This is a genomic window from Helicobacter suis (genome assembly GCF_902196135.1).
Lineage (GTDB): Bacteria > Campylobacterota > Campylobacteria > Campylobacterales > Helicobacteraceae > Helicobacter > Helicobacter suis_A.
Map to the genome: position 1 here is coordinate 57,672 of NZ_CABIKE010000002.1, position 115,343 is coordinate 173,014.

At 40.2% G+C, this 115,343-nt stretch carries 114 protein-coding genes, 11 tRNA genes, 1 other RNA gene and 1 pseudogene (2 of these 127 cut by a window edge); 44 read left to right on the top strand and 83 right to left on the bottom strand.

Annotated elements, in window-relative coordinates; translation table 11 throughout:
• From G6Q06_RS01690 to G6Q06_RS01705, 4 genes are all read left to right on the top strand, one after another.
• On the top strand, positions 1-312 hold the 3' portion of the coding sequence (locus G6Q06_RS01690) for a vacuolating cytotoxin domain-containing protein (protein ID WP_163565524.1). It extends 8,718 nt beyond the left edge of the window; only the last 312 of its 9,030 coding nucleotides appear in the window; the start codon falls outside the window, past its left edge; its stop codon occupies positions 310-312.
• Positions 313-449: 137 nt separating this feature from the next.
• On the top strand, positions 450-1,265 hold the full coding sequence (locus G6Q06_RS01695) for an NAD(+)/NADH kinase (protein WP_240329154.1): 816 nt from the start codon (positions 450-452) through the stop codon (positions 1,263-1,265).
• Positions 1,266-1,316: 51 nt separating this feature from the next.
• Positions 1,317-2,792, top strand: a complete 1,476-nt coding sequence (locus G6Q06_RS01700) for a DNA repair protein (protein ID WP_240329155.1) — start codon at positions 1,317-1,319, stop codon at positions 2,790-2,792.
• Positions 2,789-4,156: an NFACT family protein gene (locus G6Q06_RS01705; RefSeq protein ID WP_163565526.1), complete on the top strand. Its 1,368-nt coding sequence runs from the start codon at positions 2,789-2,791 to the stop codon at positions 4,154-4,156. The genes G6Q06_RS01700 and G6Q06_RS01705 overlap by 4 nt, the downstream gene beginning before the upstream one ends.
• Here the strand turns inward: G6Q06_RS01705 and dnaN are convergent.
• Genes dnaN through der form a run of 3 tightly spaced genes read right to left on the bottom strand, consistent with a single transcriptional unit; the run spans position 4,106 to position 8,265 of the window.
• Positions 4,106-5,182, bottom strand: a complete 1,077-nt coding sequence (dnaN, locus tag G6Q06_RS01710; RefSeq protein WP_240329166.1) for a DNA polymerase III subunit beta — start codon at positions 5,180-5,182, stop codon at positions 4,106-4,108. The two genes, G6Q06_RS01705 and dnaN, sit on opposite strands and share 51 nt — an antisense overlap.
• An 18-nt stretch (positions 5,183-5,200) precedes the next feature.
• Positions 5,201-6,952, bottom strand: a complete 1,752-nt coding sequence (locus G6Q06_RS01715; RefSeq protein ID WP_163533603.1) for an AAA family ATPase — start codon at positions 6,950-6,952, stop codon at positions 5,201-5,203.
• A complete protein-coding gene (gene der / locus G6Q06_RS01720) occupies positions 6,949-8,265 on the bottom strand; it encodes a ribosome biogenesis GTPase Der (RefSeq protein WP_163565527.1) in 1,317 nt (438 codons plus the stop codon). The genes G6Q06_RS01715 and der overlap by 4 nt, the downstream gene beginning before the upstream one ends.
• 123 nt (positions 8,266-8,388) lie before the next feature.
• Between der and G6Q06_RS01725 the strand changes: the two genes are divergently transcribed.
• Entirely contained in the window at positions 8,389-9,099 is a 711-nt protein-coding gene (locus tag G6Q06_RS01725; protein WP_205426709.1) for a cell surface protein, read from the top strand.
• On the opposite strand, the gene G6Q06_RS01730 is transcribed toward G6Q06_RS01725, so the two are convergent.
• From G6Q06_RS01730 to G6Q06_RS01790, 13 genes are all read right to left on the bottom strand, one after another.
• Positions 9,100-9,175 (bottom strand) — tRNA-Glu (locus G6Q06_RS01730).
• A 26-nt stretch (positions 9,176-9,201) separates the two neighbouring features.
• A tRNA-Asp gene (locus G6Q06_RS01735) sits at positions 9,202-9,278 on the bottom strand.
• Between the two features lies 1 nt (position 9,279).
• Positions 9,280-9,355, bottom strand: a tRNA-Val gene (locus G6Q06_RS01740).
• A gap of 4 nt (positions 9,356-9,359) precedes the next feature.
• Positions 9,360-9,434: transfer RNA gene (locus tag G6Q06_RS01745), tRNA-Glu, on the bottom strand.
• A gap of 1 nt (position 9,435) precedes the next feature.
• A tRNA-Lys gene (locus G6Q06_RS01750) sits at positions 9,436-9,511 on the bottom strand.
• A 54-nt stretch (positions 9,512-9,565) separates the two neighbouring features.
• Entirely contained in the window at positions 9,566-11,500 is a 1,935-nt protein-coding gene (locus G6Q06_RS01755; RefSeq protein WP_163565615.1) for a transglycosylase domain-containing protein, read from the bottom strand.
• A 5-nt stretch (positions 11,501-11,505) separates the two neighbouring features.
• A complete protein-coding gene (locus tag G6Q06_RS08700) occupies positions 11,506-13,551 on the bottom strand; it encodes a methyl-accepting chemotaxis protein (protein ID WP_163565528.1) in 2,046 nt (681 codons plus the stop codon).
• A gap of 19 nt (positions 13,552-13,570) precedes the next feature.
• Positions 13,571-14,062 (bottom strand): chemotaxis protein CheW, encoded by a 492-nt coding sequence (locus G6Q06_RS01765; RefSeq protein ID WP_163533695.1) that lies wholly within the window; start codon positions 14,060-14,062, stop codon positions 13,571-13,573.
• A 24-nt stretch (positions 14,063-14,086) separates the two neighbouring features.
• The gene (locus G6Q06_RS01770) at positions 14,087-16,438 is read right to left on the bottom strand and encodes a hybrid sensor histidine kinase/response regulator (RefSeq protein ID WP_163565529.1); all 2,352 of its coding nucleotides are present in this window, start codon (positions 16,436-16,438) and stop codon (positions 14,087-14,089) included.
• Between the two features lie 45 nt (positions 16,439-16,483).
• Positions 16,484-17,419, bottom strand: a complete 936-nt coding sequence (locus G6Q06_RS01775) for a chemotaxis protein CheV (protein ID WP_163565530.1) — start codon at positions 17,417-17,419, stop codon at positions 16,484-16,486.
• Positions 17,420-17,469: 50 nt separating this feature from the next.
• Complete coding sequence (locus G6Q06_RS01780) at positions 17,470-18,225, bottom strand: metallophosphoesterase (protein ID WP_163565531.1); 756 nt, start codon at positions 18,223-18,225, stop codon at positions 17,470-17,472.
• A complete protein-coding gene (gene thiS / locus G6Q06_RS01785; RefSeq protein ID WP_163533598.1) occupies positions 18,222-18,422 on the bottom strand; it encodes a sulfur carrier protein ThiS in 201 nt (66 codons plus the stop codon). The genes G6Q06_RS01780 and thiS overlap by 4 nt, the downstream gene beginning before the upstream one ends.
• A gap of 121 nt (positions 18,423-18,543) precedes the next feature.
• Positions 18,544-18,987 carry a hypothetical protein gene (locus G6Q06_RS01790; protein WP_163533597.1) on the bottom strand — a complete coding sequence of 148 codons (444 nt, stop codon included), beginning with the start codon at positions 18,985-18,987 and terminating at the stop codon, positions 18,544-18,546.
• Positions 18,988-19,261: 274 nt separating this feature from the next.
• Here G6Q06_RS01790 and G6Q06_RS01795 point away from each other — a divergent pair, with 274 nt between their 5' ends.
• The 4 genes from G6Q06_RS01795 to metK all read left to right on the top strand — a co-directional run bounded on the left by G6Q06_RS01795 (position 19,262) and on the right by metK (position 23,204).
• Positions 19,262-20,062 carry a HugZ family heme oxygenase gene (locus tag G6Q06_RS01795; protein ID WP_163534523.1) on the top strand — a complete coding sequence of 267 codons (801 nt, stop codon included), beginning with the start codon at positions 19,262-19,264 and terminating at the stop codon, positions 20,060-20,062.
• Positions 20,063-20,191: 129 nt separating this feature from the next.
• Positions 20,192-20,986, top strand: coding sequence for a 30S ribosomal protein S2 (gene rpsB, locus G6Q06_RS01800; RefSeq protein ID WP_205426708.1), 795 nt, complete (start codon positions 20,192-20,194; stop codon positions 20,984-20,986).
• On the top strand, positions 20,979-22,040 hold the full coding sequence (tsf, locus tag G6Q06_RS01805) for a translation elongation factor Ts (protein WP_163565532.1): 1,062 nt from the start codon (positions 20,979-20,981) through the stop codon (positions 22,038-22,040). Before rpsB ends, tsf begins: the two co-directional genes overlap by 8 nt.
• Before the next feature lie 9 nt (positions 22,041-22,049).
• On the top strand, positions 22,050-23,204 hold the full coding sequence (gene metK / locus G6Q06_RS01810; RefSeq protein ID WP_163565533.1) for a methionine adenosyltransferase: 1,155 nt from the start codon (positions 22,050-22,052) through the stop codon (positions 23,202-23,204).
• A gap of 361 nt (positions 23,205-23,565) precedes the next feature.
• Here the strand turns inward: metK and G6Q06_RS01815 are convergent, their stop codons facing one another.
• From G6Q06_RS01815 to G6Q06_RS01835, 5 genes are all read right to left on the bottom strand, one after another.
• Complete coding sequence (locus G6Q06_RS01815) at positions 23,566-23,946, bottom strand: SIMPL domain-containing protein (RefSeq protein WP_163533575.1); 381 nt, start codon at positions 23,944-23,946, stop codon at positions 23,566-23,568.
• Positions 23,947-23,988: 42 nt separating this feature from the next.
• A tRNA-Ala gene (locus G6Q06_RS01820) sits at positions 23,989-24,065 on the bottom strand.
• Between the two features lie 47 nt (positions 24,066-24,112).
• Complete coding sequence (locus G6Q06_RS01825) at positions 24,113-24,808, bottom strand: 1-acylglycerol-3-phosphate O-acyltransferase (RefSeq protein WP_163533594.1); 696 nt, start codon at positions 24,806-24,808, stop codon at positions 24,113-24,115.
• Positions 24,798-25,892 carry a hypothetical protein gene (locus G6Q06_RS01830; RefSeq protein WP_240329156.1) on the bottom strand — a complete coding sequence of 365 codons (1,095 nt, stop codon included), beginning with the start codon at positions 25,890-25,892 and terminating at the stop codon, positions 24,798-24,800. Before G6Q06_RS01830 ends, G6Q06_RS01825 begins: the two co-directional genes overlap by 11 nt.
• 10 nt (positions 25,893-25,902) lie before the next feature.
• Positions 25,903-27,279 (bottom strand): S41 family peptidase, encoded by a 1,377-nt coding sequence (locus G6Q06_RS01835; protein WP_163565534.1) that lies wholly within the window; start codon positions 27,277-27,279, stop codon positions 25,903-25,905.
• A gap of 139 nt (positions 27,280-27,418) precedes the next feature.
• Here G6Q06_RS01835 and G6Q06_RS01840 point away from each other — a divergent pair, with 139 nt between their 5' ends.
• The 3 genes from G6Q06_RS01840 to G6Q06_RS01845 all read left to right on the top strand — a co-directional run bounded on the left by G6Q06_RS01840 (position 27,419) and on the right by G6Q06_RS01845 (position 30,157).
• Positions 27,419-28,492 carry a hypothetical protein gene (locus tag G6Q06_RS01840; protein ID WP_163564790.1) on the top strand — a complete coding sequence of 358 codons (1,074 nt, stop codon included), beginning with the start codon at positions 27,419-27,421 and terminating at the stop codon, positions 28,490-28,492.
• Positions 28,489-28,617, top strand: a complete 129-nt coding sequence (locus tag G6Q06_RS08705; protein WP_275896939.1) for a hypothetical protein — start codon at positions 28,489-28,491, stop codon at positions 28,615-28,617. The genes G6Q06_RS01840 and G6Q06_RS08705 overlap by 4 nt, the downstream gene beginning before the upstream one ends.
• A gap of 136 nt (positions 28,618-28,753) precedes the next feature.
• Positions 28,754-30,157: a hypothetical protein gene (locus tag G6Q06_RS01845; protein WP_163565535.1), complete on the top strand. Its 1,404-nt coding sequence runs from the start codon at positions 28,754-28,756 to the stop codon at positions 30,155-30,157.
• On the opposite strand, the gene G6Q06_RS01850 is transcribed toward G6Q06_RS01845, so the two are convergent.
• The 9 genes from G6Q06_RS01850 to dcd form a co-directional block, all read right to left on the bottom strand.
• The gene (locus tag G6Q06_RS01850) at positions 30,144-31,640 is read right to left on the bottom strand and encodes a Na+/H+ antiporter NhaC family protein (protein WP_163565536.1); all 1,497 of its coding nucleotides are present in this window, start codon (positions 31,638-31,640) and stop codon (positions 30,144-30,146) included. The two genes, G6Q06_RS01845 and G6Q06_RS01850, sit on opposite strands and share 14 nt — an antisense overlap.
• Before the next feature lie 19 nt (positions 31,641-31,659).
• A tRNA-Ser gene (locus tag G6Q06_RS01855) sits at positions 31,660-31,747 on the bottom strand.
• 21 nt (positions 31,748-31,768) lie between these two features.
• Positions 31,769-31,843, bottom strand: a tRNA-Cys gene (locus G6Q06_RS01860).
• A 1-nt stretch (position 31,844) separates the two neighbouring features.
• A tRNA-Leu gene (locus G6Q06_RS01865) sits at positions 31,845-31,931 on the bottom strand.
• A gap of 45 nt (positions 31,932-31,976) precedes the next feature.
• The gene (locus G6Q06_RS01870) at positions 31,977-32,285 is read right to left on the bottom strand and encodes a TRL-like family protein (protein ID WP_430734573.1); all 309 of its coding nucleotides are present in this window, start codon (positions 32,283-32,285) and stop codon (positions 31,977-31,979) included.
• 23 nt (positions 32,286-32,308) lie between these two features.
• A tRNA-Gly gene (locus G6Q06_RS01875) sits at positions 32,309-32,383 on the bottom strand.
• 40 nt (positions 32,384-32,423) lie between these two features.
• Entirely contained in the window at positions 32,424-33,950 is a 1,527-nt protein-coding gene (locus G6Q06_RS01880) for a dipeptide ABC transporter ATP-binding protein (RefSeq protein WP_205435787.1), read from the bottom strand.
• A 4-nt stretch (positions 33,951-33,954) separates the two neighbouring features.
• Positions 33,955-34,962 (bottom strand): ABC transporter permease, encoded by a 1,008-nt coding sequence (locus G6Q06_RS01885; RefSeq protein WP_163565539.1) that lies wholly within the window; start codon positions 34,960-34,962, stop codon positions 33,955-33,957.
• Positions 34,959-35,519: a dCTP deaminase gene (dcd, locus tag G6Q06_RS01890; protein ID WP_163565617.1), complete on the bottom strand. Its 561-nt coding sequence runs from the start codon at positions 35,517-35,519 to the stop codon at positions 34,959-34,961. Before dcd ends, G6Q06_RS01885 begins: the two co-directional genes overlap by 4 nt.
• Before the next feature lie 13 nt (positions 35,520-35,532).
• Between dcd and rlmN the strand changes: the two genes are divergently transcribed.
• Positions 35,533-36,684 carry a 23S rRNA (adenine(2503)-C(2))-methyltransferase RlmN gene (rlmN, locus tag G6Q06_RS01895; RefSeq protein WP_163565616.1) on the top strand — a complete coding sequence of 384 codons (1,152 nt, stop codon included), beginning with the start codon at positions 35,533-35,535 and terminating at the stop codon, positions 36,682-36,684.
• Positions 36,685-36,990: 306 nt separating this feature from the next.
• Here rlmN and G6Q06_RS01900 read toward each other — a convergent pair whose 3' ends face one another.
• The 3 genes from G6Q06_RS01900 to G6Q06_RS01910 form a co-directional block, all read right to left on the bottom strand.
• Positions 36,991-37,887: a hypothetical protein gene (locus G6Q06_RS01900; protein WP_163565540.1), complete on the bottom strand. Its 897-nt coding sequence runs from the start codon at positions 37,885-37,887 to the stop codon at positions 36,991-36,993.
• Positions 37,888-37,954: 67 nt separating this feature from the next.
• Complete coding sequence (locus G6Q06_RS01905; RefSeq protein WP_163565541.1) at positions 37,955-38,209, bottom strand: hypothetical protein; 255 nt, start codon at positions 38,207-38,209, stop codon at positions 37,955-37,957.
• 25 nt (positions 38,210-38,234) lie between these two features.
• The gene (locus G6Q06_RS01910) at positions 38,235-39,653 is read right to left on the bottom strand and encodes a phage minor head protein (protein WP_163565542.1); all 1,419 of its coding nucleotides are present in this window, start codon (positions 39,651-39,653) and stop codon (positions 38,235-38,237) included.
• Between the two features lie 53 nt (positions 39,654-39,706).
• On the opposite strand from G6Q06_RS01910, the gene G6Q06_RS01915 reads away from it, so the two are divergent.
• Positions 39,707-40,120: a phage virion morphogenesis protein gene (locus G6Q06_RS01915; RefSeq protein WP_163565543.1), complete on the top strand. Its 414-nt coding sequence runs from the start codon at positions 39,707-39,709 to the stop codon at positions 40,118-40,120.
• On the opposite strand, the gene G6Q06_RS01920 is transcribed toward G6Q06_RS01915, so the two are convergent.
• Positions 40,088-40,363 (bottom strand): hypothetical protein, encoded by a 276-nt coding sequence (locus G6Q06_RS01920; protein ID WP_163532871.1) that lies wholly within the window; start codon positions 40,361-40,363, stop codon positions 40,088-40,090. The two genes, G6Q06_RS01915 and G6Q06_RS01920, sit on opposite strands and share 33 nt — an antisense overlap.
• Positions 40,360-40,497 (bottom strand): hypothetical protein, encoded by a 138-nt coding sequence (locus G6Q06_RS01925; RefSeq protein WP_163532870.1) that lies wholly within the window; start codon positions 40,495-40,497, stop codon positions 40,360-40,362. Before G6Q06_RS01925 ends, G6Q06_RS01920 begins: the two co-directional genes overlap by 4 nt.
• An 869-nt stretch (positions 40,498-41,366) precedes the next feature.
• Between G6Q06_RS01925 and G6Q06_RS01930 the strand changes: the two genes are divergently transcribed.
• The gene (locus G6Q06_RS01930) at positions 41,367-42,413 is read left to right on the top strand and encodes a metallophosphoesterase (protein WP_430734574.1); all 1,047 of its coding nucleotides are present in this window, start codon (positions 41,367-41,369) and stop codon (positions 42,411-42,413) included.
• 39 nt (positions 42,414-42,452) lie between these two features.
• Here the strand turns inward: G6Q06_RS01930 and G6Q06_RS01935 are convergent, their stop codons facing one another.
• Positions 42,453-43,142, bottom strand: coding sequence for an outer membrane protein (locus G6Q06_RS01935; protein WP_163564955.1), 690 nt, complete (start codon positions 43,140-43,142; stop codon positions 42,453-42,455).
• A 159-nt stretch (positions 43,143-43,301) separates the two neighbouring features.
• Here G6Q06_RS01935 and G6Q06_RS08710 point away from each other — a divergent pair, with 159 nt between their 5' ends.
• Positions 43,302-44,900 carry a methyl-accepting chemotaxis protein gene (locus tag G6Q06_RS08710; protein WP_275896940.1) on the top strand — a complete coding sequence of 533 codons (1,599 nt, stop codon included), beginning with the start codon at positions 43,302-43,304 and terminating at the stop codon, positions 44,898-44,900.
• On the top strand, positions 44,901-45,635 hold the full coding sequence (ung, locus tag G6Q06_RS01945; RefSeq protein ID WP_163565544.1) for a uracil-DNA glycosylase: 735 nt from the start codon (positions 44,901-44,903) through the stop codon (positions 45,633-45,635). It begins immediately after the preceding gene.
• On the opposite strand, the gene lpoB is transcribed toward ung, so the two are convergent.
• From lpoB to G6Q06_RS02025, 16 genes are all read right to left on the bottom strand, one after another.
• Positions 45,621-46,268, bottom strand: a complete 648-nt coding sequence (lpoB, locus tag G6Q06_RS01950; RefSeq protein ID WP_163565545.1) for a penicillin-binding protein activator LpoB — start codon at positions 46,266-46,268, stop codon at positions 45,621-45,623. The genes ung and lpoB overlap by 15 nt on opposite strands.
• A gap of 66 nt (positions 46,269-46,334) precedes the next feature.
• Positions 46,335-46,805, bottom strand: coding sequence for a hypothetical protein (locus G6Q06_RS01955; protein WP_163565546.1), 471 nt, complete (start codon positions 46,803-46,805; stop codon positions 46,335-46,337).
• A gap of 2 nt (positions 46,806-46,807) precedes the next feature.
• The gene (locus tag G6Q06_RS01960) at positions 46,808-47,320 is read right to left on the bottom strand and encodes an LPP20 family lipoprotein (RefSeq protein ID WP_163565547.1); all 513 of its coding nucleotides are present in this window, start codon (positions 47,318-47,320) and stop codon (positions 46,808-46,810) included.
• A 55-nt stretch (positions 47,321-47,375) separates the two neighbouring features.
• A complete protein-coding gene (rpsR, locus tag G6Q06_RS01965) occupies positions 47,376-47,633 on the bottom strand; it encodes a 30S ribosomal protein S18 (RefSeq protein ID WP_163532863.1) in 258 nt (85 codons plus the stop codon).
• Between the two features lie 17 nt (positions 47,634-47,650).
• On the bottom strand, positions 47,651-48,106 hold the full coding sequence (ssb, locus tag G6Q06_RS01970) for a single-stranded DNA-binding protein (protein ID WP_163532862.1): 456 nt from the start codon (positions 48,104-48,106) through the stop codon (positions 47,651-47,653).
• Positions 48,107-48,514, bottom strand: coding sequence for a 30S ribosomal protein S6 (gene rpsF / locus G6Q06_RS01975; protein ID WP_163532861.1), 408 nt, complete (start codon positions 48,512-48,514; stop codon positions 48,107-48,109).
• A gap of 58 nt (positions 48,515-48,572) precedes the next feature.
• Positions 48,573-49,550 carry a DNA polymerase III subunit delta gene (gene holA, locus G6Q06_RS01980; protein WP_163565548.1) on the bottom strand — a complete coding sequence of 326 codons (978 nt, stop codon included), beginning with the start codon at positions 49,548-49,550 and terminating at the stop codon, positions 48,573-48,575.
• Positions 49,532-50,311 (bottom strand): R.Pab1 family restriction endonuclease, encoded by a 780-nt coding sequence (locus G6Q06_RS01985; protein WP_163565549.1) that lies wholly within the window; start codon positions 50,309-50,311, stop codon positions 49,532-49,534. The genes holA and G6Q06_RS01985 overlap by 19 nt, the downstream gene beginning before the upstream one ends.
• Positions 50,301-51,305: an SAM-dependent methyltransferase gene (locus G6Q06_RS01990; protein WP_240329157.1), complete on the bottom strand. Its 1,005-nt coding sequence runs from the start codon at positions 51,303-51,305 to the stop codon at positions 50,301-50,303. Before G6Q06_RS01990 ends, G6Q06_RS01985 begins: the two co-directional genes overlap by 11 nt.
• An 83-nt stretch (positions 51,306-51,388) precedes the next feature.
• Entirely contained in the window at positions 51,389-52,183 is a 795-nt protein-coding gene (locus G6Q06_RS01995; RefSeq protein ID WP_163565550.1) for a shikimate dehydrogenase, read from the bottom strand.
• On the bottom strand, positions 52,183-52,758 hold the full coding sequence (locus G6Q06_RS02000) for an SH3 domain-containing protein (RefSeq protein WP_163565551.1): 576 nt from the start codon (positions 52,756-52,758) through the stop codon (positions 52,183-52,185). Before G6Q06_RS02000 ends, G6Q06_RS01995 begins: the two co-directional genes overlap by 1 nt.
• Entirely contained in the window at positions 52,748-53,737 is a 990-nt protein-coding gene (gene purM / locus G6Q06_RS02005; RefSeq protein WP_163565552.1) for a phosphoribosylformylglycinamidine cyclo-ligase, read from the bottom strand. The genes G6Q06_RS02000 and purM overlap by 11 nt, the downstream gene beginning before the upstream one ends.
• Positions 53,738-54,802, bottom strand: a complete 1,065-nt coding sequence (locus tag G6Q06_RS02010) for a microcin C ABC transporter permease YejB (RefSeq protein WP_163532855.1) — start codon at positions 54,800-54,802, stop codon at positions 53,738-53,740. It lies immediately after the preceding gene.
• Complete coding sequence (locus tag G6Q06_RS02015) at positions 54,802-56,589, bottom strand: extracellular solute-binding protein (RefSeq protein WP_205435759.1); 1,788 nt, start codon at positions 56,587-56,589, stop codon at positions 54,802-54,804. The genes G6Q06_RS02010 and G6Q06_RS02015 overlap by 1 nt, the downstream gene beginning before the upstream one ends.
• Positions 56,586-57,581 (bottom strand): tryptophan--tRNA ligase, encoded by a 996-nt coding sequence (gene trpS / locus G6Q06_RS02020; protein ID WP_163565553.1) that lies wholly within the window; start codon positions 57,579-57,581, stop codon positions 56,586-56,588. Before trpS ends, G6Q06_RS02015 begins: the two co-directional genes overlap by 4 nt.
• Positions 57,563-58,267, bottom strand: a complete 705-nt coding sequence (locus G6Q06_RS02025; RefSeq protein WP_240329158.1) for a methyltransferase domain-containing protein — start codon at positions 58,265-58,267, stop codon at positions 57,563-57,565. The genes trpS and G6Q06_RS02025 overlap by 19 nt, the downstream gene beginning before the upstream one ends.
• Positions 58,268-58,355: 88 nt before the next feature.
• Between G6Q06_RS02025 and secG the strand changes: the two are divergent.
• The 5 genes and pseudogenes from secG to G6Q06_RS02050 all read left to right on the top strand — a co-directional run.
• Positions 58,356-58,766 (top strand): annotated as a pseudogene (secG, locus tag G6Q06_RS02030) (preprotein translocase subunit SecG); the annotation flags it as partial.
• Positions 58,767-58,784: 18 nt separating this feature from the next.
• A complete protein-coding gene (gene frr / locus G6Q06_RS02035) occupies positions 58,785-59,342 on the top strand; it encodes a ribosome recycling factor (RefSeq protein ID WP_205435760.1) in 558 nt (185 codons plus the stop codon).
• Positions 59,342-59,941, top strand: coding sequence for an orotate phosphoribosyltransferase (gene pyrE, locus G6Q06_RS02040; RefSeq protein WP_163532852.1), 600 nt, complete (start codon positions 59,342-59,344; stop codon positions 59,939-59,941). The genes frr and pyrE overlap by 1 nt, the downstream gene beginning before the upstream one ends.
• 7 nt (positions 59,942-59,948) lie before the next feature.
• On the top strand, positions 59,949-60,353 hold the full coding sequence (locus tag G6Q06_RS02045) for an RDD family protein (RefSeq protein ID WP_240328606.1): 405 nt from the start codon (positions 59,949-59,951) through the stop codon (positions 60,351-60,353).
• A gap of 110 nt (positions 60,354-60,463) precedes the next feature.
• Positions 60,464-61,027, top strand: coding sequence for a hypothetical protein (locus G6Q06_RS02050; protein WP_240329159.1), 564 nt, complete (start codon positions 60,464-60,466; stop codon positions 61,025-61,027).
• A gap of 244 nt (positions 61,028-61,271) precedes the next feature.
• On the opposite strand, the gene G6Q06_RS02055 is transcribed toward G6Q06_RS02050, so the two are convergent.
• Genes G6Q06_RS02055 through G6Q06_RS02080 form a run of 6 tightly spaced genes read right to left on the bottom strand, consistent with a single transcriptional unit; the run spans position 61,272 to position 67,206 of the window.
• Positions 61,272-61,862: a glutamine amidotransferase-related protein gene (locus G6Q06_RS02055; RefSeq protein ID WP_163565555.1), complete on the bottom strand. Its 591-nt coding sequence runs from the start codon at positions 61,860-61,862 to the stop codon at positions 61,272-61,274.
• The gene (trpE, locus tag G6Q06_RS02060; RefSeq protein WP_163565622.1) at positions 61,859-63,364 is read right to left on the bottom strand and encodes an anthranilate synthase component I; all 1,506 of its coding nucleotides are present in this window, start codon (positions 63,362-63,364) and stop codon (positions 61,859-61,861) included. Before trpE ends, G6Q06_RS02055 begins: the two co-directional genes overlap by 4 nt.
• 11 nt (positions 63,365-63,375) lie before the next feature.
• Entirely contained in the window at positions 63,376-63,903 is a 528-nt protein-coding gene (ppa, locus tag G6Q06_RS02065; RefSeq protein WP_163564974.1) for an inorganic diphosphatase, read from the bottom strand.
• Between the two features lie 8 nt (positions 63,904-63,911).
• Positions 63,912-64,481: an adenylate kinase gene (locus G6Q06_RS02070; RefSeq protein WP_163532846.1), complete on the bottom strand. Its 570-nt coding sequence runs from the start codon at positions 64,479-64,481 to the stop codon at positions 63,912-63,914.
• Positions 64,482-64,490: 9 nt separating this feature from the next.
• Entirely contained in the window at positions 64,491-66,242 is a 1,752-nt protein-coding gene (gene aspS, locus G6Q06_RS02075; protein ID WP_205435761.1) for an aspartate--tRNA ligase, read from the bottom strand.
• A gap of 16 nt (positions 66,243-66,258) precedes the next feature.
• A complete protein-coding gene (locus G6Q06_RS02080) occupies positions 66,259-67,206 on the bottom strand; it encodes a chemotaxis protein (RefSeq protein WP_205435763.1) in 948 nt (315 codons plus the stop codon).
• A gap of 65 nt (positions 67,207-67,271) precedes the next feature.
• On the opposite strand from G6Q06_RS02080, the gene ligA reads away from it, so the two are divergent.
• From ligA to G6Q06_RS02110, 6 genes are all read left to right on the top strand, one after another.
• Positions 67,272-69,560, top strand: coding sequence for an NAD-dependent DNA ligase LigA (gene ligA / locus G6Q06_RS02085; protein ID WP_163565556.1), 2,289 nt, complete (start codon positions 67,272-67,274; stop codon positions 69,558-69,560).
• 203 nt (positions 69,561-69,763) lie between these two features.
• Positions 69,764-72,598 (top strand): sel1 repeat family protein, encoded by a 2,835-nt coding sequence (locus tag G6Q06_RS02090; protein ID WP_163565557.1) that lies wholly within the window; start codon positions 69,764-69,766, stop codon positions 72,596-72,598.
• A gap of 9 nt (positions 72,599-72,607) precedes the next feature.
• Entirely contained in the window at positions 72,608-72,880 is a 273-nt protein-coding gene (locus tag G6Q06_RS02095; RefSeq protein ID WP_240329160.1) for a BRCT domain-containing protein, read from the top strand.
• A gap of 42 nt (positions 72,881-72,922) precedes the next feature.
• Positions 72,923-73,891 carry an HrgA protein gene (locus G6Q06_RS02100; RefSeq protein WP_163534720.1) on the top strand — a complete coding sequence of 323 codons (969 nt, stop codon included), beginning with the start codon at positions 72,923-72,925 and terminating at the stop codon, positions 73,889-73,891.
• Positions 73,892-74,038: 147 nt separating this feature from the next.
• Positions 74,039-74,218, top strand: coding sequence for a hypothetical protein (locus tag G6Q06_RS02105; RefSeq protein WP_163534721.1), 180 nt, complete (start codon positions 74,039-74,041; stop codon positions 74,216-74,218).
• Positions 74,219-74,295: 77 nt separating this feature from the next.
• The gene (locus tag G6Q06_RS02110) at positions 74,296-74,868 is read left to right on the top strand and encodes a hypothetical protein (RefSeq protein ID WP_163565558.1); all 573 of its coding nucleotides are present in this window, start codon (positions 74,296-74,298) and stop codon (positions 74,866-74,868) included.
• Positions 74,869-75,357: 489 nt separating this feature from the next.
• Here G6Q06_RS02110 and G6Q06_RS02115 read toward each other — a convergent pair whose 3' ends face one another.
• The 17 genes from G6Q06_RS02115 to ffs all read right to left on the bottom strand — a co-directional run bounded on the left by G6Q06_RS02115 (position 75,358) and on the right by ffs (position 87,760).
• Positions 75,358-75,855, bottom strand: a complete 498-nt coding sequence (locus G6Q06_RS02115) for an FKBP-type peptidyl-prolyl cis-trans isomerase (protein WP_163565559.1) — start codon at positions 75,853-75,855, stop codon at positions 75,358-75,360.
• A gap of 28 nt (positions 75,856-75,883) precedes the next feature.
• Entirely contained in the window at positions 75,884-76,828 is a 945-nt protein-coding gene (locus tag G6Q06_RS02120) for a hypothetical protein (RefSeq protein ID WP_163565560.1), read from the bottom strand.
• A gap of 1 nt (position 76,829) precedes the next feature.
• On the bottom strand, positions 76,830-77,375 hold the full coding sequence (locus G6Q06_RS02125; protein ID WP_163532842.1) for an OmpA family protein: 546 nt from the start codon (positions 77,373-77,375) through the stop codon (positions 76,830-76,832).
• A 65-nt stretch (positions 77,376-77,440) separates the two neighbouring features.
• On the bottom strand, positions 77,441-78,682 hold the full coding sequence (tolB, locus tag G6Q06_RS02130) for a Tol-Pal system protein TolB (protein WP_163565561.1): 1,242 nt from the start codon (positions 78,680-78,682) through the stop codon (positions 77,441-77,443).
• Between the two features lie 2 nt (positions 78,683-78,684).
• Positions 78,685-79,371: a TonB C-terminal domain-containing protein gene (locus G6Q06_RS02135; protein WP_163535258.1), complete on the bottom strand. Its 687-nt coding sequence runs from the start codon at positions 79,369-79,371 to the stop codon at positions 78,685-78,687.
• Positions 79,371-79,769, bottom strand: coding sequence for an ExbD/TolR family protein (locus G6Q06_RS02140; protein ID WP_163532839.1), 399 nt, complete (start codon positions 79,767-79,769; stop codon positions 79,371-79,373). The genes G6Q06_RS02135 and G6Q06_RS02140 overlap by 1 nt, the downstream gene beginning before the upstream one ends.
• Complete coding sequence (locus G6Q06_RS02145) at positions 79,769-80,320, bottom strand: MotA/TolQ/ExbB proton channel family protein (RefSeq protein ID WP_163532838.1); 552 nt, start codon at positions 80,318-80,320, stop codon at positions 79,769-79,771. The genes G6Q06_RS02140 and G6Q06_RS02145 overlap by 1 nt, the downstream gene beginning before the upstream one ends.
• A gap of 3 nt (positions 80,321-80,323) precedes the next feature.
• Positions 80,324-80,686: an ATP synthase F1 subunit epsilon gene (atpC, locus tag G6Q06_RS02150; protein WP_163535259.1), complete on the bottom strand. Its 363-nt coding sequence runs from the start codon at positions 80,684-80,686 to the stop codon at positions 80,324-80,326.
• A 9-nt stretch (positions 80,687-80,695) separates the two neighbouring features.
• Positions 80,696-82,120: a F0F1 ATP synthase subunit beta gene (gene atpD / locus G6Q06_RS02155; protein WP_163565562.1), complete on the bottom strand. Its 1,425-nt coding sequence runs from the start codon at positions 82,118-82,120 to the stop codon at positions 80,696-80,698.
• A 9-nt stretch (positions 82,121-82,129) separates the two neighbouring features.
• Positions 82,130-83,035, bottom strand: coding sequence for an ATP synthase F1 subunit gamma (gene atpG / locus G6Q06_RS02160; RefSeq protein ID WP_163565563.1), 906 nt, complete (start codon positions 83,033-83,035; stop codon positions 82,130-82,132).
• A 9-nt stretch (positions 83,036-83,044) separates the two neighbouring features.
• On the bottom strand, positions 83,045-84,556 hold the full coding sequence (gene atpA / locus G6Q06_RS02165; protein WP_163565564.1) for a F0F1 ATP synthase subunit alpha: 1,512 nt from the start codon (positions 84,554-84,556) through the stop codon (positions 83,045-83,047).
• Between the two features lie 18 nt (positions 84,557-84,574).
• Positions 84,575-85,105, bottom strand: coding sequence for a F0F1 ATP synthase subunit delta (locus G6Q06_RS02170; protein WP_163564981.1), 531 nt, complete (start codon positions 85,103-85,105; stop codon positions 84,575-84,577).
• Positions 85,102-85,620: a hypothetical protein gene (locus G6Q06_RS02175; RefSeq protein ID WP_240329035.1), complete on the bottom strand. Its 519-nt coding sequence runs from the start codon at positions 85,618-85,620 to the stop codon at positions 85,102-85,104. Before G6Q06_RS02175 ends, G6Q06_RS02170 begins: the two co-directional genes overlap by 4 nt.
• Before the next feature lie 8 nt (positions 85,621-85,628).
• Positions 85,629-86,054 carry an HrpE/YscL family type III secretion apparatus protein gene (locus G6Q06_RS02180; protein ID WP_163565565.1) on the bottom strand — a complete coding sequence of 142 codons (426 nt, stop codon included), beginning with the start codon at positions 86,052-86,054 and terminating at the stop codon, positions 85,629-85,631.
• A gap of 54 nt (positions 86,055-86,108) precedes the next feature.
• A complete protein-coding gene (locus G6Q06_RS02185) occupies positions 86,109-86,729 on the bottom strand; it encodes a biotin--[acetyl-CoA-carboxylase] ligase (protein ID WP_163565566.1) in 621 nt (206 codons plus the stop codon).
• Positions 86,729-87,637: a methionyl-tRNA formyltransferase gene (fmt, locus tag G6Q06_RS02190; RefSeq protein ID WP_163565567.1), complete on the bottom strand. Its 909-nt coding sequence runs from the start codon at positions 87,635-87,637 to the stop codon at positions 86,729-86,731. The genes G6Q06_RS02185 and fmt overlap by 1 nt, the downstream gene beginning before the upstream one ends.
• Before the next feature lie 25 nt (positions 87,638-87,662).
• Positions 87,663-87,760, bottom strand: an RNA gene (gene ffs, locus G6Q06_RS02195) — signal recognition particle sRNA small type.
• Between the two features lie 70 nt (positions 87,761-87,830).
• Between ffs and G6Q06_RS02200 the strand changes: the two genes are divergently transcribed.
• Entirely contained in the window at positions 87,831-89,213 is a 1,383-nt protein-coding gene (locus tag G6Q06_RS02200; protein WP_163565568.1) for a COG3014 family protein, read from the top strand.
• A 50-nt stretch (positions 89,214-89,263) separates the two neighbouring features.
• Positions 89,264-90,199, top strand: a complete 936-nt coding sequence (locus tag G6Q06_RS02205) for an LPP20 family lipoprotein (RefSeq protein ID WP_163565569.1) — start codon at positions 89,264-89,266, stop codon at positions 90,197-90,199.
• Here the strand turns inward: G6Q06_RS02205 and G6Q06_RS02210 are convergent.
• Positions 90,174-91,010, bottom strand: coding sequence for a glycosyltransferase (locus G6Q06_RS02210; RefSeq protein WP_163565570.1), 837 nt, complete (start codon positions 91,008-91,010; stop codon positions 90,174-90,176). The two genes, G6Q06_RS02205 and G6Q06_RS02210, sit on opposite strands and share 26 nt — an antisense overlap.
• 90 nt (positions 91,011-91,100) lie before the next feature.
• Here G6Q06_RS02210 and G6Q06_RS02215 point away from each other — a divergent pair, with 90 nt between their 5' ends.
• The 6 genes from G6Q06_RS02215 to G6Q06_RS02240 all read left to right on the top strand — a co-directional run bounded on the left by G6Q06_RS02215 (position 91,101) and on the right by G6Q06_RS02240 (position 98,249).
• Complete coding sequence (locus G6Q06_RS02215; RefSeq protein WP_205435765.1) at positions 91,101-92,768, top strand: 30S ribosomal protein S1; 1,668 nt, start codon at positions 91,101-91,103, stop codon at positions 92,766-92,768.
• 8 nt (positions 92,769-92,776) lie between these two features.
• The gene (locus G6Q06_RS02220; RefSeq protein ID WP_163532827.1) at positions 92,777-93,304 is read left to right on the top strand and encodes a hypothetical protein; all 528 of its coding nucleotides are present in this window, start codon (positions 92,777-92,779) and stop codon (positions 93,302-93,304) included.
• A gap of 9 nt (positions 93,305-93,313) precedes the next feature.
• Positions 93,314-94,888 carry a phosphoglycerate dehydrogenase gene (serA, locus tag G6Q06_RS02225; RefSeq protein WP_163565571.1) on the top strand — a complete coding sequence of 525 codons (1,575 nt, stop codon included), beginning with the start codon at positions 93,314-93,316 and terminating at the stop codon, positions 94,886-94,888.
• A 1-nt stretch (position 94,889) separates the two neighbouring features.
• The gene (locus G6Q06_RS02230) at positions 94,890-96,707 is read left to right on the top strand and encodes a menaquinone biosynthesis decarboxylase (RefSeq protein WP_163565572.1); all 1,818 of its coding nucleotides are present in this window, start codon (positions 94,890-94,892) and stop codon (positions 96,705-96,707) included.
• 1 nt (position 96,708) lies between these two features.
• Positions 96,709-97,356: a YggS family pyridoxal phosphate-dependent enzyme gene (locus G6Q06_RS02235; protein ID WP_205435768.1), complete on the top strand. Its 648-nt coding sequence runs from the start codon at positions 96,709-96,711 to the stop codon at positions 97,354-97,356.
• 119 nt (positions 97,357-97,475) lie between these two features.
• On the top strand, positions 97,476-98,249 hold the full coding sequence (locus G6Q06_RS02240) for a type IV secretion system protein (RefSeq protein WP_163565574.1): 774 nt from the start codon (positions 97,476-97,478) through the stop codon (positions 98,247-98,249).
• A gap of 4 nt (positions 98,250-98,253) precedes the next feature.
• Here the strand turns inward: G6Q06_RS02240 and gatB are convergent, their stop codons facing one another.
• The gene (gene gatB, locus G6Q06_RS02245; protein WP_205435771.1) at positions 98,254-99,684 is read right to left on the bottom strand and encodes an Asp-tRNA(Asn)/Glu-tRNA(Gln) amidotransferase subunit GatB; all 1,431 of its coding nucleotides are present in this window, start codon (positions 99,682-99,684) and stop codon (positions 98,254-98,256) included.
• 214 nt (positions 99,685-99,898) lie between these two features.
• Between gatB and hemH the strand changes: the two genes are divergently transcribed.
• The 5 genes from hemH (at position 99,899) to murI (ending at position 106,554) form a co-directional block, all read left to right on the top strand.
• Complete coding sequence (gene hemH, locus G6Q06_RS02250; RefSeq protein ID WP_163565575.1) at positions 99,899-100,918, top strand: ferrochelatase; 1,020 nt, start codon at positions 99,899-99,901, stop codon at positions 100,916-100,918.
• On the top strand, positions 100,909-101,544 hold the full coding sequence (locus G6Q06_RS02255) for a SoxW family protein (RefSeq protein WP_163565576.1): 636 nt from the start codon (positions 100,909-100,911) through the stop codon (positions 101,542-101,544). The genes hemH and G6Q06_RS02255 overlap by 10 nt, the downstream gene beginning before the upstream one ends.
• Positions 101,534-104,347, top strand: coding sequence for a cytochrome c biogenesis protein (ccsA, locus tag G6Q06_RS02260; RefSeq protein ID WP_205435774.1), 2,814 nt, complete (start codon positions 101,534-101,536; stop codon positions 104,345-104,347). Before G6Q06_RS02255 ends, ccsA begins: the two co-directional genes overlap by 11 nt.
• Positions 104,348-104,461: 114 nt before the next feature.
• Complete coding sequence (gene rho, locus G6Q06_RS02265; RefSeq protein ID WP_163532821.1) at positions 104,462-105,760, top strand: transcription termination factor Rho; 1,299 nt, start codon at positions 104,462-104,464, stop codon at positions 105,758-105,760.
• Positions 105,757-106,554, top strand: coding sequence for a glutamate racemase (gene murI, locus G6Q06_RS02270; RefSeq protein WP_205435777.1), 798 nt, complete (start codon positions 105,757-105,759; stop codon positions 106,552-106,554). Before rho ends, murI begins: the two co-directional genes overlap by 4 nt.
• Here murI and G6Q06_RS02275 read toward each other — a convergent pair.
• The 6 genes from G6Q06_RS02275 to G6Q06_RS02300 all read right to left on the bottom strand — a co-directional run bounded on the left by G6Q06_RS02275 (position 106,504) and on the right by G6Q06_RS02300 (position 112,792).
• A complete protein-coding gene (locus tag G6Q06_RS02275; RefSeq protein WP_163565577.1) occupies positions 106,504-107,082 on the bottom strand; it encodes an outer membrane beta-barrel protein in 579 nt (192 codons plus the stop codon). The two genes, murI and G6Q06_RS02275, sit on opposite strands and share 51 nt — an antisense overlap.
• Positions 107,066-110,197, bottom strand: coding sequence for an efflux RND transporter permease subunit (locus tag G6Q06_RS02280; protein WP_163565578.1), 3,132 nt, complete (start codon positions 110,195-110,197; stop codon positions 107,066-107,068). Before G6Q06_RS02280 ends, G6Q06_RS02275 begins: the two co-directional genes overlap by 17 nt.
• A 2-nt stretch (positions 110,198-110,199) precedes the next feature.
• Positions 110,200-110,895: an efflux RND transporter periplasmic adaptor subunit gene (locus G6Q06_RS02285; RefSeq protein WP_163532818.1), complete on the bottom strand. Its 696-nt coding sequence runs from the start codon at positions 110,893-110,895 to the stop codon at positions 110,200-110,202.
• 9 nt (positions 110,896-110,904) lie between these two features.
• A complete protein-coding gene (locus G6Q06_RS02290) occupies positions 110,905-112,278 on the bottom strand; it encodes a TolC family protein (RefSeq protein ID WP_240329162.1) in 1,374 nt (457 codons plus the stop codon).
• Positions 112,279-112,330: 52 nt separating this feature from the next.
• A tRNA-Arg gene (locus G6Q06_RS02295) sits at positions 112,331-112,407 on the bottom strand.
• A 67-nt stretch (positions 112,408-112,474) separates the two neighbouring features.
• Entirely contained in the window at positions 112,475-112,792 is a 318-nt protein-coding gene (locus G6Q06_RS02300) for an HU family DNA-binding protein (RefSeq protein ID WP_163532817.1), read from the bottom strand.
• Positions 112,793-113,005: 213 nt separating this feature from the next.
• On the opposite strand from G6Q06_RS02300, the gene gap reads away from it, so the two are divergent.
• The 3 genes in view from gap to corA are tightly spaced (at most 9 nt apart) and all read left to right on the top strand, a layout consistent with a single transcriptional unit that may run on beyond the window.
• On the top strand, positions 113,006-114,001 hold the full coding sequence (gap, locus tag G6Q06_RS02305) for a type I glyceraldehyde-3-phosphate dehydrogenase (RefSeq protein WP_163565579.1): 996 nt from the start codon (positions 113,006-113,008) through the stop codon (positions 113,999-114,001).
• Entirely contained in the window at positions 113,995-115,212 is a 1,218-nt protein-coding gene (locus tag G6Q06_RS02310; RefSeq protein ID WP_163565580.1) for a phosphoglycerate kinase, read from the top strand. Before gap ends, G6Q06_RS02310 begins: the two co-directional genes overlap by 7 nt.
• A gap of 9 nt (positions 115,213-115,221) precedes the next feature.
• Positions 115,222-115,343, top strand: partial view of a magnesium/cobalt transporter CorA gene (gene corA, locus G6Q06_RS02315; protein WP_163565581.1) — the 5' end (the start) only. The gene runs 838 nt beyond the window's last position; only the first 122 of its 960 coding nucleotides appear in the window; it begins with the start codon at positions 115,222-115,224; its stop codon lies off the right edge, out of view.

The window sequence follows — 115,343 nt, forward strand, 5'->3', positions numbered from 1 at the left end:
GTTTTAACGATCAATTTAGCCCTAGAGAGTCGCCACTATTTTAGGAAAAACTCCTATTATTATGTGATTGCTGGATTGGGGCGGGATTTATTCGTACATTCTATGGGCGATAAAATGGTACGCTTTATTGGTAATGATATGTTAAGTTATCGCTATGGGGGAATGTATAATACCTTTGCTAGTCTCACCACAGGGGGTGAGGTTCGCTTGTTTCGATCCTTTTATATCAATGCTGGCATTGGAGCGCGCTTTGGTTTGGATTATCAAGATATTAATATTACAGGCAATGTCGGGATGCGCTATGCTTTTTAGACAAATTTTTAATTCTGTGTTGCTATCTTGCTTTATTTTAAAATCATTTTTAAGCTCTGTTTAAGTTTTTGCGTGCTACTATTCAAATCCCCCTCCTTTTTAGTCTCTGGAGTTTCTCCAGGGACTTTCCTTAAATGATGCTAAGATTTTCTTTAAGACGCCAAGAACCTATTTTACGCGTACATGTTTTACGCAAACCAGCCCTTTCTTCTGAACTATTGCTTACCTTAGAACAATTATTAAAAAAAGCCAAAATTACTTATGATTTTAAACTCCCTGAAATGTCCTTGTCTCAAGAAGTGTTACTGTGTTTTGGAGGAGATGGCACGCTTCTAGCGGCTCTGCGCCACCCTTCTAATAGCCTATGCTTTGGAATCCATGTCGGGCATTTAGGATTTTTAACAGCCACCAATTTAGAAGGCGCTCCTCATTTTTTAGAGGCACTCACACAAGGGCATTATCAAATCCAAAACCATTTAATGCTAGAGGGAAAGATTGCCAAACAACACTTTTTATGCGCTAATGATATTGTGGTAACTAAAAAAGATTATTCCGGCATGTTAGGGCTACAGCTTTTCATTGATGGGATTTTAGCCAACACCTACCAAGTAGATGGCCTTATCTTTGCAACCCCTCTGGGTTCTACGGCCTATAATATTAGCGTGGGCGGGAGTGTTGTCCACCCCTTGTGCCAAAATATCCTCATCACACCCATTGCCCCCCACTCTCTTTACCAAAGGCCTATCATTTTAAACGATCAAGCCCATTTAGAGATAGTGCCTAAACAATCCTGTTCTGTAGTTATAGATGGACAAGTGCGCTACACCCTTAAATCTAAGCAAAGTTTGCAAATTTATAAATCTATCCGGCAAGCTAAATTAATCCAGCCCCTAGAGTATAATTATTTCAAAGTCTTAAAAGAGAAGTTTTCATGGGGGACATCACATCCCTAATTTGCCTTTAAAGGGCGCCATGTTAGACTGAAAAAAACAACAGGTTATGTCATGATAGAAGAGATAGAGATTAAAGGCGGGTTGTTTGTGCATGTGCATTTGCGATTAAGCCCGCATTTAAATGTCATTAGTGGGATTAGCGGGAGTGGAAAAAGTGTATTGGTGGATTGTATCTTGGCTAGTGTGGGTTTAAAACCTATGCCTGTACATTCTATTCAAATGCATTGGCAAACCTCTGAGCACTCTCTTATCCAAGCCTTTAAGAGAAAAAAAACCACCTATACCCATAACCACAAACCCACTTCTAAAAAAGCCTTAAAAGAATTCTTTTCTCCTTTAATCTTGCACATCTCTAGCCATAAACATGTCCAAGAATTACATGGAGATTTTCTCATAGAACTTTTAGATAGCACCACACAAAAAGAAATTCTCCACTCTTTTAAACACACCTATATCCACTACCAAGAGGCTATCCATAGTTTACAAGAGTTGCAGGCCAAACAACCCCATTTGGATATGCTTAGCGAACTGGCGCGTTTTGAGCTTGCGCAGTTACAAAGCCTAGATTTAAGCGATGGAGCGTATGAACGGCTTTTAGAATGTAAAAAAACTTACCAAATGCAAGAAAAACGCAGGATAGAGGTTATAGAAGCCCTCAAAGCACTAGAATGCACAAATAAGATCACAAAAGCACTACCCAATACCCAATCTCTAGCCCTAGCCCAAGCTTTAGAAGAAGCCCAAGATTTTTTATTAAACGCCCAATCTAGCCTAGAGGAACTAGAAAATCTAGATATCCAAGCCCTTTTAGAGCAGATCAGCCAATTAGGCGCGGTGGTTAAAAAACATGGCAGTGAAGCGCAGGCTAGAGCCCATAAAGAGCAATTAATCGCTAATTATGAGCAGTATAACAACCACCAACATCACCTTAAAACTTTACAAGAAAAAGTAAAGCATTTAGAACAAGAATGTTTGCATCTAGCCTTACAAATCAAAGCAGAGCGCCAAAAACATCTTTCTAGTATGCAAGAACTCTTAGAAAGTTACACAGATAAGTTATGGCTTAAAAAGCCTATCTTAGAGCTTAAATCAGTGCCACTAGGCGCGCATGGATTAGATCAACTCCAAATCCGCTTAGGCAGTGCTAATACAGAACACATTAGCGCAGGGGAGTCTAATCGCTTGCGTTTAGCGCTTTTAGCTCTTAAGGCTAAGTTGCATGCACAAAGGGCTAATCAGATTCTTTTGGTTGATGAATTAGATGCAAATTTAAGCGGGCGTGAAAGCGCAAGTGTGGCTGAGATTTTAAAAGAGCTAAGTGTGCATTATCAAGTGATTGCCATTTCTCATGCCCCCCATCTTCCCTCCCTAGCAGAGCGGCATTTCTTAGTTTTTCCAAGTGGTGCACACACGCAAGTTAAACAACTTAACAAAGACGAGCAGACTTTAGAAATTGCGCGCATGGTAGATGCTAATTTAGGCCAAGAGGCCATTGCCTATGCCAAGATGAAGTTAAAACCTAAATGATTCCCTACTCTTTACTCTACCACTTCGCACAACTACTCAAAGCACAGGCTAAAATCACTATCCGCCATGCCCAAAATATTTTCAGTCTAGATACCCCCGCTTATGCTTTTAAAGCCTGCATGCAAAAGGGTAATAGTTATGTTTATATAGATAAAACCCCTCTTTTGATCCATAAAACCGCCTTAAATCTAGCTTTAGAAAAACATGCAAGTAATGCTAAGATTGTAGATGTGTGTTTAGAGAATGAAGATCGCATTTTAAAAATCACTTTAGAGGGAAAAGAAACCTATAAAAAAACCCATACCATTTTACAATTAGAATTTACAGGCAAGCATAGCAACGCGATTTTACTTAGTAGTGAAGGGTATGTGATAGAGGCATTGCATTTTGTAGGGTTATCCTCAAGTTATCGCCCTGTGCTTAAAAATAAGCCTCTAGCTCCTCTTAAAAAACCGCCCTTTAGCCGCCCCCCTTTAAAACCTATGGCCTTAAAAGAACTCTTACAATCTTTAGAAGAGTTACACGCTAATCATAGTGCTAAACAATTACAAACTAAAAAAGAGACCCTTAAACGCGCATGGCTTAAAAAGAAAGAAGCCTTACAATCCCTCTTAAACCAGCTAAAAAGCCCTGAAGAGCTTAAGAAGCAGGCTACAGAGAAACATAACCATGCTTGCTTAATTCTTTGCCATTTGCACACTTTAAAACCTAAAGACATCTATACAGATACACTCATCTTAGAACAAGAACAGATTAAATTACCTAAAAACGCGCGCTCTTTTAGCGATGCAGCCGATAAACTTTTTAAAGAGGCTAAGAAATGCCAACAAAAAGCTAGCCATATTGGATTACAAAAAGAAAATTTGCTTTCTAAAAGCGCGTTTTTAGATTCTAAAATAACTCTTTTAGACAAGGCTAGTTTAGAAGAATTACACATGTTAACCCCCCCTAAAAGTTCTAAAAAATCCTCTAATGCTTGGGAAAGTCTTGAAATTGAAGGGATACGGGTGGGCTTTGGGCGCAATGAAACAGAAAACCGCGCCTTGCTTAAAAGCGCGCGTTCAAGAGATATTTGGGCACACATTAAAGACAAGCCAAGCGCTCACATGCTTATCTTTTCTCACCCCAATAACCCCTCCTCAAGTGTTTTATTCAAAGCCTGTAAACTTTTGGCTAAATTAACCTACCCCAAACTCACTAGCCAACAAACCTTAAAAGTGCCCATTGATTACACCCAAAAAAAGCATGTCAAATTCACCAATAAGAGTAAAGCCCATGTAAGCTATACGCATTTTTCTAGTGTGGTGATTGTTTTAGATCATAACGGGCATGATGAGGGTTTTAAACCCCTCATTTTGGACTAAAAAAGGCTGGGTACTATCATTGAGCAAGAGAGTAAAAGTAGGGGTATAAAGAGCGTTGAGTGCGTCTAGGACATGGCGGGCATGGACATGGAGGGTAAAACCCTCTAAAGTGGTTTGTGCCTCAATAGAAGTACTAGCAAAGCTAGGGTTTTCATCTTGTAAAGACTCAAATTCAATATAACCCGGATAAAAACAAATTTTAGTGGTACTGCTTAAAGCATTTGTGATCTGAATGGCCTCTTTAAATTTCTGTGTATCTAATTCTAGTTTGTGGGTAAATTCAGAGGGGATAATGGCCTGATAATTGGGGTATTTACCGCTAATAAGTTTGGAGTATAAAACCATAGAGGCGTTTTTAAAAAAGAGCATGCTAGGTTGATCATGGGTCTCATAAAACATATCAAAATCGCTTTCAAATAACTTACTAATTTCTAACATCGCCCGTTTGGGTAGGATAAATTCTTGGGTTGTTTTAGTTGTGGGCATATTATCCGGATCCATTTGAACCAAAGCAAGCCGTCTTGTATCCGTAGCCACTAGCTCTAAACGATCTTTAAACACCAAAAGTACACCGCCAAATTCGTATTTAGAAGCGTTGGTGCTGATAACATGGGTTAGTTTTTTAAAATATTCACCTAGAGCCGTATCACTAAAGTGTACAAAGGGTAAGTCTTCAAAGCTAGGAAAAGTGGGGAAATCTGCCTTATCAAAGAGGGGGAGTTTAAATTTAGAACGCTTAAAACTAATATGCACATAGTTTTCTTTAGTCTGTAAAGTGAGTTCTCCTTGCTCTAATTTAGAGGCGATGTCTAAAAAGTGTCTAGCATTAAAAGTCGCGCCCCCCTCCTCTAAAATAGAGGCGTTTAAATGCAAACACAACCCCATTTCTAAATCATTGGCCTCTAGGCGTAACAAATCTCCTTTGGCCTCTAAACAAACATGGGAGGTGATATTGGTTAAATCCTTGCGATCGGTAAAGGCAATGAGATTTTTAAGCGCCTCTTCTAGCCGTGTTTTTTCAATCATCAAATGCAAATCAATCCTTTATTGTAATTTTTGTAAACCAAAGCCAATATTTTTAGAGCTATCAAAATTACCTTGTTTTTCTTTATGGATTTCAGCTATCAAATCCTCTAAACTAAAAAGAGGGTTTTCATAAGTGGCGATTTTATAGGCCGTATTTTTAACCACTAAGGCAATTTGCCCCCCACTGAGAGCATGGCGGGCTAGGTTGTGGGCTAAACTTTCTCTAGTGTGCGGGGGTGCATAGGGGGCATTTTTGGGTAGGTATTTTTTCCACAACTCCACTCGCTGTTCAAATGTAGGGGGTTTAAATTCAATTTTATGGTTAAAACGCCGTGAAAAGGCGGTGTCTAAAGTTTCTAATAAATTGGTTGTCGCAATCAACACCCCCTCAAATTTTTCAATCTGGTGTAAAAAGATGTTTTGCATTTGGTTATGCATTTTATCCGCGCCACCACTAGCTGCAGTACGGGTACTTAAAAACTGATCGGCTTCATCTAAAAGTAAAATGGGTGGGTTTTTGCATTGTTTGGCAATTTTTTGGTAGTCATCAAAGATTTTGCGTACATTTTTTTCTGATTCACCCACATACATAGAAAGAATTTTAGAACAATCAAAACCCAAAACTTCTTTTTTTAAACTTTTAGCTAAGGCTAGCGCACTCATGGTTTTACCCGTGCCCGGAGGCCCATAAAAGATAATCTTTGCTTCAAAATCTTTATGCGTTTTATTGGCTAAACCCCAATCTTTCAAGCGCTGTTGCATTTGTGGATTCATTTGTTTGAGTAAAATCTCTAGGGTTTCTTTGGTCTTTTGGCTTAACACCACCTCCTCTAAACCCACTTTAGACTCTAAAGCCTCAAAAATATCGCTATCTTTAAGGATATTCTTAAGAGTGGCATGGGTACGAGAATTATTAGGGGAGGTGATGGTTTCTAAAATCGATTCTTGTAAAAAGAATTGGCGCACTAGCCCTTGATCAAAGGGATCGAGTAATTCCTCAAACTCTACAATCTTTTTTTTGATTAAAGGACTTGTGGGGCTTAAAAGCGCGGTGCTTTGTTCAGGAGTACTCCCATCTGCGCTCAATAGATGCAATAAATTTTGATAATAACTTAGAGACTCCTCCTCTTTATCATAATCACGGCTATTATAAACATCTTTGAGCAAGGCAAAGAAAATAAGTCTCTCCTTAGGCGTTAGGTTATGTTTATTTAAAAATTTTTGCACAGAGAGGGTAGGTGTTGTACTCTTTGTACGCGCCTTCATTTTATGTTCTAACAGTTCAAGTTCCTCTTTGATTTTTGCACGCCCCCGCAAACCCACTCTTTGTAGTTTAATTAAAAGCTCAATTTTTAAAAACCAATCATTAAAATAATCTAAATGATCCACATAGGGCGTGATCTCTAAAAAAGGGTGTTTACTACACCCATCTTCTGTGAGTTTAAAAAAGGCATGGCTTAAACTTAAAGAGCTATCTAGCAATTCTAGGAGTAATAATTCTTGTCTTCTAGCATGTTTTTCTTGAATCGCCCATCCTAAATCTAATAGATTTTTAATAGAAGTAAGATGGGGTAGCGCTTCTTTTTCTTTGGCATTAAAAAGTGTTTCTAAGATGTGTACCACCCCTAGATTGCTATGCCCTTTGAGATATTGGCTACCTAAGTATTGTAAAATTTTGGCCTCTTTAACACTGCACTTAAGGGCATAAAAAATACGCGCGCGCGCCACATCTTGAGTTTGTATAAAATCTAAAAAGTAGGCCGTACTCATGTTTGCAAAGTTTCTTCTTTGCCTCTGGCTAGTAGCAAAATAGGTGTACCTAAAAAGCCAAACTTAGCGCGCAAAGTATTGGTCAGATAGCGCTTATAACTAAAGTGCAAAGCCTTAGGGCGATTCATAACCAAAGCAATTTGAGGCGGACAAGAGGCAAATTGGGTGCTGTAGTAAATCCGCACAATTTTGCCATGATCGCTTGGGAGTGGGTGTTTTTCTGTGGCCTCTATGATGGTTTGATTAAGCGTACTAGTGCTAATGCGCATGGAGAAATAGCGATAAACTTCTAGGATTTTATCCTTGATTTGGAGAATATGGCGCTTAGAAGCTGCACTTGCTGTAAGAAGGGGGGCGTATTGTAAAAATTTAAATTTGTGCTTAAAATCCTGTACAATTGTTTCAAAGATCGCATGTTTAATATCCCATTTATTAAACACCACAATCACCCCTAAATTGTACTCACCAGCTAGAGAGGCGATTTTTTCATCTAATTCTACAAAAGGCGTACTAGCATCTAAAACTAACAAAGCAATATGGGATTTTTCAAGGACTTTTCGCGTGCGATCAAGGGCAAATTTCTCCAAGCCTTCCACTTTACTTCTTTGGCGTAGTCCTGCAGTATCTACAAAACAAATTTCTTGATCGTGGTACAAAATGCTTTGATTAACTGGATCAATAGTGGTACCCGGAACATCAGAGACTAGGGCGCGTTCTTGTTCTGTGAGGGCGTTTAAAAGAGAGCTTTTACCCACATTAACCCGCCCAATGATTCCTACTTGGATGGGAGGATTAGTACTTAAATGGGTGGAAGGTTCTAGGGGTTTTAGAGCAAAATGTTTTAAAATAGCAGCTGTGAGGGTATTTAGACCTTTATTATGGCTAACAGAGATAAAAAACATCTCTTTAATGCCCAAACTAGCAAATTCATAACCCGCTAACTCTTCTACTTGGTTATCTAACTTATTAACAAGTAAAAAACAAGCCCGTTTTTGTTTTTGTATCTCAAGTAGGTACTTTTTATCCTCATCTTGTGGGGGAATTTTACCATCTACTACATAGAGAATCAGATCGCTAGTTTTAATCGCTTCTAAATTAAAAGATTTAATCTGTGCTCCAAAAATACTATCCGCATCAAACCCGCCTGTGTCCCAAAGCTCCACCCCATGGCCTGCTAGTAAAAAAGTTTGCTTTTTAATATCCCGTGTTGTGCCGGCAATATCAGAGGTGATCGCGCTACGGCTTTTGAGTAGGCAATTAAATAAAGAGCTTTTGCCCACATTTGGCTTGCCCAAAATAGCAATTTTAAGCATGTAAGCTCCTTTAGTTTTTAGATACAAGATACCACAACCAACCTAACCCCCTCTAAATTTAAGACATATTAATTTATTATAAGCCCTGAATTATAAGCTTTAAAACTTAAAGAAGGGTCTTTGATGGATAAGTTTAGGGTGCGGGGTGTGTACGGGTTATTTGTGTATTTTATCATTATCTGGCTTTTTCTAGGGTGTGGGCATCCGCGTCAAATGGCCCCGATTAATTATAACTTTAATTATAAAGAAGATATCACTAATACAATCAATCATAACCACCTCCAAACACCCCGCACCGCTCAATCTATCCAGCAAGTTACACAGCATGTAAAGGTTAAAGGAAATGATCTTAAAAAGGTGGTTTTTCTCCAAGAAAATTACTACCCTCTTAAGCAAAACGAGGTGGGAGTAGAAGAATCGCATGGTAAATTATTCTTAAATACCCATTCCTTAGAACTACAAAAATTCATGCAAGGGGAAGTATTTTTAACCAAACAACAAACCCAGACTTTTACACTCAATAACGCTTCAACACAAATCACCAATATTGAAGGCCGTCTTAATACCTATCAGTATTCCCAAAAAAATCAAAAGGATCATAGCATTAACACCGCTTACCAGCGCTATGCCTTAAAGCAAAAAACCCCTACCCGGTTTGAAATTGATATTGATAAAATCCCCTACCAATTTGATACCCAAAACTGCCGTATTGTGATTAGAAAGCAACTCATTGATACCTTTAGCCATAGTAAGGAAGTCATGATTAATTTAGACTTTAAGCGAGAATTGCGCAATAAAGCAAGTTTTGATCTCTTTTTAGAATGCCCAAGATAGTGGCGACCCCTGAAAGATTTGAACTTCCGTTTCCACCTTGAAAGAGTGGTATCCTTGGCCACTAGATGAAGGGGTCTTAAGTGTAAAAGTAGCGTGGGAGAGTGGCGGAACGGACGGGACTTGAACCCGCGACCCCCTGCGTGACAGGCAGGTATTCTAACCAGCTGAACTACCGCTCCATGGTGGTCGCTATAAGACTCGAACTTATGACATCCACCTTGTAAGGGTGGCGCTCTACCAACTGAGCTAAGCGACCTAAGTGGTGACTCCTAGGGGATTTGAACCCCTGTAACCACCGTGAAAGGGTGGTATCCTAACCACTAGATGAAGGAGCCTTGGTGACCCGTGCTGGATTCGAACCAGCGGCCCATTCCTTAAAAGGGAATTGCTCTACCTGCTGAGCTAACGGGTCTTCTCACAAACAAAAAGCCGATTTTAGCATTTTTTAAAAGTATTTGTCAAGCTCTCAAAAAAGTAAGGGGGCGGTAGTTTGCATCGTAGGCGCTTGGGATTCTTTGGTGGTGTAATAGGTTTCTCCATTGATTGTTTGTTTGATCACATCTTCTGGGATTTCAAAATGCCGTTTAAGAGCAGGATTAAGCTTGAGGGCTTTTTTCATAAAATCAGCAAAAACAGGAGCAGCCACCGCGCCACCTGCCATGCCATGCCCAATACTAGTATTATCATCTCTCCCATACCAAATAATGGCCTGTAAACTGGGACTAAATCCACAAAACCACGCATCTACATAGTTATTAGAAGTCCCTGTTTTACCCGCTATTTCTAACCCGGGAACTTGGGCTTGTTTGCCTGTTCCCTCTTCTACAACATTTTGAAGAATGGAGAGAGTGAGAAAAGCCTGTGCTTTAGATAAAACGGTTTTAGGGGCTGGGATTTTAAGGGGTTTGTTATGCCCTTTAGCATCAACGATGCTTTCAATTAAAATAGGTTCAAGTATATTTCCATAATTAGAAAAAAGCGAATATTGCATGCTTGCCTCTAGTGGAGAAATACCAAAACTACCCAAAGCAATGGACATATTCTTGGGTAGGTTTTCAAATCCAAAGGCGCTTAAATTTCTATAAATCGTATCAAAACCCACATAATCTACTAAATTAAGCGTGGCTAGATTGAGCGAATGGGTGAGCGCACTCTTAAGGGTTACAAGGCCATTAAATTTATGGTTATCATTTTTAGGACGCCAGTGGCGTTGTTTGGAGGTGGCGCTATCGTTATTAAAACTGCGGGCTACATCTGGAATTAAAGACGCGCCAGATAGTCCATTATTAAAGGCAATTTGATAAATAAAGGGCTTAACAGCGCTACCAAATTGCCGCTTAGTTTGGGTAGCGCGGTTAAAGGCGCTTTTTTGGTGATCGATACCGCCGACTAATGCTAGAATATGCCCGCTTTTAGTTTCTGTTATTACCATCGCACCATTTAGCGTACTATCTGCACTCTCATGGAGTTTATGGCTGACATTTTCATAGCCCAATCGCAAGGAATCTTGTGCCATTTTTTGATAATCCAGATTGATATAAAGCTTAATCGTATACCCACCCGTTTTTAAATCTGGCAAGAAAGCCAAAGTACGCACCACTTCATCTACCACATAGGGGGCAACATTTTGGGTTAGAGTTGTGTTATAAACTTTAGGTACTTCATTTAATGCTGTGTACATCTCATCATCTGTAATCCAACCCAAATCATGCATGCGCTTAATAATGCTATTAGCCCTAGCTAGGGAAAAATCTAGCCGCTTGGTTGGATCATAAAAAGAGGGGGCGCGTGGGAGGGCTACTAACATCGCCATTTCTTTTAAAGTCAAAAGCGCTAAGGGTTTTTTAAAATAGCCTAGACTTGCCGTTTTGATCCCATAAAACCCATGCCCAAAGAAAGTTTGGTTAAAGTAGCGCTCTAAAATCTGCTCTTTACTCAACACTTGCTCTAGTTTGACAGATAAAATCATTTCTTTAATCTTGCGATCGATAGTCTTAGTCCGTGTTAAAAGCATGTTTTTAACTAGTTGTTGGGTGAGTGTGCTACCCCCTTCGGCATATTTTTGGTTGCGTAAATTCTTTAAAAAAGCGCGTAAAATCGCATCTAAATTCACCCCGCCATGTTCAAAAAATAGCGTGTCTTCTACCGCTAAAAGAGCCTCCACCATTCTAGGGGGAATCTCAGAAAAAGGCGCGTAAATGCGAAATTCCTTATCGTATAAATTCGCAATAAGCCGTCCCCTGCTATCTACAATTTTAGTGATCACATTTGGTTTATAATTGACTACCTTTTGTACATCAGCAGAGGCCTGCATCCACAAATACAGCAAATACACCCCCCCAAAAAATCCCCCCAAAACAACGGGTAGGATAAATAAAACCCAAAGGATTTTTTTAAGGATTTGCATTAAAATTTCTTCTTATTGGCGTCCTCTAAAATATTTTTAGAAATCGTATCAATGTTGCTGCCCACTTCTAGTGAGGTGTGGGCGATATTTAAATTATTTTGTGTGTCTTGCTTGAAAGTCTCTAAAGACGCGTTGATTTCCCCCACACTCTGGCTTTGCATTTTAATAGATTCAGAAGCATCAGCAATACTTTGTAATAAAACATTGATATTAGCCTCAATTTCTCCTAAGGATTTTTGGGTGCGTTCAGCAAGTTTTCTTACCTCATCAGCCACCACAGCAAACCCTCTTCCATGTTCGCCTGCGCGTGCGGCCTCAATAGCGGCATTAAGGGCTAATAAATTAGTTTGATCGGCAATATCTTTAATAATTTCTACAATATTTCTAATATCTTGCCCTTGTGCAATCATCCCCTCACTCTTTTGGCTAATGCTAGCAATGCTCTCTGTAATGGCCTCTATAGATTTAGAAGTTTGCATTAAATTCTTATTTTGCTGGTTAGCGCTACTAGTTAGATTATCCACACAGGTTTTTAAGCCTTGTGATTCTTGAGTGAGCGCGCTAGCAAAGTCTAGAGAAGTACGCAACATTCTTTTAATTTCTGCCCCTAAATCATCAACAGCCTTTTCCATATCCCCAGAAGGGTTAGCAATGCCTTGTGTGAAGTCTAAAACTTTATAGCGTTCAAAGGCTTGGTTGATTACCTGCATGTGTGAGCCAATGTGTTGTTGGAGATAGGTGATCACATCATTAAAAAGTTCTTTAAGTTGTAATAAGCTTGGGCTATTAGGGATAGCTGCGATCTTTTGGGTAAAATCCCCCTCTTTAATGTGGCGCACAACACTTAACATATCCTCAATTGTTGTACTATCAGCTTTGGTATTTTCATGGATTTTTAAGACATTTTCATTAATGGATCGTTGCATGCATCCAATTTCATCAAGCGCCTTAGTCTTAACTACATGAACAGCGCCCTCTTTTTTAGGATCGTTTAGCAATCTAAAAAACCCATCCAGTGTAGCAGAAACTGCCGTAATGCGATTACCCACTAAATAACGCACCAGTAAATACACAGAGACAATTAAAATAAGCACCACAACACTACCAGCAATTAAAATTAACTTTTGTAGTTCATAAGCGACGGCAAAAACTTCATCTCTACTCACAAATCTAGCCAAAGCCCAGTTGAATTTAAAACCACCCGAATCCACTTTGTCAAAAATATCAAAGGTTTTGATAAATAAAAAGCTATCTTTATTAGTGCGCAAGGCATGGTAATCTATCGCCCCTGAATAACCCTCTCGTGTTAGATTGACTACTTTTTTTGCTGAAGGATCGGGATTAACCTCGTTTAAAAGTTTACCCTGAAGTTTTTCACTATAAATGAGTATCAAATATCCATTCTCTTGCATCAAAAAGGTATCTTGTTTCTCACGCAAGATCATATCACTAAAACTATCAATACTCACAAAGGCAACAATCGCACCCACTATTTTAGTGCGACCACCTTGTACCTTTTTTAAAGGCATGCCAAAATCAAAGCCAAAGATCTTTTCACCATCAATATTTTTAAAATAAGGCTTACTTTTTTGCAAGCTATGGTTTTGTAACACCTTGTGATAAATTTCTGGGTTATAAGAACTGTTAGTTTTTGAAATTTCAATGGATTTTCCTGTGCGGTGTGCCATGTAAAAGTCATTAGGATTATTCAAGGAAGCAACGCTAACAATTTTAATATGGTGCTCATCGTTTAAAAACCGCTTCATTAATCTATCCCGTTCTTTATCATTATGGGCTAAATCAATGGAGACTAAATCCGCGTTTAAATTCTTAAGCGCAACAAACATGCGGTTTATATTTCTCTGTAAACGCGATGCGCCCTCCTCAATTTCAGAACTCAAAACTTCAATGGTATTCACCCTTGTTGTATTGCGCACTTTATTACTCACAATGAGACCCAGAATTGCGATCCCAAGCACTACAATAAAACACACACTCAAAACGATTTTCGTGCCAATCTTTAGTCTAGAAAACATTGCATTCATTTAAATCCTAACTTTTATTTTAGAAGTCTTTTTTTAAGATTTCTTCTACTTTTAAGATAGAAACTAATTTATCCTCTCGCTTACCAATGCCATAGATAAGTTGGTTATTTTCTAAAAGCGTTTCAGGTACCGGATCAATATCTGATTGTTTAATGCGGATTGCCTCTGTTAAACGATCAATATAAAACCCGGCGATTTGATCATTATGGCGCACCACTAAATAACGCATGTCTTTATTGAGTTTTTCAGGGGGCAGCCCAAATTTAAGCCGTAAACTAATCAAAGGGAAAACATTACCCCGCAAATTAAACACGCCCAGTACATAACCGGGAGTTTCCGGTACGCGCGTATAACCAATGGGTTTAACAATTTCTAAAATATTTAAAATGGGAATCGCGTACTCCTCATTGCCAATAATAAAACCGATAAATTGTAAAATTTCTTCGCTCTCCTCCGGCTTTTCCTCTTTATCCCCTTTCTTTTGCTTTTCAAACAGCTCTTTTAATGCCATTGTATCTTGTTGCATGTATTCTCCTTAATCCTCTAGTTTAATGCTTCGTTTAACCACATTGGCCAAATACTCCGGGCTATAAGGCTTAGTGATGTATTCAGTCATGCCACTTTCTACCCCGCGGATACGATCGGTCTTAGTAACTCTGGAAGTTACAGCAATGAGGGGTAAATTTTTGTATTTATTATATTTGCGCACCTCAGAGGCAAAGGTATAACCATCCATCTTAGGCATTTCAATATCCACTAACACAGCATCCGGGACTTTATCGGCGTTTTTAACCATTTCTAGCCCTTCTAATCCATTGGTTGCCTCTAATACGGTAACCCCTAGAGGTTTAAGAGATTTGCGCATCATCGCCCGGTCAGTACTGCTATCATCAATGGCTAAAACGATATAATCACTAGGCGCGTTTTTAGCATTAGAATTTTGGGCTTGATCAATGAGGCTATTGACATTAACCTTCACATTTTTAGCCATTTCCATCATCGTGCCTACATCTACAATCAAAGTAATTTTACCATCGCCGCGTACCGTCGCCCCTGCAATGCCTTTAGTGCTTTTTAAATAATAGCCTAAAGATTTAATCACCACTTCCTCTTGGCCAATCAAATAATCCACAATCACCCCGATTTTTTGATCGGCTAGCCCGATGATCACCACATACACCTCTTTAGAACCTTCTAAAATCGCATCTACTTTAAAAATATCAGCTAAGCGCACCAAAGAGAGTACTTCATCACGCAAGCGCAACACACTTTTACCATCTACGCTATAGATTTCATCTTGACTAATGCGCACGGTTTCAAGCACTGAGGAGAGCGGAATAGCGTAGTATTCCTCTTGTACACCCACCAAAAGAGCCTGAATAATGGCTAGAGTTAAAGGAATTTTAAGTTTCTCAACAGTGCCAGCCCCCACTTGTGATTCTAGCTCAATAATCCCATTGAGTTTTTCAATATTAGTTTTCACCACATCCATTCCCACGCCCCGCCCAGAGACATTACTCACCACCTTAGCCGTAGAAAAACCCGGTTTAAAGATGATATTAAGCGCCTCTTTATCCGTCATAGCGGCCGCATCTCTTTCGGTAATAATGCCTTTTTCTATAGCCTTTGTTTTGAGTTTCTCTGGATCCATCCCCGCCCCATCATCAGTAATTTTAATCACGATATGATTGCCCTCATTATAAGCGCTTAGTTCTACGCGCCCGGTTTCAGGCTTGCCTAACATTTTGCGATCTTCGGGTTTTTCAATCCCATGGTCGCAAGAATTACGGATTATATGGATAAGCGGATCGCCAATTTCCTCTACAATGGATTTATCTAACTCTGTTTCTTCTCCATCAATGACTAATTCAATGCTTTTACCTAGTTCGCGGCTCAAATCGCGTACCATGCGCGGGAATTTATTAAAGACTTTGCCAATGGGTTGCATTCTAGTTTTCATCACGGCTAGTTGTAAATCTGTGGTTACGGCTGAAATAGAAGAAACCACTTGGTTAAGCTCTTCTAAGAATTTTTCCCCGTCGTAGCGTTCCTCTACATCCCCATAAATGCGAATTAAGCGGTTTTTACCTAACACCAACTCCCCAATTAAATTCATGAGGTGATCGAGCCGCCCCACATCTACGCGTACCGTTTGCTCCACTCCAAGAGCTACTGATTTTTCTTTAGTGCCCTTAGAAGCAGGGGTAGCTTTAGGAGGGGCTTTAGGGGGTGGGGGAGGGGGTGGGGGATTTTTAGCGGCTTGTTCTTTTTTCTGGGCACGGCGGGCTTTGTCTGCTTCTTGGCGCAACTGCAACAAACGGGCGATCTCTTTTTCTACCTCTTCTGGACTCATCTTAGCTAGATCTGGCTCGGGTTCATTTGCTAGAGGATTATCTGTTCCTTGAGGTGCTTGTGCTGTACTCTCTTGGGGGGGGGTTTCTTGTTGGGGGGTTTGTACACTTGGTTGTGCCTCTGCTTCTTGCTCTCCTGCTTCAGGGCTTTGTGCAATGGCTTGTAATTTTTTAACCACATCTGAAATATCCACCCCAGAATTAGCATCGCTACCGGTATTGCGGATAGTTACTAGTAAAGTTTTCATCAAATCCACTGAGCGCAACACTACATCCATCACATCAGGCGTGATCTTTAGCTCATTTTTGCGCGCGCGGTTAAGCACATCTTCCATATTGTGGGTCAAATGGGTTAGGGTATCTAAGTTAAGAAACGAACTTGAGCCCTTAATGGTATGTGCTACCCTAAAAATACGATTTAATAAGTCTGGATCTTCAGGATTATGTTCTAATTCTACTAAATCCTGATCGAGCTGTTCATTCATCTCAAAGGCTTCTACTAAGAAGTCCTCCATGATTTCTTTCATATCATCCATTAAGCACCTCTAATTTTTTGATGTTGTATTATACTTGTTGCCCACTTAACCCAGAACCCGGCTCACTTCATCTATAAAACGCTCCGCATCAAATTTAACCAAATAGCCCTTAGCACCTAAGTCTAAAGCCTTTTGTGCGCTGTAATCATCGCAAATAGAAGAGTTAAAAATCACCGGGATATTAGCAAAACGGGCGTCCTCTTGGATTTTAGAAAAGAAATGATACCCATCCATTTTAGGCATTTCTACATCAGATACGATTAATTTAAGGTGTTTAGTCAAATTCTCTTGATACTGCTCATAGAGTTTTTCTAGTTTTTCTAACCCATCTTTGCCATCTACGGCCTCCACCACATCAAAACCTAGTTTTAATAAAGTGTGCTTAATGGCTTTTCTAGCAGTCCTGCTATCATCTACAAATAAAACAGTCCCTTCAAACTTTTTAACCTGTTGTTTTTGTGATTCTTTCTTGGGTTGAGCTACATGGAGTTCTAGATCGTCTAAGATGCTTTCTAAATCTAAAATAAGTAAAGTCTTATCGCCCTCAACTTTGGTAATGCCAGTAATCTTATTGCCATCTACCGTGCTATGCGAGCTAAAAGTAGCCGGTTCTACATCACTCCAATCAATGCGGCGGATGCGTTTGGCTTCATGCACCACAAAACCCATTTTAACATTGCTAAATTCAGTGATCACCACTACTTTTTCTACAACGCGTTTTTCATCAGGAACAATCCCAAGCCAAGTAGATAGATCAATAAGCGGGATAATTGTAGAGCGTAGATCAAAAACGCCTAAAATATAGTTTAAATTGGTGGGGAATTCAAAGATTTCAGGCATCATGATAATTTCTTGCACTTTAGAGACATTGATTCCATAAATGCCCTCATAGGGTTTATCTCCCTGCAAGCCAAAAATCCTAAAATCCACCAACTCAATTTCTCCTAAATTCAACGCCGTATCTAAACTTTGCTCTGTCAAAATTATTCCTAATTAGGTGGTTTAATGGCTTAATTTTATCCTAATTTCTATTAGTTTAAACAGCGGATTTGTAACCCCGTTTTAATCCCGTACTGGCAAATTTCTTGGTTATGATAAAAAGAGGGCAAAGCTGCATACAACAAATCTTGATTAGATTGATAAAAACGCCCGATGTGAAAATGCCCCTCAATTACACCGCCTAAGTTAAGCGTAGGAGCAATTTTAGTGCGCCAATGCTCATAACAAGCTAGGCGCTGCTTACTAAAGTCTTTAAACACTTCTTGACTTGGTATTAGAGATCTAATTTTCTTGCGATAAATGGGGGCTGTAAGGGGGGCATAAAGGGGGATTATTTGATCTAAAAATCCTAAAGTTTTGATAGAAAACTGGCTAGATAAAAGCCTAATATAAACTTCATAGCCCCATTTTAAAAATAAATCCCCATGGGCTAGTAAAAAGAGTTTATCTTGGCAGATAAAAGGAATGGGCTGGATTTTTCTAGGATAAATTTGGATATTTTTTAAATGGCAAAGTTGGGCTAATCCAAAATCGTGGTTACCCTCAAAATAAAAAAGGGTGCTTTTTTGGCTCAGCAGTTCTAATTGCTCCAGAATAGAGATATAAGGCCTGTAGCTACTTTTGACACTGCCTACTAAAATCTGGAAAATATCCCCCATTAAAAAAAGCTGACTGGGTGGACTAGCCAGAAGGCGATTTAAAAGGCGAGGGAAGTGGGCTAAACCCTCTTGGTGGTGAACATCAGATACAAAAATAGCCCCCTCAAGGACTTCTCTAGCTGCTCTCACCCCCCGCCCATAAACTGCAAGCACTCTAAGCGATCGTTTTCTTGTAGTGCTGTGTTTTCCCAATTCTCTTTCTTAACGACCCTTTCATTTAAGGCCACTGCACACACATGTTTTTCAATCCCTAGTTGTTCAATAGCTGCATGGACATTTAAAACCTCACCAAACTCTTTAGCCTGCCCATTGACAAACACCTGCATAAGACTCCTTTCTAAAAATCTTTTCACAAGCGTACATGCTAGCATAATTGTATGGGGTTTTGCTAGGATTAAGCGCGACCTCTAAAATCTTAGCTATGGAATAACTCTAAAAGCGCCAGTCTCACCTACCCCCTTTTCTTTTGAATAAGCTGTTATCTTCTTGCCATTCTTCAGTTTGCCACTTTTCAGTCTCGTATACTTGCCAACGAAAAACAGCCCCACACGATGGACAAACATCATTGGGCTTGGCATTCACTTTTCTAAGAATAGGCCACAAATAACGTCTGTATGCTACAATCGATGAGAATATGAGAGTATAGGCTACAAAAGGGAGGAGCACAAGAATGGAATAGGCATTATTCCGGGCTGTGACACCAAAATCACCTGTAAAAGTAGGAACAGCTACACAAAAAGTTACCACCAACGCTGAGATAACAGAAGAAAATTTGTCTTTAGTCTCTGCAAAAGGCTCCTCTTGTTGGAATGTTTCAATCCTCTTTTCATCCCAATCATCCGGTTTTACTTGTTCGTACCCACACTCTAAACATCGACGGATAGTTCTCATTTGTCTATTACTCTTCGCTTGTTGTTTTGTCAAAGCTATCACAAAGCCAATAAAACCATTAGTACACGCTTTTTATACGCATAAAATTTCTCGTTGTATTTGGTGGGCTACAAATTTTTAAAAGAGATTTAACGGGGGGGGGGGGGTGAAAATGGAGTTCAAAGCAATTTCCTTTAGTGGTACTAAAACCGCGTTGTAAAATTATTTTTCTAAAATGAAAATAAATTATGCCCATGCTAAAATGGTACTTTTAAACCAACATAAGGAGTTTTTTATGGATAAGCAATTTATCCTTGATCACATGAATAAAAACCATGTTAAAGACATGGAGGCGTTACTAGCCAAATTTGGGAATGTTAAGCATGCACAAGATGTGCATTTAAAAGAAGCCACCTTTGAGCATATTGAAATTGGCTACAGTACAGAGGGCAAGCAAGGTAGCTTAAAAATTGACTACCCCTCTAAAGTAAGTGATTTTAATGGGGTTAAAGATGCCATTATTAGTTTATGCACTTCTATTCCACAAACCACAGATTTACATGGCATACAACAAGATTTAGAAAACTTCCGCGCCGGTTTTAGCAGTGTATGCATTGCAAGCCTCAGCCCAGAAAACCAAGTTGTTTGCTCTTATAGCGCTTTATTAGTGGATGAGGTAGAAGGCCATCCTCAGTTTTATATTTATGTTAGCGAAGTAGCCGAGCATTTTAAGGCTTTTAAAGCCCACCCAGATAATGTAGAAATCATGTTTTTAGAAGATGAGGCCAGCGCTAAATCCCCCATTTTGCGCCGCCGTTTGCGCTATAAAACCCACCTGCATTTTATAGACAGGGGGGCGGAGTTTGATCGCGTCTATGATAGCTTTTTAAATAAGCATGGCAAAGGAAGAGGGTTAGAGACTATCCGCCACATGCAAGATTTTCATTTGATCAAATTAGAATTTATCAAGGGGCGCTTTGTAAAAGGGTTTGGGCAGGCTTATGATGTGGATGCACACGGCAATCTTTCTTATGTCGGAGGCAAGGGTAACCCACACTCTCAAGGCAAGCCCCACGCCCACCACCCTAAACATTAGTTTTAGGGGCTTAGCCTTAGTTGTTTTTTAGGCTATCTGTGTTAAAATCCCTACTTGCTTTATGCAAAATCACACACGCCCAGCCTTAAAGTGTTAAAAGGGCGTGGAGGCAAACTTTAAGGAGAATTAATGATTACCATGAAAGATTTATTAGAATGTGGCGTGCATTTTGGCCACCAAACGAGGCGTTGGAATCCTAAAACCGCGCGCTTTATCTTTGGGGTGCGTAAAAATATCCACATCATAGATTTACAAAAAACCCTGCGCTATTTCCGCTACACCTATAACATCGTTAGAGACGCTAGCGCTGAGGGTAAAACAATCATGTTTGTAGGCACTAAAAAGCAGGCTAGCGATACTTTAAAAGAATACGCCACTCAGGTCAATGTCCCCTATGTCAATTACCGCTGGCTAGGCGGGATGCTCACTAACTTTAGCACGATTAGAAAATCTGTACGCAAGTTAGAAATCATGGAGGAGATGGAAAATAGCGGGCAAATTGATCTACTTACTAAGAAAGAAAAACTCATGATCTTGCGCAAAAAGGAAAAACTAGAAAAATATCTAGGGGGTGTGCGCCATATGAAAAAAATGCCGGATATGATGTTTATCATTGATGTGGTCAAGGAAAAGATCGCTGTTGCTGAGGCTAGAAGGCTAGGCATTCCTATTATCGCCCCCCTAGATACCAACTGCGATCCAGATTTGGTTGACTACCCTATTCCGGGTAATGATGATGCGATTCGCTCCATTGCTTTATTTTGTAAAGAAATGGCAGAGGCCATTACAGAGGGGCGCGAATTAGTGGGCAAAAGCGAGGAAGTGGTAGAAGAGGTGGTAGAGGAGATGATAGCTGCTAGTGGGGCTGAGCAGGAGGAAATTTTAGAGCAAGTGCGTCAGGAACAAGGAGAAAGCCATGAGTAGTGTAAGTGCAGCACAGGTTAAACAACTCAGAGAAATGACTGATGCGCCGATGATGGATTGTAAAAAGGCTTTGGTAGAATGTGGCGGGGATTTAGAAAAATCGGTGGCATATCTACGCGAAAAGGGTTTGAGTAAGGCCATTAAAAAAGCCGATCGTGTGGCAAGTGAGGGGGTGATTGCTTTAGATGTGGGCGATAAACAGGCCATTATGTTAGAAATTAATAGCGAAACTGACTTTGTGGCCAAAAACGAGCATTTTAAAGCGCTAGTAGAACAAACCCTTAAGCTGGCAAAAGATCAACATGTCTCAAGTGAGGAGGCGCTTTTAAAAGCCTCTTTAAATGGGCAAAGCTATCAGGATCATTTACACGCCGCCATTGCCAAGATCGGGGAAAATATCGTGGTGAGGCGTTTGGTGTACATGCAAGCTCAAGATAATGAAGTACTCAACGCCTATTTGCATGCTAACCACCGCGTGGGAGTGGTGGTTAAAATAGCACATAAAAACCCCAAACACGCCTCAGAACTTAAAGAATTAGCCCGCCAAATTGCCATGCATGCTGCCGCGATGAAACCAGTTGTACTCACTTATAAAGCCTTTAGTCCAGAATTTGTCGCCAAAGAAAAAATTGCCTTGATAGCTGAGATAGAAAAGGAAAATGAGGAGGCAAAACGCTTAGGCAAGCCTTTAAAAACCATGCCCACTTATGTTAGCCGTGTGGAATTAACCCCAGAGGTTTTAAGCGCGCAAGAGGAATTGTTTAAAGAGGAGCTACGCGCCCAGAAAAAACCAGAAAAGATTTTTGAAAAGATTATTCCGGGTAAAATGGAGCGCTTCATTGCGGATAATACCCTTTTAGATCAACGCCTTAGCCTTTTAGGGCAATTTTTTGTGATGGATGAGAAAAAGACGATCCAGCAGATTTTAGAGGAAAAGAGCGCGCAGCTACACGATAGCATAGAAATTGTGGAGTTTGTGCGCTTTGAAGTGGGCGAGGGGATTGAGAAAAAAAGCGAGGATTTCGCCGCCGAAGTGGCCGCACAAATGCAGTAAGGAGAGTTTATGGGGCGCTATCTTTTCACCTCAGAGTCGGTTACAGAGGGGCATCCGGATAAAATGGCCGATCAAATCAGCGATGCCATTTTAGATTACATCATTGAGCGCGATGAGAGGGCGCGGGTGGCGTGTGAAACTTTATTAGCTAATGGCTTTTGTGTGATCACTGGCGAGCTTAAAACCCGCGTTTATGCCCCGATGCAAGAAATTGCCCGCGGTGTGATTAAAGATATTGGCTATACCGACGCGCTTTATGGATTTGATTATAGAAGCGCAGCCGTACTCAATGGCATAGGCGAGCAAAGCCCGGATATTAATCAGGGAGTGGATAGAGCTGATGGCGAAGTAGGGGCAGGCGATCAAGGCTTGATGTTTGGCTATGCCTGCAATGAGACACAAAATTTTATGCCCCTAGCTATCCATCTTGCCCATGCGATCACCTCAAGCTTAGCTCAGGCCAGAAAAAGCGGGGTTTTGCCCTTTTTAAGACCCGATGGCAAGGCACAAGTAACCGTGCGCTATGAGGGGCATAAACCTATTGGGATTGATACAATCGTCATCTCCACCCAGCACTCCCCAGAAATTGATCAAAAATCCTTACGCGAGGCTGTCATTGAGGAGATTGTGTATAAAGTTTTGCCTCAGGAATTTATTAACGATGATATTAAGTACCACATCAACCCTACGGGTAAATTTGTTATCGGCGGGCCACAAGGCGATGCGGGTTTGACAGGCCGTAAAATTATTGTAGACACTTATGGCGGGAGTTGCCCGCATGGAGGCGGGGCTTTTAGCGGTAAGGACCCCTCAAAAGTGGATAGAAGCGCAGCCTACATGGCGCGCTACATCGCTAAAAATCTTGTAGCCAGCGGGGTTTGCATGCGCGCAACAGTACAATTAGCCTATGCCATTGGCATTATTGATCCCATCTCAGTTTATGTCAACACCCACAACACCAGTTCTTATAGCCCAGAGGCGCTAGAATCTTGCGTGCGTTCTTTGTTTAAACTCACACCAAAGGGCATTATGCAAAGCCTTGATCTATTGCGCCCCATTTATAGAAAAACCGCCACTTACGGGCATTTTGGACGGGATGGTTTTAGCTGGGAGGCATTAGACAAGATAGAGGCGATTCAAGATTTTTTAGGCAAGAGTACCTGAGGGTTGAGATAAAAAATTATGCAAACGGGTAAAAAGCTTAAAAATTTTATAAAGGGGCAGAGTAATTAGGTGTTTGTCTAAAACAACGCCTTTGTCTCTAATGCCAAAAGGTGTTTTATCCCTTATCGCCCCTATGAAAACAGCAACTATACCAAAAACCTCAAGCCTTGACTTACCCACTGCGCGCTAAAGCCCCTAGATTGCTAAGCAGATAGCTATAAGGTTTTGTTATAACCGCCAGAGTAAAGGCCCAACTCTAAGAGTAGAGGCTACTAAAGTGCTACTAGCTAGCCTGTGAGACCTATCAATTCTCTAGCCTAAGCTATGAGGAGTATGCCAAGTGCTTAATTAGAGCAAAGCTTTAATCTTTAGCCCGCGCATAACCCTGTACTTTTACACACTTGCTCCCAAGGAAAAACAAATAGCGGGGTAAAGGCCAGCTTTCTAGGGTTACGGTGGTGTTGATAAGTTCCCCCTCACTTTTGCCTAAACTTTTAGCGTAAGCATCAGCTTGATCTTGTGCTTGTTGTATGGCCTCTTTTTTGAGATTTTCTATCCCTTTTTTGCTATAGGGCCAAATAGGCCACATTTTTTGCTTGTTGCAGCTATATCCATGAATGGGTTTTACCTGTCCAGTAGTGGGCTGGCCTGGATTGATGCTAGCAACCTTAGAACAGCCTAAAATGAAAAAGGTGCTAACTATCCCTATCCCACCCCATTTGATCAGAGAAGAACTAAACATAAAAACCCCCTATAAAGATTTCTATTGATAAGACTTCTAAATTGGTGGAGTGTAGGGGGATCGAACCCCTGACCTCAACGCTGCCAGCGTTGCGCTCTCCCAAACTGAGCTAACACCCCAACAAGAAATGTGCATTCTAACATGCCTAAACATAAAAAGCAATAAATTAGCTAAGCAGTTCTTGATAATGCTTGGTATATTCTGCTTGCATATACGCCTCTAAGTCTTGATACCAATTTGTGCTTAAATCTGGTTCAAAGGCCTTTAAAAGCACCATGCGCAGGTGTGTGGCATGCGACTCTAAAGGTTTGGTGTTAAAAATTCTACGGGTGTTTAATAATAAAATAGGCTGGATTTTAAGCTGGAGTTTTTCGGCTAAAACCCTAGCCCCCGGTTTAAAGGGTAAAAACGCCCCCTCACCTCTGCCGCGCGTGCCTTCTGGAAAGATCACCAGCGGACGCCCTTGATCTAATTTTTCTTTGGCAATTTTGATTAAAGAGGCTAAACCTCTTCTATCGTCTCGATCAATTAAAATCATTTCAGGGGTTTTAAGCGCGTAGCCATAATAGGGAATGTCGCCTAGCTCTTTTTTAGCAATCCAGCAAATATTACTAGGGTGGTAGGCCTCTAAACAGATAATATCAATGATGCTTTGGTGGTTGAGTACGATTAAACTAGCGCTAGTATCAAATTCGCCTATTGTCTCTAAAGGCGAGCCCATTAAAAAGAAGAAAGAACGGCACCATTTGCGAGTCCGGCGTGAATTGTTATGTTTGCGGGTAAGAAAATTCATTAGAATAATAAAGCCAAGCCCTAATCCTACCACCAAAAGCGCATAAATTCCGCGTATCTTACTCCACATCTTCTTTTTTCACCCAGCCTATTTTTTCATCATTGGTCATAATTTTATAATACTTAGCATGCGAACCGATGATTTTTACATGTAAAACTTGCTGTGGAGTGGCTAGTAAAGTAGAATTTTCTGTAGGTAAAATTTTAATTTCTGATCGCGCTTTTAAAAGCCCGTTGCGGTAGGTAGAAAAGATATTAAACAACAACACACCTAGTAAAATCACAGCAAAAAATAGGGTGGTTTTTTTATAGGAAGTAAGAAAGCAAAGTATTAGCATCACCAGCAACAAAAAGATTAAAAACAAATTAGAAAAGAGTAATAAATTATTTTTAGGCTTGAGGTTACTTTGTGTACTCACACTCTCATCAATAGGAATGAGAGAAAAATGCAATTCCTTAAACTGCTCCTCTTGTAAAGAAAAATAATTAAAGGAAAGAGCTTGCATATTTTTAGGCAAAATGCAGTAATAAACCCCGCTAGAATGATTCGCTCCAAAATGCGTGCTTTCAAATCCCTGTTTGATACTCCCTGCAATTTTAAAATCCTCTAAATTCGCTCCTTTACTTTCTATTTCAAAGACTAAGATATTATGGGTGCTATCATACTCTTTAACCTTATAACCTATGATCTTAAAATCACGCGCAACCACCCCGACATAATTAGGGTGTAAAGAGAGATCAACTACTTGTAAGGGGATACTAGGCGCGCTAGAGCTATCTACATAACCTTGATCTTTAACAAAAGCACTCACTTTAAGCTCAGGGATTATCGCTTGAGTTCCCATTACCTTATAAGTATAAGTTGCACTAAAAGTATCATTGCCTAAAGCTTTCCAAGTAGGCGTAAAATTAAGGCGTTTGAGTTGTTTAGAGTCTGGGATTTTAGAGAGTTCAGCGCCTAAAAATTTAGCTTGCGGGAAAAGTAAAAAACTATACTGCACAGAAACACTTTGCCCCACATACACAGGCTTACTACTCAGTTCTTGTAAATTTAACACCTTGAGATAAATAACCTTAGCCTTAGGCTCTTCCTCTGCTTGTAAACCTAATAAGAAAACTAAAAACCCTAAAATATAGCCTATAAAATGCCTCACCCCTATTTTTTTACTTATGAGCGCTCTCTTTCTTAGTAGCCATGAGAATATCCCATACCTTAAGGGTGTCAATTGCGACTTTAAGCTGAATATCCGCGTTGATGTCTTTAAGCGTGATTGCCTTTTCCTCTTTATTCTCTTTTTTGCCCGGCACAGGTTTTTTATTATCCTTTTTGGTGTTTAACTCTTGGAGTTCTTGTTGCAAATGGTGTTTTAAGTCTGCTTCTTTCAAACTAAACTTACTCCCATCTTGGGGTACACTGCCCGGATAAATTAAAATATCTGGTTTGATCCCAACTGCTTGAATAGTACGCCCACTGGGCAAATAATAGCGGGCAATGGTGATTTTAATAGCCTCGTCTCTACCTATAGGGAAAGTGGTTTGTACACTACCCTTACCAAAGGTGTCTTCACCAATGATAATCGCCCTTTTGTGATCTTGCAGCGCACCTGAAACAATCTCGCTTGCACTAGCTGTACCGGCATTGACTAGTACGGCAATAGGCAAGTTAGGATAAGGGGCTCTGCCATTGGCGCGGTATTCAATGTCTTCAGATTTAATACGCCCCTTTTGCGACACAATGATGCCATGCTTGATAAAGAGATTGGAAAGATCAATAGCTTGGTTGAGTAATCCCCCCGGATTAGAGCGCAAATCTAGCACAATTCCTTGTAAATTTTTAGCCTTGTTAAGTTCGCTAAGCACGCCCTTAACCACATTGCGATCAAAGGAATTAACCCGTACATATAAAAAGTTTGTGCCCTCAATTTTTTTAGCGTGTACGGATTTGATTTTAATGATGTCACGGATCATTTTGATAATAATAGGCTTGGGTTCGGATTTACGCACAATGGTAAGTTCAATAGGGGTTTTAGGCTTGCCTCGCATTAAATTAACAGCATTATCAATACTCATGTTAAGCGTGCTCTCTTGGTTGATTTTCAAAATCACATCTCCAGCTTTAATCCCAGCTTTAAAGGCGGGTGTGTCATCTAGGGGGGCAATCACGGTGAGCGCGCCATCGCGGATTCCAACCGTGATACCTAGCCCTCCAAATTCACCCTCTGTTTGGGCTCTAAAATCCCTAAATTTTTTAGCCGTTAAATAAGACGAGTGGGCATCTAAATTACTCAAAAGCCCGTCAATGGCCTTATCTACAATATCATTAATGCTCACCTGATCTACATAGTAGCGCTCAATTTGCTCTACCACGCTAGAAAATTTCTTTAAAGCATTGAGGCGTTCAGCAGTGGTGGGTTTGCTATTTTTTTTAAAGCTTCTTGCATGTGTGGGGGTAACCTGAGCCACTTCTTGTTGCAGATTATGGGCTACCAGCCACACGCTTAAAATAGACGACACAACCCCCATTGTAAAATACTTGTTCATCATTTCCCTTATCTAATTATTCGCGTTAAAGCCGCCATTTTATCTAAAAATGCGTGATTTTACAATCTAAACTTTATTTTAGTCTGTATTAAACTCCTGCCCACTATAATCGCTAAAACCCAACCCTTAAGGTTATTATTTGGAGTCTTTGCAACTCTACCAGAGTGTTTTGCATTTTTTTCTTGATCCAACCCAAACTCTTCTCTCTAATTTAGGGACTCAGATTTTAGAGTTGCCACAATTTTCCTTATTTTGTAATCTTTGCATGGTTTTAGCCTTGATGTTATGGGCTTATCAAAGGATGCGCGCTTTAGACTTTTTTAAGTGGAAAACCCTTTTTGATCTAGCCTCTTTTGCCCTCTTTTTCACCCTTTTTAATTATGCAATCCACCACCCACAAGATTTTTACACAGAACTTAAACACCTCATCTTTTACCCGGCTAATACCCTAACAGAGCTTATCCATGCAAGTTTAAAGGCATCTGCATCTACTCTTAATTTAGAAGAAACCCATTTAGATTTAGAATTTCTGATCAATCAAAATTTCCACACCCTTGTTTTACTCATCAGCCAAATTAAGCCTATCAACTCAGAAACCCTTATTTCTGTTATGCTCATTTTAGCCCTTGTTATATCTCAAGGGATTCTTCTTATCTATATTCTAGCTTTAACTCTAATGGTCTCTATTGAGCTGTATTTATGGCTAGCTTTGGCTATTTTTATCTTGCCACTTGGATTATTTGGTTTGCGCCTATTAGGGCTTTATTTTAAAAAGTGTTTGGTTTTAAGCTTTTATCAGCCCCTCATCATTCTTATAGCCTTTTATAACGCTAAAATCCTTACTACCCTCATTACAAATATTCCACCCACTCCCTTACAATCTCCACCCCCCTCACTCATAGAAAACTATTTTATTTTAATTGCCAGCACCCTTTTAACGCTCTTTTTAACCAAGAGAGTCCCTATTTTTATCAACGGGCTTTTTGGCACTAAGGGTTGGTTAGCAGATCTAGCCACTATTAGCACAGCTAGTAAAAACTTAGTACTCCACCACACCCAAAGCCTATTAACCTCCTTTGTATCCTCTGATACAACAAAACACGCCACCCACACAGTTACACAAGAAAATTTAAAACAAGAACCCTCTTTTAGCATACAAACCCTCTCAACCGCACAAATCCAGATTCAAAACGCCTCTAAGGAACATCTATGAAAATTTCTTTTCTCTTATTCTTAACTATCACCTTACACGCCTGTAGCAGTAAATTCCATGAAATGCAAAAAAGCCCCTGTGCTTTTAAAAATTTAAAGACACAAAAAGTACTAGTTTTAACTTAAGCTTAATCTCAAGTTTCATTTACTTTTTGTTTTCTTTTCTACACTTACATACCCGTGCTGTTTCTCATAGAATTATTTTCAAGGTTGTCTTTATTATGAATTTATAAAGTATATTATTTTTTATCCGGAGCACGCCATGAATAAATGGATTTTAATCTCCCCCATTCTTGTTACAACTCTCTTTTCTAACCCTCCTTTGCCATCACCAGACATTTCTTTCTTTTCAAAAACTCTCCATGAAAACCCAGAAGATTCAAGTATCAGTACTCTAATTTTAGATTTTAAAGACAAATGCAAATCCTGCGTATACACCACGCCCATACAACAAAAAGGCTTGGCTTTTTTAGAAGCCCTTTTATCCTTAAATGTCCATGATAGAAATTTGATTAAACCTGTTAAACATTTGATTTTTTCTCTAGGTTTTGATCAAAGAGTAACCTCTGTTGTACAAACCAGTGCGGCTATGCAACTTGCACTCAAAATCTATACGATCACTAGCGCCCATTCAAGAGCGCTTGATAGACCCCTTTATAGACGCTTTACCCAGAGTTTTTTAGACTTTAAAGCCATGCTTTTACCCCAATTCATGCAAGTAGCTATCACACAATTAATTTTCCCCTCTCCTCTCCCCTTTGCCACCAAAGCACTCATTGAAAAATTTAAAAGTGTGCAAAAACACATGCAAACCAATCCAAATGATTCTAATCTCAAGGTGGCCATGCAATCTCTTTTAGAGAGTATCCACACAAACACCGGATCAGCTCACGCCCAGATTCGATCGTATTTGCTTGCTAGCACCCTTAGATCTATTACAGAGAGTTTATCTAATACCCCCTTTGATGATATCTGGTTAGAAACACCGGATTTAACCCTTTATACAAATCATATCTTACATGTTTACCACACCCTTTTAGCTCCCTCTAACCATAGTTTAGAGCGCTATTTAGAAACTTTCATGGTAGATAATGCCGATAATTCCCCCCACATCACCCATAAATTAGAACATGTTTACCACCACCTAGAAAAGTTGAAGAGTCGCTATTTAAACCACACTTGTTTTACCCATGAACAAGCAATTATCCACGATCAACATAATTTATCCATGATTTTAAGAATTTTATACACCCTAGATCAAAACCCCCAAGTTAACACCACAATTAATAATATTTCAGATGTACTTGCCTGTTTAGCACTCTACCAAATGGTGCATAACATTCCCCTATATGCTTTTATCAATAAAATTTTATACGGCGTGCGTAAAGCGCCCATGCTCTCTTTTGATCTCCCCCATTTTAAAGAACTTGAAGCCCAAATTTTAACCTTAAAAAAGGCCTTAAGCATTGACGATCACTTACAAGCCGAAAAATCTTTAAGAATGTTAGTTTCACAAATCTCTAATTCTTATACCCGTGTGCGTACTTTTGAAACCAAACATGAATCCATTGAAGAGACTAATACCTATTACCGCGCGCTTAGAAGCCAGTTGATTGCCATTAACACCTCTATTCATGGACCAAAGCTAAGTTTTAGTTATTTTTAAACATGCGCTTTAAACCATAAAACAGGGCTATTAAAAATAAAGCCCCCCCGATAAAGCCCACTATCTTAGAAAGGCTAAGGCTAGCGATGAGAAAAGCAAGCATGGCACAAACAGCTGTAAGGGTGGCGTAGGGTAATTGGGTTAAAAAGTGGCTTTGAACTGAACAACCTGCCCCAGTGGCTGATAAAATAGTTGTATCTGAAATAGGCGAGGCGTGATCGCCATAAACCGCCCCTGATAAAATCGCTGAAACCACCAGCACAATATCACCCCCCACCACACTCACCATTGCTGTACCAATAGGAAGCATGATCGCAAAAGCCCCCCAGCTAGTACCCGTGCTAAAAGCAATAAATCCTGAAATTAAAAATAAGAGCAAGGGCATGAGTAAAAACACGCCCTGAAAATGTGCGATCAAACTGGCTAAATACAACCCTGTTTGTAAATCATCTCTAATCATGGGACCAATTGCCCAAGCTAATACTAAAATTACAATCGCAGAGGCCATGCTTTTAAAGCCCTGATAGATCAAAGAAAAAAGGCTATTTGGTGGTAGATAGCGCCAAGCTAGAAAGAGACAAAAGATTAAAGAAATAATCCCGCCTACAAAGAGAGAAAGCGCGCTATTAATATGGCCTAAAATGTCTAAAAAATCTTTATGAACACTCCCTACATAGCCTGTATAAAACATTAAAATCGTGGTACTCACAAGGAGCATAGCAATGCTTAAGAGTAAAATAGAAAGAGGGGCTTGTTTAAAGGGTTGGATTTTTGTATCCTGCACGCCTACATTTTGGTATTTTTGCATGGCCGGTAGGTTGATTTGCCAAAGAATGGTTAAAAACACAGCTAAAAGCGCAAACCACGCATAATAATTACTCAGCGTACTTTTAAGTAGTAAAGCAAAACCCTCTTTAAGCAAGGGCGAGCCTTCATTTTGCATCACCCCTACGATATAAGCCCCCCAACTAGAAAGCGGCACAAGCAAACACACAGGCGCTGATGTTGAATCAATAATATAGGCTAAACGCTCACGGCTTGATCTATGCGCATCATTTAGGGTTTTACTAATTTGGCCTACAATTAAGGCGTTAAAATAATCATCAATGAAAATCACAATCCCGGCAATTAATGCAATGCCCTCTGATTGGCGCGCGCTTTGCACATGGTTTTTAGCCCAACGCACAAAAGAGTTAATCGCCCCGCTGCTAGCAATAATCTGGCTTAAAATCCCTAGCAAAATTAAAAAGCCAAAGACATACAGACTATTTAAATTAGGGATTAGGCCTTGTGATTGCTTGTGATAAAACACGGCGCTAATTTTTGTATAAAGATAAATCACAAGGCTAGAAAGATGCCCATCTGTAAGCAATAAAGCGCCTAAAACCATGCCGCTAAAAAGCGCAAGGGCAACTCTACGCGTAAAAATCACCATAGCAATCACAAAAAGAGGCACAAGCAAACTTAAGGGAGAATGTCCCAAGAAATTCCTTAAGAGAATGTGGCCGGGAGAGAGGGATTTGAACCCCCGGAGGTATGACCCTCAACGGTTTTCAAGACCGCCGCTTTCAACCGCTCAGCCATCTCCCGCTAAGTTAAAAAGTTAAATTTTGGAGGCGACGCCCGGATTTGAACCGGGGAATCAAGGTTTTGCAGACCCATGCCTTACCACTTGGCTACGTCGCCATGGTGCCCAAAGCCGGACTTGAACCGGCACGGTATTGCTACCGAGGGATTTTAAGTCCCTTGTGTCTACCTATTCCACCACCTGGGCAAACAAACGCGGGCGCTATCTGCCCGGCATTTTGGAAGCTAACGATCAATCGCCTTTAACGATAGTTACATAGTGACCGTAAAGTCCTAGTATATTTGTTACCTTACGATCCACAGACTTAATGGTTTTAATACCTCCCGCTTGAGCGGCTTTTTCTACTGAACAATCGCCAAAGGCGGCAATGCCAAGAATGCTATGACAAATTGCCTCACCCCTTTTAGAACCACTTTCACTATTTCCCGAAACCGGAAGTGTTACACCCGTAAATAAAGTTCCCACAGGAAAAGGTGATGCACAACCACTAACTAAAACGCCCACACACACACACACACTTATAAGCTTAGAAACGCGCAACACTAAAAGCCCTTCAAGAAAATTGGAGCGGGAAACGGGGATCGAACCCGCGGCCCCGACCTTGGCAAGGTCGTGCTCTACCACTGAGCTATTCCCGCACAATAAAAACGCTTATCTTAGCAACATTTACTTAACAAGTCAAGTTAAGCGCGTCTTTAAAAGTTGCTTTGTATAGGGGTGTTTGGGGTTTTTAAAGATAATATCTACTTGGCCACTTTCTACCACTTGGCCACCCTTTATCACAAGAACCCGATCACACATGCTCTCAATCACATCTAAATCATGGCTAATAAAAATATAGCTAAGGCGCATTTTTGCCTGTAACTCTAAAAGCAAATTAAGCACCACCTTTTGCAAACTCTTATCTAAAGCCGAGGTGGGCTCATCCATTAAAACCACTTGCGGGCGGTTGATAATAGCCCGTGCAATGGCCACCCTTTGGCGCTGCCCTCCGCTTAACTCAAAGGGATAACAATCTAAATACTTAGCCTCTAATCCCACCGCTTCTAAACTCTCTATGGCTAAATTTTTATCTAAAGAGTTTGAGCCTTCTAATAAAATATCTTGTACACTCCAGCGCGGGTTTAAAGAGGCATAAGGGTTTTGAAAGACAATTTGAATTGATTTTCTTAAGGGTCTAAAGGCTTTAGAGTTAAGCAAATGAATAGGCTTATTTAATAAATACATTTCCCCTTGACTTTGAGCAAGTTTTAAAATCCCTAGCGCTAGCGAACTCTTCCCACTCCCAGATGCCCCCATGACGCCTAAGGTTTCTTGCGCATGTAAACTTAAATTAACCCCGCTAATGGCTTGAAAAATGCGATCTTTGCCTAAAAATCTCTTTTTGGTGTAATGCACACTAAAATCTTTGAGGCGCAACACTTCTTGGGTGTTAGGCGGCGTGCTTTTTTTGCTAAGATAGCGCGCGTTTAAAAGTAGCTGTGTGTAGGGGTGTTTGGGGTTTTTAAAGAGTTCTTCTGTTGTGTTGTGCTCACAAATCCTACCCTTTTGCAAAACATAAACAGACTTAGCCACCTGTTTAATCGCCCCTAAATCATGGCTGATGATTAAAATAGCCATTTGGTTTTGCACACTCAAGTACAAGAGTAAATCTAAAATCTGCTTTTGAATCTGTGCGTCTAAGGCGGTGGTGGGTTCATCACAAATTAAAAGTTTAGGGCGATTAATGAGTGCCATAGCTAAAGCCACGCGTTGGTTTTGCCCCCCGCTTAATTCATAAGGGTAGCGGTTAAGCAAATCTAAAGAAAGCCCCACTTGGTTGATCACTTCCACAAGGCGATCATGTGCGCTAGATTTAGAAAGTTTATTGTGTAAGAGAAGTGTTTCTAAAATTTGTTTATGGATTTTATGCAAGGGGTTCAGGGCTGAAAGGGGTTCTTGTGCGATATAGCCAATTTGTGCGCCTCTAATCATTCTTAATATAGAAGTTTTAAGGCTTAATAAATCCATACCCTCAAATATGATTTTTCCATGAGTAGCACAGATAAAGGGCACAAGCCGTAAAATTAATTGGGCTAGCGAGCTTTTCCCGCTCCCACTCTCCCCAACTAAACCCACCCTTTGCCCGGGCAATACTTCTAAATTAATATCTTTTAAATAAAAATCTTGCCCAATTCTTGCTTCTAAATTTTGAATGCTAAGCAGGGGTCTACTGTCCGCTGAAGGCATCACGCACCCCCTCCCCGATAAAGACAAGCAAAGAAAGTAAAGTTGCGGTAGCAAAAAACCCAACTAGGGCTAAATGGGGCGCATAAAGGTTGTTTCTACCCTGATTGAGCAGTTCGCCTAAAGAAGCGCTCCCAACTGGCATGCCAAAGCCTAGAAAATCTAAGCTGACTAAGGTAGTGATACTTCCGGCCATGACAAAGGGCATGTAAGTAATAGTAGCCACAAGGGCATTAGGCAAAATATGATAAAAAATCACGCGCATATCACTCACCCCTAGCGTATAAGAAGCCTTAACATAGTCCATATTACGCCCTCTTAAAAATTCAGTGCGCACCACTTGGGCTAAACCCATCCAGCTAAAGGCCAACACTAATAACAAAAGCCACCAAAAACTAGGGGTAAACATGCTAGAGAGAATGAGCAATAAAAAAAGCATGGGTACAGCGCTCCAAATCTCTAAAAAGCGCTGGCCAAATAAATCAATAAAGCCGCCATAATAGCCCTGTAAAGCCCCCAAAGCCACACCTAAAACCACACTACACACGCTTAAAATGAGCCCAAATAAAATAGAAATGCGGTAACCATAAACTAGCCGTGCTAACACATCGCGGGCTTGATCGTCTGTACCTAAAAGGCGTTTAAGACTAGGGGGAGTGGGAGCGCTTTGTTTAAGATCCATAATAATGGTGTTATAAGAATAGGGCACTAAGGGCCAGATTACAAAAGCATTTTTAAGCAGGTGTTTTTTGACATAAGAGTCTGTGTAGTCAGTGGTGGTGTAAAAATCCCCGCCAAAGGTGGTTTCAGGATAATCTTTAAAAAGAGGAAAATAGCTTTTGTGATCTTTATAGATAAAAAGGGGTTTATCATTGATCCAAAGCTCAGCACTACAAGAGAGCAAAAAAAGCAAACTAAAAATAATACACGAATAAAACGCCCGCCTATTGGCACAAAAGGCTTTAAGTCGTCTTTGAGAAAGGGAGGTCATGGATTAATTTTAGGCAAAGTGATGCCTTGTTGTCCTTGGTATTTGCCCTGTTTGTCTTTATAGCTAGTAGTACAGACACTATCGCCTTGTAAAAAGATCACCTGTGCGATGCCCTCATTGGCATAAACTTTAGCCGGTAAAGAAGTGGTGTTAGAAATTTCAATAGTGATATGCCCCTCAAACTCCGGCTCAAAGGGCGTAACATTGACAATGATCCCACAGCGCGCATAAGTGCTTTTGCCTAAACAAATGGCTAGTACATCTTTAGGCATGCGGATATACTCTATGCTATGGGCTAGTGCAAAGGCATTAGGTGGGATAGTGATAAAAGTTTGGGTGTGGATACTTTGGACTAAGCGCGGATCAAAGTTTTTAGGATCAACCACTCCTTTTTGTTGCTCAAAGAGCATAAACTCTGTACCCACGCGGATATCATAGCCATAACTACTTAATCCATAACTCACCATGCCCTTACTCACTTGATTCTCACAAAAGGGCTTAATCATGGCATGTTCTAAACTCATCTTTTTAATCCAAGTATCGGCCTTTAAACCCATATAAACCTCCAAAATCCCCATTATAGCACAGCGATTTAAGCATTTTGGGGCTAAAATGTGTATCAATTCTGAAAGGCTTTTCATGCAATCGCTTTATAACTTCACTTTTGAAGAATTACAAACCTACGCCACTGATCACCATTTTAAACCCTTTGTGGCCAAACAAATTTTTGCTTGGCTTTATCAGCGCTATGCTAGCTCTTTTGATCAAATGCACAATTTGCCTAAATCTTTAAAAACAATCTTGCAGAGAGATTTTTATATCCAGAATTTAAAGTTATTGGTTAAAGAGTGTAGCCAAGATAAAAGCGAAAAATGTTTATTTGCCACCCACGATCAACATAGCTTTGAAAGCGTGTTTATGGTGATGAAAGAAAAACAGGTAGGCGATCAAGGGCAAATTTTAGCACAGGAAAAACTCACCTTTTGTTTGAGTTCACAGATTGGTTGTAAGGTGGGTTGTGTGTTTTGCGCCACAGCTAAGGGGGGATTTGTGCGCAATTTAAAAGCGGGTGAAATTGTAGAGCAGGTGGTGGCTTTAAAGCACATGCACGCGCTAGAGCCTACTAAGGGGATTAATTTAGTTTTCATGGGCATGGGCGAGCCTTTGCATAATTTTGAGCAGGTGGTGCGCTCCATTAGAATTTTAAGCCACCCACATGGGCTTAATATTTCTCCTAAGCGCATCACCCTTTCAACAAGTGGGGTTGTGCCTATGATGGATATTTTAGGGGCGCTTAATTTGGGGGTACAGCTAGCTATTTCTTTGCATGCGGTAAATGATGCACTACGCTCTAAACTCATGCCCATTAATAAAACCTATAATATTCAAGAGTTAATAAAGGCCGCAAAGCGCTTTCCTATAGATACGCGTAAACGGCTGATGTTTGAATATTTGGTGATTAAAGATTATAACGACGGGCTAGAGCATGCTAAGGCTTTACTTAGATTGCTCAATGGATTACGATCTAAAATTAATCTTATCCCTTATAACCCCACGCCTCATTCTAAGTTTGAACGCCCCGATTTAGAAAAAGTCAAGCAGTTTGCAGACTTTCTTAACCAAAGGGGTTTACTTTGCACAATGCGCCTCTCAAAGGGCTTAGATATTAGCGCAGCCTGTGGACAGCTACGGGAAAAAACACGCGGGATTAGTGGGGCATAGCGTTTTTAGAGATGTGTTTTTTAAAGGCTGTTTAGCGTTATGGGTTTTGGCAAGGTTTTAAATAAATAGAATTTAGGGGTGGTTTAGGTTAATCTATGTGATCGGTTTAGGTAGTTAAACTTTCAAGGCGTATTGAACGCCCTTTAAATAGCGCTTTAATATGGGTTAATTTACAAGGTGCAATGTTTTTAATTTCTAAAGATTTTAGTGTGATTCTAACGCCTTATCTGTTAAGTTATCTTTTTAATTCTTTAGTGGTATAAGAATAAGAATTATATAGTAACACCTATTAAGCTTAATATTTTCTCAAACACGCGGGCTAAAACCGCCAATAATTTGGGGGATTACTTGGTAGTAGTCTGGGCGCATGTTACGCCTTAAGGTGATCGCGTATTCTAGAGTTAGCGACTCTTGAAGTTGTGCCTCTAGTGGCCTACAGGCAAAGATAAAGCTATAGACTAGATTGTATCTGTCCTCGCCAAAATCGCGGTAAAATTCGCTAAAAGCCTCTTGTAATTGCGTAACACGCGCTTTAGCTTGATCTTGAGCCTCTGTATTATCAGTAGGCGCATTTGCGGCCATTAACAAGTATTGAGTTGCGCTGGCAACTAGCGCAAATAAAACATCATGAATGGCTTGAGTGGCGTTTATTTGTTTGGTATAAAGTTCAACTAAACCTAAAACATAGCGATAATAAAAGGAGGCTACTCCGCTATCTCCGGTTATAAGTGTAAAATCAAGTTTTCTAAATTCCGCGTTTCCCATAGCCTCATAAACAACAGCAAAAACGCTAATACTATCCAAACCGCGCATATAATCTTTAAAATCTTGGGTTAGCTCATTATTGCGCCAAACCACACCCTTAAAGACCTCGTAATTTTCAAAATGCAAACCTAAGGGGGCTAAATCGTTATTGGTGATATTCCTAGTTCTTATTAATTGATTAATTAGATTTAAGCGCTCTTGTCTTTCTTGTTTGCTTAATTCCACTTCAGGGGCGGGGGCGATCTGGGTTTGTGTAGGCGCTTGAGTGGGCGTACTAGTGCTCTCCACTTCAGGGGCGCTATTTTGCGCGGGGGGTTGTGTATTTGTTTGAGTGGCGGGCGCTGTTTGGGGGTTAACAAACTTAAGAAGCCGCCCCCGCATAGTATTAAGCCCGCTAATGCGATCCTCTAACTTTTTAAGCGCTGTAGTAAAATCCATTCTTTTGGCCTTAACTTTTTTGAATGGATTTTACAAGGGGTTTTGATCAGAAAATGCGCAAGGGGGGTTAACTAAGGGCGTACGGTTGTTCTTTTGGCGGTTCAAGGGGAATAATGGCCTTAACCTCATACATATAAAGCCCATATGGCACACCATTAGTACCTAACAAAATAATATCATCATCTTCATCGCCCGTTTGAAAAGCATAAGCATAGGTTTTTAGCCACCCCTCTAAAATAATATCATCGCCCCCGTCATCATCATAACAAATAATGCGCATTTTGCACCCCAAGTATTGGGCGTAATCCTCTAACTTAACCATTGCTAACCTTTTGCACCGCCCGCGCTCAAAGCTCGGGGCTATCCTTATAGAGTGGTACGGCGTGTATCTTACCTTTCCCGCTCAAATGGATTTTACTAAAAAATGTCTTTGTAGGCTCTTTGATGCTTAGTTTTGGGTGTGGCAATACGATTGCTTCAAAATCTGGGTGGTGTACAACTACATGACCTCGCCAAGAATTATTTTTTTTAGTCAAACTACCAAGATCAGCGCTTCCCCTTATCCACCCCCTCACCTCCTCAATACTCGGGGCTTTTGTGTAGTAACTGCGGCCTTGTATGTATCCGGGGCTATCTAAAACATGCTTTTCTTGCTTTTCATTCAAACTTAACAAAGATAGCGCGCTTTTGATTGTGGCTAGCACTCTTTGGGTGAAGGGATAGGGTTTTTCAGCTGGGAGGCGTTTAGCTAGTTCATCAAAATCTAGACTTTGGATTTTAAAACCCTCTTTTAAGGGAGGCGCTTCCTTGAAGTGCTCTAAACCGGTTAATTCTGTGCCTTGAATCTCTAATTCATACCAGCGCCCTAATTTCTGCCCCACTAATTTTCTGCTATCTTTGTTAGTGGCCACTAGTAGCGGATTATCTAACACTTCTTTAGCTAAGAAAAAATCAAAGAGATCATTAGCGGGGTTAGATTTTAGGGTTTTAGATTTTAATGTGATAGGCAAAGTTTCTAAGTTGCCAAAACGCAAACCCCCGCCATTTTGTGAAAGTCTTAAGAGAGATTTAAAGCGCGCTTTTTTGCTAGCGATATTTTGCAACACCCCTTTAAGTAGGCTTGTGGCTTTGGAGTTGTTAGCGTAAGTGGCTAGTTTGTTCTTGAAAAATGTAGCTAAGAATTTGTTGTTATCACGCTCAAAACCCCCCGCTTCAGTCCCCCCACTTGTGGGGATATTTTTAGTGATCTCAATGCCTTTTGTTTTGATCTGTCTTTCGCTCCATATCTGGAGTTCACAGCGACACCCCCAATCAAGTGGCGGAGTGTGGTTATCCCAAAAGGGGTGTTTTCTTGGCAAACAAACATTATCAAAGGCTAAATGCCGCGCCGCGTTGTCTTTGCGACTATGAAAAACATAATACCACCCATCACCATTGCTACTGCCCACAATAGGGGGCGCACTCTCATAGCGCATTAATTTACCCCTAGTGTTGGCATAAATTAAATTATATTTAAACACCCGCTCAAGGCGCTTTTTATTCAAAGTTTGCACAAGTTGGGGGTTTGTTTTAACAAAGTCATTAAAGCTTTGGCCTTTAGCTAAGGCCTTTTCTAAGGCACTTTGATAGGCTACTAAAGTATCAATTTTACTAATACCACTAATGCTAAAAGCGCGGATATACTCGCTAAATTTGAAATTAGCGCCATTGGGGATTAATTGGGGTTTTCTAGCTTGTAGGCTAGCGATTGCTTCTAAAAAGGGCATGGATGGCCTTTTTTGTGTGCTATTTTAGACAAACAAAAATACAAGGAATGCGCATGTTTGATTTGTCCGTGATCACCCAAGAAATAGCCAATGCCATTGAGGAACAGGTACGCCAGTCTTTCACACAACAAAAAGACTTGACTACTAACCGCTCATGGAGTCCGCTAAAGCCTAAGACACTCAAGTACAAACCTAGAAACAAGCCGATTTTAGAGCGTAGCGGCCTTATGCGGAGTGCTGTCCGTGTAGACATTGAAGGCAATAGCATAAAAGCGCGCGTGAATGTGGCTTATGCACAATTCCACCAATATGGCACTAGAAAAATGCCACAACGCCGCTTTTTGCCTTTTGATAATCAGGGGAGACCTGCTCCAGCGCTAGAAAATGAAATTAATGAGATTTTAGAGCCCACCGGCAAAGGCGGGCGGGATTTGTTAAGACAAGTGGGCTTGTTTTTGTTTTCTTGAAGTTTTTTTAAGGCGATAGACTTTTAAGGCGCGCTTATATTGCTGTTCATTCATATTTAGCCGCACACATAAACTTAAGCCATTTTGTCCGGTGAATTCGGCTAAAAACGCCTTGACTTTTGCAAGTGTGCCATTTTTAGGGATGTATAATTCTTTGCCACTCAAGAGCTTTTTAGCCTCTTTTGGAGTGCTAGCACAAAGCTGCTTGTATAGCTCTTTTTCTAATCTAATGTGGCGACTCATGCTTGCAACTTTATACTAAAGCTTTGGGTAGTGGTTTTTTCTACCCCAAGTTTACTTAATGTGGCCTCATCTAAATTGCCTAACGCGCTTAAAAGTAGGCTTTCTTTGACTTTGATACAATGTTGAAGTCCCATTTCTTTAACTTATTGCCACTAGTGCTAAATGACAGGATAGCCTCATAACTGCCAATGTAGAGAGCACAGGCCAAAGAGGCACAGCAGTAACAAGCAGTAGCACAAGCCCCCTACAATGAGCAATTACAGGTTTTAGAAATGCAAAAAATCGCCGCTCAGATTGCCGGCAGGCTAAAACCCAGAAATATAGCCAACAAGGCACTTTAGTAGAGACACACACGGCAAGCGGGCAAATCAACCAGAATTTAGATTTAGCCAATTTAGCCGCTGCAACATAAGATCAACATAAGATCAAGATCAAGGCCACAAAATCCTAAGCCCACCCCCTACACACAAGGGAGTAAGTGGCAGAAGTATTTTAGTGCGCAACATGTAGAACTAGGAGGAAAACATGCACCCTTATATTGAATTTGATCGCGTGAAATCAAAGCAAGATTTGGCAGTTTAAATAAATTTGCTAAAGCTTATAATGTGAAATTTAGTGTGATTAGATACAGCATTGATAAGCGCTCTTTAAAGGTTTTAGTAATCTAACTACCAGACTCAAACCTTTTAACTTCTCTTAACAGATCAAATTTTATAATCCTGCTATGGCGTACCTCATTTTTTATAGTGTGTTCATCGTTTTTTTAGGTCTGACTAACTTGTATGTGTATAAAAGATTGCTCCAAAAAATGGTTTTACTCCAGTATGTGGGTGGATTAGCCGGGTTTATGGTATTGGGGCTTTTTATTGCGCAGTTGGTGTTTTTATTTGCCAGTACCTCAAGCCGGCTGCATTTAGGCACATCTGCTTATAAAATTCTTTCTTTTTCCTACGCGCCTACCTATGTTCTATTTGGGATAACTCTACTATTTGAGTGTTTAAACATCGCCCTAGCTTTGATAGGCAAACCCCACAAAAGCCACTCCCCCTACCTCTCTTTTCTTTACACCTATGGCATCGTGTGTATTCTTATTTTTTTGCTTTTTATAGGCATTTACAAGGCTATCTTTAAAGCTAGCCAATTTAATTTAGATATTTCCTTGCTTGATTATGTTAATGTTTTAGCATTTGCCGCGCTTGTTAGCCTTGCTTTAATGAATAAACAAGAAATTAAAAACCAATTTTACCCTCTCTTTGATTTAGCTTTTTTGGTTTTAGTGATCTATTTTAGTGCTATCATTGCCCATAACGCCCTTGAAATCCCCGCCATTAAAAAAGTCCAAGTTGGAATACCCGGGCTAAAACAAGACCTTAGAATCGCCATGTTAACAGATATGCATTTAGGCCCTAACTTGCATGAAAAATTCCTCAAAGAGATTATCCAAAAGGTTAATACCCAAAAAGTAGATATGGTTGTGATTGTCGGGGATTTGGTAGACACTAACCCTAAAAACCTAGAAGGTTACATCTCTAAACTTGATGATTTAAAATCCACTTACGGGACATTTTATGCTGTGGGTAACCATGAATACTACCACGGCCTTTCCTCTGTACTAAATCTTTTAAAAACCCATACCCATATGAAAATTTTATTTAATAGCAGTGTAGATATGGGGCCTCTTAATATCGCCGGATTAGCCGATCTAGCAGGGCTTAGATGGGGAGGTGAGTACGCGCCCTCTTTGCCTAAAACTATTAAGCATTTGAATAAAGATAAACCTAGTATTTTACTCACCCATGAGCCAAGAGCCGCCCTTATTTATGATTTAAAAGATTTTGATTTAGTTTTAAGCGGGCACACTCACGGGGGGCAGGTTTTCCCTTTTATGTTTTTAGCAAAGTGGCAGCAGGGATTTATCCACGGGCTTTATGCTTTAAGCGCTAAAACAAAAATCTATGTGAGTAGCGGGGTAGGTTTTTGGGGACCGGCAATGCGTGCTTTTGCTAAAAGTGAAATTGTAATTTTAAATCTTAAAAGAGAAAGTAAGTAAAGAATACGCAGTGCCCGGGGCGCAAACCCCGGGCATTTACTAGAAGTTGATTACATAGTTCATGTAAACAGAGAAATTGCGTTTGAACATAACCGAATTGACATCGTGATCTACAACCGCTTTATAGTAGTAATTTGTAACAAGAGGGATACGCAAGCCAAGTTCAAGCCCCTGATGTTTGGTGAAATTAGCCCTAAAACCAAGATTGATAGGGAGCTGAAAGTAGCTAGTATTCATTTGAGCGTTTGTACCTAGTTGGCGATTTAGCGTCATGTATCCGCTTTGTCCAGCAGCTAACCAGCTAGATCCTTCTAAGGCTATACCAGCAAAGAGACCGGCAGTTTTGACTCCGTCTTTGTCTTGATAGAAGTCATACAGAAAGTCCATCCCGCCGCCGTAGTTGAAGTTGGCTAGGTCTGTGCGCCCATTATAAAAAGTTCCATGTTGCCAAGCAAAGGTAGCATAGTAGCGCAAACCAAAGCGTTTAGTCTTACCAAAAAATTGTTTATAACCCACTTGGGTATCTAGGCCATACATGTTCCCATAGAGGGTAGTGGCATTAGCATAACCACCTAGAGGGCTAGCACTACCGCCACTGTGGGCTCCACGCAACATAGTAGAATATTGGAAACCACCTTCCATATAAGCCCCGCTTTTTTCGGCACTAAGTGGGGTTAAACCTGCAAATGTTGAAAAAGCCATTGGGATTGCTAGAAAACGAAAACGCATGAAAACTCCTTAAAATAATTTACAAGGCGATACTATAGCAAAAAAAATAATGATCAGAAACAATAAAGGGTTAATTTGGCCAAAAACAGGCTAAAACATTTTAAATTTTAACTTTTGCTTAATTGTTATGTATAATGTTGCCATTTATAAAGCGGGTTGATGATGTTTAAAAGTATTAAGGCTAACTTGGCTGTTTATATTTCTCTTGCATCTTTACTTGTAGTGGGTGTTGTCTACTTTTCCTTGCATGCAGGTTATGAAAGACTTACCACTAGACAAAGTATAGCTTTTATTAAAGTGATTAACCAAGCCCTTGTTACTATGGTTAAAGAAGCGGCTTTAACAGGCGATTCTAACCAATTAACGCGCGTTGTCCATGATAGCCAAAGATTGCAAGGCGCGCATGTGAGTTTTATCCCTTCTCAAGAGGTGATTAAATTATTTGGTTTGAGTGCGCATTTTACTAGAGATGCAGAGATGTTGCGTATTTTTAAAGATAAAACAAGCGCCCCTAAAATCCACTTTCTTGAGGAAAATAAAAAACACATTATTTTATTGCGCCAACCCTTCATCGCCGAAAAACTCTGTTTAAGTTGCCATGTTAACTCTAAACTAGGCGATGTGCTGGCTATTTTAAATGTCAAATTTGATTTAAGCAATATCCACGATCAAATACTAACCCACACTCTTAAAACTTTAGGTTTTATTTTAGGCATGCTTGCATTCATTGGCTTTATTTTATTAATCCTCTTTGAAAAGAATTTATTTGGACCCTTAGCGCGTTTAAAAGAAATGGCAAGCACCCTCACCCAGTCTAAAAAGGCAGATTTAACCCAAAGATTAGAAAGCAAACGATTAGATGAAGTGGGCAGTACAGCCCATTTTTTTAATCTCTTTATCCAAAAACTCCAAGAGATTATTAAAATCTCTAAAACAATTCTAAGCTCTAATATGGCCACTAGTGGCGCGATTGAAAAGGCGACAAAAACCCTTAAATCCACAGAATCTAATGAAGATCAAATCATTAAAACCATGCGTAGCTTAAGCCATGATGTGGATTTAAACGCCACAACAACTTTACAACTACTCCAACTAGCCACTGACAATATTAAAAAGGCCGATTCTTCTATGCTCACCTTTAGCCAAAGCATTAGCCAGCATGTCCAACTGGCTTTAGATGCGGCAAAGAATCAAGATAGCATTGCCAAAGAAGCCAAAGGTCTTACACATAGCGCGGCTGAAATTAAAAATGTACTTTCTATTATTGAAGAAATTGCTAATCAAACTAATTTATTAGCCCTTAATGCTGCCATTGAGGCCGCGCGGGCGGGCGAACACGGCAGAGGGTTTGCGGTGGTGGCTGATGAAGTGCGCAATCTAGCTAGCAAAACGCAAAAGTCTCTTGCAGAAATTACAAGTATGGTTAATGTGATCACCCAAAGCATTGGAGATATTGGGCTTAAAATCCAAAACATGGCTTTAGAATCTGAAGATCTTTCTAAACAAACTTCTGAGTTAAACACCCACATTAAAGCCGTCCAAGATGATTTGTCTATCTCTAATAAAACCGCTGGGGAGGCTATTAGCAGCAATGAGCAAATTGGACGCCAAATTAAAGAAATGGCCACAGCCACCCAAAACTTAGTTGACATGTTTTCTCAAATCAAACAACAACGGCTGAATTTAGAAAAGAATATCCAAGAAATGCTAGAACACAATAGCCACCTTAATCAAGAATTTTCTAAGTTTGAGGTGTAAATGCTTTTCCACATTTTAGAGCGCCTACGACAAAGTGCTTGGTTTGCCTTATTAGAACCTCTTAGTCAAAGCCCTTTTTTCTCTACTCTTAATCAAAATTACATGCAAAGCTTAAAAGAGGCGCACAAAAAAAACACGCGGGTTTTCCCCCCACTCACCCAAATTTTTAGGGCTTTTGAAGACACCCCTTTAGAAAAATTACACACCATTCTTTTAGGCCAAGACCCCTATCATGGCACTTTTATGCACCAAAACCAAGAATACCCCCTAGCTTGCGGGCTAAGTTTTAGTGTGCCTAAAAATGCCCCTATTCCTCAGAGTTTACAAAATATCTACAAAGAATTAAGCGCTAATTTGCAGATCAAACCTAGTTGTGGCGATCTAGCCCCGTGGGCACAACAAGGCGTGTTATTACTCAATGCCATTTTAAGCGTAGAAAAAAATAGAGCCAAATCCCATGCGGGTTTGGGCTGGGAATGCTTTACTGATGGAGTTTTAAAGCAAATTTCCCAACTAGAGCGCCCTCTAGTCTTTATTTTTTTAGGCAAGGTTGCACAGGAAAAAATCAAGCTTTTAACACCCAACCCTAAACACCTAATCATCACAGCCCCCCACCCAAGCCCTTTAGCCCAGCTGAGAAACTCTAGCTTTCTAGGGAGTCGTATTTTTAATCAAGCAGAGGATTTTTTAAAAGAACAAGGGGTGTTGATGGACTGGTCTTTACCATGCCACTGATTTATTGCTACCTAATTTAGTGATAGGAAATTCATGACTCCAAACTTCTAGCCCGTTTTTGACGCTGGTGATACTAAGGATAAAGACATAGTCAATCCGTTGTTTAGTAGAACTCACCCTAGCATTTCTTTGGATAATTTTACCACTCAAGGAAAGATCAGGGGCGCGTATTGTGCCTTTTTCTTGTGTAGTTTCTTGGTTAACTTCCTCATTGTCTCGGAGCTTACGGGCTTTAGCAATCATCTGATCGGTTGCACCCCCGCTACCGGCAACAAATCTAGTTACATAATATTTATCCTTAACTTGCTCTTGCAAGGTTTGAATCACCATTTGGGTGAGTTGTTGTGGATCAAAATGCTGTTCGGTATCATTGATCACATCAGAAACCGCAATTACCTTTTTACCTTGTAACCCTTGCATCTCTTTGCTAGCTAGCATGGATTGTACAGCCGTTTTAGCCGCGTATTCAATGTCTTGATAATCTAGTCCCGCTGTAACATATTTTTTAGATTCTTGATCGTGTTTGGAAACATAACTCACTTGTTGGCCACAACCGGCAAGTAGCAATGATCCAAGTACACAAGAAACCCATATTTTAGGGCTGTGTATCCCTTTTAAAATCCACTCTTTCATGGTGTTATCCTTTCATTTTGCTTATTTAGATTTTAGTAGGTTTTTTCTTTAAAGGCCTTATTTGCTTTAGTTCGTGCTCTCCTTTTGTAAGGGAGGTTGTGTAGCATTTTTAGCAGGTGGGTTTATTTTTTGTTCTGCTGGGGTCTGTTTTTGATTGTCAGGCGGAGTTACAATACCGGAGGGTTTTTTTTGCACAATAACCTTAACCTGTTTAGCGCTCTTAGAATCCATACCAAGCAAGACATAAACCCTATTAGAGTCTACCCATTTGGCTTTTAACAAACTTGGCAGTTGCACAGAAACTTTTTCCTTAGAATCAACCTTTTGATCCTTTAGTACAAAGTCTGCTAACTTATCTCTAGCCATAGTGCTAGCCATACTCATGGCATAATCCACATCCCCATCCAAAATATCCGCAGACCCGCAGGCTACGATATTCCCCTTACTAAGCTTTGCTACACCAGAACATTGCTTAACCCACTTGGGCGCACCCGCTAAAACGCTTGCTAATAGCAGACCAAATACTACCCATCTCATGCCTATTTAGTAGAGTTTAACCCCAATTCTGATCGTACTTTGGAGATAACTCCCTTATCCAAGCCCACCAAAACCCACACGCGATCTTTACCAACCCATCTAGCTAACATCTTACTAGCCGTGAGTACGCGATCTACTTTTTCACTAACGGTACGGCTACTGGTCTCACTTAAGGCGTTATTACCTCTAGAAACCTGTTCTTGAACATCTTTCATGAGTTCTGCTTTAAGATTTGTGGCTAGATTAGCCCTAGCTTTAGCAGCGGCCATGTCAGTAGCATAATCTACATTGTTACCCACAATATCCTCTTCACCACGCCCTTTAAACGTGGCGCTATCCTCTTTGCTCTCCATTTTGATATGGTTTAAGTCCCCAGTAACCCATTTAGGAGCGTCTTTAGTTTCAGCGCGATACGCTTTATTTTTCTTACTCACCCCTGATTTAGGTTGACCGCACCCTACAATTGCCAACACACCTACTAAACTTCCTAGTAACACCCACTTCTTAAAAACCATAAACGCTCCTTCAAAACAAAATCAAATTATTATACAACAAAAACCAAAATACACACTAAGACAGCCTAAAAGGATTGTCTACAACCTTTTTACGATCCACGATATAGGGGATAAGTGCCATGTGCCTTGCACGCTTGATCGCCACCTCTACTCTTTCTTGCCACTTTTTGCTATTCCCCGTTAGCCGTCTTGGCATGATTTTATAGCGCTCAGAAAGCGAATGCCTGAGTAATTCTAAATCCTTATAGTCAATAAATTCAATCTTAGCTTCTGTGTATCTGCAGTAGCGCTTAGAATACTTTTTTCTTTCCATTCATTCTCCTTATAGTGTTAAAAAGGCAAGTCATCATCAACATTGATTTCAGGAATTTTTTCTTCCTGTCTTGGTTTAGAACTTGGCACAGGTTTAGCATACGCCTCATCTCTTTGTTGGCGGTATTCTGTATTGGGTTGTGTTGTATTTTTAGAATCTAACATCACAAGAGATTCAGCAGAAACGCTATGTTTACTGCGCTTGTTGCCATATTGATCACTCCAGTTTTCAAGCTTTAAGCGCCCTTCAATTAAGACTTTTGATCCCTTGTGTAGATATTGGTTTGCCACCTCAGCGGTACGCCCAAATAAATCCACATCTATAAAGCAGGTTTCTTCTACCTTGCTCCCGTCTTGGCGTTTATAAACATGGTTAGTAGCAATGCCTACCTTGCCTATCACTCCTCCATTTGGCAAATGGCGTATTTCTACATCGCGGGTAAAATGCCCAACAAGGACGATTTTATTATACATTTAAGACTCCACAGGGGGAATCTGTTGGGGCGGGGTTTCTTTATGGGGTTTTTCAAAACCAGCGTGTAGTAAGTTTTTAGAAGCACGATGCACTAAAGTTTGCCATGCTTTTTGTTCTTTCTTGCTCTCATATTTTAAAATCATGAAGCGCAAAATATCCTCATTGATACGATACAGCCTTTCTAGTTCTAAAACCACATCTGCATGGGCTGTAAAATAGATAACAAAGTAGTACCCGCGCTTGTGCTTTTGGATTTCATAAGCTAAGTTTCTATGCCCCATATCCAAAGTATTAACCACTTCCCCCCCGCTTTTTGTGATCACCTCTTGGTAAAATGCTAATTTATCTTTGATTTCCTCTTCTACTAAAGTGGGTTTGAGAATAAACATTGTCTCATAATGTTTCAAAAAATCTCCTTTTGGGTAAGCCCTTTTTCTCATTAGAGCAAGGTTTTAATCCTCCATTTTAGCAAATATTATCTTGTATTTTGATTAAAAAATGCCAGCTTTCATTCCCTCCTTGCATACTAGCCACATACCACGCATTTAAATATACAAAAACCTGTTGGTAATTCATCACTTGTTGACACCGCTCTTTTAAAGTTTGTGTGATCGCCTGAGGGGGGTTGTAGCCTAGAATCTCCTTAGCATTGCTCGATCCTTTTTGCATATAGGCATAAAAACCAAAGAGCTGGTAAAAATAGCGTTGCAAGCCGCGTATGAGTTCGATCTCTTCAAACCCTTCTGCTAGCAAGCGCATAAAAGTTTCTAACACTTTAGAGGATCGTTTAAACAAAACCGCTAAAAGCTCTTCTAATTGTATCCCCCCCACTCCATAAACATGGGTGTGTATATCGCTAAGCCCAATGGGTTTATCTAACAAGGCTAATTTCTCTAAATCCTGATAGATCAAGCGCACATCATTATTTTGCACTTCTAATAACAAAGTAAGTGCTTCCATGCTAACTGACAAGTTTAAAGCCCGTGTTTTCTCTTGCAATAAGGCTAATCGTGTAGAGAGATCTGGCATAAAAAAGCGTACTTCTATAACTTCTAATTTAGGGTGCTTAAACTGGGCGGCAAATTGTTTGAAATCTTGGGCGTATTCGCTCAGACTTTTTGCTCTGTAAAATTCTATGATCAAGGCATTTTGTAGGTGTTTGCTTAGCCTATCTAAAAGCATGCGAATTTCTTTAGCGGCTAGTTTTTTATCTAGCTTAAGCCACACCAAACTACCCCCACCAAATAAAGAATCTTGGCTGATATACTCTAAAACTTCTTCAAAACAATAATCTTTAAAATAAACCCGGTAAATCTGAACCTGTGGGGTGAGCTTAGCAATTTTATTAGCATAATATTCTATATAAAACTCCCATTCCCCATAAAGCAAAACAGCCCGCGGGATTTTGTGTTGTAAATAGGTCTCTAGTTCTTTTTGGTACATAAGATTACTTTTAAAATTTCTAACACATCGTGCTTGTGGTTGGCACTCAAGATACCAAAAATCTTCATGGTTTCTAGTAAAAAATATTTGTCCTGATCTGTTAAGAGTAGGTAAGCATGCTCTTTAGGCTGGGCTGTTCTTCCTAAAAGAAAAGGCATACCGGGTGCGGGTTGTAGCCTTTCAAGGGACAAGCAGATATAGAGCATGGGCTGCACACCTACTGCCCGCTGTTTTTCTTTCACCACAATCTCTACTAAAATACCCAAAGAATCAAAGGGGTAGACTAAAAGAGGGTACCCCACTTCAAAGCGGTAAAACAACCTCTCTAAAATTTTTATAGGCTGAATGTAGTAGGGATAGGGATACATTCTAAAGTTCTGTTCTATAAAAAATCCCTCCTGAATCTCTTCTATGGTTGTAAGTAGTTCTTCAATTTCCTCCTTTGTGATAAGTCCCCACTGAACAAAATAATAAAGATATTCGCTCAACTCATAAAGAGCTTTGTACTTGCCATTTGCCCCTCCAAACTCTGTGTTAGGGAGTGTACTGAGGTTTAATTTTTCTAAATTGCTTTTATCCACATCATAACCAATCTGCCACTCTACATAGTGTTTTAAAGAGAAAGGGATTTGTCTTGTAGGCGTGGGTAACCCATATCCAGTAAAATTATTACGAATTTTAACTCTTATCTTGCCGCTTTGGCTTGTAAGGGGGATCGGTACTTTAATGATTTTGTTTGTCTCATCTACTTCAATTCTCATAATGCACTCCTAATAAATCTTTAAAGTACCACTCAATTTCAGGGCTTATTTTCTTAGTTTGGCTAGCCATAACAAAATGATCTTCTAAGCTTAAAAAGCGAGCGTAGTCTAAAAACACATCGCAGTTGCGCAAATAATAGGGGATATGGGGGATCTGGGTTTTAAAGACATCAATGTAGCAATATAAGCTGTACTTCTCTTTAGTGATATAGATAGCATGCGGACTTTCTTTGTTTAAAAAAGTCTTGGAGCGCGAAAGGGCGTTGATGTCTCTAAGTGTATAAAACATGGAAACTCTTAAATCTTTGGAGACTTTCTTTTGATTAGGGTATTTGTCTACATAGGCACTAATAAAATCCCAATCTTGCAATCTAAAGCTTTTACCCTCTAGGGTTTGGAAATTAAAACTTGCAAGAAAACCCTCATTTAGACCCTTAATATCTCTTTTGTATAAGGCTATAATAATAGGAAAGTAACTTAGCGATTTTGGGCAGAAAATTTGCGAACTCACTACTAAGCTATCCACAAGGCAGTAGTTTTTAGCAAAATCTTTAAGAGATTTTAAATTAGCCCTCTTGATGAGATAAGAAAGAGGGTGGAGTACACAAACATAATCTGCTTTAAGTAAATCAAAGGAGCGTAAAAAGCTAATGCCTATATCTCTGGCTTTAAGGGGGGTATCTACTTTAAGCGCCTCTTTATCTTTTTTAAGATGTGCACGCACCCTAGAGGTTCTATCATTGTAAGGCGGGTTGCCCATAATCACTAGCTTACTAGCACTAGGGATATTAAAATTTTCCCGCATAACAGCGTGTAGGGCGTTTTTGTGCAAGAGGATAGCGTGTTTACAGGTTTTTCTAGCCTTTTTTAAGGCCAAGTTATCCTTATCCACGCCCACATAGGCACCAAAGCCCGGTAGAGCTAAAAAACTCCCATAACCACACGCGCTATCTAGCAAAATATAATCTTTAGGGTTGATGTGTTTTAGGAGCATTTCAAACGCTTTTTGCACTAAAAAGGGAGGCGTATAAAAACTACCTAAGTTGATTTGATCGGAGTAATGCAGATGTGAAGGTTTTATAACAACACCTCTTGCATGGTCTGTAAAATCACTTCAAAGGGGAGTTTGTGATCACAAAAATATAGAAAACTGAGCGCTGCTTGGGCAATGAGCATGGCCTTGCCATCTAGCGTAATGAGCCCTTCTTGCTTAGCTAGATTTAAAAAGGGTGTGTGCTGGTAGATCAAATCATAAGCAAGGGTGGCGCGCTTCAAAAGAGCTTTTAACATTTCTAGATCGCATGGCAAACTAGGCTCTTTAAGGCCTGCTGTGGTGGTGTTTATGATGAGATCATAGGGTTTGATTTTAAAATCTTGAGGGGTGAAACAGTTGAAACCTAGAGCTTTGAAATAGTCTAATTTGGGAGTACTGCGGTTGAGGATTTCTATTTGGATGAATCGTGATTTAAGGGCGTGAGTTATAGCTCTTGCGCTCCCTCCAGCCCCTAAAATAAGCGCGCTTGAAAAAGTATAATTTTGGAGGGGGTATAAAAAACCCTCTACATCGGTGTTATAGCCCACAATCTGCTCACCCTCAAGCACCCACGCATTCACCGCCCCTATCTCTTTAGCCACACCTTTTATAACATCGCTACAAACAAAAGCTTTTTCTTTAAAAGGAGTGGTGATATTAGCCCCGCTTAAGTGGAGTTCTAAAAATTTTTCTTTGAGATTAGCCTCTCTATCTAGTAAAAGGGGGTGGTAGCTGCCTTTAAATAAAAGTTCTTTTTCATAACGCGCCAATACTGCATTATGCAACAAAGGAGATTTAGAATGCGCAATAGGGTTACCAAAAACTCCAAAGAGGCGCATCATTTTTCTTTGAGTAGATGTAAAAATACCCAGCCACTTTTAATCCGTCCCCAGCCATGTTTAATTTCTAATACTTGTACTTCCTGACCATGCAAGATTTTAGCCACCACTTTAGCATTCGTGCTAGGTTGCAAACGCACATTGACCACACTATAAAGCACATAATAAGTTTTATAGGAGGGTTCAGCATTTTCTGGGGTTGGGGTTGGAGGCGAGGCGACTTGATCTTGATTCTGATTCTGTGGAGAGGCTTGTGGTTGGCTTGTGGTTGGCTTAGGTTTTAAAACTTCTGTATTTTGTGGCGTGTTTTGGGGGGGGGTTTGATCTTGTGGTGTATTTTGGTGGGTTTCTTGGGTTTTGGGTGGTTCTAAATTTTGTGTAGGAGGGGTATTCTCCGGTGTTTTTTGGGTGATTTCTGGTGTTTTTTGAGTTGCCTCAATAGGAGGCGCAATAGGCGCTAGTTTACTTTGTTGTAAGTAGCGCAGACTCATAAAAACCCCCACATAAAGACCCAATAATAACAACAACACCCCACAAGCATACCCGTATAATTTCCAATAAATTTTAAATGCCATGATCATCTCCTATAAATTGGATTTTCTTAGAACTTAAAACCACTTCCCCTAAGTAAAATCCCCCAGCTGCACGCAAAGCGTTAAGATCAGATGGCGCAACCACTGCAACCATCCCCACTCCCATATTAAACACCTGCAAACACTCCTCTAAAGGCACTAAAGATTTTAACCACTCAAAAACAGGCATGCGCGGGAGATGTTTAAGCTCTATCACAGCCCCCAAAGAGGTAGGCAAAATACGGGGCAGATTATACACTAGCCCTCCACCGGTGATGTGGGCAAGGGCGCGGATTTTAGATCGCAAGTGTAATAAATGCCTATAAAGCCGTGTAGGGGTTAAAAGAGTCTCTAGCAGGCTTTGATTGCCTAAAAGTGAGGGATTTTTTTGTGTTTTTAGTAAATGGCGCACTAAGGAAAAACCATTGCTATGCAGCCCGCTACTTTTAAAACCAACCAAAATATCCCCCGCTTTGATTTGCTCTATTTGAGGCAGATCGCGCTTTTCTACTACCCCCACACAAAAACCCGCCAAATCAAAAGCCCCCCTTGTGTAAAAACCCTTCATCTGTGCACTCTCTCCGCCTAAAAGCGCGCACCCGGCTAACTTGCAACCCCGTACAATGCCTTCTAAAATTTCTAAAGCCTGTGTTTGATTGAGTTTAGGGGTGGCGTAGTAGTCTAGGAAAAAAAGAGGTTTAGCAAAGCTACAAAGCAAATCGTTAACATTCATCGCTACCAAATCTAGCCCAATTTGGCCTAGTTTTTGTACTTGAGAGGCTAAAAGTAATTTAGAGCCCACCCCGTCTGTGCAGGCAATGAGTACAGGCTCTTTTAAACTAGTAGGCAAGGCATAAGCCCCAAAAAACCCCCCCACACCCTGTAAAACTTGTGGGCTATAAGTTTGTTTAGCTAGAGGTTTGAGGGCTTGTACAAATTCTTGCGCGCCTCTTAAATCCACCCCACTTTGCTGATAAAGCATTTAGCGCCTTTCAAAATCAATGCGCGGATCGACTAAAGTATAGCTCAGATCGCTAACTAGATTGATCAAAAGCCCTAAAAGCGTAAAAATATAAAGCGAGCCAAAGACCACAGGATAATCCCGACTCATCAAACTATCAAAGCTTAAAAGTCCTAGTCCATCTAAGCTAAAAATGATTTCAATGAGCAAACTCCCGCTAAAAAACATGCCTAAAAACGCCCCCGGGAAACTAGAGATCACTAAAAGCATCGCGTTTCTAAAAACATGTCCATAAAAAATACGGCCTTCACTTGCGCCTTTAGCCCGTGCGCTGATGAGATAAAGTTTGCCCATTTCATCTAAAAAGGAATTTTTGACTAAAAGCGTGAGGCTAGCAAACCCGCCAATGCTCATGCAAAGTACGGGCAAAGTGATATGCCATAAATAATCCTTGATTTTTCCCAAAGTGCTTAAACTTTCAAAATTATCGCTAATAAGCCCTCTAAGAGGAAAGATTTTAAAGTAAGTCCCTGAGGCAAAGAGTACAATTAAAATTAAGGCAAATAAAAAGGCAGGAATGGCGTTGGCTATTACGATAGCCACACTACTAGCCGCATCTAAAGGAGAATTATTATGCCTTGCTTTGTAAATGCCAAGCGGAATAGAAAGCAGATAAATAAGTAGGGTGCTAAAAAAACCTAGTGAGATAGAGACAGGTAGTTTTTCTTTGATTAAATCCAGTACCCCAATTTGGCGATAAAAACTTTGCCCAAAATCAAAACACACATATTTTTTAAGCATAATAAAATAACGCTCTAATAAGGGTTTATCAAAGCCATAAAGTTTAGTGAGCTCTTGATAAAGGGCATTATCCATACCCAAGCCCCCCCTATAGGCGCTTTCTTTAAATTGCTGATCTTTTAAAGAGTTATTAGTACTCTCTTGATTAGACGCATTACTAAGCTTAGCCATCATTTGCTCTACAGGTCCACCTGGTGCACTTTGGATAATAAAAAAATTGATTGTAATAATTCCCCATAAAGTAGGGATAATCAATAAAAGCCGTTTGAGAATATAAGATAGCATTAGGGTTTCTTTTCTAAATTTTTATCCCACCACAAATAGGGCGAAAAGCCATAAGGGGGGTTTTTAAGCATGCCAATTTTATCCCAGTAGGCGATGCGCCAAAAGGGAGCGTGGTAATGAGGAATCACATAAAACCCCCAGAGTAAAACCCGATCAAGAGCGCGCACAGTAGCAATTTGGCTAGCGCGATCTTTAGCACTAATAATGGAGGCAATTAAAGAATCAACCACCGGGTTAGCAATGCCGGCATAATTGTAACTCCCCTGTTGTTTGGCACTTGCACTTCCCCAAAAATAGCGCTGTTCATTGCCCGGAAAAAGCGACTGGCCAATAGCCCCCACCACCATATCAAAATCAAATTTCTTTAAACGGCCCATATACTGGCTTAAATCTACTTTTTGAATCAGCAAATGGATACCTAGTACTTTAAGGTTTTTAGCATAGGCTAGGGCTAGGCGTTCAAAGGCTTGGTTATTGAGTAAAAGCGTGAAAACAAAAGGTTTTTTAGTTTTGGCATTGATGAGTTGATCGTTGCGCACTATATAACCTGCTTGTTTTAAAAGTGCTTGGGCGTATTTGAGATTTTCGCGGCGATTCTCCCCTAATTTTTGCGCCCCATCGGTACGCGGAGTGATATAAGGACTTGTAAAAATACGCGGGTTATAGTCATTGAGTGCTTTTTTATAGCGCTCTAAGATTTGTAGCTCCTCTCCTTGAGGCAACCCTTTAGAGGCAAAGATCGAATTACTAAAATAGCTCTTGGTGCGGGTGTATTGTGAAAAAAAGAGATTACGATTAGCCCATTCAAAATCAAAGGCATAAAAGAGGGCTTCTCTAACGCGCAAATCCTTAAAAAGTTCTTTGCGGGTGTTCATAAAAAACCCTTGCATGCCCGCAGGTAAAGCATGTTCTAAGCGCTTTTTAATGATCTTACCCTCTTTAATACCCTTGCCCACATAACCCCGCGCCCAAACCTTAGCCGTGCTTTCCATGCGCCAATCATACGCCCCGCTTAAAAAGGCCTGCAGCGCCACCGAATCATCTTTATAGTAATCAAAGCAAATTGTATCAAAGTTATACAACCCCTTTTGGGTGGGTAGATTTTGAGCCCAGTAGTGTTTATTGCGTGTGTAGGTGATTTGCTTGCCAATACTAAAGGATTGAATCGTGTAGGGTCCACTTGAAACAGGGATTAAAAGCGGATTTTTATCAAAGCCATGCTTTGTAAAAAAGTGTTTGGGTAGAATTTGTAGTTGCCCTAAAATTAGGGGTAATTCTCTATTGTGGCTATCTTTAAAAGTAAATTTGACATGGTGATCATCAAGTACTAGTGCTTCTTTAACATCGCCATAATATTGCCTAAAAACCGGACTCCCCTTTTGTATCAAAATATCAAAGCTGTACTTCACATCTGTAGCCAAAATAGGTACTCCATCGCTAAAGCGCGCGCGATCATCAATGGTAAAGATCACAAAGCTATGATCGGGGGCGACTTGTATATCTTTAGCAATAAGCGCATACTCAGCATAGGGTTCATCTAGGCTTTGGGCTAGCAAAGTATCATAAAGCAAATCCAGCCCGCTAGCCTTGCTACCTTTAAGCACAAAGGGATTAAGGCTATCAAAAGTACCCAGCGCGTAATTTCTTAAAATCCCGCCTTTGGGGGCGTTAGCATTAGCGTAGTCAAAGTGCGTAAAATTTTTGCTGTATTTGGGGGGTTCGCCCAGAGAAATAAAGGGCGCAGCATTTAAAGGCAAAAGCAAAAATAGAAAAGTCAGGTATTTCATAATAAACCCATTAATTCCTTAGCTTTTCTATAAGTTTGCTTAGCCAGTGGGGCAATGCTTTCTTTGCCTCTTTCTAGAAGATTAAAAACATAACCCGGATCCTCTTGTAATCTCTTATAATTTTGCTGGATAGGCCGCAGGGTCTCAATCACAACCTCAATCAAAGCCTTTTTAAAATCACCATAACCTTTACCCTCAAATGCGGTTTCTATTTCTGAGGGGGATTTTGCACTTAAAAGGCTATAAATGTTGAGTAAATTATAAATCCCGGGGCGATTTACATCAAATATTAGAGTGCCTATTGAGTCTGTAGTTGCCTTTTTGATCTTTTTAATAATACTCTCTTCACTATCTAGCAAAAACAAAGCATGGAAAGCCCCCTTGTGCGATTTACTCATTTTTACGCTTGGATCATCTAATCCCATGACGCGCGCACCTTGAGTAGCAATCAAGGGTTCAGGCACTTTAAAACATGGCCCAAAATCGCGGTTAAATTTAATGGCTAAATTTCTAGCTAACTCTAAATGCTGTTTTTGATCCGCACCCACAGGTACAGCATCGGTTTGGTAAAGCAAAATATCAGCAGCCATAAGCACCGGATAATTAAACAACCCCACCCCGATATTTTCCTCCTTTGTACTTTTATCTTTAAACTGAGTCATGCGGCTAAGTTCGCCCATGCTAGCAATGCAGTCTAAAAGCCACGCAAGCGCCCCATGCTCTTCTATTTGGCTTTGGATAAAAAGGCTAGATTTATCCGGATTAATCCCGCAGGCTAAAAGCATGCTAGCCATTTCTAAAGTTTGTTTGCGTAAATTCTTAGGGTCTTGGGGCAAAGTGATGGCATGGGAATTGACGATACAAAAAATAGCCTCGTAATCATCTTGCATACTCACCCAGTGTCTAATCGCGCCTAAATAATTGCCCAAGTGCATGCCCCCTGTGGGCTGGATACCTGAAAAAACCCGTTTTTTTATCTCTGTGCTATGCAAAACACCACCTCGTAATCTAAAGTTTGAAGGGGGATTTGTTTTAATGCCTTTTTTTGCGCATAAGAGAGCGTCCCCCCTCCTAATAATCCTCCAAATTTAAGCTGTTGGAGTAACTCTTGCCTATTTTTAAAATGCTGGGTGAAATTTTGAGTCCACATTTTGCGCTTAAATTTATGAAAACTACGATCTAAAATCGCTTCCGTATCCTCTCGCGTCCGCAAAGGCGAGTTGCTACCTAAAAAGGCATGCAAGGCGTGTAAACTCCTATTTGTGTGCACAGCTAGGGCGATGTTTGTACTCTGCAAACAAAGGCGCGTGCATAAAAGTTCAAGTTGCTTAGCCCACTGCAAAGAAGAACTAGCAATAACCAAATCACAAGGATTTAAAAACATGTCTTCAAAATCTGCACAGATTAAAGAGACTTTTTGTACGCCCTCTATATTCTGCGGGTGTTCTGTGAGCATTTCTAAAGAAAAATCCACGCCGATAAATTCGTGGGCAGAAAGATTAAAACCGGGAAATTGTTTGATCACATTGCCACTCCCACAGCCTAGATCAAATACGCGTACATAAGAATGCCCGGCTAAATGGCTTAATAATTGCCTAACGATTTGATCTTGTACATGGCAATAGCGCGCATAACTTTTTGCTACCCGGTTAAAAGAGTGGCACACCGCTTCACCCAACTCACACCCCTTAAAAGTATCAAACGCTAATTTTAATAAATTTTTGCTAAGATCGCCTTTTAACCCTAGTGAATTTTGGAGTGGATATTTGAGTAGTCTGTTTTTGATTTTACAGATTGTTTTGGCTGTACTGATTGTGATCGTTGTGTTATTACAAAAAAGCTCTAGTATCGGTTTAGGGGCTTATAGCGGGAGCAATGAATCGCTTTTTGGGGCTAAGGGCCCAGCTAGCTTTTTGGCTAAACTGACCATGTTTTTAGGTTTTCTCTTTCTCTCTAATACTATTGCGCTAGGTTATTTTTATAACAAGGAATATAACATTAGCGTCTTAGATAGAGCGCCTAAAAACTCTTTAAGCCCAGCTCCCTTAGTACCCCAAAACCCAAACTCTAACCCCTTGAACAACCCTTTACTCACTCCGCCCCCTGCTGGTCCTCTTGTGCCTAAAAAATCAGAAGGTCTAATGCCCACTCCAAGCCAAACCCCTCCAAAAACCCCCTCAAAATAAAGGATTTTAATGTTAGATTCCATTTATCAGCACAGCCAAGAACAGATGCAAAAGAGTTTGCAATCTCTTTTAAAAGATTTTACTACCCTGCGTAGTGGTAAGGTTTCTATTAATTTGCTTGAACATGTACGCGTTGATTATTATAACTCCCCAACCCCGCTTAACCAAGTGGCCTCTATTCTTTCAACAGATGCCTCTACCCTTACTATCACGCCTTGGGAAAAGGGTTTATTAAAAGAAATTGAGCGGGCTTTGCAAGAGGCTAATTTGGGTGTTAACCCTAATAACGATGGCGAAACTATTAAGCTTTTTTTCCCCCCCATGACAAGCGAGCAACGCAAAGAGATTGCTAAAGAAGCTAAGGCTATGGGTGAAAAGGCTAAGGTAGCGGTGCGCAATATCCGCCAAGATGCCAATAACCAGATTAAAAAACTAGAAAAAGAGAAAAGCATTAGTGCAGATGAGAATAAAAAGGCTTTAGCGGAGGTGCAAAAACACACCGATGCTTTTATTAATAAGATCGAGCAGGCGGTTAAGGCTAAAGAAGAAGAGGTACTGAAACTTTAATGGATATCCGGCAAATTTATAAAGACTGCGGGGCACTTTTAGAGGGGCATTTTTTGCTTAGCAGTGGCAACCACTCTAATTTTTATCTCCAATCAGCAAAAGTCCTAGAATACCCAAGACTAGCCGAAAAACTTGCCAAAGCCCTAGCACAAAAAATTATCCATGCCCATTTAAAAATAGAGGGCATTTGTTCGCCAGCACTTGGGGGGGTTTTAGCAGGTTATGAATTAGCCAGAGCTCTTGGTGTGCGCTTTATTTTTACCGAACGGGTAAAAGAAGAGATGAGCTTGAGGCGGGGTTTTGCTGTAAAAGAGGGCGAAAAATTTTTAATCTGTGAGGATATTATCACAACGGGCGGATCGGCTTTAGAATCTAGTCTTTGTTTGCAAAATTTAGGGGCACAGATAGTAGGCTTTGCTAGTTTAGCCAACAGAGGCATCTGTACCCCTGATTCTAATCTGCATAATAATCCTGCTTGTAAACTCCCCTCTTTGCCCTTCTTCACTCTAGAAAATTTTGATTTTCCCATGTATCCTCCCGATCTTTGCCCTCTGTGTGTCCATTCTTCTCCAGTCAAACCGGGTAGCCGTGGGCTTTAAACAGACAATGCAAACTTTGCATGCTAGCTTGCGGCTTAAGGCCTTTATCACTGATATTTTTATGATCTACACTCCCCTTTTATACATCACCACCTATTTTATTTTAGGCTCAGCGCAGGCCTTTAGAGAAAACCAAATAGCCATTTTTGCCTGTGTGTGCGTCTATGGCCTCATTTCTGCGCTTTTTTTAAGTTTGAGTGCCCAAACCCCGGGACTGCGCTATGTTGGCTTAGAGCTTGTTAAAAAAGATCACTCCCGTGTGGGGTTTATACAGGCTTTATTGCGCTTTTTTCTCTGGCTTTTAGGGGTGGCTTTGCTTGTAGGGTTGATCTTTCCTTTTATTAGTTCGCAAAAGCGGTTTTTACACGATATTTTATGTGGTACGGATATGGTTATTAAAATGAGGGGCTAACTAAAGTGGATCACACCTGCTTTAATGAGATTAATTGTTATCTTATGCCAGAGAGGGTAATATAGCACAGCAGATTTATATCTGGATATTCATACAATCAAAGGAAAATGATGCGTGTTATTCTGATTTTGCTGGGTGTACTTTTGGTGGCGTGTGTTCCTGTTCATAAAAAGCAAGCTTTTTTAGCTGGCATGCCAGATTGGATGGTACAAGATCAAAGCATGTATGTAACTAGGGGGGTGGATAGTTCCCATGTCATTAATGGAGAGGTGAAAAAATCAGAGGCTATTGCTAGAGAACGGGCTAGATTTCGCGTAGCAATCCATATCGCTGGCAAAATCAAAAATATTTTTAAAATAACACAAAATGCCAACCAAAAACCCTATGATGATGCCATCTTTAAAGAGATCACACAAGCTATTGCCAACAGTCTAGATAAAGAGGAACAATTAGGCGAATATATCAACCCTAATAACCAAGAAGTGTTTATGTTAGTGCGGGTCAATAGCTACAGTGTTATGCGTTTGGGGAGAGGTTTAAGCGAGATTAAAACACTAGACCCTGAAACGATTAAACAAATCATGTCAGGTGTTCAAAAAGTCTTTAACGAGGCAGTATTAGAAAAAGATGCTAAGTCTAATCATGATTTCACCCAAGATCGCGGTGGGCATTAGTCTTTATCCCCCGCACCGTTCAGCCAGAAAGCTTAGCTAAGTAGATTAAGGCCATCTAAAGGTTTTGTGTTACAACCGCCAGAGAAAGGGCTCACTTGGAGTAAAGGCTCAGGTCGCCCCTAGCGCTAGCCTATGATGATTCTCTTAATCCTGCAAGCTTAAGCTATGGGAGTATGCAAAAACCCGCACTTTTAGCGGGATAATGCCTAGATATTAAACTTCTATACAATCCGGATAATGATAGCTAGTCATGCTCCGCTTTAGTTAAAAAATCTAGGCTTTGTTGTAATAGTTGCGCGCCTTTTAATGTCATGATGCTTTCTGGGTGGAATTGGTAGGCTAGGGCTTTATCTTGGGGGTGATAAATCCCCATTACAATATCTTTATAATGTGCGATTACTTGTAAGTAACTTGGCAAATTGCTAACCATTAAAGAATGATAACGCCCCACCTGCAAAGAATAACCCAATCCTTTAAAAGGTTCAAAGGGCTCAAGGGTAATGCTTGAACTCATGCCATGTGCGATCTCTATGCTGCGTATAATTCTTGCTCCATAACTCTCTGCTAAGGCTTGCAATCCTAAACAAATCCCTAAAATCGGGAAATTCCCGCGTACGCGTTTCAAAATAGGCAAGAGTTCTCCGGAATGTTGTGGATCACCCGGACCGGGTGAGATAAAAAGTAAAGGCGTTTCTTTTTCACTCTGCATCATTTTAAAAAGGGTATCTGCGGGTGTGGTGTTGCGAAACACGAGTACAGAATGCCCTAGCCCTTCTAAATCATAGACAAGATTATAAGTAAAAGAATCAAAATTATCTAAAAAGTAGATTTTCATGCATGCGTCTTTAAAATAGCATTGATCACAGCTCTAGCTTTGGCTTTTGTCTCAGCAATTTCAGCCTCTATTAGGCTGTTTAGTACAATGCCTGCACCTGCTTGGATAATGGCGCGTTGATTTTGTACAAAAGCTGCACGAATCACAATGCATGTATCCATTGAACCATCAGCGCATAAATACCCCACCGATCCACCATAAGAACCCCGCCGTTTACCCTCAAGTGCTGCAATGAGTTTAAGCGCCGCAATTTTAGGCGCGCCGCTTAAAGTCCCAGCATTCATAAAACTTCTATAAGCATGCAAAGCATCTAATCCTTCTTTGAGTTCACCTTGCACACATGAGCATAAATGCATGACATGGGCGTATTTTTCTACCTTTAAAAGTTTGTTCACTAGTCTAGTATGAGGCTTAGCTACTCTAGCAATATCATTTCTAGCTAAATCTAAAAGCATAATATGCTCCGCGCGCTCTTTAGCATCGCTAAGTAAATCAAGCTCTAGGCGGTTATCTAGATCAAAATCAATGCTTCCATCGGGGTTTTTAGCACGGCTACGCGTACCGGCAATGGGATAAATTTGGACTAAATTTGTAGAGGCATCGTATTTTAGCGCGCTCTCAGGACTAGCCCCAAAAAGGCTAAAATCCTGTGTCTGCATGTAAAACATATAAGGGCTAGGATTTGTAACTTTGAGGTGGTAATAGGCGCTAAGTGGGTCTTTACATTCTAAATAAAAACTTCTAGAGGGCACGGCTTGGAAGATTTCCCCGGCCTTGATTTGCTCTTGAAGTGTGCTAACCATGCGCGCAAAAGCTGCATCGTTACAATTAGTGTTTAAGGTGGAGTTTTGGGGGTAGGTTTTAGGGCTAAATTCTTTAAGAGTTAAAGCCTTCTGTTTGAGTTCTTTGATTTTGTCTTGAATGAGAGCTTGGTATTTTTGATCAAAACAACTCCCTAGAATTTGTGTACTTTGCTTTTCATGATCGATGATGATTAAAGTCTCGGCCACATAAAAGAGAAAATCCGGGGCGCTATTGTCTTGTACTTTTAAGGTGGGCAAATCCTCAAAAGCCCCGATAAGTTCAAAGCCAAAAAGCCCCGCACAAAATAACCCAAAAGGATGGCTAGGTTTATTAGATACACCTTGAAAAATTTGGCGCAAAACATCTAAAGGGCTTGGCATCTTAAGTTTTAAAAACTCATCATAAAGGGCCGTATTTTTGGGATAATGCAAGTACAGTTGCCCTTCTTGTAAGGGGGTTTTAAAAAGATTGGATAGCTGTTTTAAAAACACCGCTCCATTAGCACTCAGCGCCTCTACTAGCACGCATAAATCTAAACAGGTCAGTTTTAAGCAAGCATGAGAGAGGATTAAAGACTTTGTGTGGCGCTTGTTATCTGTCTGTGCACTTTCTAATAAAAGCGTATCGGGGCGTTTTAAAGAGGCATAAAGAGCTAGTGGGTGTTTAACATAAGGGATATGCTCTTCTAAACTAATCAAAACACCCACTCTTAACCTAGAGCTTGTTGGTAATTTGCAAGTGCTTTTCTTAAAACTTCCTCAGCCTGTGCTTTATTGCCAAAATCCTTAACTTTTACCCATTTTTGAGGTTCTAGGTCTTTATAGGTTTCAAAAAAGTGTTTGATCTTTTGTAGCACAATGGGGGCTAAATCCTCCAAACTTTTAACATGCGCATAACGAGGGTCAATTTTACTTAGCGGTACAGCTAAAAGTTTTTCATCTCCAAGCCCTCCATCCTCCATAATTAGCACACCAATTAAACGGCATTTAATCACGCTACCAGCTTGTAAAGGGTCTTCATTGAGTACTAAAATATCTGCTGGATCGCCATCATCACTAAGTGTATGGGGTATAAAGCCATAATTAGCCGGATATACCATAGATGTAAACATGACTCGATCCACCACAACTGCCCCGCTTTCTTCATCTACTTCGTATTTGATTCGCGATCCATACGGGATTTCAATAACGGCATTTAATACATCCGCGTTACTAACTGGAATTTTTGAGATGTTCATAAATATCCTTAAAGTTGATTTTTTATATAAGTTTCAATGTCGTTTACAATTTCTGCAACACTGCGCTCGCCATTGATTTCTTGGTGTACTTCTAAAACCTTGTAAAACTCTACAATGCTCTCAATAGGTTTTAAATACACCTGCATGCGGTTATTAAAAACCTCCAAGCTATCATCTCCTCTAGAGCGTCCTAGTACTCTTTCTCTAGCCACAGCCTCACTAACTTTAACTTCAACTACGCCTTTGAGTTTTACCTCCTCTTGTGCTTTAAGCACGCGATCTAAAGCATGCATTTGTTCTACACTGCGCGGATAACCATCAATGATAATGATCTCTTTAGAGGCATTTTTAATCGCATGGATAATGGTATCAATCACAATTTCTAAGGGTACTAACTCGCCCTTGCTTGTAAATTGTGCAATCTGCGTGCCCCTCTCACTTTGGCTAGCAATTTCTGCGCGTAATAAATCTCCGGTAGAATAATGCACCATATTAGCGCTATTGCGTTCTGCGATGAGTTGTGCGTCTGTAGTCTTGCCACTGCCCGGTGCGCCAATGATTAAAAACAATGCTTTCATAGTTATCCTTTAGATTTTTGGGGGTTTAGGGTTTCTTAAACGGATATGTAATTCTCGTAACTGCTCTTCTGAAGCGCTACTGGGGGCCTTACTTAATAGACAAGTGGCCTTTTGAGTCTTAGGAAAAGCAATCACATCGCGGATACTAGGCACTTTGGCTAAAAGCATGATGAGTCGATCAAAGCCCATAGCAAAACCTCCATGGGGAGGCGCGCCATACTGGAGTGCCTCTAATAAAAAGCCAAATTTTTCTTGGGCTTCTTGTTCACTAATGCCTAAAATCTTAAAAACTTCTTTTTGAATGGCCTGCTTATGGATACGGATACTCCCCCCTCCTAATTCCACTCCATTAAGCACAATATCATAAGCAATAGATTGTATTTGGGTTGGCTCGCCTTCTAAATTTTTAGGCATCGTAAAAGGGTGATGGGCTGCGCTGAGTTTACCCTCTACTTCCTCAAACATAGGAAAATCCACAACCCATAAAAAGTTAAAAGCCTGAGAATCAATAAGATTTAAATCCTGCCCTAACTTAAGACGCAAACGCCCCATATAATCTAAAATGACCTTTTTTTCTCCTGCACCAAAGAAAAGAATATCGCCCACTTTAGCCTGAGTGCGTTTAAGAAGTGTTTCCAAAGCAGCCTCAGAAATAAATTTCACTAAAGGGCCTTTTGCTCCCTCTTCTTTTACTTGGATATAAGCCAAGCCCTTAGCACCAAATTGGCGTACAAATGCCTCAGCCTCGCTTAAATATTTGCGGCTTAAAAGGCGATCGCCTCCCTCTACTCTTAAAGCCTTAAAGCGATTATTTTTAGAATCACTAGCGATCTTTTTAAAAATCTCATTGCTTGAATCTACAAACAAATCCCCCACTTCTACAAGGGGCATTTCAAAGCGCAAATCTGGTTTATCACTCCCATAAGATTCGATAGCTTCTTGATAGGTTAAGTGTTTAAAAGGAGGAGTAATTTCTACACCCACACAGCTAAAGACCGCTTTTAAAAGTGTCTCAGCCACCTCTATTACATCCTCTTGCGTACAAAAACTCATCTCTACATCAATTTGGGTAAATTCTGGCTGTCTATCTGATCGCAAATCCTCATCTCTAAAACATTTAACAATCTGGTAATAGCGATCCATGCCAGCAACCATTAAAATTTGTTTAAAAAGTTGGGGGCTTTGGGGAAGAGCAAAAAATTGCCCGTCATGAACACGGCTTGGGATTAAAAAGTCTCGTGCGCCCTCAGGGGTTGTTTTAGAAAGCATAGGGGTTTCAATCTCTAAAAAATCCAAAGAATCCAAACAATCGCGTACGGCCTTAGCAACTTTACTGCGCATTTTAAAAATCTCATAAGCCTTAGTGGAGCGCAAATCTAAATAACGATACTGCAAACGCAAATCCTCATTTACATTACTATCACCAATGCTAATAGGCGGGGTTAGGCTTTTGCTTTCAATGCATAGATCACTCAATACAACCTCAATTTGGCCGGTTTTAAGTTTGGGATTTTCTAAACCCTTTTCTCTAGCACGCACCACACCCTCAACAATGAGTACATCTTCATGCCTAACTAAACTAGCCTGCTCATAAGCTTTAGAGTTAGGATCACACACCAACTGCACCAGCCCGCTTTTATCCCTTAGATCAATAAAGATCACCCCTCCATGATCGCGGTAATTATGACACCAACCACAGAGTTTAACACTCTTTTTAAGATCAATTAGACCCACCTCTGCACATAACTGCGTTCTTAGCATGATTAACCCTTCACTTTTATTTGAGATATTCTTGTAAGAGTTCTTGGATTTCATCAGGGTGGGATTTGATCACAAACCCATCGGCATGCAAAGAATCGGCTAGTTGTTTATTAGACTCGCTACTCATAGATGAGTTAATGATAACGGGTAAATGTTTGGTTCTCGCATCTGCTTTAATGCGTCTAAGCACTTCAAAACCAGAAACTACTGGCATTTCTAAATCCGTTACAACCGCCCCGACTTGATCGATCATGTTTTCAGAAAATAAACGCTTAAGTAGTGCATCGCCATTGGGGAAAGCCTCGTATTTTAAATGCAAATTAGAAATAATTCTTTCCAGATGATGCATGGCCACCTGAGAATCCTCAGCAATAAAAATGAGTTTATCGCTTTTAATGGCATCTACAAACTGGGTTTTGAGTTGATCGATCTCTTGCATAGTTGGGAAAGTCTCTACTAGCATTTTTTCTACATCTAAAATTTGAATCACGCGATCTTGTTCAAAACGCGTGATCGCGCTCACTTTGCCACCTGTATTAAACCCCTGTTTATCCCCCACACTCACCTCAGCCCAATTTTTATGCACAATGTATTTAATCGCAAAGATTTTAAGCCCCACCACACAGCCTGAAAACTCGCATACAACCACCAAATTTTTATCACTCTGTATAGAGGCTTGGCTTAAATCTTGATTGGGAAACTTAGAATCAAAATATAACCACCGCCTAACATCAATGAAAGGTACAGATTCGCCACGAATGGTTAGAAAACCTAGCATCATGCTATCATTTCCCCCTACCGTTTCTGTAACATCTCCATCATAGTGGATAATTTCACGGATTTTAAAGATATTAATCGCGTACAATTCAGCATCGTTATTCGCATCGCTATCTAAAGTAAAACACAGAAACTGGGCTTCATTATTCAGGTGGAGAGAAATAATGCTATCAATATCGCCAACCAAAGTATCCCTTCTTAAGCTAATCTGACCTAAAATATTAAAATCCTGATTATAGCAAAGACCAGCAAATGATCCAAACTTTTGAGGACTACAAACACTTAGTAGACAAGCTTTGCCAGTACGCCTACCACTACTATGTACTAGCTAGCCCGCTGATTAGCGATGAGATCTACGATCAGCTTTATCGCCAAGTACTAGATTATGAGACAAAATATCCCCAAAACATTTTACCTTATTCGCCCACCCAACGCGTGGGTGGAGTGGTGTTAGAAACTTTGCCCAAACACACCCACAAAGTGCGCATGTGGAGTTTAGAGAATGTTTTTAATTTACAAGAGTTGCAGGTATGGATTAATCGTATTGTAGAATCTGAGCATGCGCTTAAGGCTAAGGGGCGCATTTCTCAAACATACCCTAGCGCCTCTTTTACCCGTTTTACTTGTTCGCCTAAACTTGATGGGGCTTCGCTGAATTTATATTATGAAAACGGGCAATTACAAAATGCGAGCATGCGCGGCAATGGTTTAGAGGGGGAATTAGTAACCCATAATGCTAAAACGATTCACTCAATCCCTTTAATCATTCCTTATACAAAACCTATTGAGATTCGCGGGGAAGTGGTGTTACAAAGAGAGGATTTTAAAGCCCTTAATGCAGAGCGCCTTAAGCAAAATCTCCCCCTCTTTGCTAATGCTAGAAACGCCACTGTTGGGAGTTTACGCCAACTTGATTCTAAAATTGCAGCCCAAAGAAAACTCACCTTTTACCCTTGGGGTTTAGGATTAGCTGAGGAAAAATACACCAGTTTAAAACAAAGCATGCAAATGGTGAAAGATTGGGGGTTTTTGTCTTTAGAATTTGTACTTTGTGAAAGTGTGCAGGCTATTGAAGAGACCTTTAAACTCTTTCATGCAAGGCGTTACCAAGCTAGCTTTGATGCTGATGGTATGGTGGTGATGTTAGATGATTTATATTTGCAAAGTATTTTAGGCTTTACAATCAAATCCCCGCGCTTTGGCTTTGCGTATAAATTCCCGGCTACAGAAAAACACACCAAACTTTTAGATGTAATAAATCAAGTGGGGCGTAGTGGGGTAATCACCCCGGTAGCGCTTTTAGAACCCATTAAGTTAGAGGGTGCTTGTATTTCTAAGGCCACTTTAGATAATTACACCCAAATCCAACAACAAGGTCTTATGATTAATGATACAGTGGTGATTGTGCGCAGTGGCGATGTGATTCCTAAAATCATTAAACCACTAAAGCATTTGCGCAATGGCACTCAAAAACCAATCATACCCCCCACCCATTGCCCGGCATGCCAAAGCGTTTTACAAAAACAACCCCTAAATGTGTGCCCTCAGTGTAATCTCCCTTTACTCTTAAAAAATAAGCCTAACTTTTGCCCCAAATGCCAAATCTTTTTTAAAAAGTACAGCCATTGCCCGGCATGCCAAACTCTTTTAGGCAAACAGCATAAAAAATGTCCACAATGCCAAAGCGATGTAACATTTCCTAAGCATTGTTTACAATGTGGCGGGGATTTAGAGTTAAAAGAATATTGTTACCGCTGTGATCTAGATTTAAGCCATAAAGATCGCTACCTTTTTTGTCCTAATAAGGATTGTATGGCTAGAGTCAAAGAGAGCATTGTTTATTTTGCCTCTAAACATGGGTTAGAAATTAAAGGTTTGGGGGATAAAGTGGTGGCGCAGTTATTACAGGCCGGATTAATCAAAGGGGTGATTGATCTTTACAATTTAGAGGAAAAAGCCCTACTTGAACTAGAGGGTTGGCAACAAAAAAAAGCACAAAATCTATTACAAGCCATTACTAAAAGTAAGCAAGCGCCCTTGTGGCGTTTTATTAGCGCTCTTGGGATTGAACACATTGGCAAAGGCGCAAGCAAGATTTTAGCGCAACATTTTGGGTTAGAGGTGTTTGATAAAACTTATGAGCAAATTGCTAGTTTAGAGGGATTTGGCGGCAAAGGATTAAAAGAGGAGGAGAAAAAAATAGCCGCTTCTTTTGTGCGCTTTGTAAAAGAAAATAGGGGGTTTATTGAGCAACTTTTAACTCTTATAAACCCCATAGCCACAGAAACAAAAGCTATCACTTCTTTTTTCAAAGATAAAAAGATCGTGATTACAGGCAGTTTAGAAAAACCGCGTGCAGAAATTACTACATTACTAGAAAATCTAGGCGCGTATGTACAAACTGGGGTGAGTTCTAAGACAGATTTACTCATCTATGGGGAAAACCCCGGGAGTAAATTAGAAAAAGCTAAAAAGTTAGGAATAGAGGTGATGGAGGAGATAACTTTTTTAGAGCGCCTTAAGAGTGAGGGGCAGGTTTAAAATAAAACCCCCATTATTTTAAAAAAATCCACCCATTTACTTTTTTATTTACTTTAACCCGCTAGAATTTTTCCGTTAATTTTTTAAAAAAGGATCTTCCATGTTTAGCCTTTCTAGATTTTGCGGGGGGGGGGGGGGTTAACTCTTCTTACTTTCCTCTCTTTTTCCTCTTTAGCTTTTTTACTTGTTTCTAAGGAGCTTGCATGCCTAATGTTTTAGAAATGGCTAGCTACCTTCAAAATCAAGCTTCTAATGCGGTTTCTTCTGATTCTTCTTCTAAATCTTCTGTGAACCATGAGAAAACGAAGTATGAGCAAATCCAAGACTACATTGAAGCCAAACGCAAACAAGAAGAAAAAAGACTAGGTGGGGATCAAGAGGCTGGACCTTTGCCTTTATGGTATTACAAGGGGGATAATTTAACCGCTTATGAGGATTATCTAAAGGCTAGCCAACAAGATAATGCAGAAGCCTATTTAGAGCTAGGGAAAATGGCAAAAGAGGGCATTGTTTTGCCCCAATCTTTCCTACTAGCACATTCTTATTTTAACAAGGCCATTGAGCTAGGTTCTATCCGAGCCTTAAGCCATTTAGGGTTTTTGTATTTGGATTTAGCAGAGAAAGAAATTAGTGGGGATGAAGAGAAAATAGCAGCACAACTAGGGGTGGATGCAATAGAGGAGGATGAGTTTAAAAAGGACAAGTTTAAAGACGAGATGATTAAGCGCTCCCGTGCGTGTCTTGAAAGTGCACATGTGTTAAAAGATGGGTGTGCTAATATAGGGCTAGAGAGAATCGATCATATAGAAGGAGATAGTGGCAACTGGTTTATCTGGGATGTGGAGGGGTGGGACCGTGGGAAGCATAGTGACTTTTCTGGCTCTATCGCCTTTAGCACTTTTAGCATTGATAATGTTATAACAGGTACTGGATCAGATTGGGAAGCAGTTGTTAGAGAGAAAGAAATGAAAGGGGAATGTCTCTATAAACATGAATTTTATGCTGGTTTTACCAGTGATTATAGATATGATAATGCGCAACATGTTATAGAAAGTAGGGTTGACAAATTTTTTGGTGATTTGTATGGTGATAGCTTTTATGCCACAATGGATGGGGTGAATGCCCGTTTATCTTTGAGTTACCTTAGAATCATTTATGAGCTCCGCGGTAATCGCACTAAAAAAGAGGACCAACAAAAAGCCTATGAAGATGCAAAAGAATACTATGAAAAAGGCATGGAGCGTGGGAGTGGGCGCTGTGCTTTAGAGTTAGGGGAATTGCGCAATAGTTTTTGGAATGGATATGGAAAGTTTGATGGCGCGCGCTATAAACTCTCTTCTTCTGAAAGAGATGCAAAAACCTTAGAATATAACCACACCACCCTTGCTTGTTTTAAAAGAGCGGTGGAGTTGCGTTTTAATAACGCTATTAAGCCCTTAATAGAGCTTTTAGAAGAACAGCAAAAATTGCTTGAAAAATTAAGTAAACATCCTAGCCATGCGATTTTAAGCACACAATACCAAGCAGATTTAAAAGAAGCTAAAGCCTTTGAATTAGCCATTAAAGAGGCTGAGGCTGAGGACTTTAAACAGATCAAGCCAGTAACACTCATGCCTAATTTTGCCAAAAATGTAGACTTTATAGCACCAGAACAAAAAGCTAAAAAAGAGGAGCAAAAAGTTAAACCCTTGTGGCAATATGGCAGAAACACCAAACAAGCCTTTAAAGATTACATGGAGGCTAAAGATAAGGATAACTCTTCTGCTTGGATAGAACTAGGTAAGATGAGCTTATTAGGTGTTGTGGTGCCTCCCGATCCAGCTGGGGCCGCGGTGTGCTTTGTTAAAGCTCAAAAGCTTGGGAATCCACAAGGCGACTATGGAATGTCTTTGTATGACGCAGTTGATTGGCGTTGGCATAGATGTGGACTTAAAAAAGAGGGTTTCAACCTAAATTATGAAACACCTCTTAAAATCACAGAGTTAAAAGAAGATCAATGGTTAATTTTCCCAATCAATAAGCCAGCTAATGAGAATCCAAGCGGATATACAGGTCGTCTGGTTGATGATTATCGGGTTGGCGGGGCAGAAGAGCATAGGGGGAGATGGTTGGATTATCCCGAGGAGTGGAGTAAAGCTGATTATGAGGAGGTTATAGAGGACATAAAGAAAGCCATAGAGAAGAACCAAGAGAGTGATATACAAGCTGATCTGCAAGCATGGTATGGGCTTTTGCGCATGAGTGCTGGATTAGGCGAAGAACAACTTGATAAAGTCAAGGGTGTAAAGAATACTAGGCGTGATGATGAATATAATGAAGATGATCTGTTGGGATTATATCATGCACGTTATTATATAAAAGCAAGAGATGGAGGTGAAGAACTTTATAAAAACCTAGCACACGACGCAGCTAATGAAGGGTATTCTAGTCTTGAAAAAGCCATTGCTAATGGTTTTATAGATGGGTGTTGGTTTTTAGGAACTAATGGATTTGTGCAGGACTGGTTAGTTGGGTTTTATAGAGCCTTAGAACTGGTGCGTGCAAAAACAATTGAGCATTATGGAGCTGATGATTTTGAGGGTGTTGAAGACTTTACAGGGCACATTGAATACGAGAAAGATATAGTCCCAGAGGCTTCTGATGATCTAGGCGAAGAGTTTTATGAGGAAAAGAGAAAACAAGCCCTCTTAAAAGGGGCTGAGGCTGGATCGGCTATGTGTGCTGCAGAAGCCTATGAGTGGATTGGGGAGGAATTAGAAGGGGAGTTTGCACAGCGCAACGCACAGATTGCATTTTTAACCCCTTTCTTTGAGGAGCAAAGATCTTTTAGGGTGTTAGATAAATTGCTAGAAGTGCTAAAAGAACAGATTGATTCGTATGAGGAAGATCTAATCTCATTACCAACCTGTGAAGAAGAGCACTATGAGCAGTATAAAGAAGCCTATGAACGCTATATAGCACTTCTCAAGCAAGCAGGCTGGAGTGTAGAGGAATTAAAAGCCTATTATTCTAAATGCTCTGCTTATTTATATTTTTAAGGAGAATAGATGGAAAAACAGAAAAAAGTAACCCCCTCTTTTTTCAAAGATAAAAAGATCGTGATTACAGGTACTTTACAAAGTTCGCGTGCAGAAATCACTACATTGCTTGAAAATCTAGGCGCACATGTACAAACTGGGGTGAGTTCTAAGACAGATTTACTCATCTATGGGGAAAACCCCGGGAGTAAATTAGAAAAGGCTAAAAAGCTAGGGATAGAGGTGATGGAGGAGGTAACTTTTTTAGAGCGCCTTAAGAGTGAGGGGAATGATCAAAAATAAAACCATAGACTTTATTGGTATTTTTAATTTTAAGGAGAATAAATGAAACAAGAATATATAGAAATCACGCTAGAGGTGCTTAAAGAGGCTAAAGGTCCTGTGTCTATTTATGATCTTTATACAAAGGCACAAGAACTTTATGATGCGGGCAAAATTGATAAAATGTTTAGCATAGCTAAAGATAAAGCTGATAAAGCTTACTACCCCGTGTGGCTAGCCCTAAGAAATGGTGAAAAACTCCCCTTTGTAAAGGTTGCTGATTGCCCTATTACCATTGCGCTTAAAGAATATGCGGGGAATGTGAGCACAGAAAGTATACAGGCTAAATCTAAAGAGAATAATTGTTATGAGCGCCGGTTACATCCCCTAGTGGCTTATTTTGCCAACGAAAAATGGGGCACACATACCAAGACTATTTATCATGAGAGCGCACTAAAATCTAGCAAGGGCAAGAACTCTTGGCTCTATCCGGATATGGTGGGGGCAAGCTTTGCTTATAAAGATTTTGATCCTGCTTTGCGCGAATTTGTAGAGAAGTTTGATTTGTTGCCTTTAAAACTCTTTTCTTTTGAGCTCAAACAAGAGATCAATTTAAGCAATTGTAGAGAACACTACTTTCAGGCAATTAGCAATAGTTCTTGGGCACATGAGGGCTATTTAGTAGCAGAGAGGTTAAATACTAAAGATCATGATTTAATGGATTTATTAAAACGCTTACACGCTAGCTTTGGCATTGGGGTTATTTTGCTTGACACCGAAGACATGCTAAAAAGCTGCGTGCTTTTTAACGCCCGCCTTAAAGACAATTTAGATCACACCATGCTAGGCGAGTTGTCCAAAAACTCCCCTGATTTTCAAGAGTTTTTAAAGACTTTAAGCCTTTTTCACGGCGCAATTAAGGCAAACATGTGCGAACAAACCAAATTTCAAGGCTTTGAAGAAGTCTTCTCAAGCCATGATAAATTAAAAGAATACATCGAGCTGGAGTTAAAAGAGACCCAAAAGGTTTAGCTTACTTAATCTGTGGCTTGTGTTTTAGATATGTAAATCTTAAGAGAGGAGGGAAAAGCTATGGTTGGATAAGTGCCCTTTAGGGGTGCTCAATAAGAGCGGGTAAAGGTTTTTGTTTTAACTTTTAAAATTTTTAAGGAGAAGATTATGGCAATTAGCACAGCGGTTCAAAAGGGTTCACATGTTTATGTCTATAATGAAAAAAACCAACATACACATACACATGATGGAGAATTAGTGGGCTTTACTAGTAGCACGGTATCTGTCAAAAAAGGCAGCCATACTTATGTTTATAATGAGAAAGGACAGCACACAGCTACGCACTAACCACTTGTCACCATTTGCACTATTAGCCCCTAGTTGGGGCTATTTTCATTCTTAGCTTTTTAATCAAAGGGATTTTCATGGTATCTAAAAAATATCTATTAAGTAAGATAGATGAGATAAATAAAATGATTAAGAGGGTTAGAACAGATACTGCTAATCTACAAGAGAGCATGCATGCCTTGATGTATCTAATTATGAGTAAACGCACCATCATCACTAATCAACACATCCAACCTACTTCTCAAGCCCTTAAAACCTTACAAAATACTTTAAAAGATTGTATAGAAGTGATAAAAGAATATTCTGATATTACAGAAGAATATGCTTTAAAAAAATATGGTTATTGCGGTAGGACAGAATATAATTTACAAGAGTTTCAAGAAGAACATCTAACAAAATGTTTAGAAAAAATAGAAGAAGGCATAGAACTACACCATAAAATGGATACACGCTTAGGCTGGAATGAACAAAACCCTAAATTAAGTTTGGAAGGCAAAACATCAGAGGAAGTGGCGTTTAAAGATGCTTATGATCGTTTGCGCGCGGATGCTGTTTTAAAATTATTAGAAGATCTGGATGTGTTTTTACCCAATATCAACAAGAACTTAGAGGTTTTTGAGGAGGCTTTGGGGGATTATTTGCATTGCTAAAGTTGCAGTCTGAGCTAGCATAACACACAACCGCCAAAGCCACTAAGCATAACCTTTGATACACTCCCCGCGCGTTAATCTTGTAGGATTGATAGGATCATCATAGGCTAGCTAGCGGCGATCTAGCACCTCTACTCTTTAGAGTAAAGCCTTTACTTTGGCAATTACAGCACAAAACCTTTAGCATGGCGCCTTAATCTATTTAGCTAAAGTTAGAGGCTTAGCGCGCAACCAGTAACTGCGCTTTGGCACTCTTGGGGGCTAGCTCCCTCAAACCCTTTAAAGGCGGCTTTAGAAATTCATTAGCAGGGATCTTACAAAGTTTAAAACTTAATGTATTTTTACAACCAGCGCGTTATTTGCTAAAGCATAAATTCAAGGATCAGAGATGTATCAAGCTAGAAATGTTATACCACGGTTCAGAAACCCCAACCACTCAAGTAGCTAGGGTTTTGCTTAAGAATGGTTTAAATGGCACAGAAAAAAACTTTAGTGCGAACAACCACACCCGCCTCCACAGCATTTACCACTGGATTGTCCTTTTAAAATTTCTTGTTCAGAAGGTTCTCTAAAGCCTAAAACCTTGAGTTTAAAGCTCAGTTCTTTACCAGCTAAGGGGTGGTTATAATCTAGCATCACCATGTGATCGCTAAAATCTTTCACACTCACCTGCACACTCTCTTGGTTTTCCCCTTGTCCAAATAAAGTCATGCCTCTTCTTAGTTCAATGTTTTCAAACTGATCACGAGGGACTTCTTGGAGGTAATCATTGCGGTATTCTCCATAAGCTTCATGGGGAGGAATTTGTAAGGTAAGGGTTTCTCCAACTTTAGCCTGTGCAACTGCCTTTTCAATCCCGATAATTACCTGCCCTGCTCCCATTAAAAACTCTAATGGCTGTTTACCAATATTAGAATCTAAAACTTCTTGGGTGATGTGATCGCGGACTTCATATTCAATAATGGCAATTTGATTTTGCATAAACATCCTTTCTTGTGGTTTTGTACTCAGTATTTTAGCGTGTTTTTGTCTTTTCTTCTAAAATAACTTGCGCTTTTTTGCCCTGTGGGCTTTCTGGGTAGAGCTCAACAAGGGAGCGCAAGAATTTATGATAGTTTGTCCAATCTTTAAGTGCTCTGAAAGCAAAAGCTGTATGCCAGAGTAAAATTGGCATGTAAGAGGTTTTATCTTGAATCAAGGCGCTTTTTTTGAAAAGTTCAATAGCCTCTTTGTAGGCATTATCCATATAAGCAGCCTCACCTGCTAAGTAGGCATAATATGCTGGTCTGTAGGGCAGATTTGCTAACCAGACAAAGCGCACCTTAGCCTGTGCATATTGTTTTTGTCTAAATAACTCCAATCCTTCTCTAGCAATGGCTTCTTTTTTTGAAGGGTCTTTATCAAAGGAAGGGGCATTTTGTTTTGTTTTCATCTGGAGCATTTGCTCTTGAATGGCAGTTAAGTCTTTTAACTTTTGGGTATTGATGCTAGCTTGTTCATCAATAGATTTTTGTAAGGCCTGTAGTTTGGTTGCAAATTCTGTATGCATTTGTGCTAATAGCTTATTGGTATCATCGGTTTTTTTTTCAAACGCTGCTAGGGCTGCCTGATTAGCCTGTATCTGACTTTTAAGGTTATTGATCAAATCTGCTTGTTGTTTTAAAAGATTAGTCTGCATATCTTGCATACTTTTAAGCGTCTTTAAAGTGTTGGCGTGCACAACAAGCGTATCGGTTGCCCCTTTAAGCTTAAGCGCTTGGCCTTCTACCAAACTTTTTAAACCATCCTGCCCTTGTAAAAGCGTATCTGTCTGGCTTTTAAGAGTGGTGAGAATATCTTGTAAGTTTTTATTACTAGATTTAAGAGTGTTTAACTCCTGTTTAGTGGCCCCGCTTTGTAAGTCAAAGGCTGAGGGCTCGGCTATTAAAAGAGTACCCACTAAAGAAAGGCAATAACGCACCCTATTCTTCTACCACCTTAATATCAACACGGCGGTTTTTACGGTAACACGCTATATTTTTGTCTTGGCAACTAGGTTTGGTTTCCCCAAGACTTACTATATGGATTGTATCTTGGGCAATCCCTTTAATTGCAAGGGCTTGTTTGACACTTAAAGCGCGTTTATTACCTAGAGCAAAATTATACTCCCCACTGCCAAATTCATCAGTATTGCCCTCTAAAAGTACTTTCATCTTCGATTCTTTGATCTTTTGGGCAGCTTGATCAATGACATTTTCCATATCTGCCCGGATATCATACTTATCAAAGCTAAAATACACTTGCCCCACAACAGTTCCACTCGCTATTTGTGGTTTTGGTTTTTCCTGTGGAGCGGGTTGTTCATGCACTTGCTCTTTAGGCACTGTTTTATTTTCTGGAGGTTGAGGGGCGGCTTGTTGCGCACTTGGCGGTGTCTGCTGCGCTGTTGGTGTAGAATTTACTTGCCCAGAACACCCTATCATGAATGCACACGCCAACACAGAACCACTCCAAGCCCACTTTTTCATAAAATTCCTTTAATCTAACAAAGTAAGCCCCAATTATACACGCTACTCTCTTAACCGCCTATAAATTACCAATCAAAGGATTGGATTTCTAGATTTTCTAGTGGAAAGAGATAACTTTGGTTTGAATCTAGCAAAATCACCCCTAGCGCACTTTGCGATGCTGCCTTTTTTAAAAACATCACGGCTTTACCATCGTAAGAAAAACGAGGCATTTGATTAATGCCACTCACAGTTAAGCGCCGAACATAATCGCTTTTAAGGGTGATGAGGTGTAAATTAAAAGTACTTTGTCCATTGGCATCTTTATCCTCACGGCTAACATATACGATATTATCCCCAGAGGCTGTTAGCGAATCGTTGTTTTTAGAATAAAACACCACCTGTTCTACTGGGGCACTTTCACGGAGTTTTTTAAGATAAATATTAGGATAACCAGAGCGATCGGAAACAAAAACCATAGCTTTTTCATTATCCACAAAAGTACCCATCACATCAATACCGCTATAAGTTGTCAAGCGTTTGAGGTTTTTTTTGAGAGTGTCGTAGAGAAAAATATCGGTTTGTCCATCTGGAGCTAGAGATAAAAGTAATTTATTCCCATCCTTACTCACACTAGAAACAGCGGCCATGCCAGAACTTTGTGTGATCACCTCACTTTTACCCGTGTGTATATCGTATTTAATGATCGTGGGCTCACGCAGATACTGGGTAAAATAAATCGCGCTTTGATTAGCATTGGCCCATTTAGGGAAAATATTTAAAAGATTGTTTTTAATGATCTCTTGTTGGTAGGATAGTGTGTAATCGGCTATAACAATACTAGTTACTCCCGGACTTAGATATTTAGCAAACACCACCATGCGCTGCATCCAAGCAATAGAGGGGGCTTGGATTAAAGCGTTGGTATCAATGGCTATGTTGTGGGCGATGAAGGGATAGAGTGCTTTGGTGTTAAATGTGTAATCTTTGTTACTTTTAATGGAACGATTGGCGATGTCATAGAGAGTGGCATGGATTTGGTGGTTTTGATCTGCTTTCATTTCTACTAAAATCTGGATGCCTTTTGTCGCTAGAGTATCATAAGAGGGGGTTTGTGTTTGTATTTGGGGTGTGCCCGCCACTTCAAAATGCCCGCTTATTTTCAAATCAGAGGCTAATAAATGGGCAATTTTTTTTAAATAGGGGTCTGTATTCTGATAGGAAATCGCAACTTTGGGTAATTTTCCAATGGTTTTAACAATATCTAGGGTTGCATCGGTGGCCAACAAAGAAGTATAGCACAACAAAAAAAGCCACAAAATCCGCATCATTAATCCTTTGTTTTAAAATTCACCCTCAAGGTGATCATGCGCTTTTGAGGGTTGGGGGGGAATGTTTGTTTTTGTAAAGAGAGTAGAAGCGTTTCTATTTCTTGATTATAAGCTGCAAAGGGCGAATACTGCACAATGCTAAAGCTTAATTGTCCGGTTGTAGAGATTGTGATGAGCACGCCTACAGAAGCCTTTTGATAAAAACTAAGTTTCCATTTGGCATAAAGAATTTTATAAATCTGTGCAAACCACTTTTTTTCCTCCTCAGAAGAGGGGTTTTCTTCTTTAGGGATTTGTAATTCCATGTGTTTATCCTGCAAGGTTTTAAGGCTACTATCAAATTGATTAAGGCTATCTTGCAATGCTTTAAAATCCTTGTTGTGTTGGCTAAACTGGATATTGCGCAATAATTCTTGCGCGCGTTTGATTTGCTGGATCTCTTTTGGGTTAATGGAGGCCTTTTTATCAGGCAGGGCAGCAAATATGTTTTTAACACCTAGATCCTCTTTAAAGGGATTTGGATTACTTGGCAATTTAGCAACATCGCTAATAAAATCCACATCTAAAGTTTGATCAGGCAGAGTTAAGGGGCTATCTTTTTGGTGTTGTAATAAGAGAAATAAAAGGAGGGCATAACACAGAATGGCTAAAAAGCCACTACCAAAGAAAAAACCTTTATTTTCCATTAGGCACTAGTAACTAGAGAAACCCTGTGAAACCCTGCCTCTCTAATATTCTTGAGGAGATAAATAATTTTGTCATAGGTTAATCGTTTGTCTGCTCGCACATGGACAGCTATATCTTTATTATACTTTTTAGCCAAAAGGTGAAAAGAATCCGGGAAAGAGGCAAAGCTATAAACTTTATCATAAATATAAATTTTGCCCTGAATATCCATGCGTATTTCTAAAATCTGAGCTTTAGGAGCACGGGCACTTGGAGAACCTTTGGGTAATTTAATGTCTTCTTTATAAGTGATAGTAGGGGCTGTAAGCATTAAAATAGCTAAAAGCACTAGCATAATATCCACTAAGGGCGTGATATTAAGCTCAGGTTTATCGCTATCCCAACCTTCAAAATCCATTACTGCATGCCTTCCTTAGCAATGAGCATATCAATTTGCATTTGTACATAAACGGATAAATCATAAACTTTGCGCTTTAAGATGAGAAAAAAGGAATAAGCCGGAATTGCGGTTAAAATACCTGCTGCTGTAGCCACTAGAGCTTTAGAGATAGTAGGCGCGATCACCTCAAAAGAAACTTGCCCCCCCAAATGCCCAAAGGTTTCTAAAATTTCTACCACCGTTCCAAAAAGTCCAACAAAAGGTGCAGTGCTAGCAATAATGCTAAGTACCACAAGTCCGGTAGTATTTTGGCGCAATAATTGGCTTTTCCACACAGCTAGCCACTCTTTGGAAGGTTTGTCTACATGTGTGGCTTGAAGATGCAAGTCTTTCTGTGCGCCTCCCATAATAGCCTCTAAAGATTGCTTTTCTTTCAGGATATTAGTCTTAATAGAAACATACTTATAAAAAAAGACCCATAAGGTTAAGATAAAATAAATAGAAAGAAGGATCAAGACAAAGAGAGTAACAAGCCCACTACTGGCTAAGAAATTTTCTACTAAGGCCATAGCTTATCTTAGACCATGCGCTTCAATTTTAGCAATCACGCTAGAGATGGCTAGGCGATCGGAAGTGGCATCCTCTAAGAGTTTTTTAGCCTTATACACTTCATCATCACCCTTAATAAAGACCGCCCCATCGGCTAAAATATCCACACTCTTATGTTTAACTTCCACATAACCCCAGTTAATAGCAATCAGACTCACCTGCCCCCCTCTTTCAATTTCAATCACCCCGCTTTTAAGCAAAGAGACCATATTGCTATGCCCCTCTAAAACCCCAAATTCTCCCTCTTCTCCGGGTAAGGTGATGCGATCTACCCTCCCTGAAAAGATAGAGCCCTGAGGCACTACGATACTAACCAGTAATCCCATGCACTTCCTTTAAGATGCGTTCTTTTTATCCTTACCTTCAGCCTTCATTTTTTCGTATTTTTCTATCACTTCTTGGATACTACCCACCATGTAAAAGGCATTTTCTGGTATCTCATCATATTTACCCTCTAAAATCCCGCCAAAGCCCTCCAAAGTCTCTTTAAGGGTTACATACTTACCCGGACTACCTGTAAAGACCTCAGCCACAAAGAAAGGTTGGGAGAGAAATTTTTCTACCTTTCTAGCGCGCTCTACAATCTTTTTATCCTCTTCAGAAAGCTCATCCATACCCAAAATAGCGATAATATCTTGTAAGTCTTTATATTTTTGTAAGATTTGCTGGGTGCCTGTGGCGATGCGGTAATGTTCATTGCCAATTACCTGCGCGTCTAAAATCCTTGAAGTAGAATCAAGTGGATCAACAGCTGGATAAATCCCTTTCTCTGCAATTTTGCGATTAAGCACCGTGGTAGCATCTAAATGCGCAAAAACAGAGGCCGGAGCCGGATCTGTCAAGTCATCTGCAGGTACATAAACAGCTTGAACAGAAGTAATAGAGCCGTTTTTAGTAGAGGTGATGCGTTCTTGGAGTTTACCCATCTCGCTAGCTAAAGTGGGTTGATAACCCACAGCTGAGGGCACACGCCCCAAAAGCGCAGACATTTCCGCACCAGATTGGGCATATCTAAAGATATTATCAATAAACATCAAAATATCTAAGCCTTTTTCATCGCGGAAATACTCCGCCATAGTCAGGCCCGTAAAAACAATGCGATTTCTAGCCCCGGGTGGCTCATTCATTTGCCCATAACACAGGGCTACTTTATCTAACACCCCCCCCTCTTTCATTTCATGGTATAAATCATTGCCCTCTCTCGTGCGCTCACCCACACCGGCAAAAACAGAATAACCGCTATGTTTATAAGCCACATTGTGAATCAATTCCATAATGATCACGGTTTTACCCACACCCGCACCCCCAAAGAGCCCTACTTTACCGCCTTTAGAATAGGGCGCTAGTAAATCTATCACTTTAATCCCGGTTTCAAACATCTCGGTTTTAGTGCTTTGCTGTTCAAAAGTGGGAGCAGCGCGGTGGATAGGCCATTTCATAGGTTCTTTAAGGGGTTCTTGTTTATCAATCACATCACCCACGACATTAAAAATACGGCCTAGCACTTCCTCCCCTACAGGTACTTCAATCATTTTACCCCGCGCCATGACTTTTTGTCCTCTTGTAAGCCCCTCTGTCATGTCCATTGCAATGGTGCGTACGCGGTTATCACCCAAGTGAGCTGCTACTTCTAAAACAAGCTCTCTAGCCTGATCTTCAAAGTGATAACTGACATCTAAAGCCTCATAAATAGCGGGTAAATAGTTTTCAAACTCTACATCTACCACAGGCCCCATAACCTGAATAATTTTTCCTTCCATGATCTTCCTTTATTTAATCGCTTCTACGCCTGCGTTGATTTCTACTAACTCAGTCGTGATTGCCTCTTGACGGGCTTTATTATATGAGACGGTGAGTGTGCGTACTAAATCAGTGGCGTTATTCGTAGCTGTATCCATAGCCTGCATTCTAGCGCTGTGCTCTGCTGCTAGCGAATCTAGCAAAGCATAGTACATGTTAAAATCAATGAATTTTTTAGCCAAAGAATCTAAAATAGCCCCCTCCTCATCATCAGGTTCAACCACAATTCCCTCTTTTTCCTCCTGCGCATCATCTTGAAGATGCGTACCAAAATCTAGGGGTAAAATAGTCTGGATTTTAATCTCTTGAGAGATCATGTTTTTAAAACCATTATGAATAATGAGTACACTATCTGTTAGCCCGTTTAAATAATCTTGCACGGCCTTATTAATAAAAGCACTGGCTCTATCATAATCGGGTGCAGAACTTAAATCTAGCGCTTGATCTAAAAGGCTAATGCCATTGTAGGTAAAATAAGCCACGCCCTTTTTGCCAACTCCGCGCAAACGCACCTTGATATTTTGATTCTTATAAGTATTGATTAAACGCATCACCTCTTTAATCGTTGTTGTATTAAACCCGCCACACAGACCCTTATCAGCGGTAACAAAGATGATGTCAATCTTCTGGACTTCTAAGTGTTCTAATTTAAGAAAATACTTACTCTCAATGCTCTTTAAACCTCTACTTTTAATCTTGGTACAAATATCTGCAAAGACTTCATTAAGCTTTTGAGCAAATACCCTAGAGCGGCGCGTTACTTCCTCTGTTTTTTTAAGTTTAGAGGTAGAAACCAGTTTCATAGCGCGGGTAGTTTTTTGGGTATTTTTAACACTGGCAATTTTTTTACGGATTTCTTTTAGGCTGCCTCCCATATCTTTCTCCTAGAGAGTCAAACTTAGTTTAAATTCTTCAATCGCCACTTTTAGCATGGCCTCTAAATCCTTATCTAGCGCCTTTTTAGTGCGGATATCCTCAAGGATATTAGGGTATTTAGACTCTAAAAAGGGATAAAGGCTTTCCTCAAAAGCCACCACTTTTTTAGTGGGTATCCCATCTAAAAAGCCCTTAACTCCGGCATAAATCATCACGATCTGTTTTTCAATAGGTAAGGGAGAATAGGGGGGTTGTTTGAGCACCTCTACCATTCTTTGCCCGCGTTCAAGCTGTTTACGGCTCGCCTCATCTAAATCAGAGGCAAATTGGGCAAATGCTTGCAATTCGCGGTACTGCGCTAAATCTAAGCGTAAAGTCCCGGCTACTTGTTTAGTGCCCTTAATTTGAGCCGCTCCCCCTACCCTAGAAACAGAGAGGCCTACATTAATGGCTGGGCGAATCCCGGAATAAAATAAATCGGTTTCTAAAAAAATCTGCCCATCTGTAATAGAAATCACATTAGTAGGGATATAAGCAGATACATCGCCTGCTTGGGTTTCAATAATGGGCAAAGCAGTTAAAGAACCCGCCCCTTTTTTATCACTCATTTTAGCAGCGCGCTCTAACAGTCTAGAATGGATATAAAACACATCACCCGGGAAAGCTTCACGCCCGGGAGGCCGTCTTAAAATCAAGGAAATTTCGCGATAAGCCACAGCATGTTTACTCAAATCATCATAAACAATGAGTGCATGCCGTCCTTGATCTCTAAAATGCTCCCCAATTGTTACCCCAGCATAGGGAGCAAGGTACTGCATAGCCGGCGAGGCAGAGGCCGGAGCATTGATCACAATGCTATATTCCATAGCGCCATATTCCTCAAGTTTATGCACCACCTGAGCCACCGTAGACTCTTTTTGCCCAATAGCAACATAAATACAGATCACATTTTGATCTTTTTGATTAATAATTGTATCAATGGCGACGGTGGTTTTACCTGTTTGTTTATCCCCAATGATAAGCTCGCGTTGCCCGCGCCCAATAGGCACAAGTGCATCAATGACTTTAATACCGGTTTGTAAGGGTTCATGCACGGATTTACGATCCATAATCCCCGGGGCTTTTTGTTCTACAAAACTAAAAGCATTAGCTTCTATGGGGCCTTTGCCATCAATGGGTTCGCCTAGTGTATTAATCACCCGCCCCACTACCGCATCGCCTACGGGTACTTTCATAAGTTGTTTGGTGCGTTTAACACTTGTGCCCTCTTTAATATTTCTCCCCCCACCAAGCACAATCACCCCGACACTTCCTTCCTCTAAATTAGAAGCCAAGCCCCTATCGCCGGTATCAAATTCAACCACCTCATAAGACATCACATCTTTAAGCCCATAAACTTTAGCAACGCCATCAGCATAAGCAATCACCCGCCCCACTTGCGTGATGTTAATATCAGGCGCAAAACTTTCAATGCGTTCTTTAATGATAGCGCTAATTTCTTCTGCTTTTAATTTTAACAATTTATCTCCTTTGTGGTTTTACACCGCTTCCATAATATGCCGTTTGAGCTGTTTAAAAAAATAGTCTTTATAAAATGCAATCTCAATTTCTAAATCCGGAATATCTAACCGCAATCCTTCTTTATCTTGATGGAATATTTTAAGTTCCAAAGAGATATTTAGATAGGCTGAAACCTCTTGTTTTAACTGCTCAGCCTGTTTAGAAGGGATATTTTGATTACAATACAAGTAGCCTTGATAAATATTTTTCTTGCGCTGTGCCTGTGCTAATAACTCTTGATAAATTAAAGGCAAAAGGGAGAGTCGTTTGTGGATTGTTAAAAGAGCGATTAAGTTATGCAGTTTGCCCTCTTTTTGCTCTAAAAAGGAAGTGAGAATGTCTTGCTTTAGCGATTCTGGATAATAAGGAGAGGCAATTAATTCTAAAAAATCCGGATGATTATAAAGCGCACAGATCGTTTCTAAACCCCCCATAGTGGCCTCAAGTTCCTCTGGGCTTAAACTACGGCGCAAAGCCTCTGTATATTTTTTAGCGATGAGTGCAATCATTGCGCTACTTTTTGGTGGATTAGGCGCATATAAACCGGCACGCTAAGGGCAGTTTCTGAAGCATTAAAGAGGGTGTCTAAAACCTCCGCAATCGCCTCTTCTTGCATCTTTTCCTCCTCTTTTTCCTGCATAGAGCGGTAGTTTTTAATCAATTTTTCAATCATAACTTTAGACTGCTGATCGTATTTTTGGGTGAGTAAATAGGCCTCTTGTTTGGCATTTGAGACAATTTGGCTGGCTTGTTGTTTAGCTTGTTCTAGGTTAGATAAAGCCTGTTCTTTTTCCTCTTTGACAGACTGGCGTTGATCTTGTAAACTGCTTAGCTTATCAGAAATTTTAGAACGCCTTTTAAGTAGCGCTTTTTTAAGCATACTGCCTGTGAAGTACCACAAAATGCCTAAAAAGAGCAAGAAATTTAACACCCGCATTAGAATATCTGTTTGCCCCACTTGCATAGGCATGCCCACAGCCATAGCGCTTAAAATGATAATTCCAACCAACACACGCTCTAACAAAACCAACCTTAAACTTGAGATATTTTAAGCTTTAAAGAAGCCTCTAAAGCTGGTAAATCCTGCGATAATTGTAATTTTAAATTACTTTTAGTTTCCTTTAATGTGGCACAAAACTGGCGGTACTCCTTGTTAAGCTCCTCCTCTTTTTGGGCCACTACAGACTCATAATTAGCATGGGCGCTAGAAAGCGCATCTTGTAAAATTTTATCCGCTTGAATCCGCGCCTCCTTGAGAAGATCTTGTGCTTCTTTTTTGTAAGCAACCACTTCCCTTTGGATTTGCTCAATGCTTCTTTGATCTTTAGCCACTGCCTCTTTGCGCGCGTCCATATTAGCCAAAATAGGGCGGTATACCCAAATATTTAGCAAGAATAGCAAAACCAAAAAGGTTACAAAGACCACAGCCATTAAATAAATATTAATTGAAATGTTCATGTTTAATCCTTAAGTGTAAGCGCGCATTCTAACAAAATCTAACTTTCTGATGGCTTAGCGGTTAGCGTAGTAAATATTACCCGCAATTAATAGGCCTCCATCCTCTAAAATCTGGGCTTGTTGTAAAGAGATGCGATCATTTTCATGTTTAAAAAATTGGTTTTGGTGGTTGTGGGTAAAATCTTGGCAATAGGCGTTATAAACATCTTGCCAACTGGGTTTTGTTTCTAACTTTTCTAAAAAAGTATGTAAAGTAGTCTCAGGGCACACATCTAGTGCGCCATAGTGCTTAGATTCTAAATTAAGCCCGATCCCACAGATTAAAGTATCACGATAAATTTGAGTCATCACCCCCCCGATCTTACGCTCCTCCTTATAAAGATCATTAGGCCATTTAAGCCACACCTCAGATTTGCCAAGATCATGCAAACTCTCTTTAAACAGATAACCAAAGTATAAACTCCAACTTTGCATGGGTACTCCTACTTGGATTTTCCATGCAAAAGAAAAGGTTAAAGCCCTTTTTACACTCTCCCACTTTTGCGCACGGCTACCTACACCCGCGCTTTGGTATCTAGCCCACACACAAATAGGCGCGCTTAACCCGCCCTTTTTAATTTGTTCTACTAGGTATAATTGGGTGGAGGGTAGGGTTTTAAAATATAAAATTTTCACTAATTTAAAATCCCCCCAACCCTTAAGCGTTTCCCGCTTAAATAACTTTTAGCGGCGATCTTTTGTTTGCCCGGAGCCTGCAAAGCTGTAATTTTAAGTACGCCTCTTAAACAACCTACCAAAACACTTTCCCCCTCTAAGGCTAGAATTTCTCCTTCTTGATAGCAATCTTGAGTATTGATAAGCCCAACTCCAAAAAGCTTTAGCCCGCTTTTTAAAAAAACACCCGGCCACGGGGTATAAGCCAGAGATTTTAAATACACAGCTTTAGCGCTATTAAATGCAACAAGCCCGTTTTCTTTGCTGATTTTCTTACAATAGGTGGCTTTAGTGTGATCTTGTGAAATGGGGGTGATTTGTTCTAGTTGGTTTAAAACTTTTGCTACTAATCTAGCTCCCATGCAAGCTAGCCGCGTACCTAATTCCTCAGCGTTATAATCCCTATCTTTGATAAAAGAATCTACGCCTAAAATATCCCCTGCATCCATCTGGGCACTCATTTTAATCACGCTCACCCCAAATTCGCTTAAATCATGTAAAATCATCTCTTGTATGGGCGATGCACCCCTAAATTGGGGTAAAAGCGAGCCGTGCAAATTAATACAGGGGGCTAAATTTAGAAGCGATTGGGGTAAAATTTTACCATAGGCAACCACTACAACTATATCTGGTTTGAGATTATCAATGATTTCTAAAGTTGAATCATCTATTTTTGAGGGTTCAAAAATGGGGATAGGTAATTGTTTTTCTTGGATAAAAACCTTAGTGGCACTGTCTTTTATTTGCTGTTGTCTGCCAAAGGGTTTACTAGGCTGGGTGATCAAGCCCACTACTTCAAACCCCTCCTCTAGCAAATGCGCAAGCACCACTTGGGCAAATAAAGGAGTTCCCATAAATAGGATTTTCATGCTGCTTTTTAAAAATTTGTTCCACCCTCCCTCAGATGACTAAGGCACACAAGATACCAAGCGGCTCTGCTGTGTTTCCACCCTGAAGCATTAGCTTAATACCCCATTGCATAGGTCTAAGGAAAGGCTGGCGGACTTTATCCTAAGTTTGCTTACATTTTGATAAAATGCTAGGTTAAATTAGGAGAGAGAAATGTTTAAACGAAGAATAGGGATTGTACTAACTACGGCTTTTGTTGTGTTATTATTTTTAACCGGTTGTACAGGAGGTCGGGCACAATTACAGCATTTTGATCAACTCTATTACACCGGCTCTCTCTTCTCCAATGCCTATGCTTTTTCTAAAAAAATGGCTAAAAAAAACCATAGCAATATTTTATTATGGGATTTACAAAAGGGGATGAGTGCTTTAATGCAGGGGGATTACTCTAAATCTTTGCATGCACTTGATGCGGCTGAATTTAGATTTAACCACCACCAAAACCTCTTTACAAAATCTTTAAGCACCGTAGGGGCTGTTTTTGTCAATGACAATGTGCGTACTTATACCGGTAATATTTATGAGAGTGTGTTTATCAATTATTACAAAGCTATGGATTATCTTCTTTTGCATGACCGCGCAAATGCACGGGTGGAGTTTAACCGCGCCAACGATCGCCAAAGAAGAGCCAAAGAATTTTATAGCAAGGAGATTAGAAGGGCTATTGATAAAATGCGTGAACAAGGTTCTTCGCGTTTAGACGCCGCCCAATCAGATGTGAAGGTACAAGAAATCCTAGCCTCTCAATATTCTAACTTGGATAATTTTTACGCTTATGAGGATTTGATTAACCCTGTTGTTTCCTATCTCTCTGGCCTTTTTTTTGCCCTAGATAATGATACCTCTAAAGGACTAGACTATATCAAGGAGGCCTATGGAATCAGCCATTCTACAACCATAGGAGAGGATTTACTCTTTTTTTCCCACCCATCGTCTAGTAGATTCACATGGATTTTTATTGAAGATGGCAAACAAGCCACCAAAAAAGAGTTTAAAATTAATATCCCTCTCCCCACGCCCGATGGCATTTATGATGCTAGTTTAGCCCTCCCACAACTCAAGGTTGGCCGTGATTTTCATAATTCCTTTAGCCTACGGATTAACAACCAGCAACAAACATTTGAACCCTTGTTATTTTTAGATGGCTTAATTGCTAGCGAGTTTAAAAAACAACTCCCCTATATTCTCACAAGAGCCATTACCTCAAGTGTACTTAAATTAGGCATTGAAGCGGTATCTAATCAGTATTTGGGTTGGCTAGGGGGGTTATTTTCCTCCCTTTATGCGGCTGTGAGTACTTCTGCTGATATCCGTTCTGCTAGTGTCTTTCCCCATAAAATTTATATTTTACGCCTTAGTAATTCTCATAAGAGTCGCGTGCATATCCAAGCAGATGGGCAAGATATTTATACCTTTGCTTTCAAACACTGCCTACCCAACAGCATACCAGAGCCTAACACTTATTGTTCTAACCAAAACCATATTCTTTACATCCGTAGTTTTGAATTTGGTAGTATTGTGCGGACTTTGTGGTGATGTTAACATAGTTATGCTAGGATAAGGCGACTAGTTTAAGGGAGTTTTTTATGTTAGTTGCAAAAAAACCTTGGGTAACTCTTTTAAGTTTACCTTTCATTCTCCAAGCAGTTCCACAAATGCCACATTGGTATCAAAATGCCCCTAAAGGGGTGGGGTATTTCTATGGGAGTGGCATGGCAGATACTAAAGAAGAGGCAAAGCAAAAGGCACTCAATGATTTGGCTAGTAGTATCTCTGTGCATGTTTCTAGTAGCACTACAAGCAACACCACCCGCATTGATAAAAAGATCACTAAACATTCTAGCCAAAATATCCAACTCATCGTAGATTCTATTAAGTTTGTTAATGTCCAGACAGATAAGGAGGAGTGTTATAGACATGCATGTTATACCCGCTTGCGTTTGGATAAAAATACCTTTTTAAATCTTTTATCTAAACGCTACACAGAGGCCTATAACACGCTAGCCCCTTTAAAGCCTGCTAAAGAGTGTCGGGGTATTTTTATCAAGCAAAAACAGCAAATCCAAAGCGTTTTGGATAAGTTATTGCCTTTGCAAGAAATATTAAGTGCCTATGGCCGTGCTTATATGCCTGTCAAGTTTTACCAAAACATCATCAAGGATAATAGCCCCAAACCTAAAGCCAATCTTGTATTTAGCAATGGAGCGGATAATGAAATTAGCGATGCTATCACCGGTCAGTATGCCCGCTTTATCCAGCAAACCGATGATCCGGGGTATTACCGCATTGAAAATAAGATTTACACCAGCGAGGGCAATGGGCAATTTCATATCGGGCTAGACATTAACATTAAAAATTGTCAAGGCGATATTATTTATTCTAAACATCTCAACGCCGATCAAAACACCCGTGGGGCTGCAATTGAGCGCATTAAAGCCCAAGTGTTTAAACAAATGAGAAATTACCAAAATGGCGTAGGCGCGGGTACGGCTGATGTTAACTCGGATAAGATAGAGTTTTAGGCTCTCTCCAGCTGATCCTTTGTTTTTGCAAGGTCTGTAGGTAGCGGGCGTGGTTCTCTTGGAGGAGATCGCGCTTGTTTTCCTTGTGGCAAACATGGTAGGTTATCGCACAGAATTTAAGTACTTTCATCACACCTTGATTAAAAAGAAAACGGGCAACAAACTCGCTATCCTCTCTACCCCAGCCAACAAAATTTTCATTAAACCCATCAATGGCTAGAAAATCCTTTTTACTAAAACTCATATTAGCGCTGCGCACGCCTTTAATCATGGTTTTCTTTTGGAAAATACGGCGCGTGATTTGGTGGCATTTATAAACAAGATAGGCTAGAGCTAGATTGCGGTAGTTTTTATAAGACCTCTTAGAATGGGTCAAAGAGAGATCTCTTTGGTTTAAAATCTTTTGACTCTCTTGTTGTGTTAAAAAAATCCGCCCCCCTTGCAATAAAACTTTAGGGTGGGCAAAGTATAAATGATCGTAGATGAATAGAGGGCTAAGAATGGTATCTGTATCTATGATAACAATGTACTCCCCACGCGCTTCTAAAATGGCGTTATTGCGACTCTTAGCAACTCTAAAACCCAGGTCTTCTTGCCAAATATGTTTGAGGGATATGCCTTTTTGCTTAAAAGAAGAAACATAGCTTTTAATTAAAAGCGCGGTGGATTGCTCACTCCCATCATCAGCAATCAACACCTCATTAGGGAAAATCACTAAATGCAAAATCGAATCTAACACTAGACTCAAATGCGTCTCTTGGTTATAAGTTGTAACGATCAGAGAAACCGTTTTAAAGTGGACATTCCTCATAAGAGTACTAACACCAATTTTTGGCCTTTTTACCAATTGTAAGTAAATAAGGGTTATAATGCGCTGAATATTATTTTTGGAAGGTTGTTTATGAGTGAAAAATTAGAATCCCTGGACAATAGCGAGTCTGAGGAATTTCAAGAGTACATGAAAGAATATATGCACACTGAGGAGATTGAGCAAAAAGGGGCGCTAAAAGAAGGCGTGGTTGTTTCTATCAACGAATCTGAGGGCTATGCTATGGTGAGTGTGGGGGGCAAAACAGAGGGGCGTTTGGCTTTAAGTGAAATTAAAGATAGCGAGGGTTGTTTGTTATTTCAGGTTAACGATCCCATTCAAGTTTATGTCTCTCAAAAGGGCGAAAAACCCAGTGTTTCCTACAGACGCGCTCTATCTTTTATAAAAAACCAAGAAAAAATCCAAGCCTTAGGTGAGGATTATAAAGACAAAATTATAGAGGGCAAGATCACCAGAGAAAATAAAGGCGGTTATATTATAACAGATGCAGAGGGTGTGGAATATTTCCTATCCAAGTCCCAATCTTCTTTAAGAAGAGATGGTAAATATTTTGGTAAGCACATTAAAGCATGCATTACAGCCATTAATCCGGAGAATGGATCGATTTCTGTCTCTCGTAAGCGCTTTTTTGATGTGTATAGCAAATACCAGCATGAGCAATCCCAAAAACTTGTTGAATCCGGGGCTATTTATACCGGTATTGTCAAAAGCGTTACAAGTTTTGGCGCCTTTGTGGAGGTAGAGGGTGTAGAAGGGTTGGTACACTACACAGAAATCACCCATCGCGGTTCAACTAACCCGGCTAAGTATTTTAAAGAAGGCGATGCCGTTCAGGTTAAAGCTCTATCTTATGATGAAAAAAAGAGACGCCTTTTACTCTCTGTTAAAGCCACGATTGAGAACCCATGGAATGAAATTCAGGCTAAACTCAAGGTGGGTTATGCCATTAAAGTTGTGGTGAGCAATATTGAGAGTTATGGCGTGTTTGTAGATATTGGTAATGATATTGAGGGCTTTTTACACATCTCTGAAATTTCTTGGAATAAAGATGTCAAACATCCCCAAGATTATTTGTCTTTAAACCAAGAGATTGATGTAAAAATCATTGAAATTGATAGCAAAAACCGCCGTTTACGCGTGTCTCTCAAACAACTTTCTGATAAACCCTTTAACGAGTTTGTCTCAAAATACCGCGTGGGGGATTTGGTGGAGGGCAAGGTTGCAACCCTAACAGATTTTGGCGCTTTTATTAACTTAGGGGGTGTAGATGGGCTTTTGCATAATAAAGATGCGTTTTGGGAACAAGATAAAAAGTGCAAAGAACATTTTAAAATCGGAGATGTGATCCAGACAAAAATCTTAAAGATCAACAAAGAGGAGGAAAAAATTTCTCTAGAAATGAAGTTTGCCCAGCCCTCCCCTGTGGAAAAATTTAGCCAAAAATACCGCGTTGGAGATGTGATTGAGGGTAAAGTAATTGGCATGAAAGATTTTGGGATTTTTGTAAGTGTGGATCACATTGATGTACTCATTAAAACAGAGGATTTATACCCACTCAAAAAAGAGGAAATTAAAATGGGCGATAATGTTGCCGGTGTAGTGGTTGCTATTGAAAAAAATCACCATAGAGTCCGCGCTTCTGTGAGTCGCTTAGAGCGCAAGAAAGAACAAGAACAATTACACGCTTTTAACACAAATACCAAGATGACGCTAGGAGATAAGCTAGTAGGAAAACTGTAAACTAAGCTATGCGCGCTGTAATTCGCTCATTAATTCTTGGGCTTGTGGCGTGCATTGCCTTAGCTGTGGTGGCCTATCTTGGCTATAAAACCTATATTTATGAAGGGAAAAGACCCGCGTCAGTATCTTCTTTTGGTGTGAATGTGTCTTCTACACTCTTGGGTATTAAAAACCAGCAATCTGATTTAAACCAGCAACCTGACTCTACAAGTGCAGAAAGTAAGAGTTCTTTTGTCAAATCTTTACACGAAAACCATATCCGATTTGCTGAAGGAAAAGAGGATTTTAGCTACCCTGTTGTGGAGCGTAAACTAGCCGTTGAATTTTTAGATAATGTCCCCAGACGCAAATTATTAGTGAGGAATTTAGATACCTATAAACTTTTTTGTTTGCATGAGATTCTTAAAGTTAAACACATTGATTTTGCTACGGATGAAAAGGATAAAAAGATAACTTTAATTATTTATCTGCCTAACACGGCTAAACAATTTTTAGATGATCTTAAATACTACCAAATTCCCTATGAACTTGATTAAAGGATAACCGTGCACATTGCTATCTGTGATCCTATCCACCCAAAGGGTTTAAAACTTTTACAAGAACAGCAAGATTTTACCTTTGTAGATTATTCTAACCTCCCTAAAGATGAACTACCCTTAGCAATTAAAGATGCCCATGTACTCATCACCCGTAGCATGACTGCTATTAATGCCTCTATGCTAAAAGAAGCGCATACACTTAAAGCAGTGGTAAGGGCTGGCGTGGGGGTGGATAATGTGGATATACAGTATTGCTCACAAAGAGGAATTGTGGTGATGAATGTCCCCACAGCTAATACTATTGCTGCCGTAGAGCTCACTATGGCGCATTTATTAAATGCGGTGCGCTGTTTTCCCGGGGCTAACACTCAGCTTAAACTCAAACGGCTTTGGAAACGCGAGGATTGGTATGGCACTGAGCTTTTTGGTAAAAAATTAGGCATCATTGGTTTTGGCAATATTGGTTCGCGTGTAGGGGTGCGTGCACTAGCCTTTGGTATGGAAGTGTATACCTACGATCCTTATATCTCCAAATCCAAAGCCACCGATTTAGGCGTGATCTACACTAAAAACTTTAAGGATATTTTAGCCTGTGATATTATCACGATTCACACCCCCAAAAACCAAGAGACCATTAATATTATTGATGCAGAGCAAATTGCGCAGATGAAAGAGGGGGTGATTTTAATTAATTGTGCTAGAGGGGGGCTTTATAATGAGACGGCGCTTTATGATGCTCTTAAATCTCAAAAAATACGCTGGTTAGGATTAGATGTTTTTAGTAAAGAGCCCGGGATTAATAACCCGCTTTTAGATTTAGAAAATGTCTATGTAACCCCCCATATTGGCGCTAACACTTTAGAATCCCAAGAGCAAATTGCTTTACAGGCTACCCAAGCTGCTTTAGAGGCACTAAGAGGTAGCAGTTATCCTAATGCGCTAAATATCCCTATCCAAGAAAACATCGCCCCCTATGCTAAACCTTATTTATCCCTTACCCAAAAACTAGGCTTTCTTTGTTCACAAATCAATAAAGACGCCTGCAATGGGTTAGAATTGACCTTAGCTGGCCCTATTAAGGAATATTCTAATTCGCTACTCACCTTTGTACTTATGGGTTTACTTAAACCTACTTTAGGCGAGAAAATCAATTATGTTAATGCCCCTTTCATTGCTAAAGAGCGCAATATCACTCTTAATATCAAAACTTTAGAAGATGCCACACCTTATACCAATTTAATTACTTTGCACATGAGTAGCCCTAGCCAAACTACCCAAGTAAGCGGGACGGTCTTTGCAAATGATTTATTAAAAATCACGAATATTAATGGCTTTGAAATGGATGTCAAACCTCAGGGCACGATGATCTTATTTAAAAACACAGATAAACCCGGGGTTATTGGCAATGTAGGCCAAACCCTAGCTAAGTATGATATTAACATTGCTGACTTTCGTTTAGGCCGTAATAGTAAACAAGAGGCCTTAGCTGTTATTTTAGTAGATGCCTCTATTAGCCCTAAAATCTTACACGCCTTGCAAGAAATCCCCTATTGTTTGAGCGTGTGCTTGGTTTCTATTTAATTTGTACGAACTCATTACTAAATTACAAACCATTAAAGCTTTGCGCGTTATTGACACGCCCCTAGATATTAGGCTAGAAATCCCCCATATTGCCTATATTGAGGCTAAAAAACCCAAAGGCGGACAGGCCTTACTCTTTAATAAACCCATTAAAGATAATTTTGTTTTTGATATTCCTGTTTTAATGAATGTTTTTGGCTCAAAAGAGCGTTTAGAGATGATTTTAAATAGACCCATTGAAGCCTGCAGACAACAACTCCAAACCCTACTTAATTTACAAAAACCTAAGAATGTTAAAGATTTATGGTTTTGCCTTAAGAATTTAGGCGCGTTGTATCACACCCTGCCTAAAATCTCTAAAAAGCCATCTTCTCACCGCTATTTTTTGGATACAGAGGTTAATCTTTATAAATTACCCATTCTAACCACTTGGGAGGAAGATGCCGCCCCCTTTATCACTATGGGGCAAGTTTATACTAAAAGTTTAGATGGCAAACACCAAAATTTAGGGCTTTACCGTCTACAAGTTTATGATCAAAATCATTTAGGTCTGCATTGGCAAATCCACAAAGATGCTAACCACTTTTTCCATGCCTATAAACAAGCGGGGGTAAAAATGCCTGTGAGTGTGGCTATTGGAGGTGATGTGCTTTATACTTGGTGTGGACAAGCGCCCTTGCCTTATGGAATGTTTGAGCTAGCTCTCTACGGGCTATTAAGAAATAAGCGCGCTTCACTCATGCCTTGTAAAACTAACCCACTTTGCGTACCTATTGATGCAGATATTATTCTTGAGGGCTGGGTAGATGTTAATGAGTTGCGCTTAGAAGGCCCTTTTGGCGATCACACCGGATTTTACACCCCTAAAGAGCCCTACCCCGTACTAGAAGTGAGTGCCTTAGCTTTAAAGCAAAATCCCATTTATTTAGCTAGTGTAGTGGGTAAACCTCCAGTTGAGGATAAATACATGGGTTTTTTTACCGAACGACTCTTTTTGCCACTCTTACAAAAAAGCGCGCATGGTTTACTAGATTATCACATGCCAGAAAATGGGGTATTTCATAATTTTATCTTAGTAAAAATAAAGCCTAGTTATCCTAGACATGCTAGCCAGATCATGCACCACTTTTGGGGCACAGGCCAGATGAGTTTTGTTAAACACGCCATTTTTGTAGGTGCAGATGCGCCCGCATTAACTAATTACCCGGCTATTTTTGAATACATTTTAAATCATCTTAATTTAGCTAAAACAATTATCACGCAAGGTATATGCGATGCTCTTGATCATGCTAGCCCTGATTATGCCTTTGGGGGTAAATTAGGACTAGAAGCCCTAGAGATCACCCCCCATCCTAAAACTCCTTTAGATGATGGTATTCTTTTAGAGCGCTTACAAATTCTTATGCCCTCTATCCAAACTTTAAAGCAATATGGTTCGCACACTAAAAACCCAATCGCACTAGTTGGAGTAGCCAAAACAAACCCACTCAATTCTGAGCTTAAAAATTTAGAGCCCCTTTATCCCCACCTTAGCGCAATCATTCTAGTAGATGCACATAAAAACGATTTAAATAACCCTTACATGCTACTTTGGCGTGTGGTTAATAATATAGACGCCCAGCGAGATATTTGGCTAGGTACATCTCTGATTTGTATAGACGCTACAGATAAAAATACACAAGAACACAAACGCACATGGCCTAGAGAGACGGATTGTTCTTTAAAAGTGCTAGAAAAGCTAGCTAAGCAAAATCTCATTCCTCCCTTAAGCGATGCACTTTATAAACACTACCACATTTATACCTCTCCTAAGGGCTAAAATGGATTTTAGAAAAAAATTAGATCAACTCTTTGCTCGGATTGAAAAAGCCAGCCATTCTAACCACCCCGTACAACTCATCGCCGTTTCTAAATACGCCACCATAGAACAAATTAAAGCCCTTTATGCCTGTGGCCAGTGCGCTTTTGGAGAAAATAAAATTCAGGATTATCAAATCAAATCTAATGCCCTACAAGATTTATCCTTAGAGTGGCACATGTTAGGAGTCTTACAGCACAATAAAATCAACAAACTTTTAGCCTTAAAACCTACTCTTTTACATAGTTTGCACTCTTTAGAACTAGCTAAGGCGATTCAAACTCGTGCTAAAGAACCTCTTAACGCCCTTTTACAAGTCAATATCGCAGAAGAATCTAATAAAAGTGGTGTTAATCCTGAATTAGCCCTACAAACCTACCTAACTATTAGCCAAACTTGCCCACAAATCCATTTAAAAGGTCTTATGGTTATTGGCCCTCTTAATGCAACTAGAGTACAAACAGAAAGCGTTTTTAAAAAAGCCAAAGAATTATTTGATCAATTACCCCATGCCCAAATTTTATCTATGGGTATGAGTGCAGATTTTGAAATCGCTATTGCCTGCGGGTCTAATATGGTGCGTATTGGGAATGCGTTATTTAAAAACTAGAAAAGCTATATTCTGCTTTAAGCTAAGATACCTTAAAATTTGCTTTTCTATAATTATGATTTTTAAATGGGGAGACACAGAATAGATGAATAAAAACCAACCCCTTCTGAGGGCTGTGTATGGAATCTGATGAGAAAAATCTCCTCAAAGAACAACTTTTTCACGAATTGTATTTAAAAATCCAAGAGAATCAAGCCAAACTAGAACAGGAAATGGCTAGTAAGATTGAAAGTTTGGCTTTATCACACCTAGATTTAAATAGTGTGTTTCGGATTGAAAGACGCAATAGCGCTATGGCTTATAAACTTGTGGTGCTACTAAGTTTGATTAGTTTAGCCCTAACCGTTGCATTAATTATTCTCTTGCCTCTTAAGCAAACCCAGCACCATTTTATTGACTTTGCTAACCAAGATAAACACTATGCCATTATCCAAAGAGCCGATGCAAATTTAGCCAGTAATGAAGCTTTAGTGCGTTCATTGGTAGGCCAATACATTTTAAACCGCGAATCCATTAACCACATTGATGATCAAAACCGCTATGAGGTGGTGCGTTTACAAAGTAACGCGTCAGTTTGGCATGTTTTTGAAAGCCTAGTTGCCTCTAAAAATAGCATTTACACCGCCCCTAAAATGGATCGCGATATTCATATTGTCAATATCGCCTTGCTTAAACATTCTAAGAATCAAAATATCGCCCATGTACAAATTGTGGCTAAACTCTTTGATGCGGGGCAATTAATCCAGCAAAAGCGCTATAACATCGTACTTAGCTTTACCTTTTTGCCCCCACCCTCCTTTGATACAACTATGATGCCTAAAAACCCTACTGGCTTTCAAGTTAGCCGCTATAGTGTAACTGAAATGCAAGATTTTAAAACCCTCAAGCCCTAAGATTTTAGGCTAATTCCTCTTTTAACAAGCTATTAACCATCGCCGGATTAGCGTTTTTTAAATTTTTAAGCACCTGTCCAACAAAAAACCCTAAAAGCTTTTCTTTACCGCCCTTATAATCCTTAACCTTATCCGGATTAGCCTCTAAAATCGTCTTAATAGCCTTTAAAATCACCTCTTTATCCCCCATTTGGGCTAAATTGCGCTTAGCAATGATTTGCTCAATATCTGCCACACAAGCCATTTTTTGCTCCATCAGTGTATCTAGAATTTCCTTGCCGGCCTTGCCTGAAATGTGCTTACTATCAATGAGGCGCACTAAATGGGCTAAAACTTGGGATTTTATAGGGCTATCTTGCAAACTCTGCTCGCCCTGCAAACGGCCTAAAAGTTCCACGCTTAGCCAAGTAAAACTCCCCTTAGCGCTAGCCCCCTGCTCTAACATGGCTTCAAAATAATTAGCCATTTCTAGACTACTCACCAAAATATCAGCCTCCTCAGATTTAAGCCCTAAATTTTTCACATAGCGCTCTTTTTTAGCATCCGGGAGTTCTTTAATATTTTGCGCCTCTTGTAAAAGTTCTACTGGGATAAAAAGAGGTTTGAGATCGGGATCTGGGAAATACCGATAATCCGCTGAACCCTCTTTATTGCGCATGGATTGGGTGATACCTTTACTTGTATCAAATAAACGGGTTTCTTGCACCACTTCTTTTTCATAAGTCCCGCGCTCAAAGGCCTCTATCTGGCGCGCCACCTCATAATCAATGGCCTTTTGGATAAATTTAAAGCTATTAAGATTTTTAATTTCTACACGGGTATAGAGTTTCTCCTCGCCTTTTGGGCGAATAGAGACATTAGCATCGCATCTAAAATTGCCCTCTTGCATATTGCCATCGCAAATATCTAAAAAACACACAATGCTATGCAATTTTTTAAGATAGCTAATCGCCTCGCTACTACTGCGCATATCCGGGCAACTCACAATTTCTAAAAGCGGCGTGCCCGCGCGGTTTAAATCTACTTGTGAATACTGCGCGCTATGGATATTCTTCCCCGCATCTTCTTCTAAATGCGCCCTCTCAATAGCAATGCGTTTTATCCCCGCTTCTATCTGTATGTCTAAATACCCATGGCTCACAATGGGCAATTCAAACTGAGAAATTTGATAAGCCTTAGGCAGATCGGGATAAAAATAGTTTTTACGGGCAAAAACACTATTTTGATTGATTGTTGCATGAATTGCTGTGCCAAAGGCAATGGCTTTTCTCACCGCTTCAATATTTAGCACAGGCAAGGCTCCGGGCAACCCTAAACACACGGGGCAGGTGTTACTATTAGGGGCGTCTTTAAAACTAGTAGGGCAAGAGCAAAATATTTTACTTTTAGTATTAAGCTGGGCATGTACTTCTAACCCGATAATGGTTTCAAACATGGACTTCCTTATGTTAAAGATAAGACATTTTACCACGCGCTATTTAACATTTTTAAGTAAAACCATTCTTAGCGGGTAGGATTGTATCAATTATGCTGGCAGCTTCATGTGTTTTAGCAAATAGTTAGTTTTAAATCGCTTCACTTTATTTTTGAACACACAACATGGCATAATGCGCCTATGCTATTTTCTATTTTTTTCGCGGTTTTTATGCATGTCTACTAAAGAGGCGGTTGTTTTGCTTAACATGGGCGGCCCTAATCATTTAGCTGAGGTCGCGCTTTTCCTTAAAAACATGTTTGCTGACCCCTGTATTCTCTCCTTTAAAAACCCTCTTTTGCGCAAAATTTTAGGGAGTTTCATTGTCAAAAACCGCCTACAAAAAGCCCAAGATATTTACAAATGCATCGGCAATAAATCCCCCATTAACGATCTCACCGCTAGGCTTACAAACCGCCTTAATGCTTTGGATACAAGCCGCCACTACACCTATGCTATGCGCTACACCCCTCCCTTTACCTCTATGGTTTTTAATGAATTAGCCCAACAAGGTTTTAATTCTTTAGTGCTTTTTTCTATGTACCCCCAATATTCCACCACCACCACACAATCCTCCATGCAAGAAGCTTTTAAAACCCTAGAAACTTTGCATTTTTATCCTAATCTGCGCATTGTTAATCGCTTTTACACCCATTTGCTTTACAACGAGGCCATTATTCAAAGCATTTCTAAGACCCTGCAGAATAGATCTGCAAAAGATTTTGTCTTGATTTTTTCCGTACATGGATTACCTGAAAGCATGATCAAAGAGGGCGATCCTTATCAGGCTGAATGTTTACACCAAGTGAGTCTGTTAAAACGCCTCCTTTTACCCTTTAAATTTAAGCACATTGAACTTGCCTACCAATCTAAAGTAGGGCCTTTAAAATGGCTTGAACCTAGTACTGAGAGCATGATAGAACAACACCGCCGCGATAAAATCCTCATTTATCCTTTGGCCTTTAGCATTGATAATTCTGAAACCCTTTTTGAGTTACAAATCCAATATAAACTAGAGGCGACGCGTCTAGCCGTGCCTGAATATTTAGTTTGCCCCTGTTTAAACGATCACCCTCTCTTTATCAAGGCTATTTTAGAGCTTGTAGAAAACGCTCCTTCCCTAAGCCAAGATTTTAAGACAAAAGGCTACAATGTCCCCTTTAATCCACACCAAGAGGCTTTTAAATGCGTATAATCTCTTATTTTGCTTTATTGCTTTTATTATTCCATTTTAGTTTGGCTTCTGATGATGAAATTGATGAGAGCATGATTTCCTCAGGGGCGGTCTCTCCTAAAAGTACGCTAGAGACAAGCGACAATTTAGATAAACAAAGTTATGCCGGACTAGAAGATATCTTTCAAGATACCCGTATCATCAGCCCCCATGGCAAACATATGCTACTTATTTTTGGCAAAAATGGCTGTGCGTACTGCGAAATGCTCAAGCAAGATTTAAAGCACTATGCAGAGCTTAAAAACTACATCAAAACACATTTTAGTGCCTACTACATCAACACCAGTTATAGCAAGATGCATGATTTTAAAATCGGCACGCCTGAAAAACCCCATGAGTTTAAATTGCCCACTTCCGAGCTTGCCCAGATGTATGAGGTTAACTCCACACCCACCATTGTTTTAGCCGACTCCACCGGTAAAACCATCTATGAACTCCCCGGTTACATGCCCCATGTCCAATTTTTAGCGGTTTTAGAATTTGTAGGCAATAACCTTTATCAGGGCATTAATGATGATAAAGTCTTTATCCAAAAACTACGCGCCTACATCCTTAAAAAGACAAGAGAGTCTAAGCATGCAAGTTAGACAAATCTTTGCGTTCTTTTTTGGATCGTTTTGGGTAGCCATTCCCCTTATTGTTGTATACGCCACCGCTTGTGCTATGGCCACCTTTATAGAAAACGACTATGGTACTCCTGCTAGCCGCGCTATTATTTATGGCACTTGGTGGTTTAGCGCTTTGCATGTGTATTTGTTAATTGTCATTATTGGCACAATGATCACTTCTAAAGCATGGCAAAGAAAGCGCTACATTAGCCTTTTTTTCCATAGTTCGCTAGTACTTATTATTTTAGGCGCGGGGGTTACGCGCTTTTTTGGCTTTGAGGCTACGATGCATATCCGCCAAGATCAAAGTAGCGATCGTATCCGTACGACGGATAGCTATTTAAATCTCACCGTGCAAAAAAAAGACAGCCCCCCTTTGCATTTTTCTCTTAAAACCCCCCTCTCGCCCTTTTCTAAACATCTCCCTAATACGGAGGTTATGGTCTATGGTAAAACCCTGCTTTTAGAACCCTTAAGTGTACGCAAAATCACTCCTAATAAAAAAGATAACCGCGCTCTTTTAGTTATTAAGGCAAGTTTTGATGGAGAAAGCCAGACACTACAAATCATAGGCGGGCATGAGGTAGAAAGCCAAGATGCACATGCCATGCTTAAAGACATGCAAATTAGTTTGAATTGGGGTATTTCAGAGCGTAAACTCCCCTTTAAACTGCATTTAAAACGCTTTGAATTAGAGCGCTACCCCGGTTCTATGAGCCCTTCTTCTTATGCCTCTGAAGTAGAGGTGTTAGGCGCAGATGGCAAGGTGATCAAACCCTATAGGATTTTTATGAACCATGTTTTAGATTATGGCGGGTATCGTTTTTTCCAATCCTCTTATGATCAAGATGAAAAAGGTACGATTCTTTCGGTTAATCGCGATCCGGGTAAAAACTTCACCTACGCAGGCTATGCCATGCTGATTTTAGGCGCGCTTTTATTGCTCTTTAATAAAGAGGGGCGTTTTCAAAAACTCTCACGCTTTTTAAAGACCCAGCAAGTAGCCGGGATTTTATTAGCCCTTTCTTTAGGGTTTGGCTCTTATGCGCGTGCGCAGCAGGGCAAGATTGACATGCACGGGGGCAAAGAGGCAAAAACCCCTGTAGAAAACATGGCTAAAGTTAAGATAGATAAAACCGCTCAAAGAAACGCACAGATCATTACGCGCATGAAAAATCTTAAAGCCCACTCCAAAGGCCAATTAGAAAGATTTGGCCGTTTGCAAGTGCAAGGTTTTGAGGGGCGCATTAAGCCCTTAGATACACTTAGCATGGAGCTTATCCATAAAATCACCCACCAAGATGGTTTTAAAGGCATGGATAATTTGCAGGTGATGCTTGGCATGATGCTTTATCCAGATGATTATAAAAACATTAAAATGATCTACACCTCCACGCCTAAATTACGCATGATGATAGGAGTCCCTGCTAACCAAAGGCGGGTGGCTTTTTTGGATCTCTTCGGCGATCATGGTTATAAACTCAACAACTATGTAGAGGAGATTAACCAAAAAGCCCCTAAAGATCGCGATGAATTTGATAAAGATGTGCTTAAAGTTGATGAGCGCATTAATCTAGTTTACATGATTTTTAGCGGTTCGATCTTAAAAATTTTCCCCAGCCACAAAGGCCAAATTTGGCTCGATCCAGAAGATGCGATTAAAAGTAGCGATGCGACTCTAACCAAAGAAGCCACAGGATTTTTGCACGCTTTATTCGTGGGTTTTGATACGGGGGTGGATCATAACAAATGGGAGGCGGTTAATAAAACCCTAATAGAGTTAGATGCCTACCAAAAAGCCCATAGTAATCTTTATTTACCCGCCTCTAGAATTAACTCTGAAATCTTTTTAAACCACAGCAATTTTTTCCATTTTCTAATGGCCCCTTATTTATTGCTAGGTGTGTTTTTATTAGTTGTGGTTTTAGTCGCCACCTTTAAAAATAAACCCGTAAATGTCTGGCTACACCGCGGTTTTTACACGGTGCTTTTGCTTTGCACTCTAGCCCATACAATTGGTTTATTATTAAGGTGGTATGTGAGTGGGCATTCTCCTTGGAGTAATGCCTACGAGTCTATGCTTTATATTTCATGGGCATCTACTTTAGCCGGTCTAATTTTGCGCTCTAATTTAGCCCTCTGTGCTTCTAGCTTTTTAGCCGGCACAGCGCTATTTGTGGCGCATTTAGGTTTTATGGATCCCCAAATTAGTAATCTAGTACCGGTTCTTAAATCCTACTGGCTAAATATCCATGTTTCTATCATCACGGCTAGTTATGGCTTTTTAGGTTTATGCTTTATTTTAGGGCTACTCACTTTGCTTTTATTCTTGCTTAGAAGTCCAAAAAGACCCCATATTGATCAAACCATTCTCTCACTTAGCGCAATTAATGAAATGGGAATGATCATGGGGCTTTTAATGCTAACTGTGGGCAATTTTTTAGGCGGGGTGTGGGCTAATGAATCTTGGGGGCGTTATTGGGGCTGGGACCCTAAGGAAACTTGGGCGCTTATTTCTATTGCAGTTTATGCGGTGATCTTGCATTTGCGCTTTTTGCGCTTTGATTACATGCCCTATGTCTTTGCCAGTGCTAGCGTGCTAGGCTTTTACTCTATTTTAATGACTTATTTTGGGGTTAATTACTACCTCTCAGGAATGCACAGCTATGCAGCCGGTGATCCTTTACCCATTCCTGCTTTTCTTTACCCCTTTGTGGCCTCCACTTTTGCGCTTGTGATTTTGGCTGGATTTAAACGAAAACTAGTCATGGTCAAGATTTAGTCTTGACTTTTAGCTATTTCTACACTAAAATAGCCTTTTTCTCATTTTAAGCGCTTTAGTTCTTCCTAGCGAGGCTTGTAGTTGTCCAATCATCAGAAGAAAACAAGGATTTTAATGGCAGATCACCCTAAACAAAAAACCCATACCCCTGTGAGTGGTTATCGCATTGAGGAGTTGCGTGCAAAACCTACCGAAAAACTCTTAGAAATTGCCAACGAGTTAAGAGTAGAAAACCCGCAGGAATTCAAACGACAAGATTTAATGTTTGAGATTCTTAAAAATCAGGTGAGTCAAGGGGGTTATATCCTCTTTACAGGTATTTTAGAAACAGCGAACGAGGGCTATGGGTTTTTGCGCGGGCTAGATGGGAGTTTTTCAGATAACCAAAACGATACCTATGTGAGCCACTCCCAAATTAAGCGCTTTGCTTTAAGAAATGGCGATATTGTAACCGGTCAAGTACGCGCCCCAAGAGATCAAGAAAAATACTATGCCTTGCTTAAAATTGAAGCGGTTAATTACCTCCCCTTAGATGAAATTAGAAACCGCCCGCTTTTTGACAACCTCACCCCGCTTTTCCCTACAGAACAGCTTAAATTAGAGTATGAACCTAACAAGGTAACCGGGCGCATTCTTGATCTGTTTAGCCCAATGGGTAAGGGACAACGCGCGCTTATTGTAGCCCCGCCAAGAACGGGTAAGACTGAGTTAATGAAAGAATTAGCCCATGGCATTGCGCATAACCACCCTGAGGTTGAATTATTGATTTTACTCGTAGATGAGCGCCCTGAGGAAGTTACTGATATGCAAAGAAGTGTGAAGGGGCAGGTATTTAGCTCTACTTTTGATTTGCCCTCAGCTAATCATATCCGCATTGCTGAATTAGTACTGGAACGGGCTAAACGCAAAGTAGAAATGGGAAAAGATGTGGTGATTTTATTAGATTCTATTACAAGGCTAGCACGGGCTTATAATGCTATCACACCCTCAAGCGGGAAGGTTTTAAGCGGGGGTGTAGATGCAAATGCTTTACATAAACCCAAGCGCTTTTTTGGGGCCGCACGCAATATTGAGGAGGGCGGGAGTTTAACTATCATCGCTACAGCTCTGATTGAAACAGGATCGCGCATGGATGAGGTGATTTTTGAGGAATTTAAAGGTACAGGCAATAGCGAAATTGTACTTGCTAGAAGCATTTCTGAAAGGCGCATTTATCCGGCCTTTGATGTGCTCAAATCCGGTACCCGTAAAGATAATATTTTGTTAGGCAAGGATACGCTCACTAAGGTTTGGGTGCTTAGAAATGTGATGCAACAAATGGATGATGTAGAGGCGCTTAATTTTATTTACTCTAAAATGCAAACCACCAAAGATAACCAAGAATTTTTAAGACTCATGCAGGAGGGGTCTTGAGGGTTGGGGTTTTTGATAGTGGGGTGGGCGGGCTGAGTGTCCTTGAAAGCCTACTTAAAGCCCGTTTGTTTGAACACATTATTTATTATGGCGACACCGCGCGCGTGCCTTATGGCCCTAAAGATCCCGCTACTATTCAAAAATTTTCTCTAGAAGCTTTAGATTTCTTCAAACCTTACAGAATTGATATGCTCATTGTAGCGTGTAATAGCGTGAGTGCGTGGGCTTTGCTACAAATGCGCAGTCAAAGTAAAATCCCCATTGTAGGTGTGATTGAGGCGGGGGTGTTATCCGTTCTTAAAAAAACTTCTCAAGAGCAGCCCATTTTAATACTAGGGACTAAGGCCACTATTACCTCTAACCGCTATACAAAAGAGCTAGGCGCACATGGTTATAAAAATGTGCAAAGTTTAGCCACAGGATTATTTGTGCCCTTAATTGAAGAGGGGGTTTTAGAAGGCCCTCTTTTAGAGGCCTGCATGGTGCATTATTTTAAGGATTTAAAATGCGCGCCTTCTGTGGTGGTTTTGGGATGTACGCATTTTCCTTGGATTGTTTCTAGTTTGAAGGGCTATTTTTTAGAGCGTTTTAAAAACCCTTGTGAGTTTGTCCACTCTGGTGAGGCCATTGTAGAATATTTGCAAGAAAAATACGATCTGAAACCAAGAAATCAAGAAAGTAATTTAGAACTCTTTGCAAGTGGAGATGTTAGTCTTTTAAAACAATTAGCCTATTCTTTGCGATCAAAACAAATAAGCGTAGGAAGCCAGCCAGTAGTAAAAATCCATGCTTAAAAACTTGTTGTTAACCGCGTTGATTTTGCCAAAAGGGATTTTAACCCCTAGCTCTACGCGGTGTTGTTTGTCTATGGTGCTACCAAATCCCACATCTAAAACCCCGTTATAGCCCATAAAACTGCGGTTATCCGTAGAACTCACTAAAGTATGCGCCCCCTGAAAATAACCAAGCCCCACCCCTATATAAGTGCCAAAGGCGTATTTAGATTTGTGGTAAAAATCATTGACCATATCTAGGTGCAAGCCTACAAAAGAGGAGACTAGCGTATTAAAAGCGGTGGGTTTAATGGCCATGAGATATTCAATTTGGCCTCTTAAGGAAACATAAGGGTTAAAATTATGCTGATAGCCTCCTTTAAGCCCCCAGACAAAGGAATTAATCCAAGGTTCTTTATTATTGCGGTAGGTCGCAAAACCTGTTGTAGCCCCGATAAAAATTTGGTTTTTGGTTAAGGGCTCTGGCTTGTTTGGGCTAGCCCCTATTAAGGTGCTAGCTAGTAATAAAAAGCTAAACAGCCTTCTCATTTGCTACCTGTGGGATTGGAGGGTTATCCCCTTTGGATTTGGGTTTAGCCCCTAGAGATTTAAGCGGTTTATTATCCTGATAGAATTTTTTAAGCTTATCATCAATGGGCGCGATGAGGCGGTAGAAAATAGGCACTACAAGCAAACTAAGCAAAGTAGAAACAATAAGCCCCCCACTCATGGCAATCCCAATAGGGGCTTTCATCGCCGAACCCTGCCCTGTGGCTAGTGCTAAAGGCAACATACCAAAGACCATAGCAATAGTGGTCATCAAAATGGGGCGCAAGCGTGATTCGCCTGCTAAAATAACAGCTTCCTCTATGGGATGTCCCTCTTTGCGCTTTTCTTTGGCGATGTCAATGATAAGGGTTGCGTTTTTACCCACCATTCCGATGAGCAAAATCAAGCCCATTAAAGAGAACATACTCATAGGTTGGTGGACTAAACCAAGCGCAAAGAAAGCCCCTGAAAAGCTAAGCGGCATGGTAATCATAATAATGAGAGGTTCAAGAATAGACTCATAGAGTGCGGCTAAAATCATGTAAATGAGAATAAAGGCAGTAGAGATGGCTGTTCCAAAGGCAACGCTGTTTTCTTGAACTCTTTCTGACTGTCCTGTAAAAGCAAAGAAAACATTTTTTACAAGCCACTTATCTTTGTGTGCCCTGACTTGGTTTAAAAGATCGCCCAAACTTGCCCCTCCAGTAGGTCTAGCCAAAACGGTAACACTGCGCTGGCGGTTATAACGGGTGATGTTAGCAGGGACTTTGCGCGTAATGATCTGAACAAGCCCGTCTAAAAACATCAATTTGCCATCTTTATTTTTAACTTGAATGCGTTTGATGTCCTCCTCGCTCATCTTTTTATTAGAGGGCACGCGGATGATGATGTCATATTCCATGCCATGCTCTTTAAAGTAGCTCACACGGTTAGACCCTGAAAAGGCATTATTGATCACAGAGGCGATATTTTGGGCTGTTACGCCGTATTTAATCGTGGCTGCGCGCAAGACTCGCAATTGAAACTGAGTTTGATAATCAGAGGTATTGGTGTGATAACCGGCTACTTTGCCCTTGAGTTGAGGACTTTCTAATAAGAATTTTCGTAGATTTTCTACGGTTTGATCCACAAGTTTTTGATCAGAGGAATAAATATAAACCTGAAAAGCAGCATTATCCCCACCCCCAATAAGAGGGACTTCACTTGCATTAATAGAAACTAAATCTTTGGCTTCAGGTAGGGCGCGTAGTTTGTTGCGCATCTCTTCCATGATCACAAATTGGTTACGCTTGTGGTGTTTTTTAAGTTGGACATAAAATTTACCCTTAAAGGTGCTTTGGATATTCCCATAGCCTATTTGCATAGAATCAAAATCCACATCTGGATCGGCATCAATAACGCGCTGTAAGGCCTTCATTTTCTGTAACATGTGCTGCAGGCTAATATCTGTATCTGCCTTCACCCAGATATAAAACCTACCCCGATCCTCTTGTAGAATAAATTCCATTCCTAGTTTACTCGCTACGCGTACCGAGCTAACAAAAATCCCAGCCACTAGTAATAAAATAATGAGCTTGTGGTTTAAAATCCAGCCTAAGAGTTTGGCATAGAGTTTATCCATTTTTTGGAAAAAGGGCTCGGTGAAATTATAAAACGCTGATTGTTTGGAATTAACCAAAATAGAGCTAAGCATGGGTACAACCGTAACCACTACGATATAAGAAATAGCAATAGCTAGCGCCACTGTGATTCCAAAGCTTTTAAAAAAGCGCCCGGACATTCCGGTCATGTTACCCACAGGGATAAACACCGATAAAAGCATGGCCGAAATAGCAATAATAGCAAAGGCAATTTCATGCACGCCTTCATAACTAGCCGTCTTTTTATCCATGCCCGCCTCAAGCTTTTTATGGATATTTTCAATCACCACGATCGCATCATCAATAATGATCCCAATAGAAAGGGTAAGAGCAACCATAGTGAGCATGTTTAAAGAAAAGCCCATCCAGTTAACAAGGGCAAAAGTTCCCATAATAGAAATAGGGATACTCATTGCCGAAACAAAGGTGATTGAAAAACTACGCAAGAACATAAACACCACAGAAACAGCCAAAATCCCGCCTAAAATTAAGTCAAATTTAACATCTTTAATAGAGTGGCGGGTGTAGTCTGTGGTGTCTAAAAAGGGGCGTATATTATAGCCCGGGCTAGCCGCGCGCATGGCATCCATTTCTTTATAAATGGCATCTACGATTTTAATTTCATTAGCCCCAGCAATTTTTTGCACTTCTAACACAATGCCGGGTTCATTCCCATAACTCGCATAAGTAATATCTGTATCAATGCCCTTTTCAATGGTAGCAATATCGCCAAGCCGGACATTGCTTCCGATTTGAATATTGGCAATGTCGCTAAGTTTGTAGCTATTACCATCTACTAAAATCGCGTAATTCTTGGTCTTACTAATGATCTTACCCCCGTCCATTTCAAGGTTTTGGGTGTTAAGGGTGTTGTAAAGATCGTTAAAAGTTAGGCCGTATTTGTTTAAAAGAGTTGGATCGGCATAGATACGGATTTGTTTTTCCTGATAGCCATTAAGCTGGACATTGCCCACGCCCTCAACCTTTTGTAGCATAGGTTTGATCACATTTTTAGCATGATCGTTAAGTTCGGCTAAACTCTGGGTTTTGCTGCTCAAAAAGATCGAGAGAATGGCCTGCCCGCTAGTATCTACTTTATCCACGGTGGGTTTTCTGATATTGGTATCATTAAAAGTAACAGAGGAAACCTTATTGATCACATCATTCACCGCTACTGTGATAGGTTTTTCTAAGACAAATTCAATCGTAACCACGCTGACATTAAGCGCGCTATTAGAAGTAACCTTTTTAATCCCATCAATTTCCATCACGGCTTCTTCAATCTTATCGGTTACCTTACTCTCTACGATGTCTGCACTTGCTCCGGGGTATTGGGTTTTAACCACCACAATAGGGTAATCCACATTAGGAAAAAGCGCCACACTGATTTTCTTTAAGGCCATTGTCCCAAAGAAAACAATCATGAGGGCAAACATTAAAGTTGTAATGGGCCTTTCAATTGCTATTTTATACATGGCTACTGGATAAATCCATCCCCAAAAGTGCCCGGTACAAGAGAACTATTCGCCGGCAAAAGCGCCTCAGCGCTTACCTTGCGGGTACTTGCATCAATAGTAGGATAAATTTTAGTGATGCGTACGCGTCTTTTTTCAGGCTTGCCATCAATGCTATAGACAAATGTATCCCCTACCTTAACTTCGGGTAAGTATTTAGAGTCAAATTGCAAGACAATTTTAGATCGATGGCTGACTAATCTAAATAACACCGTGCTATTAGCGCTCATTCCATCGCCTAACTCAATATTCTTACTAGCAATCACGCCATCAAAGGGCGCTCTTAAAATTGTCTTTTCTACGACTGAACTCGCATAATTGCGATCAAAGCCCAATTTCTTATAATTAGAATAATAACTATCTAGGGTATTTCTATCAATGGCTCTTCCAATTTTTTGGTAGCGTTCATACTGCTTTTGGGCAAAGTCGTATTGCTGGACAATGGAGTTAACTTGGGATTTTTTATCTTTGTTATATAGAGTTAAGAGTATATCTCCCTTTTTAACCTTACTGCCTACATCTACATAAATGGCATCTACAATACCCGCAGAATCTAAAGTTAAGTTGGCATCTTGGAGGGCAAGTACATCAAAAACGGCATACACTTCTTTAGCATTGAGTCCTATCACCAATGCAAAGATCATTAAAAATATTTTCATCTTTCTCCCTTAGCGTACATAATTTTGGATTTCATGCCCACTATAGAAAATATAGTTGGCCTTTTGCATTTCATAGTTATTCAGCGACTGGTTATAAACCACTTCTGCATCAAAACGAGTCCTTAAAGCCCTAAGATAGGTGGTAAAATCCACCAAATTAGCCGCATACCTTCTTTTAATACTATCATAGGAAATGGTGGCTGATTTTAAACTAGCCTCTGAACTACGGATTCTATCCATAGCCATGTATATGGATCTGCGGTAAAGCTCTTCATCTTTTTGCTGTTCCATTTTTTTATACATGAGAGTTTTTTCCTGTGATAGTTGGTTTAAGCGCACATATTGTTTTTGTAGACTCAATCCAATATCGCTTAAAATATTCAACCCCACCACAATCCCCACGGTGTTTTGTTGTTGCGGGAACAAGTTTCCAAATCTATTATCCCTACCACGAGCAAATGCCGGTTTTTGGATGTAGTATTGCCAGTCGTCATTAATATCAACCGTAGGATAATAGTTGAGTGCCTTATTTTGATAACTAATTGCCGTAATTTGTTCTCTAAGTGCACGCAAATCGGCTCGTTCTCTGAGTGCAAAAGAGGGTTGGAGAATTGTTGTACGGCGCAAAGAGTGGATTTTGCTATTGGTTAGATATTCTAAAGTCAAGCGGTTTTGCTCAATAGAAAATTGTATATTGGTAATATCATTCTCACTCAACGCGCTTTGTGCCTTGGCACTCTCTAACTCATCAATGGCTACTAAACCTTGATCGTATAAGCGTCTAATACGCTTGAGATTGGATTGTAACTCCGCTAACCTTTCCTTATAGGCCACTAGTTGTGCCATGTTGTTAAAATATTGGTAATACTGCTGTACCACTTGTAAATAAATGCTTTGCTTGGTGTATTCCATATTAGCACTACTAGAACGATAAGAAGCCGCTTGTTGTTTAACGCCATTAACATCGCTAAACCCATTGAACAGATTTAAGGTTAGATTCGTATTGAGTAACTGCATGCTATAGTTAGGATAAAAAGGCGTGTTTCTATCGCGGTGATCAAAGGTGTAATTGCTCTTTAAAGTTGGCAAAAACTTAGCCTTAGCAATGGCGTGGTTTTTAAGCGCTTGGTCTACTTGTAACCTTGCGGCTTGGAGCGAGTAATTATTATTGGCATTTTTAATTAAATCTGCCAAACTTAGCGCATTGGCCTCCGTAGAAGCAAAATTATGATCCTCTAGCCTTTCTAATCGCTTTAAATTGAGATTAAAATCTTCTTCAGGCTGGGGTTGATACCCTTGGAGCTCCAAAGCCTGCAAGTGCAAACAAGTTAAGCAAGCTAAAAGAGCCCCCCATGCTCTCTTTTTATATGAATGTAAACTCATCGCAAACTCCATACTATGTTGTTGTTTAAATTGCTATAATTATTGAATAATGTGGTGTCCTTGGCGGGATTTGAACCCACGGCCTTACGATTAGGAATCATACGCTCTATCCAACTGAGCTACAAGGACCCTTCATAAGACTAACCAAATGGCCTAAAGCTGTAGAAAGCACAACTCTAGGGGATAAAACTTAAATTTACTTCTTCTTACTAGACTTTGTACTCCTGCTAGATTTTTCAGAAGATACGATGTCCTTTAAGACTTTGCCGGGTTTAAATTTGGGCACCATCTTATCTTTAGTCATGTAAGTTTTATCACTCCCGGGTACTTTCCCACTCTTGCCCTTTTGTAAAGCCACTTCAAATTTACCAAACCCTACTAACTCCACGCTTTCATGGGTGCTAAGGGCCTTTTGTACGGCTCTAACAAACCCATCTAGGGCAAATTCTGCATCTTTTCTGCTATCAAAGGACCCTGCCTCTTTCATCAATTCTACAAACTCTGCTTTTTTCATTCATAATCCTTTCAAGTTGTTCTATATTGGGTGCAAGGAGGGGGCATTATACTACAAAAACCCAAAAAACCTATAAATCTAAGCTAATCCACACTCCATTTAAAATTGAGAACATAAATTACACCTCTACCTATTAAGAATAGGCACAGGCTTAAGAGCCCTACAAGCTAGCTATTTGTATGATAATTTTTAGTTAAATTACAAGGGGCGTTATTGTTACAAGTGGCCATCAACGGGACAGGTCGGATTGGTTTATGTGTGAGTCGCATCCTCGGGGCGCGTACAGATGTAGAATTAGTCGCTATCAATTCTACCTGCGATACCCCAACTTTAATCCACCTTTTGCGTTTTGACTCTTTGCACAGACCCTCACTACCTATAGAAATGCTAGATACAGATTATATACGCATTGGAAGCCAACAGGTGCGTGTTTTGCATGAAAGAGATCCGTCTAAACTTAACTTTAACCCCGCTACCCTTGTTTTAGAATGCACGGGGAAGTTTAACGATCTAGAACTTTCTAAAATCCATCTTAAAAATGGGGTTAAACAAGTGATTATCTCTGCTCCGGCTAAGAATACGCCTACCTTTGTTTATGGAGTTAACCATGCAAATTACACCGGCGAATCTGTTATCTCTAATGCCTCTTGTACCACTAACGCCCTCGCGCCTCTCTTGCATGTTTTAGATAGCCAATTTGGCATAGAACATGCCCTCATGACCACGATTCATAGCTACACTAACGATCAAAATCTACTAGATTCTAAACATAAAGACCTACGCCGTGCCCGCGCTGCAGCGCTTAATATTATCCCAACCACCACAGGGGTACAAAAGGCTATTGCTTTAATTTTACCCCACCTTAAAGATAAGATCAGCGGTTTAGCCTTGCGTGTGCCTACTCCGGATGTAAGCCTTGTAGATTTAAGTTTTGATACCCGCCTAGATTTAGATTTAGAAACTCTACATGCCTGTTTGCAAGAGGCTGCTCAAGGCTATTTAAAAGGTATTTTAGGCATTGATTCAGATAAACGGGTTTCTAGCGATTTTATCGGCTCAGCTTTGAGTGCTATCTATATTCCCGATCAAAGTTTAGTTTTAGGAAAACATCATGGCAAAATTCTAGCTTGGTATGATAACGAAATGGGCTATAGCCATAGATTGGTAGATTTAGCCTTGTATATTCATTCTAAAGGAAGCGCATGCTAGCTGGTATTAAGAAAATGCAAGAAGTGCTAGGGATTCAAGATGTGGATTTACAGGATAAAAGGGTGCTTATCCGCGTAGATTTTAATGTCCCTCTGGATAAAAACCTAAACATCACCGAAGATACAAGAATGCGCGAGAGTATCCCCACGATCAACTATTGCATGGATAATGGGGTAAAATCAGTTGTTTTAGTAGGGCATCTAGGACGCCCTGAGGCTAAGGTAGAAGGACAAAAAGAGGAGAGGTTTTCCTTTAGCCACCTACTTAAACGACTCGAACGGCTTTTAAATAAGGAAGTGTTATTTGCCAATTCACCCAAAGAGGCTAAGCAACTCTTAGAGACTCAAGATCACCCTATTATCTTAGTGGAGAATCTGCGTTTTTATAAAGGCGAAAAGAATAACGATCCGGCCTTTGCTAAGGAATTAGCCGCTTTGTGTGATATTTATGTTAACGACGCCTTTGGTACAAGCCATCGCAAACACGCTAGTACTTATGGCATCGCTGCCTTTGTGCCCCTTAAAGTAGCCGGCTTTTTACTTAAAAAAGAGATCAATTCCTTTGCTAAGGCTTTGGCTAATCCTTTAAGACCTGTGCTTTTGATCGTAGGCGGGGCTAAGGTGAGCTCTAAACTCACCCTTTTACACAACATTTTAGAGCGGGTGGATAAGATCATCATCGGTGGGGCGATGAGCAATACTTTTTTAAAGGCGCTGGGGTATGATATGCAGGCCTCGTTAGTGGAGGAGGATTTAATTAATGAAGCTTTAGGGGTTTTAAAGAAGGCAAAAGAGCGGGGTGTACGAGTTTATTTGCCCGTAGATGTGGTGAGTAGCCCGCATTTAGAACACACCGATCAGGTACAAATCACCCCCGCGCAAGATATTGCGCTTAATCATATGGTTGTAGATATAGGCCCTGCTACTTCTAAACTCTTTTCTTTGGTGATCCAACAAAGCCAAACCATTATTTGGAATGGCCCACTTGGGGTTTATGAAGTACCGCTTTTTAGTAGAGGGTCTTTTCAAATCGCCCATAGCATTTCTAATACCTACGCCTATTCTTTAATAGGTGGGGGCGATACGATTGATGTTTTAACCCGTGCGGGTTATAAAGATAGCGTGAGTTTTATCTCTACCGGTGGGGGGGCAAGTTTGGAACTTTTAGAAGGCAAAATTTTAGTTGCCTTTGAGGTGCTTGATCGCAAATAGGAGGCGGACATGGTTAATGTCTTTGCTAGAAACAATAATTTAGTAGAAGTCCATGTCTTTAGCAGTTTTGCTACTCTCTCTTTGGAAGAAAATAATATTTTATGGTTTGAACTCATCAACCCCACCCAAGC

Coding starts and splice junctions, on each gene's coding strand:
- G6Q06_RS02105 (WP_163534721.1), top strand. CDS start 74,039: ATGGCAATTAGCACAGCGGTTCAAAAGGGTTCACATGTTTATGTCTAT.
- G6Q06_RS02205 (WP_163565569.1), top strand. CDS start 89,264: ATGTTAGTTGCAAAAAAACCTTGGGTAACTCTTTTAAGTTTACCTTTC.
- G6Q06_RS02290 (WP_240329162.1), bottom strand. CDS start 112,278: ATGAGTTTACATTCATATAAAAAGAGAGCATGGGGGGCTCTTTTAGCT.
- G6Q06_RS01955 (WP_163565546.1), bottom strand. CDS start 46,805: ATGAGATGGGTAGTATTTGGTCTGCTATTAGCAAGCGTTTTAGCGGGT.
- G6Q06_RS01900 (WP_163565540.1), bottom strand. CDS start 37,887: ATGGATTTTACTACAGCGCTTAAAAAGTTAGAGGATCGCATTAGCGGG.
- G6Q06_RS08710 (WP_275896940.1), top strand. CDS start 43,302: ATGATGTTTAAAAGTATTAAGGCTAACTTGGCTGTTTATATTTCTCTT.
- G6Q06_RS02200 (WP_163565568.1), top strand. CDS start 87,831: ATGTTTAAACGAAGAATAGGGATTGTACTAACTACGGCTTTTGTTGTG.
- ssb (WP_163532862.1), bottom strand. CDS start 48,106: ATGTATAATAAAATCGTCCTTGTTGGGCATTTTACCCGCGATGTAGAA.
- G6Q06_RS02125 (WP_163532842.1), bottom strand. CDS start 77,375: ATGAAAAAGTGGGCTTGGAGTGGTTCTGTGTTGGCGTGTGCATTCATG.
- G6Q06_RS01705 (WP_163565526.1), top strand. CDS start 2,789: ATGATTCCCTACTCTTTACTCTACCACTTCGCACAACTACTCAAAGCA.
- G6Q06_RS02180 (WP_163565565.1), bottom strand. CDS start 86,054: ATGAACATTTCAATTAATATTTATTTAATGGCTGTGGTCTTTGTAACC.
- atpG (WP_163565563.1), bottom strand. CDS start 83,035: ATGGGAGGCAGCCTAAAAGAAATCCGTAAAAAAATTGCCAGTGTTAAA.
- der (WP_163565527.1), bottom strand. CDS start 8,265: ATGCTTAAAATTGCTATTTTGGGCAAGCCAAATGTGGGCAAAAGCTCT.
- G6Q06_RS08700 (WP_163565528.1), bottom strand. CDS start 13,551: ATGAATGCAATGTTTTCTAGACTAAAGATTGGCACGAAAATCGTTTTG.
- G6Q06_RS01905 (WP_163565541.1), bottom strand. CDS start 38,209: ATGGTTAAGTTAGAGGATTACGCCCAATACTTGGGGTGCAAAATGCGC.
- G6Q06_RS01845 (WP_163565535.1), top strand. CDS start 28,754: ATGAATAAATGGATTTTAATCTCCCCCATTCTTGTTACAACTCTCTTT.
- G6Q06_RS01985 (WP_163565549.1), bottom strand. CDS start 50,311: ATGAGAATTGAAGTAGATGAGACAAACAAAATCATTAAAGTACCGATC.
- G6Q06_RS02110 (WP_163565558.1), top strand. CDS start 74,296: ATGGTATCTAAAAAATATCTATTAAGTAAGATAGATGAGATAAATAAA.
- G6Q06_RS02235 (WP_205435768.1), top strand. CDS start 96,709: ATGGATTTTAGAAAAAAATTAGATCAACTCTTTGCTCGGATTGAAAAA.
- G6Q06_RS02135 (WP_163535258.1), bottom strand. CDS start 79,371: ATGGAAAATAAAGGTTTTTTCTTTGGTAGTGGCTTTTTAGCCATTCTG.
- dnaN (WP_240329166.1), bottom strand. CDS start 5,182: ATGATTGAAAAAACACGGCTAGAAGAGGCGCTTAAAAATCTCATTGCC.
- G6Q06_RS01700 (WP_240329155.1), top strand. CDS start 1,317: ATGATAGAAGAGATAGAGATTAAAGGCGGGTTGTTTGTGCATGTGCAT.
- G6Q06_RS02045 (WP_240328606.1), top strand. CDS start 59,949: ATGCAAACTTTGCATGCTAGCTTGCGGCTTAAGGCCTTTATCACTGAT.
- G6Q06_RS02070 (WP_163532846.1), bottom strand. CDS start 64,481: ATGAAAGCATTGTTTTTAATCATTGGCGCACCGGGCAGTGGCAAGACT.
- G6Q06_RS01725 (WP_205426709.1), top strand. CDS start 8,389: ATGGATAAGTTTAGGGTGCGGGGTGTGTACGGGTTATTTGTGTATTTT.
- G6Q06_RS01920 (WP_163532871.1), bottom strand. CDS start 40,363: ATGAGTCGCCACATTAGATTAGAAAAAGAGCTATACAAGCAGCTTTGT.
- ligA (WP_163565556.1), top strand. CDS start 67,272: ATGATCCAAACTTTTGAGGACTACAAACACTTAGTAGACAAGCTTTGC.
- G6Q06_RS01695 (WP_240329154.1), top strand. CDS start 450: ATGCTAAGATTTTCTTTAAGACGCCAAGAACCTATTTTACGCGTACAT.
- G6Q06_RS02280 (WP_163565578.1), bottom strand. CDS start 110,197: ATGTATAAAATAGCAATTGAAAGGCCCATTACAACTTTAATGTTTGCC.
- G6Q06_RS02050 (WP_240329159.1), top strand. CDS start 60,464: ATGCGTGTTATTCTGATTTTGCTGGGTGTACTTTTGGTGGCGTGTGTT.
- purM (WP_163565552.1), bottom strand. CDS start 53,737: ATGCTTTATCAGCAAAGTGGGGTGGATTTAAGAGGCGCGCAAGAATTT.
- G6Q06_RS01990 (WP_240329157.1), bottom strand. CDS start 51,305: ATGCTCCTAAAACACATCAACCCTAAAGATTATATTTTGCTAGATAGC.
- G6Q06_RS02220 (WP_163532827.1), top strand. CDS start 92,777: ATGCGCGCTGTAATTCGCTCATTAATTCTTGGGCTTGTGGCGTGCATT.
- rho (WP_163532821.1), top strand. CDS start 104,462: ATGGCAGATCACCCTAAACAAAAAACCCATACCCCTGTGAGTGGTTAT.
- G6Q06_RS02055 (WP_163565555.1), bottom strand. CDS start 61,862: ATGAAAATCTACTTTTTAGATAATTTTGATTCTTTTACTTATAATCTT.
- G6Q06_RS02310 (WP_163565580.1), top strand. CDS start 113,995: ATGCTAGCTGGTATTAAGAAAATGCAAGAAGTGCTAGGGATTCAAGAT.
- G6Q06_RS02015 (WP_205435759.1), bottom strand. CDS start 56,589: ATGAAATACCTGACTTTTCTATTTTTGCTTTTGCCTTTAAATGCTGCG.
- G6Q06_RS02210 (WP_163565570.1), bottom strand. CDS start 91,010: ATGAGGAATGTCCACTTTAAAACGGTTTCTCTGATCGTTACAACTTAT.
- G6Q06_RS02095 (WP_240329160.1), top strand. CDS start 72,608: ATGGAAAAACAGAAAAAAGTAACCCCCTCTTTTTTCAAAGATAAAAAG.
- G6Q06_RS02100 (WP_163534720.1), top strand. CDS start 72,923: ATGAAACAAGAATATATAGAAATCACGCTAGAGGTGCTTAAAGAGGCT.
- G6Q06_RS01795 (WP_163534523.1), top strand. CDS start 19,262: ATGGATAAGCAATTTATCCTTGATCACATGAATAAAAACCATGTTAAA.
- G6Q06_RS01995 (WP_163565550.1), bottom strand. CDS start 52,183: ATGCGCCTCTTTGGAGTTTTTGGTAACCCTATTGCGCATTCTAAATCT.
- lpoB (WP_163565545.1), bottom strand. CDS start 46,268: ATGAAAGAGTGGATTTTAAAAGGGATACACAGCCCTAAAATATGGGTT.
- atpD (WP_163565562.1), bottom strand. CDS start 82,120: ATGGAAGGAAAAATTATTCAGGTTATGGGGCCTGTGGTAGATGTAGAG.
- G6Q06_RS01825 (WP_163533594.1), bottom strand. CDS start 24,808: ATGTGGAGTAAGATACGCGGAATTTATGCGCTTTTGGTGGTAGGATTA.
- G6Q06_RS02170 (WP_163564981.1), bottom strand. CDS start 85,105: ATGATTGCACTCATCGCTAAAAAATATACAGAGGCTTTGCGCCGTAGT.
- G6Q06_RS02240 (WP_163565574.1), top strand. CDS start 97,476: ATGGAATCTGATGAGAAAAATCTCCTCAAAGAACAACTTTTTCACGAA.
- G6Q06_RS02140 (WP_163532839.1), bottom strand. CDS start 79,769: ATGGATTTTGAAGGTTGGGATAGCGATAAACCTGAGCTTAATATCACG.
- G6Q06_RS01765 (WP_163533695.1), bottom strand. CDS start 14,062: ATGGCATTAAAAGAGCTGTTTGAAAAGCAAAAGAAAGGGGATAAAGAG.
- G6Q06_RS01790 (WP_163533597.1), bottom strand. CDS start 18,987: ATGAGAACTATCCGTCGATGTTTAGAGTGTGGGTACGAACAAGTAAAA.
- G6Q06_RS01835 (WP_163565534.1), bottom strand. CDS start 27,279: ATGAACAAGTATTTTACAATGGGGGTTGTGTCGTCTATTTTAAGCGTG.
- dcd (WP_163565617.1), bottom strand. CDS start 35,519: ATGGGTTTAAAGGCCGATACTTGGATTAAAAAGATGAGTTTAGAACAT.
- tsf (WP_163565532.1), top strand. CDS start 20,979: ATGAGTAGTGTAAGTGCAGCACAGGTTAAACAACTCAGAGAAATGACT.
- G6Q06_RS01885 (WP_163565539.1), bottom strand. CDS start 34,962: ATGACCTCCCTTTCTCAAAGACGACTTAAAGCCTTTTGTGCCAATAGG.
- fmt (WP_163565567.1), bottom strand. CDS start 87,637: ATGAAAATCCTATTTATGGGAACTCCTTTATTTGCCCAAGTGGTGCTT.
- G6Q06_RS02300 (WP_163532817.1), bottom strand. CDS start 112,792: ATGAAAAAAGCAGAGTTTGTAGAATTGATGAAAGAGGCAGGGTCCTTT.
- hemH (WP_163565575.1), top strand. CDS start 99,899: ATGTCTACTAAAGAGGCGGTTGTTTTGCTTAACATGGGCGGCCCTAAT.
- G6Q06_RS02275 (WP_163565577.1), bottom strand. CDS start 107,082: ATGAGAAGGCTGTTTAGCTTTTTATTACTAGCTAGCACCTTAATAGGG.
- thiS (WP_163533598.1), bottom strand. CDS start 18,422: ATGCAGGTGTTTGTCAATGGGCAGGCTAAAGAGTTTGGTGAGGTTTTA.
- G6Q06_RS01770 (WP_163565529.1), bottom strand. CDS start 16,438: ATGGATGATATGAAAGAAATCATGGAGGACTTCTTAGTAGAAGCCTTT.
- rpsB (WP_205426708.1), top strand. CDS start 20,192: ATGATTACCATGAAAGATTTATTAGAATGTGGCGTGCATTTTGGCCAC.
- G6Q06_RS01815 (WP_163533575.1), bottom strand. CDS start 23,946: ATGTTTAGTTCTTCTCTGATCAAATGGGGTGGGATAGGGATAGTTAGC.
- G6Q06_RS01960 (WP_163565547.1), bottom strand. CDS start 47,320: ATGGTTTTTAAGAAGTGGGTGTTACTAGGAAGTTTAGTAGGTGTGTTG.
- ccsA (WP_205435774.1), top strand. CDS start 101,534: ATGCAAGTTAGACAAATCTTTGCGTTCTTTTTTGGATCGTTTTGGGTA.
- G6Q06_RS01925 (WP_163532870.1), bottom strand. CDS start 40,497: ATGGGACTTCAACATTGTATCAAAGTCAAAGAAAGCCTACTTTTAAGC.
- metK (WP_163565533.1), top strand. CDS start 22,050: ATGGGGCGCTATCTTTTCACCTCAGAGTCGGTTACAGAGGGGCATCCG.
- G6Q06_RS02000 (WP_163565551.1), bottom strand. CDS start 52,758: ATGGCATTTAAAATTTATTGGAAATTATACGGGTATGCTTGTGGGGTG.
- G6Q06_RS02010 (WP_163532855.1), bottom strand. CDS start 54,802: ATGCTATCTTATATTCTCAAACGGCTTTTATTGATTATCCCTACTTTA.
- G6Q06_RS02145 (WP_163532838.1), bottom strand. CDS start 80,320: ATGGCCTTAGTAGAAAATTTCTTAGCCAGTAGTGGGCTTGTTACTCTC.
- aspS (WP_205435761.1), bottom strand. CDS start 66,242: ATGCTAAGAACGCAGTTATGTGCAGAGGTGGGTCTAATTGATCTTAAA.
- rpsR (WP_163532863.1), bottom strand. CDS start 47,633: ATGGAAAGAAAAAAGTATTCTAAGCGCTACTGCAGATACACAGAAGCT.
- G6Q06_RS01715 (WP_163533603.1), bottom strand. CDS start 6,952: ATGAGTACGGCCTACTTTTTAGATTTTATACAAACTCAAGATGTGGCG.
- G6Q06_RS01915 (WP_163565543.1), top strand. CDS start 39,707: ATGTTTGATTTGTCCGTGATCACCCAAGAAATAGCCAATGCCATTGAG.
- pyrE (WP_163532852.1), top strand. CDS start 59,342: ATGGATATCCGGCAAATTTATAAAGACTGCGGGGCACTTTTAGAGGGG.
- G6Q06_RS08705 (WP_275896939.1), top strand. CDS start 28,489: ATGAAAATTTCTTTTCTCTTATTCTTAACTATCACCTTACACGCCTGT.
- holA (WP_163565548.1), bottom strand. CDS start 49,550: ATGTACCAAAAAGAACTAGAGACCTATTTACAACACAAAATCCCGCGG.
- G6Q06_RS02285 (WP_163532818.1), bottom strand. CDS start 110,895: ATGAAAATATTTTTAATGATCTTTGCATTGGTGATAGGACTCAATGCT.
- ung (WP_163565544.1), top strand. CDS start 44,901: ATGCTTTTCCACATTTTAGAGCGCCTACGACAAAGTGCTTGGTTTGCC.
- ppa (WP_163564974.1), bottom strand. CDS start 63,903: ATGAACATCTCAAAAATTCCAGTTAGTAACGCGGATGTATTAAATGCC.
- tolB (WP_163565561.1), bottom strand. CDS start 78,682: ATGCGGATTTTGTGGCTTTTTTTGTTGTGCTATACTTCTTTGTTGGCC.
- G6Q06_RS02255 (WP_163565576.1), top strand. CDS start 100,909: ATGCGTATAATCTCTTATTTTGCTTTATTGCTTTTATTATTCCATTTT.
- atpC (WP_163535259.1), bottom strand. CDS start 80,686: ATGGGATTACTGGTTAGTATCGTAGTGCCTCAGGGCTCTATCTTTTCA.
- G6Q06_RS02090 (WP_163565557.1), top strand. CDS start 69,764: ATGCCTAATGTTTTAGAAATGGCTAGCTACCTTCAAAATCAAGCTTCT.
- G6Q06_RS02215 (WP_205435765.1), top strand. CDS start 91,101: ATGAGTGAAAAATTAGAATCCCTGGACAATAGCGAGTCTGAGGAATTT.
- frr (WP_205435760.1), top strand. CDS start 58,785: ATGTTAGATTCCATTTATCAGCACAGCCAAGAACAGATGCAAAAGAGT.
- G6Q06_RS01910 (WP_163565542.1), bottom strand. CDS start 39,653: ATGCCCTTTTTAGAAGCAATCGCTAGCCTACAAGCTAGAAAACCCCAA.
- gatB (WP_205435771.1), bottom strand. CDS start 99,684: ATGTTTGAAACCATTATCGGGTTAGAAGTACATGCCCAGCTTAATACT.
- G6Q06_RS01935 (WP_163564955.1), bottom strand. CDS start 43,142: ATGCGTTTTCGTTTTCTAGCAATCCCAATGGCTTTTTCAACATTTGCA.
- G6Q06_RS02115 (WP_163565559.1), bottom strand. CDS start 75,855: ATGTTTATGCAAAATCAAATTGCCATTATTGAATATGAAGTCCGCGAT.